We start from the raw sequence: 95,954 nt of genomic DNA, 5'->3' as shown, positions 1-95,954 counted from the left end.
GGAATAACCTTGGCGGTTCCCTCGAATAAAGTGGGTAGTGCTGCATAAAGTAAAAATGAAAAGATAAAACCGAATGTAATGACAGGTATAGCGATCTTTTTCATGTAAGCTGTTGGTTCCACACCCATACAATGGAATGCCTTACTGTACATCACATACACCTTTATACTGAGAAAGGTAATCCTTCAACACCATGTTTGTAGAAATTGACTATGACCTCCAGCACCTCATAATATTCCTCTATGCCCCTGGAACGCATTTCGTTCAATATCCTGGCACGTAGGAACAGGTCCTGATAGATCTTACGTTTGTCATCGTAGCCTAATTTTGTAGCTATCTTGTTTTCAAGGATGTAACTGTTATTAAGTCCACGGAAGATATGTTTATCATTCTCGGGGTCCCACTGGAAAACAGCCCTTGTGACCACACCACCTGCTTCTTCATAATAGCCTTCGATCTCCTCTATAGCAAGGCAACGCCTGAGGAACTTACCTTTCCTGTACACTGCAGAGAGGATCATGGCAATGTTCAGGTTATCGATGAAGGTCACAGGCACGTTAATAGGATCACCTGTAAGACGCTGTATCATCTTGGTAACTGCTGATGCGTGGAAAGTTGCCATTACAGGATGGCCTGTCTGCATGCCCTGGAAAGCTACTGCTCCTTCCACGCCTCGTATCTCACCCACTATGATATAGTTCGGCCTTGAACGCAATGCAGCTTTCAGCAGTACGAAAGTGTCTACCCTTGAGTCCACCGGCCCATCCTCACGTGTGATCAGCTGCTGCCATACAGGTTGTGGAGGTTGCACTTCTGCCGTGTCCTCTGCAGTGTATATTTTGGATTTTGGATTGACAAAGCACAGACATGCGTTCAGCATTGTGGTCTTACCACTTGCTGTTTCACCACTGAAGAAAACACTCTGACCGTTCTCCAGACAGATCCACATGTAAGCTGCCATCTCGGCACTGAGGGCACCCCATTTGATAAGCTGCACTACGCTCACAGGGACCTCCATGAACTTACGCATTGTGAAACTACTACCTCTGCGGCTGATATCAGGACTGTATATGATGTTGATACGTGAGCCATCGGGCAGGGCACCATCAGCTATCGGGCGGGCATCACTTACAGGACGGCCTATACGTTCACTCATACTGCGCAGCCAGCTATCAAGCCCTGCATCATCTCCAAAAGTGATATCCGTCTGAAGCATTCCGAAGATCTTGTGGACAATGTACACACCACTTACACCTATACTGTGGATATCCTCAAGATAAGGGTCCCTGATAATAGGCTCTATGGGACCTGAACCAATGATATTCCTTTCTATGTAGTACAGTATCTTATTGTACTCCTGCTGACTCACTGGCACTTTTTTCTTCACAGGAATCAGTTTTTGTATGACACCTGCTGCTTTAGTGTCATCTTCGATGTCCTCTCCTGCACCCACGTCCACTGAACTGTTCAATAGTTTAGTGATCAGTTCTTTTAGATCTGCCTCAGATTGTGGTATGGACTCCTTTGCAGATTTTTCAAGGATGAGGCTCATGATTGTGTCATACTTCTTCTTTTCCTTCTCCGATAGGCCAGGTTCTATGGTATAGTATTTGATCTCACCCATTTCAGGAGTACCATAGATATGGATGAAGATAGGGTCCCCCACAGGAAGGATGATATTGACATTATCAATTTCAATGTCCTTTGATAAGCTTACAAGGAACTGGGGTTCTGCATCTGAACCTTTTTCTTTCTTGAATTTCTCTATATACTCACCAAGATGAGGATTCCTTTGTATGGCTTTCTGGAAATCAGCATCCATTCACATAACCTCCTGTATCATGAAACAGAAGCTATCTCCACTACCAGACCAACCTTGGGTTCGATCCTGAAACCTATCATCTGGCCCACCGGACCTTTAGCACCGGTGAACTTATTGACAACTACGGTTCTCTTGACCTCATTCGCCATGGGCCTTGACTTCAGCGTGATATATATATCGCAACTTGACCTGAACATAGAAGTTATTTCTTCGCTGAGCTGGCTGGGTTCTATTGTGAGAATGATCACTTTGCCAATACCATTGAGTTTCTTAAAGAAGGAGATGAGGTCCAGGCTTTTTTCAATATTTGCACTGTATTTGATAAGGGATGATATTGTATCTATTATGATCACATCTTTATCGAAAAGCTCTTCTGCACTCATTAGTCTTTCAACAAAGTCCAGACGGGATTTTGCAGCCTGAACAAGAGGAATGACAGGTATGTAAAGCAGGGTGCCGTTCAGAAGATAAGGAGCAATGGGATAGTCAAGAGAATACATCTGATTTATAAAACCCTTGGTAGTAAGCTGTGTAGAGACCAGAGTTACACTGGTCTTGTTCTCTATGAACCCATATGTCAGACGCTGGGTGATGGTACTTTTTCCCCCGCCGCTACCGCCTTCTATTACTACAAAGGAACCGGATGGAAAACCTCCTCCCAGTTTATCATTGAACTCATCCCTGGAAATACTAAAAGGATAAACGTCTGCCAAATGTATACCTCACGTTCGTGTTATAAAGCTCATCGACCCGGACTTTCCATTCTCAGCAGTTATCTGAACACGGTGATCACCATGACTGAGAGCTGATGACATCGTTACGTTGACGACCAGTACATCTCCCGGACGCCATACCACATCTCCGTCCATTACACTGCTTTGGACATCAGAAGGCTCTATGAGCATTCCATCGACCAGGATGGTAATGAACTCAGTATTAAGTTCAGAAACCCCCGTATTCTTTGCATAGAAAGTGTAGCGTTTCTCGTAACTGTTGTAAGGTACGATCTCGGGGTCATTTATTATCGTAATATCTGTGCGGATCTGATCGGATAGAACTTTGTTTCCTACATAAGTGGCTCCCGTAAGTGACTGAACATTTACGGAAAGTACAGCAACAACACCCATCGCTATGATAACAGCTGCTATGAAGAATATCATGTGGGTAATAGCAGTTTCGCCTGCCCTGTCTGCAAAGAACTTACTGAATTGTCCTGTACTGAACACTGTTCTGTCAACCTCAGGATGATGAAACATATTGGATAATAATATATTATTATTAGTATATATTAATTCCTAGAAATCTGGGCTTAAATGTTATACGAATAATAATCACAAATCCCGTTCTCAGTAACTACTTTCAGCCTATGGTCACCAAAACCTGATAGATCGTAGATGTTTAAGGCGACAGAGGTTTGTGGAGTCCATGTGGTGGTAGCATTTGCTGCAAGTGAATAAGGCTTATAGACACCATCAACGAGTACCTCTAGTTCATCCGACCTCAAAGTTTCACTGCCCGTATTGAGAACCTCCAGGGACAGCTGGTAAGTCGAATTGTGGATAATAGCACTTGAACCAATGATCTGCACATCGGTATGCAATTTCTTATTAATAAGGGAATAATGCTCATCAGCAGAAGACGATAGCAAGTCATTGGAAGAACTGATAGTGGTATATGACATTGTGGCCATGATCATTACAGATACAAAGAAAATGGTCAATACAACGGATGTCTCAAAGCCCGTATAATTCCTCCAGTCCGTGCTTTACCTTTGACATCTCCCGATCAACACTGCTCAGCATGTTCTTGTCTATCTTGCGGCCACATAACCGTTCTATAAAAAGCAAGGATTTAGTGTGGTCTTCCGGGAGAAGGCGCCATGTTGGCTTCTCTACATAATAGTCGATCCCTCTTGCATAGGCCATTATATCGGACCGGACATTATCGCTTATCCAGCCGATATCAACATAATAGTCAAGGGCATCCATCAAATTGTTCCTTCCTACCCTTTCCATAAGGAACTCTATCCAGTTAAGGAGGACAACGACACTTGTTGGGTCCTTGCGTATGGCATCCAATCTTACCAGAGGGTTCTTCTCCTGAGGTTTCTCCAGATCATTTGATTCTTCTGAGGGAATATCCTGAGATACGGATGTAGAAACCTGATCTTTTAGCTTTTTAGCCCCATTTTTCTCTATATATTCAACTCTCAGAGAGATCTTACTTATCGTTTCTGAGAGCTCAAGAATGTTATTGTCCACCAGAGCATTTTTTTCACTTATCTCCTTTGTCTGTTCAGAAAGATCATTGATGCTTTCATGCATCATAGCCATTGCATCTGCAAAAGCATCGAACTTTGTTTCCATATCCTTTATCTTTTCACTAACCGAGTCTATAGCTCCTGAAGAACTTATGCGCTGCGGGAAAGAATCTAGATCGTTCTTCAGCATCACAAGCATATTACCTAGTTCATTGATCCTTTTTTCAGTCTTGTCGAACCTTTCCAGTGTTGCCCTCCCTCCGGCATCATCACCTACAAAAGGGTTCACCTGGTTAGAAACGATCTCGTATAAAGATAGCAATTCGAGGATGTTCTTATCCATCTTTGCCACTGTTTTGCTTACTTCTTCATTCTCCTTCTGCACCATTGAGAGGCTAACTTCCGCTTTTGCGATCTTACCCTCTATTTCCTTTATTTTCTTATTATTAGCTTCCAGTGCCGCAGCATCAACAGATGGCTTCTCTGCAGGAGTTTGCATCCCTGGAGGAAAACCACCAAGTGGACCAGACTGACCGGGTTTTTGAGGAAAGGAAATACCCGGAGGCATTCCAGGAGGGGAAATACCACTCTGGGAATGAGGCATCCCTGCTGTAAGATCAGGTACTAGGCCAAGACCAGGAGGAGCATTGGAAAACGGGTCAGAGTTACCACTGAATGGAGAATTGGTCGATTTGTTTTTTCCTCCTTTTTTCAGAAGAGAACTTATGTTCTTGATCTTGTCGCCAAGCCCTGCCATCTTAGACCTTTAGGATTTGCTTGAATTCCATATTGTAACATGTATTCAGACTACTATGGTGCTGATATGTATGTCCCCAATATTATATAATTATATTCCAAGTAAAAGTACATTAAGCAGTTCTTTGCAGACGGATCGGTTTAAATGTATTAAGACCCTTAATGATTTGATCCAGGTGACACGAAAAAAGAATTTTGAAAAGCAATTATTTTCTGGCAAAGATGGCCTGCGCTTTGCAACACCGTGGCCAGTGGCTGCATATAGGGCAAAAAGACTTAAATGCTCCAGTCTTGCGGACATAAGCTGTGGAATTGGAGGACAAACAGTATATTTTGCAAGAGAGTGTGAAATTGTATATGCCATTGAGATCGATCCTGCTAAAATTGAGCTTGCCAGAAAGAACTGCAGGCTGTTTGGCTTGGACAATGTGGAATTCATCTGCGGGGATGCGCTCTCAGAGGATGTGCTTGAACAGATACCTGCAGTGGATGTTGTATTCTCTGATCCTGCAAGAGCTGCAACAGAAGAAAAGCGTGACATATATAATCTGACCCCACACATACCTGACGTACTGACAGCATATTCCGGAAAGACAAGTAACTTTGTTTTTGAGGCACCTCCTCAATTGCCCCCTGACAGAATAAATTTTGATTGTGAACTTGAATACCTTTCCCTGGATGGAGAACTTAATCGGCTGGATCTGTATTTTGGAAGGCTTAAGACCTGCAGCAGATCTGCACTTTCCTTGCCTGGTCCAATAAAGCTGTGTGGAAAAACCGGCCATGTTGAAGAGATCGAGATGGTTGATGTAAAAAAACCCGGAAGATACCTGTATGAGCCCGACCCATCCGTAGTAAAAGCTGAGTTGCTGCCTGAACTCATGACAGAACTAAAAGAAGGAACATCTATCTTTCGAATGGACAACAAACGTTTGATGCTGACCTCAAATAATCTTGTGGACCATCCCATGATAAAGAATACCTATAGAATGGTCTTTAGTGCCGGATTCGTACCTGAGACCATAAACAGTGAGCTTAAAGAACGAGGATATGGTGAGGTATTACTGCGAGCAGAGGTAGATCCCGCTATGTATTGGGATATTCGCAAGGAACTGGAAAGGGACCTGAAAGGAGAAAGGAAGGCAATTCTTTTTGCCAGGGAAAAAATAGCTTATATCTGCGAGAAGATCCAGTAATTCGGACTTAATTCATTTAGTCTGATTTTAAGAACAAAACTGATGGATATCATATACATACCCGTCTTCCTGGAAGGAAATTCTCAGTATACTGGTATTTATTCCAGTAAATGAGTGTTGCGCATGTTTCCATAAGCGCACCTTCTGACTTTAATTATTAGTACATAAGAGAGAAGAGTTCTGACATTTTCATCGATTTATTTAGTAGTAACTAAAATTTGCCTTTATCACTCTTCTTCAGTCCAACCAAATCGACGCATTACCATCCTGATCCTGGCATTGACCTCACGCTTATCAAAAGGTTTGGCAATGTAATCATCAATTCCCAGTTCCATGCCTCGTACCTTGTCTTCTACAGCGGTCTTTGCAGAGATCATTATCACAGGGATATTAGCGGATGTTGCACTTTGCTTGAGATGTTCCACGACTTCGTATCCGTCCATATCAGGCATCATTATGTCAAGGAGGATCAGGTCAGGGCGCTCCCTCAACGTGGCTTCGATGGCTTGCTGCCCATTATATGCCACAACAAAATCATAGGGCTGATTTGAAAGCGACAGCTGCAGAAGATCGGGTATGTCCGGTTCATCATCTACAATGAGGATCTTGAGACGACCTCTCATTAACTTCTTCTGTATATATTCAAAGGATAATTTTCCATCTTCAACATGGAACCTTGCATCCAGAGTCTTCATTCCGATCTCTGCATGGATCTCACCTATGTTCGTAAGTTCCACGATTATCTCAAAGAAAGATTTGATAAAAGCTTCTGATTCATCTTTAAGAGTGTCCTTTCCTAATATGGCAACAATAGAACCATTCTTCTCGGAGACTTTTGTGCGGACGAAATTGATGAAACTTTCCACCACCTGCATATTATCTGTGCCCAACACGGTCATGCTATCGATCACTAGAAGAGAACCTGGGAATTTATCAAATAGCTGCACCACATGAGAAGCTATCTTAGTGTGATCAGACGGGGAAGAGAAATAGAGAACACCTTCGGACGGTTCTTTACCCGGTGGAAGCAAGTCTATGAACATTATACGTTCTCTATCAATATCGTATTGGTATTCCTGAAATGTTCCTATAACTTTATTCCAGGGGGTTTTCAGACAAAGCCAGACCACTTTTTGTTGGGGATCGCTTTGCAGCAGATCATACACATAAAAATAAACAATACGTCCTACAGCAACATCTACGGGAGCCAAGAAAAGAACAGATTTTGACCTCAGGCCCTCTCTTAAAGCATAAATAATGTCGTGTGTTTCGTCCGCATTCATCATATTAACCTTGTCTAATAATAGTAAATATTTGTTTCGTTCTCATATTAAACTTTGGTATCCTGCTCTATTACACAATATAATAAAAGCATTAAAAATATAAACTATGAATACAATAAGAAGTATACTTTCCAGTGAATGCTGGGATTTCGGGCAAAACAATATTGAAGATATGATCAGCGATCCTGTATGGACCCTGATTCTAATAAGTAGTGAATTGCGTATCATAAATGTTCGGCAAGAATTGTAGGTTGGCATCTTCCGAATTATGTGCATTGATATTGGGAAAGCGGTTATTGGTACTGGTCAGTGTAACTTTTTTAATGGGAATTCTAGTTGCTGTCTCTTATACCATCCAAAAGTATTTCACTGAAATGCAAACGAAAGAATCTTTAGCCCTCACGACTCCTGTGATAATTGCTGTTTCATTGATGGCATCCACCATGATCATATTTTCCCTTCCACAGACCAAGGTGCTAAAAAAAGGGTCTCATGAGCTAGATGAAGGTAATATCAATTACCTCTTTGATGTGGAGAACAGCATAGCAAGTGGGGTTTCGGTTACTTGCGTCCAATTTGGAACATATATGCAAAAACTCGTTAGCGAGATAGAGAAAAAATCCAGAAAGGTATTTGAACCCCGAAACTATCTGAACTTAATAACAATTGCAACCCACGATGCCATTTTTGTAACCGATGACCTAGGTAAGATAGAATACGTGAACGAAAGTTTTGTGGATCTTTCCGGATTTATGGAAGATGAGATAGTTGGAAGGCATATGAACACTTTTTTCTCTTCACATGAAGATTGCTTGTTCCAGATGGGACAGAATAATACACAAAATTGTGAAAATAAACAGTTAGATACCAACCTGCTCTTAAAAACGGGAACTATGAAGCATGTTTCAATAAGATATGGACATGTGGAACTCTATTCTAAGAAAAAACTTGTTTGTGTGATAAAAAATACCCCAGAGGTACAAAAAATTGATGAGATAAAAAACAACATCGTTTCTAATATATCACATGAACTGCGCACACCTTTGACCATAGTAAAAGGGTTCATAGAAATAGCATCAGAAGAGGAGAACAGAGAAAAGCGTAACAAATACCTTCAGAAATCCCTGGAGGCCTTAAAAAGACAAGAATGGATGATAGAAGACCTTTTAGAAGTCGCTATGAATGAAGAAGACATTAAATCGAGAGTATATGATTGCGTACATTTACACGATGTTGTGGAGAAAGCTGTAGAGAAAGTGATATCAAAGGCCCGGGAAGCTGACATCGAGATCAAGAATATGATCAAACGTGGAACGTGTGTAAAAGCTGACCCGGATAAACTTTGTTATGCGATGACCAAGCTTCTGGACAATGCAATTAAATTCAATCATCCTGGAGAGGATGTGATCATAGAAGCAGCATCTTCTGAAGAGCTCATAACTGTAAAGGTGATGGATAGCGGTATAGGAATAGCACCTGAAGACCTGGAAAGAGTATTTGATCACTTCTACCAGAGAGATGCCAGCAGTAGGAGAAGATATGGAGGAAATGGTCTTGGCCTCACCGTTGCCAAGCGTATCATTGAACATCATGGAGGGAAGATCTGGGTGGAGAGCGAGAAGAACAAAGGAAGCACTTTTTTCTTTACCTTACATGGGTTTACCAGAAAAACCGTGTAACATTACCGACATGAGACTTCTGCAGAAAAAAGGTGATAGAAGAAACCTATCACCGTGTAAGAGTTCCAATTTTAAACTTTGAGAGAATCCTTTACCATAGAGATGCCTTTTTCCATGGCATCGCCGGCTTTTGCGAAGTCAGTACCGCCACCGCGAGCCATGTCCGGCCTCCCTCCGCCACCGCCTCCTACTATCCTGGACATTTCACGTACAACCTTGCCGGAGTCTGCTCCTTTTGCAATGGCTCTTTTACCCGCGGCTGCAACGATCTTAACGCCCTCGAAATCACTGATGAGGAGAACCATAACGTCATCATCCTGAGTTAGCTCACCGGCTATCTTGACCAGTTCATCGGTATCAGCGTGATCCACATGCTGTGCAACAAGCCTCAAACCACTAACATCCTGGGCCTGACCGAGCATCTTTACCACACGCAACTGGGCCATCTCTTCCTTTAGCCTTTCATTCTCTTTTTTGAACTCTTTCCATTCGCTGAAGAAACGGTCGATAGTCACAGGAAGCTGCTCCGGAAGCACCCGTAGGGCTTCAGAGGCGGTCGTCAGATAATAATCCGTTTCCTGAATGGCCCTCACAGCTGCCATACCTGCAGCATACTCAATACGTTCCACACCATCCTGGATGCGCTCTGTCTTCAGTACTTTAATGGGCCCTACAAGACCAGTGTTACTACAATGGGTACCTGCACATGCTTCTATATCATCAGCTACTTTCAGCACGCGGATCATATTCCCTTTGGGAACACCTCCCTGATAAAGGCCGAAGCCATACTTTTGTTCAGCCTGGTTCCGTTCCATCCATTCGGCAGTAACCCTCTGGTTATCCATGACAGTCTTATTTGCAAGAAGCTCGATCTGGTTAAGCTGTTCTTTTGTGATACGCTTGTAGTGTGTAATATCAAGACGGGCCCTGGTTTCTGTTTTCTGGGCACCTGCCTGCCAGATATGATCACCAAGTACCTTTCTCGCAGCATCGTTGACGATATGGGTGGCTGTGTGATGGCATGCATGCGCCATGCGGCGATCCTTATTAACATGGCCTGTCACAAAATCACCCTTGCGCAGATGCAGTTCATTCTCCATAGCGTCTATCCGGTGAACTACCACACCTTTTACGATCTGGACATCAACTACGTTCAGCACCACATCTTCAAGTACAAAGGTACCGTGATCTGCAGGCTGCCCACCGCCCTCAGGATAGAAAAGAGTGCTGTCACATACAATATAATTGTCGAAAAGATCAAGGACAACAGCCTCGAAATCCATCCTGTTGGGTTCATCATAGAATAACTTCTTGGTAGGAGGAAGACGGGAGATGCGTTCAGCATAAGGGAATACCTTTTCTTCTTTCTCCTCTGCCTTGCTATGTCTTCCTGCCACAAGGGAATAGAAATTATCCGGAAGGTCTACTGTGACACCTTCTTCTGAAGCGACATCTTTTGATATTTCAGGTGGGATGCCATGGGTATCATACATCTCGATGATCTTCTCCAGAGGCATTTTCTCCCCGGTCTGCCTGTAGTGCTTGGCAGACTTACTGATCATTCTCCTGCCACGCTCCAAGGTTTCCTGGAACTTGATCTCCTCATGATGAAGGATATCTTCTATCACCTCGAACCTTTCAGCGAATTCCGGATATTCCGGCAGGTTCTTGATATGCATTTGCACGATCTCACTGAGAGGGATAGCAATATTGAGATCCTTCATCATACGAAGTGTTCTTCTAAGCACCAGTCTAGCCAGGTACCCTGCCTTTACATTGGAAGGGATTATACCATCGCCAAGCATAAAAGTAAGGCATCTGCTGTGGTCAGTGATAGCATATACGGTTTCCACGGGTTCCATTATGGCTGCAAGCTTTTCAGCCGTGGTCCCTATACTGGAAGCCACTTGCCTGCGTAGTTCCATCAGGTTTGCTTTTTCACTTACATCCATAAGCCCTGCAAGCCTTGCATTCTGGGCAAGTATATTGGCATATTCAGGGTTCTCAAGCTCATGTTCTATACCAGCGAGGTTCATGAGTTCTTTTACGATATTGGGGAAAACAGCATCATAGATAGTGGGAGAGCCTTTAGAGGCCCAGACGAAACGTTCAAGACCATAGCCTGTGTCCACAATATAATTGTCCATCTTGCGGTACATCTCACCTTTTATTTCGATGGGACCATCTTTTACCTGTTCCAGATCCATGAACACAAGGGTGGCAACTTCCAGCCCGCCTACAAGAGTTTCCACACATGGGCCAGCATTTCCACCTCCTGCCCACGGCTCTTCCTTATAAGTAACTGCCATGGGGTCCACTCCCAGAGAATTCAACAGTTCATCACAAAGTCCCACTGTCCTGTCCTTCCAATATATTTCAGCATTCGGCTTGTTGAATGCATGATGAGCCATCATCTCGAAGGTTGTAAGATGACGGCCACTCCTGCCTACCGCATCCAGATCAGAAAGCCTGATACATGGCTGAGATATAGTAAGAGGATTATATGGAGGAGCAACCTCACCGGATGTAACGAATGGCTGGAAATCAGCAATAGATGCGATTGTAAGGTATATATCATCCCTCCAGCGAGCCACCACAGGATATCTGCTCATTCTGGTATGATCTCTTTCCTCAAAGAAATTCAGGTAATATTCCCTCATTTCTGCCAGATCGAAACTCTTTTTGAACACAGGGTTGCCTATAAAAGAATAAGGGTCACAAGGTGCATCACCACATGTGGCCCTTTCAAGGTCCCGGGTCCAGAAGAACTTGCCACATTTAGGACACTGTTTCCTGACAAAACCGTTATCCTTGAAAAAATCAAGCTGATATTCATCTTCAAGCATAATAATACCATCTGATAATTGAAACGCGTTTTTACCATATCACCTATCTTTCAAGGCTTAAAAACATTTCTTATGGATATCTATATGTAGGACTGAAAGATCGTATGTGAAACAAGTCGGACCACTGCAAAAATAGTGATCAGTAGCTTATTTTTGAACATATAAGAGAGAATCATGAACATAATATGCAAAATAAGGCCATCATACTTAAATGCGTGAACACATGTATCTCAGTGTAGTGATGGCCGATGGAAGCAAAGAGATACATGTCACTGGTTTTTAGAGGGATAGTTGAAGAATATGACAATGCCGGCGTAAGACCTTCCGTATTTATGGATGGCGACGGAAGTTTACATATCTACCTGTGTGACTGCATTATTCCAGATGAAGAAGAGAATTATGGTTCTGAAGTGGATTTCTCCTATCAGGTCAACGGTGGACAGTTCGTTGAAACCGTATGCACACCAAAGAGCATAGAACCCATAAGAACTAAAACCGTCATGGAAGAAGACTGGTCTGAATAAAGGTACTCATAAAAAGCCAATGAATAAATCGCATTGGCAAATGATGTTGACACATCACTGCAAATACCTTCTGATCTGCGATGTGAAAAAATGGATTATAGAAAATTTACCCGTGTACTTAAAAACGCCAAACAGGTTTATCGGGAAGACTACGTCAAAAAACTTTTTAAGTCTGCACACTATGATATTGGGCTTTTTGAAGAGCAGCTAAGTGAGTTCAATGGGAGCCTGACATATGGGGAGAACAGGAAAGCTAAAGAATATATGGACAGGACCATTATTGCCCAGGTGCTTGACGATGCATCACTGCTGCTGGAGATCATAAGTAATAACCCAAAGATCCCCACTGAACAAAACCAGGAAATAGAAGCCATCATCGGCAGGCTGGAAGAGATGCGTGATGAGATAGAAGTTCTTGAAGAAGTAAAAATGATGGCCCAGATGCAGGAAAAGGAAGAGGACCAGGAACCTGAAAGAGGACATCGAAGAATGTATGTAAATGTGTGAAGCGCATGATCTGAACACCTTTTACTAAAGCAAACTGTTTTTGCCAGTTCCCATGGATTAATTTTAAGGCAAGGTCTGACAAAGATGGACCTATGCCAAAGATATTGCTTACGAACGATGATGGTGTATACTCTGCAGGTATCCGCGCAGCATACCGAAGTGTACAGGATATAGGAGAAGTGACTGTATGTGCACCTTCCATGCAGCAGAGTGGAGTGGGAAGATCGATCTCCATTTTTGAGCCTTTGAGGATAAATCAGGCCACGATCAATGAGATGAATGTGTATGCCGTTGGCGGGACCCCCACTGATGCAGTAATACTTGGAATATTCGCTGTGATGAAAGAAATGCCCGATCTCATTTTATCAGGATTCAATATTGGCGAGAACATCAGCACCGATACGATCACCACATCCGGAACTATAGGTGCTGCCCTTGAGGGAGCCAGTTATGGGATACCTGCAATTGCGGTTTCGATACAGGCGAAGGAAGAAAAGGATAAATTCGATGATAACTGGGAATATGACCACGATTTTGAAGTAGCAGTAAAGATCGTGAACAGAATAGCAAAAAATGTAATAAAATTCGGATTGCCTGAGCATGTAGACATGCTAAATGTAAACATCCCTCATCAGGTAGAAGATAATACTGAAATAGAGATTACGCGACTTGCCAGAAAGGTATTCAGAACAGCTGTGGAAGAAAGACATGACCCCAGAGGCAAGCCCTATTATTGGATAGCAGGAGATCTGATAATGGAAGAGGAAAAAGGTACCGATGTACATGCCGTTTCGCAGAAAGGACATGTGTCTGTAACTCCCATATCCCTGGATTCCACTTCACCCATTGACTTTTCAGAAATAGAACACCTGCTCTGAGCAGGCCTATCTTTTTATTTTCAACACTATCTCATTACAGTCGTCCCCCACATCTTTCAATGTGCCGACTGCACCGGTCACGGCACCTGCAAGGATCTTCTGTACAAAGTTATTGATCTCTATATCCTTTCCATCAACTGTTAATTTCACTTCCATGATCATATCTCCTTTTGTTTTCTGTAATATGGGATCCTTCTACTTATGGCAAGCCTGAAAAGATCGGGCATCTCCTTCACAGAGGCATGAGATACATCCACAAGACCATCATTTACAAGCAGGCAAGGACGAAGTTTTCCATCCGACGTTACACGCAGCCTGTTGCAGTTGGCACAGAACTCGGTGTTATCCACGGGTCTGACGAATTCAACTTCAGCACCATCGATAAGATATTTTTTTCTGTGATGCAATTCTCTTACCTGGACACATCCTGCCTTCAGTTCAAGTTCTTTTTCGATCTCGTCCACATCTGCATGGTAACAGGCCACATCCCTGAAATCCATAAGCTGGATAAGCTGCAATATCACTTCCCCTTGGAATCCCCTTACAAAGGAAAGCATAGCCTCGACCTCAGATTCATTGACATCTTTAAGCAGGACCATGTTCAGTTTCACTGGCGTAAGACCGACATCCACTGCAGCATGGATGCCCCCTATAACCTTCCTGAACACACCATCCTTACACTTGGTTATATGCCTATAGCTGCCCTCATTCAATGAATCGAGACTTATGTTCACCCTGTCAAGACCTGCATTCTTCAGAGATAGTGCACGCTCCTGGAGCAGAACACCATTTGTCGTCATAGACACATCCTTAAGAGGAGGTAATGAAACAAGTATGTCCTCCAGATCTTTACGCAACAGTGGCTCTCCACCTGATATTTTGAGCCTGTTGACCCCAAAATCAGCAGCAACGTGTACTATATTGGAAATAGTCTCCACTGACATCTCCCCTGTAGTGCCTGTACTACCTTCGTTATGGCAATAGATACAGTTCAGATTGCATCTGTCAGTAACAGACATCCTCAGGCTCTTTATGGTACGCCCATAAGAGTCCGTGAGGAATTCCGTTTTGTGTGGAGCGTTCATAAATGCATATATCCCTTTTAAAAGCCTTTGAGCGTTTTAAACGGACATAATGATATATATACGTTACATACACAGTAAAACACATGACAAAAGCGGTACTGATAGCGGGAACGAACAGCGGTGTTGGAAAAACCACGGCCTCTATGGGACTAATGGCTGCACTGGTCAAAAGAGGCATGCAGGTCCAGCCCTATAAGGTCGGCCCGGACTATATCGACCCATCCTACCATACAGCTATCTGTAAAAGAGCATCCCGTAACCTGGATACCTTCATGATGGAAGTGGAAGGTGTTAAAAGGGAAGTTGCCCGTACTTCCGGCGGTTCAGATATCTCGGTCATCGAAGGTGTGATGGGACTTTTTGACGGCATGGATTCCACTGAGGTTGCCAGTTCTGCACATGTAGCTAAATCCCTTGATGTACCCGTGATCCTGGTGGTAAACGTGCATGGGATGTCACGTAGTGCCGCAGCTATTGTAAAAGGTTATGCAGAGTTTGATCCGGGCGTGGAAGTTGCTGGTGTGATCCTGAACAAGGTAGGAAGTCCAAGACATGCAAAAATGATCCGGGATTGCATTCCTGACATACCCATTGTGGGAGCACTTCCGCGTAACAAGGATATAAGCGTGCCTTCCCGGCATCTGGGACTACACATGGCCTTTGAATGTGAGTTCGATACCAGTGAGCTTGCAGGGTTCATAGAAGAGAATGTGGATCTGGATGCCATTATAGGGCTGTCCAGGGAACCTAATACGTATGCCTACGAGGAAAAAGAAATACCAGAAACGGATCTGAAAATAGGAGTGGCTATGGATAAAGCATTCTGCTTCTATTATGCTGACATGTTCGATGAGTTCAGGAGAAACGGTGCGGAAGTTGTGTTCTTCAGTCCCATGGCAGGAGAATTACCAGATGTAGACGGCATGTACTTTGGCGGAGGTTATCCTGAACTCTATCCTTGCGAACTTGAAGCTTCTGCAACTACTAAAGCCTTAAAGGACCTTTCAGCAGATGGGATGCCCATATACGGGGAATGCGGAGGATTGCAGTATCTTTCCACCTCATATGAGATCGATGACATTACCTATAAGATGGCTGACCTCTTCCCGGCACGTACAGTGCTTACAAAGAAGCTCCAGGCCCTGGGATATACTGAAGGCTATGCACACGGAGCGTTCATAAAAGGACCAGTGCGGGGACATGAGTTCCATTATTCGGCTACCTATTGCGACAATGATGCCCGGCTTACATTTGAGATGAAACGCGGCAAAGGAATTAAAGACGGATGGGATGGCATTGTGGAGCACAATTCTCTGGCATGTTACCAGCACGCCCATCCTGTGAGCTTCCCTGTAAAGGCTTTTGTGGACATGTGCAGGGAATATAAGCGCAGTTGATATATGCAGATGACAACATCCAAGAGATTGAATCACACATGATTCCAAAGAGGTATATTCCATGAGAAAATGGAAACATGATATAGGATTGGAGAGCAGGATGCTCTTTACCATGTTCTTGCTGGGAGCTGTGTATCTGCTCTTCCTGGTATTCCTGGCTGCTAGTGGGGCAGATTCCATGTTCATACTCCTGTTCGCAGGAGTAATGATGTTCGTACAGTACTACTATTCTGACAAGATGGTATTGTGGACATCGGGAGCCAGAATTGTATCTGCAAGCGAGGAGCCTGAACTGCACGAGATCATCACAAGGCTGTGTGCGATCGCAGATATCCCGGTGCCGAGAATAGCTATCATGAATACTATGATGCCTAACGCTTTTGCTACCGGCAGGAACAAAAAGAACGCAGTTGTTGCTGTTACTACAGGACTTATGCGAAGCCTTGACCGTGAAGAGCTTGAAGCTGTGCTGGGACATGAACTGACCCACATAAAGAACAGGGACATGACCGTACTGACCATAGCCAGCTTCCTATCCACTGTTGCTTTCTTCATCGTAAGATACGCCCTGTACTTTGGTGGAGGCGGCAACAGGCGAGAAGGAAATGGAGGACTTATAGTAGTGTGGATAGTTTCCTTGATCGTGTGGGTGATAAGCTTCCTTCTCATACGCGCCCTTTCAAGGTACAGGGAATTCTCTGCGGACAGGGGTGCTGCAATTATAACCGGGAAGCCATCAAAGCTCGCATCCGCTCTTATGAAGATAAGCGGTACCATGCAGAGAGTGCCATCTGAGGACTTAAGGAAAGTTGAAGGCATGAACGCCTTTTTCATCATCCCTGCAATATCCGGCTCTTCCATCATGCAGCTCCTATCCACACACCCTTCCACAGAAAAGCGCTTAGCAGCACTTGAGAAATTAGAAAGGGAGCTGGAGTTCTGATGGGATTTCTTGACACGATACTTGGAAGGAGCAAGCTCCCAAAAGCAAAAACTGACAGATTGTTTGCCATTTCCACGGCAAGCATCACCCTTGAAACAAATCTGGGCATTAAGCCCTCCACTGTGGCAGGAATATGTTTCAAGCCTATTGAATCATCCCACTACGAAACAGCCCGCACAGAGATAGAGGATCTCTTAAGATACAGTTGTCAGGAAACCGGAACATCGTACAGGCTCAAAAAGGATGAATACAACTTTTTATGGGCCATCCTGGAAGACCCTGATTTTGAGGACATTGTCACTAACATACATCTTGTGAGCCAGACGATGATAGAGCATGGTTTCGGTGAACAGTTGCTATGTGCCATCTATAAGTTCCAGGGAAACAGCACCGTATACTGGATATATAATTTCAAGCAGGATAATTTTTATCCCTTCGTACCGAAAGGGAACAAAGATAGGGACAATGCCACGGAATTCAGGCTAAAGTCCCTGATGGAAAGAGAACTGCCCATACAAAAGGACGTAGAGAAATGGTATCCCTTGTGGGGAATACCATTTTAGTATATTTTAACTTCACTAAATTTTTCAGTCCTCAAAGATACCACTGCCTGTGAACACATCCTTTGCTTCTTCAAAGGTCATATCCTCAGGAGGCACTATGACATCTGATTCAACGATCTCTTCGGCACCCAGAACCTTTCCATTATGCTTGATCTTTGAGATAAGAGCTGCCAGATCTTGGTTATAAGCTTTCTCATCACCTTTGGTCACATGATCAACTATGCGGTTATCAATAGCGTTCAGCTCATCAAAAAGGCTGCTGGGCACCTTATATTGCCCCAGTCCCATTATCCGTATGATCATTTGCCTGCCTCCTGCTTGAGTTTTGCAAGCTCCGCATCGACAGTGCTCTGGGAACTTAGCTTTGCAAGTTCACGGTCTATGTCATCATGCCTGCCGGTCACATCTTCCAGCGTGCCCTGTTCAATGAGCTCATCTAGGGCTGCAGAACGTGCTTTCATCTGTTCGGTCTTGTTCTCGGCCCTCTCCATGGCAAGACCCACATCGGCCATTTCCTCGCTGATCCCTGAAATAGATTCGTTGATCTTGACCTGCGCTTCCGCAGAGGAATACTGTGCCTTGATGGTTTCCTTCTTTGTCCTGAAGATCTCGACCTTTGTGGACAGACGCTTCTCTGCAGCTACAAGCTTCTGCTGTTCCTGGTCTAACTCCGCTATCTGCTGGTCAAGCCCCTGAACCTGTGTCACAAGTGCTGCCTTGCGCTCAAGGGCAAGTCTTGCAAGGTCTTCCCTGTCGGCTTTGACAGCGTCCCTTGCCTGCTGGTCCAGCTTGTCTATGCTTTGCTGAAGCTTTGCTTTCTGTAACTCCAGACGTTTCTTCGATGTTGTGACCTCAGCCACACCTCTCTTTACATTTTGTAGAAGCTCAAGCTGTTTTTCATAAGAATAATCAAGAGTCTCCCGGGGATCCTCCATCTTATCTGCAATTTTATTCATTTTGGCTTTGATAACTGTGCTCATACGATTGAATAAGCCCATATTCTCCCTCCTGATCTCAGCTGAGATATTTGCCTTACTTTATGATACGATTTAAATCATATAAATGTTAGGAAATAACTTAAGAAGTATATTCTATTCGCTATCTTTTCCTGAAAATAGATGTTGCTGAGAAACTTCATTCTTATGTTTAAACCATGTCTTGCGCCTATAGTAGTTAAGAGGGTGTTTTATCCTGCTGCATAGCTCATCTGCACCGTAGCAATTGCCATAAGTGCGCATGGTGGAACAGGAAGGAGGCTTGTATTCTGTGCCTGATGAGCCCGAGATATGTTCTATCTGATATCTCGTTTTCTCCATATCGAAATCAGGAGATACGTTGAACATAGCAACTATATCATCTACTGACATGCCCACGTTACGCAGGAACGAAGTAAGGGCAAAACGCATGGAATGAGCCAGATTCACCCCGGCTCTTACATTGGCTATGGCATGCGCCATGCAGGGAGGGAACATATTACTCTCCACCGCACCAAAATCCCCGGAACCAAATGTTTCCTTCATCTGCTGCAGTTCAGTCTGGATCGGAGAAATGTATGGAACACACATCTGACAAATATCTTCAGGTACATCCAGAGGAAGAGAACTCTGGATCCGGTCACGTATGGCCTCCTGAAGCAACCTTGCAAGTTCTTCCTTTGAGATATAAACATGACCTTTCTGTATCTTGCGGTTAACAAGTTTCCACTCCAATGCTTTCATGGAACTTGCAAGCCGGATATAATCGGTGAAATGGATATCGAACTGATGGTCAGAAAAAAGAACATCAACATGAAAATCAGATGCTATTGAACATATGAACTCATATGGTTCTGAATGCAGAAGCTCATAACAGGAAACTGCTTCTGCAAGTGCATACCTGCGTATAAGAAAATTATCATCTATACAGGATACCAGGATCCTTGAAAAGGGATATGAAAGCAGTTCTATGAGGATCTTGCGGTCATCCGAAGCTAAAAGCTGGGGCTTGGTAATGTCACCTTTCAAGGCCTGAAGTACTCTTTCAACCCCACGGGAACGGGCAGAATCCATGGCTCGAGAGGTGATCAGCCGTTCAAGGCTGAAACCTAGATCTGATACGTATGCTGAAGCTTCCGTAATAAAGGGATAAAGAGCAAGATCCTTTTCTTCCATAGATCAGTCTGATTCTATCCTTGGGGCAAGCAGGTAGCTTATCTTGCCTGCACCTTCGGCAATAGTGAAACCTATCTTGATAGGATAATCCTTCCCCAGCTCAAGAGTGACCTCATTTGATCTAGAGGCTGGTTTGACAATGTCCGAGAGATAATCCAGAGAGAACAGAGAACGGGCCTCTCCGGACCTCAGATCTATCAACTGGTCGCGGGGCATTTCCAGACGGACCTTATCAGTATCTCCTTCAGCCTCCATGTAGAAGATATCCCCATCCACACCAAGGGACATGTGATCACTGATCTTCTCTGCTGCTTTGACAGCTTTCTGAAGTTCCTTGCCATTGAGCACAACTTCAGCAGGCAACTCAAGCTGTGGTATGCGCGGTTCTGCACGGATAGTGGAAGGATCCAGTAACGAAAGAGTATAAGAAAAGCCACCAATGTGTATGGACATTTTCTGGGACAGCTCATCCAGCTCCAGAGTAGCCTTTTCGTTCTTTTCTGCTACCCCAAAAATATCATTGACCTTGGTAAGGTCCATGCCGATCTCACAGTCGTCGGCAGCAAAATCATTAAAGGCACTTGCTGCAAGCTCAAAGCTTACCATGGCCACGTTTGCCGGATCCACTGCTCTTACAGAGAGTCCCTCTGTGGATATCCTGAATCGAGCCTCATCCACGAGTACAGAAAGCGTTTCTATGGAACTTTTTAAAATATCCGCGTCAATCGTTGCCTTGAACATATCAATTCTCCATCCGGTGTCTGAATAACCACTTCATTATATCCTTTAAGTAATAAAAGTTTCCTGTATAAATACTCATATAAATGGGGATTGAGGATAACTCAGTCGTATTCTCTCCATGTGGCGTTGCATTTGGTGCATTTGAAGAAACGTGTTTCAGACTCATCCGCCGATCTGAGCTGCCTGAGCCACCAATATGCAACATTGTGTCCGCATTCAGGACATCTGGAAGATGTGGTGGGAAGACCCTGGTCGAAATTCTCTTCAAGAACAGTGACTTCACGGTCCTTACGCTGGGATTTTGAGACGAGGTCATCAGAAACCCCTTCAGCACCCTTCACATGGCCGCACTTTTTACATACGAAAGAACCCTGAACCGGGAACATCATCGACTTACATTTGGGACAGAACTCCATTTATATCAACTCTTGCCTGATCTATTATTTTATTGTGATCGAAAGCCAGTTTGGGTATGCCATCTATTGTGAAAAGCGCGACATCTGCCGCATCAGAACCTGCTTTGGGGATACCTGTTCCCTTTGCGAGATAACATATAGACACTGTATGCCCTCTTGGATCACGCAAAGGTTCTGAATAGACTCCAATCAACTTAACTATTTCTATCGATAAGCCGGTCTCTTCCAAAGCCTCACGCACTACTGCCTCTTCAGTAGTTTCTCCTACCTCTACGAATCCACCGGGAAGGGCGAACATGCCCTTAAAAGGGTCGTTTTGCCGCCTGACAAGTACGATATTTGAACCATTTATAATTATTGCATCTACAGTTAAAAGAGGAGTTACCGGTTTCATATGACAACAAGTTTATTATGGCTGACAAGTATATAAGTCCATACAATTACAGGTGCTATTAATGCTTATCATACTATGGATATCCATCTCATTGATGCTTCTCAGTGCAATCCTGTCTGGAAAAAATAGATATAAAAGAGTAATAGGAGCAGGAGGATGGACCGTATTCTCAATTCACTGGCTGCAGCAGCCGTTCCATTATATTGCCATAGATGACTATGTGAACGTGGCGCTTACCATAGCAATGAGCATATTTTGCTTGCTCATAGCACGCACAATGTATCTGCAATATACGAATAGATACACACCTATGGAAGGTGAGATCGACATCACATATATGGCCACTAATGCCATTGCTATCGGATCAGTGTTCTATTTTCCTTTTGCAGAGATATCAGCCCTGAAAGAATGGCTGATCGGCATGGTAACAAACAATATAATGTGGACACTGAACATGCTAGGCTTCTCGGCTTATAGGGCGGGTAACATGATAACATATAACGGCCACACCGTGGAGATAATCCTGGGATGCACTGCCATTGAAAGCATTGCCCTTTTTATGGGGCTGATAGCTTCTGTGAACGCACCGATGAAAAAACTGCTATCCGCGTTCATGGTATCAGTGCCCGTCATCTATATACTTAATATATTAAGAGATGTATTTGTAGTGGTCGCATATGGTGAAATGTGGTTTGGACCAAATAGCTTTGAGATCGCTCACCATATGATAGCAAAGGCTGGGTCAGGAGTAGCTCTGTTCGTGATCGCATACATGGTAATGCGTATACTACCTGAGATCCTGGAACTCATTGATGGCCTTTGGAACATGACCACCGAACAAATCAATAAATTAAGGAAGAAAGTGTAGGGAAATCATTAAATGCTTGCCAAAGGTTCAATTCCCTGGATACTGACTACTTTTGGGATCACATTTTGTTTTGTATTAGTGACCTATTTCACAGCACATTCATATGCAAAGACAGTATTGACAATAGGAATTTTGGTACTGGCATTCTTGTTTATATTCTTCCGTGATCCTGAACGGTATCCTGCGGAGGGTAACGAATGCATGCTTTCCCCAGCCGACGGCAGGATAGTAGATATAAGGAACAGAAAACTTTGTATCTTTATGAACTTTCAGAATGTTCATGTGAACAGGGCGCCTTTAAAAGGAAAGGTCACTTCACTCGAGTATAAGAAAGGTGGATATATACCTGCCTTTTGTAAGGACTCTCACCGAAATGAGAGACAACACATATACATGGATACAGAATATGGGAAAATAGAAGTTGTCCAGATAGCAGGCACTATTACCAGAAGAATAGTGCCTTACATAAAGGAAGGAGACTTTATGGAAAGGGGGCAACGTATAGGGATGATCCGTTTCGGCTCCAGGGTGGACGTAACAGTTCCAGAGAGCTTTGTGATCGAATGCAATAAAGGTGACAAGGTATATGCCGGCCGAACAACCATAGCCAGATTAAAACAGAAGGAGTGAATGACATATTTAGTACTCTGAAATTGCCTGATCTGATCACTCTGCTCAATGCATTGTGTGGCTTTGGAGCGATAGTTGCAATACAGTACGGAATGGTGCAACTATCGTGTACATTGATCCTCTTAGCTGCAATTGCAGACGGTCTGGACGGGAGCATGGCTAGGTATATAGGAGGAAGCGATATTGGGGGGTCGCTTGATTCGCTTGCAGATGTGATCTCATTTGGCGTGGCACCCGCAATTATAATAACCACATATATAAGCGAATTTGTTACATTTGTAGCTGTCTGCTTTTATCTGATCTGCGGTATCCTGCGGCTTGCAAGGTTTAACATATCTAAACCTGACAGTGCTTTTTTCAAAGGCTTGCCTATAACAGCAGGTGGAATAACAGTTGCCGCAATAATACTGGTGGATGAGGGACATCTACAGTCAATTGCTGTGGCAGCAGGTTGCATAATACTGGGGATGTTGATGGTGAGCAGTATACCCTACATGAAGATCAGAAGCAAAAAGAAAACCCTGCCATTAACTCTTATATTTGCCATATCCATAGTATCGTATTTCCTTGACCCAGCATTTACAAGTATAGCCACAGTTCCTTTAGTGCTGGCTATGATGCTTTACATCATCTCTCCAATCTTTATAAGGAACATGGGGAAAGACATTCATGAGCACAATAAACAGCATAACTGAAAGAGATAATGCCCTATTTGAAGCTGGGATCAAGCTTGGAGCACTATATCATCAATTTAGTGGTTCACCTGTGAACATGGGGACAGTAGACAGTCTGGAAAAAGCAATAGCTCAGAGCATATCTGTTCAACCCTTTGTAGAGAACATAACAGTTAGGATCGATAGGGACATGATAAGTGCCAGACTGAATAGTGAATTCGGATACTGCGAACTGGAAGGGCGTATGCTGGATGTCACTCTGTACATGAAATATAAAGATATAATGGTAAAGGCTTCTCTTAAATACGACAAGTATCTGGATTATCCCTTAATGAAGATCGAAGAAATATCAAATATCCGATGACATCGGATAATTTATGCTGACCTGAATGCTTCTACTACACGCGTATTTTGCTCTTGTGTGCCTACAGTGACCCTTATCAGAGAGTTGCCAGCACCCCTGAAAGAACGGCAATCCCTGACAATTATACCTTTTTTAAGGAGGGATTCACATACCTCACTGGCACTGCGGGGAGAAACATCCACAAGTACGAAATTGGCCGTGGAATCATATACCTTAAAGGGTATTTGTTCCTGCAAGTATTTGCGTCCCTCTCTGACCATTGCAATGCTCTTTTCAATATGTTGTTTGTCAGTGATAGCGGCTACACCGGCTTTCAATGCAGGGAGACTGACGTTGAAGGGCGTTGCGGTCTTCATATATTCTTTCTTAAGCCAGGCAGGCATTACACCATAACCTAGACGTAAGCCAGCAAGGCCAAATATTTTAGAGAACGTCCTGCCTACAACCAGGTTATCATATTCCATTACAAGGTTTGTGACGCTGTGTTCGGCAAATTCCACGTAAGCTTCATCTACGAACACCAATCCGCGGAAGGATTCCAAAAGCATCCTTACGTCAGATTCTGCTACCATGTTACCTGAAGGGTTGTTAGGAGAACAGAGGAAGATCACTTTTGTTCTGGAAGACACTGCTTTTCTAATAGCATCAATATCTACAGAGAAATCTTCTTTCCTTTCAACACATATAACAGAAGCTCCGTTTGCACGGGCAGCTATTTCATAATAGGAGAAAGTGGGTATTGGAAGTATAACCTCATCACCTTCCTGAATGATAAGCCGCATCAGGTTATCCAGCAGTCCATCCATGCCTGGGCCTGCGGCACATATATTGGAAACAGGGAGAGAAAGGTACCTGCTCAGAGATTCCACAAGTTCACCTGCATCCGCTGAAGGATAGAGATGGACCTTTCCTGCGTTTTCCAAAATTGCCTCAACCGCTTTTGGAGAAGGACCTAATGGGTTCTCGTTGGAGCCCAATTTTATGATGGAAGCCGGATCAAGGTCATATTTTTTTGCTGTGTCCTCTATGGACCTGCCCGGTACATATTCGGGAATAGTCCGAATGTTCTCATCGATGAGTTCAAGCCTGCTCAATTACCTCTACCACCCTATCGATCTGGTCTTTGTTAATAACAAGAGGTGGAGCCAGACGTATGACAGTTTCAGAAGTACTGTTAAGCAGCACTCCATGCTTCCTTGCATGGTCCACTATTTCAGTGCAGTTACGCTCCAGTTCCAGACCGATCATAAGACCTCGGCCACGAACCTCTTTGAAGCCAGGAATATCGGCTTGCGTGAGCTTATCCATGAAATACTTGCCAAGTTCAGTGGTACGCTCCAGCAGACCATCTTCTTTAATTGCTGCGATGGAACCCAGAGCTGCAGCACATGCAAGGGGATTTCCGCCGAAAGTAGAGGCATGCTGACCCTTACTGAAAGCTATGCCTTTTTTTGCAACAATTCCCCCCATGGGGAAACCGCCACCCATGGCTTTCGCCATGCACATTATATCCGGCTGGATACCGAAGTGGTCCTTGCAGAACCATTTACCGGTCCTGCCAAAACCCGTCTGCACCTCATCAAAGATCAGCAGTATGCCATGTTCATCGCATATGCGGCGCACTTCCTGCAGATAACCATCAGAAGGCACATGAATGCCACCTTCTCCCTGAATAGGCTCAATGATGATAGCAGCGGTTTTCTCTGTGATAGCTTCTGCCATGGCATCAGCATTATCGTATGGCACAAAGATCTCTTCCTGCACCAGAGGCCTGAATGGAGCCCTGTACATCTCCTTGTAAGTTACTGAAAGTGAACCCATGGTACGCCCATGAAAAGACCTTTCTGCAGCTATGAAGTCTGTTTTTCCTGTAGTGACACGAGCCAGTTTCATTGCAGCTTCCACTGCCTCTGCTCCGGAATTGCAGAAGAAGGCGCGTTCCATACCTGTTAACTTCACCAGTTCCTCGGCAAGATCGGCCTGGACCTCCGTATAATAAAGATTTGAAACATGTATGAGCTTCTCTGCCTGGGACTTTATGGCTTCCACTACCCTTGGATGACAGTGCCCTACATTATTGACTGCGATACCTGCAACGCAGTCTATGTACTCCACACCATTGACATCACAGACAACTGCACCTTTCCCACTGACAAGTGCGAGCGGCTGGCGCCCATATGTCTGCATGACATGCGCTGCATCTTTCTGTGCGATGCTTTCGTAATTTATGGAAGACATGGAACACACCTCTGTTAATTACAAGGCAGTTAGGTATATTTGGAATATATAAAGACTTGACGATGCTTAAAGGATCTTGCGTGGTGGTTTCAATGAGATATAGATATTGTGTAACAGGAACACAAGAGATGCCTGGAAGAAGAACATTGCAAAAGTATACCTGTAGCCAGTTTCTTCCGAAATCGGAAATGGTGATAGCAAAGGTTCAAAGAAAAAGAACAATAGACTCAGGGATAGAAAGTAGAAACTGAACTTAAGCTTGTTGTAGGATACAAAAAGGCGTGAACGCACAACATCTGCACTGTAATTGTTCAACTCATAGCAAACAAGCAATGCAAGAACTACGGTGAGACCACGCATCAGAACATCCATTGCAATAAGAAAATTTGCATTCATATGAAAGCATCCATACTTTTCATGATCTTACCTGATATTGGAGATACCTAATATTATTATATAATTCAAACATCAAGCTGCATCAGTTGACTGTCACTTAACTCAGTATTTTCTTCCCTTTCAAAGACAACACCTTCAGAAGCTCTCATTACACCATCAACCCTTGCAGATTCATGTATCCTGACGGTGCGCGCATTGATCTCGCCCAACACATGGGAACCTTCAGAGATCCTCACCATTCCCCTGGAAACAATATTCCCATGAATGGAATTGTTCTTTCCAAGATGGATGTCATCTATTGTCCTTATACTCCCGTATAGAGTATTATCACTACCCATCTCCAATGAAGTGGAACGGATATTTCCTACAAGCCTGCAGCCGTTCCCTATAACTGCATGAGAAGGTACGCGGATAGAGTCGATAGATATACTTGAGCCGTTTGGAATTATCATAGCAGCGGGAACCATAACCTCTACAGTATCATCAAAAAGTTCATTCAGTGCTTTTTCCACCTCTTCATCCTTACCAAGACGCAGAAGTTCACTTATGTATAGGAAAAGATACACAATGACAGGTACAGGGTTACGTATGACTATCCAGCCCTTTGCTTCAAAGCCTCCGTTGATCTTAACATCATTACCGATATCTAGGTCACCTTTGACAATCAGTTTACCATCTATGTTGACAAATTCTCCCAAATAGGCGTCCTCACCTGTCTTGACATTTCCACCTATCCGGGACCAGATGTCTATACGTACATCAGACTTGCATACAAGATCACCAGCAAGTTCCACGCGTTCACCCAGAATGGCAGAATTTGCGTGAATACCGTACTTGATATCTGAATGATTACCTACTATCACATCACCTTCCACGACAATAGTGTGCTCTTCCATTTTTGTGTTGTCGGGGACCACAAAGGTCTTAAGGAGAGTTTCTTCGGCTATGATATCACTTCCGTAAATGGTGAATTGTAGCTACGGTTACAGCACACATGGTATAAAATGGCATGTATATATTATTAATTATTATGTGTCTTTCTCTTGGTCTATACCATTGCGCACATCAACAGCTGGCCCTCTGCCTATGGATAGAGCTTCATCCGGGGAAAGTAAAAGCTGACCAGTGGCAAGGAGCTTATCAGAAGCATCGACAACAAGGACTTCTTCTCCGGCTCTAAGTTCTTTGTCCAAGCTAATGACATGTTTCGCGAAAACGGTCTTGCCTTTCGATACAAAGGGAACTGCGTCATCACACACTATCACCCTATAGGAAGGCGAAGGAAGGACATTGTGTATCACCTGAGCTCCGGCAATGCTCAGGGTGAGCATACCATCCTTTGCCCTGACCGTGGCAATGCGTTGACCGTTGTTTATTATTTGCCTGACACGGTTGGTCCTGGACAGCAGAAAAGTTACACCTTCCGGAAAAAGGGCTTCACCACATCCCTTTCCAAACTGATGATCGGCTATGCTCCTAACTTTTCTCAGATTCTTATCTGCATCTTGCATAGCAGCTAAATTACAGGTTCCTTTTAAATGTATAGCGGTCATTTTAAATTAAAGATATGAACATCAATTTTATGAATTATAATATATAATTAGCATCAAACAGATTTAAATATAATAATGACTTATTAGTAGTTGAGGAAACGGGAAAAATGCTTGTAAGCTGTATAACCCGAAAAACGTAACTGTAACCAAGCAAACCATTCATCCCCTCAAACAATGTGCCCGTTTCCTCTTTTTTCTGATGGTTAACTGCCACAAATGTTTTCTTTATTCCTGTTTTCAAAAAATAAGATGTATAGAGCGGAATTCACCCTTTTACAACCCCAATAGGCATCAAGCGTGCAACTTTCCTTGCTATGCCCAGATTATGGACAACATCCACCACATCACTGCTGGATTTGTAGACCTCAGGAGCTTCTTCAGCGATTAGTGCAGGTTGTGTGGCACGGACAGATATGCCCATTTCGCTGAGCTCTTTCTGTATTTGTTCTCCTCTGAACTCGTGCTTGGCATGAGCTCTGCTCATAACCCTGCCGGCACCGTGACACGCACTGCCAAAACTTATATCCATTGCATCATTTGTGCCATGCAGTACGTATGAAGCAGTGCCCATACTGCCCGGGATGAGCACTGGCTGCCCCACATCTTTATACAGCGCAGGGATATCGGAATGACCCGGAGGGAACGCGCGGGTAGCACCTTTCCTGTGCACATACACCTCTTGCTTTTTGTTGTCAATTCTATGTTCCTCGAGCTTTGCCACATTATGTGCTACATCGTAGACTAAGTCCATACCCAGTTCATCCATGTCCTTACGGAAGAAATCCTGGAACACTTCCCTTGCCCAGTGCATTATGACCTGCCTGTTGACCCAGGCATAGTTGGCCGCACATACCATGGCACCGAAATAGTTCTGAGCCTCGGAAGAATCCGTAGGTGCGCATGCAAGCTGCTTGTCAGGGAGATCGATCTTGTATTTTTGTGAAGCCTGCGTAAGAGTGCGCAAATGATCGGTACATATCTGATGCCCTGCACCCCTTGAACCGCAATGGATCATGAATGTGACCTGGCCTTCATGCAAGCCAAAGGCATCAGCAGCTTTTGTGTCATATACCTCATCCACATACTGGACCTCCAGAAAATGATTGCCACTGCCAAGAGTTCCCAGCTGAGGCCTTCCCCTTTGGCGTGCCTTGGTACTCACCTGTTTTACCAGGGCGCCTTCCATCATGCCCTGACTCTCGCACCTTTCCACGTCCTTAGGTACTCCATAGCCATTTTCCACAGCCCAGCGTGAGCCATGGATAAAAATATCATCAAGCTGACCATCATTTACTCGCAGACGGCTCTTGGAGCCCACTCCGGAGGGTATAGCGTGGAACAATTTTTCCAGCAGGTCCTTTATTCCTGGCCTCACATCTTTCTCTCTCAGGTTGGACCGGATGAGCCTTACACCGCAGTTGATATCAAAACCCACACCACCCGGGCTGATAACACCTTCTTCCCTGTCAAAAGCTGCAACTCCGCCTATAGGGAAACCATAACCCAGATGTGCATCAGGCATTGCCATGGAATATTTTTGTATGCCTGGCAATGCAGCCACATTGGCCACCTGGTCCAATGTACCCTGTTCCAGCATTCCAAGAAGCGGAGGAGATAGGAACAGGCGCCCCGGTACACGCATGCCCGCCTTATATCCGCGGGGCACCTCCCACGTATTATCATTGATCTTATTAAGCTTAAGAGAAATATCACTATCTTCAGACATGAATATCACTTTCCTCGAAACCTTTGTTGGATTCTCCCATCCCATATATAAACTATAGGCCTGGGATGTAAAACAGTATTGGTTCAATGAGCACTTGAATAAATTACATAAGTGGCTCAGGTATCAACTGTAGCCCTCAGCACCCAGCCATCTGCTGATCGCTGCACCTGAATATCATTGTATGTGGCTGCTTTGACCTCTGTATCGAAGACATGCCTGGAGAGATCGATATACTCTCCGTACACAGTAGCATTGAGATGGAACTGGCCATCTTCCTGTTCGATGCTGTGCACCCTGAAATCACCGAATATAAGATTTTCCGCATCCATCAGGAACAGGAATTCAGAGAGCCAGTCAAAGAGCAGGCCATCAAGGTCTTCTGCGGTGAGATCGATATCCTGAGACAAAGCTTTAGAGACCGTACTTGTATCTATCATGACATTGAACATGGCCAGAGCTGCATTCCCGAAAGCTTCCTCGAGGGTTTTACCATATGCCAGGAACTTGGCATCTGCAGTGTGGTCCAGATATTCATACTTCTTGGGCTCAGCAGGCATGGTAAGTAATAGAAGTAAGTGTATTTAAAGTTTTAAAGATCCCCGGGATTCAGAGTTGCTGCCATATATGCCAGATGCGCTGGAAAGCTGTGATATGGCTTGCAACAGCAATTATCACCATGACCCAGCCCAGGATATTGAACATAAAGATATGATACGGATATGCAACGTATGCCACAGATGCCGCCATTATAAGCAGAAGCCTATCCGCCCGGCCCATTATACCCCCGTAGTACCTGCCAAGATGGAGGGCCTGGGCCTGGGTGCCGAGATAACTGGTGATGAGCACACCCACTATGGCAATAACCCCGATCTGCCATTGCACATGACCTGCAAAAAAGATACTGCAAATGATTATGACATCCGCATAGCGGTCTATTACGTGATCGATGAAATCTCCCTTTGGACCGGCGGTCTTGAGGTATCTTGCCATAAGGCCGTCGATCGCATCGAACAGGGAGTTAAGAGAAACCATAAAAGCCCCTGCCAGAACTAACAGGGGATTCGAGAAGGAGTAGTAGTAGAAGACGCCAGCAAGTATGGCGAACAACAAAGATAAGAAAGAGATCTGGTTTGGAGTAATACCCGCATCTGCAGCCGTATGTGCAAGTGGCGAGATGAAACGAGTAGCATGTGGGCGTAGGGAATCAGAGGTCATGTGTGATGCTATAAAGGCTTTTTCGGATTAATGTCTTTCTTTTGTTATTCTCTTTTGAACTGCTTTTTGCTCTTGAGTTCACTTACACATCAGATCGTGTAGGTATTTGATCCGGCAGGAATGCTCCACCTGGGTCGTAAGCACATAGGCTTCGTCAAGCACCCGACCAATGGCGAATGTGCCATGTCCGTGCACAATAGCAGCTTTGTGGACAGTCAGAACCTTAGCGAGATCAACAGCAAGCTCTGCAGAGCCTATGCCGCCCTGCACGATAGGAATATCACCCAGGAAATACCGGCCTTCACTGTCAAGCGGAGAGATACAGCCCTCTCCCTGTAACAAAGACATGGTCACAGCATAGGGGCAATGGGCATGTACTATGGCAAATGCGGAGGTGCTGTTGTAGATGGCTCGGTGCACTACGGTCTCCGAGGAAGCGATCACATCCAGGGCGCAGGCACCGTGCACATCCACCTCCACGATCTTCTCCGAAGTCAACTCATCCAGAGCACTGCCGCTTCGCGTGATGAGCATCTTGTCCCCCATACGAACACTGATGTTGCCAAAATGCGACTCCACGAGTCCTCCCTGCACCAGTTTTCCACCTATCCTGGATATCTCCTGCCACATGATCACACCTGAAATACCATAAAATTTATCTGTTATTATGCTATGTAGAGCATGCAATCCATAAATATATGCCTCGGTGGCTCAGCCCGGCAGAGCGAGTGACTTGTAATCACTAGGTCGCGTGTTCAAATCACGCCCGGGGCTTTTGGATTTTTTGAGTAATATCTTAACGGCATTTGACAGCTTATTCCTGTAGCTTGGATTTTAAGGATTTAGATCTTCAGATATTACGATTTTTTAGCTACAATATGTTAATGATCTGCATCAATTCTTTTTTGTATGATAGACATATAACTGATCTAGTCTAAACCAGAATACTGCAATATCTCTTTGATCAGATCTTGGTTTCCAAGAAGCTGTAAACTTTTGTTGTAGCTATAATCCAAAACACGATCAAGTTCTTCATCATGGTCCCAGAGTTGCTCAAGGAACTCATAACCATATTTTTCTTGTATTTTTTTCAACACAAAAGTGCAGACATAAACATCATCAACGTATCCCATGGGTCCATAAATTTCTTCATATATCCGATCGTTTGGAACTACAAAATATGCCAATGCAGAATTAATGATCCTCCTATCTTCGGAATCAATATTTTGACGAAGCAGATCACACAGCAGTGTGAAAAAATCAGGAATATAAAGTATAAACCTATCAAAACACCCTTCTAAACCATTGATCTCTTCTTGAAGATAATCATAAAAACTTTTCATCATTCATCCCCCATCAATAAGATTTAAGTTAGGATTGTCGCAGAAGTATATTTATTTTTAGGACAACCATTTCTGGTTGTCTGAATATATGTAAATTAAAATATCGTAATGAATTTTTTCCTGAACCACAATTTCCAATCCTGTAAATAACATTATCTTAACTGAACTCATTTCTAAACTACTCTCATACTTTTCCAGTTCAATGTGCAACATGCAAAATCCTGAGGAACTCTACAAAGCCAGCATTTCTACAAAGCCGATACATTGTGAACCCCAGGCAGCGCAGGAAGTTGAAGAACACAATAATACAAGAGATCATGCAGGCTTTTGATGCTGAGGAAGATATAACTCTTGGAACTATATGCAGTATTGAAGTAAGTGGTTCGCTGGGTACTGCTACCTAGAAAAGCGAAGTTATAGATTAAAAGCAGAGAGTGTTCAATACAATAAGCAGATCATACATTTCATATCATAAAAAAGGAGGCAATGAACGAGCTCAAGCCTCACCATTTCTCAGTTTTTTCGCGTTTTCGTGCATCCACTTTGCATCGTCACGCCTGCCCATGCGCTCCAGCACAGCTCCCAGATTTTCCATGGTAAGCGCAGCATATTCATTGTATGAGGCGTCATCGGGATCTACACCTGTAGCGTCCATATAAATCTGCAAAGCAGATTCGTACATGTGCTTTGCATCCTCCGGTCTGTCCATGTTCGCAAAGAGCGTGCCCATGTTGTCCAGAGTGCAGGCGGCATGCACCATGTGCTCTGTGTTATCAGGCTCCTGATCAAGCAGGTAGTTATAGATCCTCAAAGCATCCTCAAGCATCTGTTTCGCTTCCTCTTTCCTTCCCATCCGGGCAAGCAGTGTCCCCATATTGTTCATGGCCACAGCAGCTTTTCCTGCATGTTTGTATGAAGATTCAAGCTGATAAAGCAATTCATACTTATCCAGCGCCTGATTGAGAAGCTCATAAGCATCCTTTTTTCTGTCCAGGACAGCAAGAAGCGATGCCTGGTGGTCCAGAGAAGCGGCAAGGTCTTCCACAAGTCCGGCATCCAGAGGATCAAGTTCACACATGCGGGAATAACTCAGAGTTATTTTCTCCTGACATTGCAGCTCCTTTTCCTTGTCACCGATAGCAGGTAAGAGAGCAGTAAGCTCCTTAAGGACAGCATACATGCCTTTGAGATGATGCTTATTACCTGGCATGTCCATTAGCACGAGATAATTGTCAAGGGCCTGACAATATCTTTGCCTGGCATCATCCACATGACCCGTATCAAGCAACACCTTTCCCATTTCTTTTTCTATGGCTGCAAGGTTACGCCGGTGTTCTGAGTCCGCAGGTTCCATTTCTGCAAGCAGAGCATATCCTTTGGTAAGGAACTCCATGTCTTTCAGGATATTGCCTGACCGCTTGTTCAGGTGCATATCAGCTTCAAGTTTCCCCAATACATCTGCTGCTTTATTAAGCACTCCTTCCCTTGATCTATCTGCAGAGTATATCTCCAGATAGAGATCAAAGGCCTGCTCATATCTTCCTTTATCGAGTGCCATATCGGCTAATCTTTCCTGTGTATCCATAATGCTCCCAGCATGTGCGGTCTGTTCAGGTACAAGGCCTTCCTCTTTGAGGGGCTCAGTTATCCCATAATAGATGCTTTGAAGTTCCTCAGCATCCTTAATATGCGGCATGTTTGCTTCTATGATATCTGATAGATCAGCAATTTCTGAAGAATAGTTGTATGTATCGTTCAGCTGTGTATATATATCTACAGCTTCCATAAGTGTTCCAACAGCAAGCTTCTTTTCTCCTGCATCCATTTGTATCCGGCCAAGAGCTTCCATAATTCTTGCCTTGCAGACCTGGCCTTCCTGAGTGATCCTCAGTGAGCTGAGCTTGCTATGCATTCCAAGGAGCTGCGCAAATACTCCTGGGACCTCATAACCCATTTTTGCAGACAACTGTTCACATATTTGCATTAGATAAGAGTAAACCAGGTCAATGGCCTGCATATCTTTTTCCCCGGAGGGTAATGATATGAGTTCTATGACCTTTTCCAGCTTTTCAAGACCTTCAGCCACTCGATCCTGTGAAACAAGCAGTCTCGAGAGGTCCAGTTGTACAGGTATGATCATTGAAGGATACTTAGATGGTTCCTCTGAAGCCTGCACATCTTTTAAAATGCCCAGTGCTTCTTCATATCTGCTTATAGCTTCGTTATCCTCGTGCATTCCTTCCAATAGATCTGCCATGGAAGCCAGAACCGAAGCTCTTTCAATCCTCATTTCTTCATTTTCCGGTCCAAGCTTTGCAAGCTCGCCATACATCTGCGCCAGTGAGGCGTAACTTTTCAAAGCATCTTCTTTTCTATCCAGGGATACAGACAAATGAGCGATTCTGCTAAGGACTAAAGCAACTCTTGATCGGTAAAGCTCTGTCATATGACCCTGATCAAGCAGGGAGAAATAGATATTAAGGACGTTTTCAAGCTTTTCCCTTGCTTGCTCAAGTTCTCCACTTTCGATCAAAAGATTGGCAAGGTTTTCCAGCACCATGGATTTATTCTCAAAACAATGGGTGTAATTCTCTGCAGGACAACGCTTGTCATCCAGCATTTTCAATGCTCTTTCGAACTTCCACTGTGCTTCATCCCTCATACCCATATCCGCAAGCAAAGCACCCAGGTTGTTCAGAGTAGAGATCATGTTGGAACGTATCTGCACATTCTTTGGGTATTCCCTGCGAAGTTCCCGGTAAAGTATGACAGCCTTCTCGTAATTTGCCTTACCCTCTTCTTTTTTACCCCTGTCCACAAGCATAGAAGCAAATTTGCTGAGGGTAGTGGCTAATTGCTCTTTGAAGGATGGACTGACTTCAACAAGCCTTTCTAACTTTGCAACTGCGAGAGAATACTGGTCAAAGGATCCTTCCTCATTGCCCATAACCTCCAGCAGTTCTCCAAAGTTCTGCATGACCGTTGCCAGAAGAGCCGGAGAAGCAGCCTCCCAGGAATGTTCTTCTGCCTTTTTAAAATTCTCAAGTGCTTCTGCATGAAGACCTTTTTCCTTTAAAGATACCCCTTTATTGAGGTATCTTATCGCCATATCCCTTTCTCTGCTTGACATATCGATTCTTTCACCATTTATCTGGTATAAAATCAGGTTCATACTATAAGTATTCTGTTGAATGTGATATGCAATGATCCGAAGTTCATAGGTCTATGAACGTTTTCCTCTTAAGTACATGTAGCCCGTGGAGAAGTTTATATAGTAATTTTATTATATATTATATAAGTATATACGTGACCGGAGAGGAAAAACGTGAGCAAAAACTGTCCTATAGATGCTAATCCAGTACTTAGATCCTATAAAAATTGCAATACAACTTCTGCGTTGAACTTCTGGGTCCAGTATTTTGATATTGATCTGCACATCAAGCCATCAATGTTTAGGATACAGGCCAAATATAGTCTATAGAGGTGCTTATAGCCTATTTACATTAGTTAATGGTGAGTGAACTGCAAAACGAAATGCTGAAGAGGTGTTATTATTCAAATTATTTCAGATATGCACATGCATACTATCTATTCGGACGGGGACCTCCACCCCTCTGAGCTGGTTACAAAAGCAAGGGATATTGGATTAAAGGCCATTAGCGTCACTGATCATGATACTGTGGACGGGCTTGGATCTGTTGAACACGAGTGCAAGAAAATGGGATTACAGTTCATCCCTGGCATAGAGTTCACAACCAACTTCGATCCCCTTGGAATTGAAGTACATGTGCTTGGCTACGGCTTTGATAAAGATGATCCTTATCTGCAAAAGAAACTTGAGATCGCAAAAAAACGTGCATGGAAGTATGCTGACGAAATGGTAGACTTACTATCTTCACATGGATGGCTTGTAGATTATTCGCGCCTTGAATCAGCAAAGGGCATTATCACAAAGCATGATATTGCACTTGCTGTTGTCAACAGGGACATGTCCACTTATGAGTTCCATGACCTGTGGCTCACTGAGAAATCCAAGTACTTCATAGATGTGGAGAAGTTCCAAATAGAGGAAGCCATTGATATCATTCATAAAGCAGGGGGCAAAGCAGTCGGAGCACATCTGATCCGTACCCTGGACCAGTACAACAGTCTGCCCTTACTTGCCGATGTTGTGGACCATTTTGTAAAATGCGGAATGGATGGCTTTGAAGTCTTCTATGGGAAAAGCAACTGGCAACAGGTCAAGTCTATGCTGGAGCTGTGCCGTACATATGGTTTGATCATGACAGGAGGCTCTGATTACCATGGACCTGGAAGAATTGGCAGATGTCCACTGGGAAGCTATAACGTGCATAATTTCAAGCATGATGAAGAAAAGCTCCTAAAAATGCTGTCCGGATCACCGATACCCGCATCTGGATCAATAGTATAGAAGAATATATAATTCTGTGAGCAATACCTGCAATGCTTGCAGCTTCTCCGATTTCATTCATTTTAATAGCATTGATCAAACTGAGGAATTTGCTAAAAAGACTGATCCTTGAATTGTAAATTAAAATATTCGGAAAACATGATCAATATACATGTTTGAGAATTGACTATAGCAGAGAGGTGATGACATGCCCTCAAATGTTACAGTGAATTCCAGAATATGCGGATTTGTTCACAAGGTCCATGGAGAATTGAATGGGATGAAGATCTGATATTGAAACACCCTGTGAGAAGATCAAGAAGATGTCATAAATGGAAATCCCCATGATGGAAACCATGGACATCAAAGATAACTATGTAATGAACAAAGCCCAGGAATTACAGTGCACACCCACCTGCCTCGTCCCCTGTGCTGTACCGCATGTCTGCAGGATGGAATCAGGAATGCTTTCAAAGACCCTTGCCCGAAAAATGGGAGATATTAGTATCGAGTTCGATGAATGACTTTGCGGTCTGAAATGTTCTGCCTGCATGAGAGTAAAAATGAAATAATGGCTATCAGTATAAATCTGCACGCCTGTCTGAGAAAACCGGGATATCCAATCTTACCTTATCGGTATTTGCGGTATCTATTAAATGCATGATCATACATTCTTTATCATCGGCCTCCGCAAGCACATCACCTGCTGCGCCAATGATCATAGAATTTCCAAAAAAGGAAGAGGTAGGGGAAGAGCCTACCGGGTTACAGGCTATATGAGGCATTTGGTTCTCAATGGAACGGGCCAAAGCAAGTGTCCTCCATAGGTATTTCCTGGGATGCGGGAATTGAGCGACAGTGACCAGCAGGTCTGCACCTTCAAGAGCCAGTTTTCTGGCTACTTCAGGAAAACGCAATTCATAACATATCTCCAGTCCGATTTTGACACCATGTTTTTCAAGAAATATAGGATGTATGCTATTTCCGGCTGCAAAATAGTTTTGCTCCCGCAGGAAAGGATGACTTTTACGATAGACACCCGCAAGCTTTCCATGTTCCACACAGAAGCCCATGTTATAGAATAAAGGAACTCCTTCCTGTAACCGGGCTTCAATTATAGAGCCTATAATAGTACATTCCTTGCTCTTTGAGAAATCAATAAGTTTGCCTATGGTGGGGAATGGGGCTTCCTCTGCCAGATCACTTATTCCTTCATAACAAAAACCTGTAGAGAAGACTTCTGGAAGTACAATCATATCTGCTCCTGATGACACCGCCTTTTCTGCCATGGACATAGCTTTCGTTAAATTGTCCGATTTGGAACAATGAACTACCTCCATTTGTATACATGCCACATTTACGGAGACCGTAAACCATCACCTGCCAAATCATTTTCTATGAACGGTTTTATATCAAGCACCGGAGTACCATCAATGGCATCCAGGCCTCTGACAGTAAGCATATTTCCTTTGACTTCCAGCAATTCCACCAATGTAAGCCCTATACTGTTCGGTCTTTTAGGCGACCTGGAAGCAAAGACACCTGATAGCTTTCCATCATAACGGCGTTTTTGGATCAGATCGTAGCCTTCCGAGCGGTCAAAATAGAACAGCACATAGACCTTAGAGAAATCCGTTATGTTTTTAAGGCCATCCTGCAGTTCTTCTTTCAAGACTATCTGTGATATCGAAGAATACATCTTCTCATCAAAAACAGCTTCCTTAAAAGTATTATGTACGTATCCGATGGGACACATTTGAATAAATTCTTCATGCCCTATATCCAGATTATCACTGCCTGAAGTTATCAATGATGCCGAAAAAGATATGTTCGAATATGATATCACATCTCAACAAGCTTTGTTTGCTTTGTTTTTGGAGTAAGCCCGCTTAGATCCACAAGGTCTTTTATCGTTTCCATCAGTATAATATTTGCCATGGAGACCATTTGACCATCTTCTGCTTTTATTTCATAGGCAGGATCGTTTACAGGTATGGATATCCGCGTGATCTCACTGCGATAGAGTTTCAGGTTCTCGTCCCTTGAAAGTGTTATCATGCATGCGGAAGATTCAAGGCAGTTGGCAACACTTTTGTTATTGATGCCGAGATGCAAAAGCTCTTCCCGGAAAACCGGTCTTTTGAAGAGCCGGGAGATGATATAAATAGCAAGAGGCAGACGCACTTCCATGTCCAGGTTCTTGATCTGATCACCTACCATAGAGTAAATATCTGTGCACTTTTCATGATGCTCCAGGCGTCTGTAGACCTTAGAGGGGGGGACTTCTATCTCCTGCAATTTTTTGAGGTCACGCAGAGCCCGCAGATATCCAGTCAGTACCAGCCTGTGTTCAACAAAACCTTTGTCTTTAAGCTCCCTGGTGATAGCGCTTATGGACAATTGCCTATCTGCAAGCACATCATTTATCTTCTCGCTAAGATTCTGGGACATGGTACCTGACTGATTGGTAACAGAATTGGATATATTTATCGGTCTGCAAAAGAATAGGATAAAGAACTGTTGTGCTACCACCAAAGGTTACACTTAATTACAATGGTGATGGTATGTTTTTCAAGAGATATGTCTCTCTGAACACCAACTGATAGTTAAATGCAGCAGTTAATGTAGCGTTTCAGAGTCTCATGATTCTGTCCATTGAGAGGTGCCAGGATGGAACCACACAAGATCAATGTTTTCACTCAGAACCCAACAAGACCTTTAGATGTCACGAACAGGTCTATAGGCCAGCTAGTAGACGGCATGCTATATACCGGATTCCAGGGCAGGAAACTTGCCGAATCTGTGCAAGCCTGGAACAATATGCTCAAAGAAGAAGAACTCACTGTCATGATGGGGCTTACAGGTGCAATGGTACCTGCAGGCATGAGGAAAGTGATAGTGCATCTGATAAAGAACAGGATGATAGACTGTCTGGTGAGCACGGGAGCGAACCTGTTCCATGATTGTCATGAAGCTCTGGGAAAGAAACATTATGTTGGATCTCACCTGGCCAACGATGAAGAGCTTTTCAGGCATGGTGTGGACAGAATATACGATGTTTTCGCTTTTGAGGAAGAGTTCAGACATACAGACCATTTGATAGCAGATTTTGCCAGAGGACTTCATGGGAAGAGAATGTCCTCAAGAGAATTCATAGGGCTTCTTGGAAAGAAAATATGCGAAGATGGAAATGGTGATGGATCCATAGTAGGTAGCGCGTATAAATATGGTGTTCCCATTTTTGTGCCAGCCCTTGGCGATAGTTCCATCGGAATAGGATTGACCATTGCAAGAAGGGCAGGGGTTGATGTTGATGTGGACCAGATAAAAGATGTGGACGAAATAACCCGGATAGTGGAGATGTCTGGTAAGACCGGAGTTGTTTATGTAGGCGGGGGAGTGCCCAAGAACTTCATACAGCAGACAGAGGTTGTGGCTTCCATAATGGGTGCAGATATTGCCGGACATGATTACGCGATACAATATACTACAGATGTCCCTCACTGGGGTGGCCTTTCAGGATGCACGTTCGATGAGGCTGTTTCCTGGGGAAAGATAGCTGCAGACGCAAAGAAAGTCCAGGTCTTTGTGGATGCGACCATTGCACTTCCTATTGTAGCCCATGCACTGCATGAGAAGAACATGCATGAAAAAAGAAAATTCCCACTATTCCTATGGCAGGAAAATGGAGAACTAACTATCGATTTTAAAACATTCTGAAATCACATCACCTTTATTAAGATTAAAGAACATAATATATTGGCAAAAAGTGTTCTGATGGATTAACTGAATTTTTGGATCGCTTGTACTTGTGAGTTTCGAGATTTAACTGGTCGCGGTCCATATGAGGTACATTCAGAGGTTAATGCTATGAATAAACGGACAAGAATTATCAATGATCCTTCCGAACTTGTACCACTTCTCCAGATCTTTGGGTCTAAGCGGCATAAAAAAGTATTCGATGCCCTCTTAAATTTATGGATGACAAAGGATGAACTTGAGGAAACGCTGGGAACGGATGTTGCACAGAGTATAAAGATCCTTAAGAAAAGTGGATTGATCGAAAGCCAATGGCATATGCCTGAACCTGGAAAGACACCACAAAAAGAATACCATAGTTCTTATTCAAAAGTACAGACCAATTTTCAGTGTTCTGTGGAAGACATGAGTGATATCATAATGCTGACGTTCAAGCCTTATGAAGAAGTGAAGGATGTAATAGAAGAACTGGAAAAACTTGTGATAGAGGGAAACGAGTCCATGAGCAGCCTGACAAGGGCATTGAACAAAAGCCCGATGTATATCCGTGCCGTTGCACGGCGGTCTGATAAACTGGCAGTGATGGGACAACGCATCAAGGAAGTAGATGATAAGGAATGATAGAGCTTCTTAGCAGTAAGAGTGGTATAACCAAGTTCCAGATACTCATTGAAGTGGCTGCCCATCAGCCTAATGTTCGGCAAAAGGAGATAGCTGAAAAGATCGGTGTAACGCCTCAGGCAGTTTCAGAGTACATTAAAGAACTTGTGGCTGAAGGACTGGTGAGCTCTGAAGGAAGAGTAAGGTACCGGATAACAAAACAAGGGGTTGAATGGGTCCTGGAAAACGCCGCCGAGATGAAAAGGTATGCAAGGTTTGTGATGAGCGACATCATAAGTCATGTATCCACCTGGACCGCAATAGCTGAAGAAGATGTGAATGCGGAACAGGAAGTATATCTTACGATGAGGAACGGTTTACTCTACGTGAGCACACAGAATGTCACTAATGCCACTGGTACGACCATCTCCGCTGCATTGAAGGGAGAAGATGTAGGTGTCACTGATCTGATGGGGCTTATCGACCTGGAAAATGCAAGCATCACTGTCTGTAAGATACCACGTGTAGAAAGAGGCGGATCCAAGAATGTTGATCTGGAAAGATTGGAAAACCTTGTCAGATCGAAATCATATCTTGCTACCATAGGAGTTGAATCTCTTATAGCTCTGAGAAGGGTGGGCAGGGAGCCACATGTGATGTTCGGAGCAAAGGAGTCCGTGATAGAAGCAGCTTTCCATGGCCTATCCTCATTGGTACTTGCTATCGACGAAGAGGTTCCCGGCATACTCAGCCGCCTCGAAAGCGAGAATCTGGAATATGAACTTGTCGATCTATCCGTGCATTGAACTTGCTGGAGTTCATAAATGAGGATCATAGCTATCTCGGATACACACATTGAAACCGGAAAAATACCGGAATATCTTGCGGATGTAATCGCAGATTATGATATCATAGCTCATGCAGGCGATTTCACATCTTACGAATGCTACAAGGCTTTTGAAGCAACCGGCAAACTAAAAGCTGTGCACGGTAATGCAGATGAGGCTTTGATAAAGCGGGAGCTTCCTGCAAAGATCACATTTGAAGTGGGCGGCATAAAGATAGGTATAGTACATGAAGGAGCCCTCTCTCTGAACGATACGACTGCTCTCAGATACCTTGCCCTTGAGATGGAAGTGGACATACTTGTTTTTGGCCATCTCCACAGACCTCTGATCGAAAAGAGTGATGTATTGCTCATTTGCCCGGGATCGCCTACAAAACCCAGAATGTCTGATCCATGCGCTGTGGAGATAGACATCGATAATGGAAATGTTTCCACCAGGATGATCGAGATCGTTGGCCAGTCCTGCGACTATATAGAATATTCACGTAAACTCGCAGAGGGTGACTAAAGCACTCTATAGAGTACCATTTACCGTTTCGATCTTGAACATTACCCCTGTATCTTTTAATGTCATCTGCACCTTGTCCCCGAAATTTAGGATCTCATCCATATCTACGTGGTTCCCCCAATCATAGACATAATCGTAGGGACCTTTCACAGGAGTAAAACCAAGGGACATCAAGCTGCGGGTAACCTCAGAAGGCCTTGCCCCATTACTGTTGAACCAGATCAGAAGATATGTTTTCATATTGTAGTATACATTCGATGTAGATAAGTAAATTGTGATATAGAGTATATAAGTACTCGATTGAAAATGGAGGTTTATCGAAATCCTCCATAGTTGTACCTATTCAGGTCTGAAAATGAACAATAAAGGCTTTGCTAGTCCTGCTTTTAGTACCGGAAAATTGTAAAATGCTATAATTGTGAGTTTTGAAATCCATTTGACTATTAATACATAATAAAATCACAAAATTTATCATCTTAATATCACAACTATGATTCAAACCTCTCGCAAAAATTATATAGTCGCTTAAATTTTAATCATAGAGATAGGGACAGGTATGCAATATAAAGAGGATTGGGAAGAATTTGAAAGAATAGTTAAAAAGCATAGCATTGCCACACTTTATCATTGTACAAACTATAACAATTTGTCATCAATTGTCGCTCATGGTGGGCTTTATAGTTGGAATTATTGTAAGTGTAACGGTATCCAAGTTTTAACTCCCGGCGGGACTGAACTTTCTAGAGACCTTGATTCATCTAAGGGATTGGATGATTATGTTCGATTAAGTTTTAACTTACGTCACCCAATGTTTTACTCGAGAAAAAGGCAGATACAAAATATAGTTTCATTAAGAGTTGACTCATCAGTGATTTATTGGCAATCTACTCTGTTTAGTAACAAAAATGCAACTAGGACTGGTACGGCAGTTGGTGGTCATATTTGCCATTTTAAAAGTGTTAATTTCGATTTAGCAAAACAAGAATATGATTACTGTCGTCATTCTGATATGGATAAGCAATATATTCAAGCAGAGGTAATGGTTAAAAAACATATCCCATTAAAATATATTACTTTTCCAGAATATATCTCATTAAAGGACATTACTTCCCCATAGGAGTGTATTCATGGCTCAAAGACCAATATTTATTCCCAATTTCACCAACAAAAAATATGTAAAACAAATAAATATAGAATTTGAATGGCATCCAGGTTACTCTATTCAGCAGAAACAAAAATCAATTATGTCTTTGCATGAAGAAGCTAAAAAGAAAGGTACGAGCCCCATACTAGAGATTTCGACAAAATCCGAGAAAGAGCTCGGTAAACAATTGAGTGCATTCAACCTCCTTATAAAGCTTAGTAATGGAAATGAAATTACTGTTGAAGCTGCCTATCAAGGTAGTAAAGTATTCGAAAAAGGAGGGCCCTATAAAGATTTTTTTAATATGCAAGGCAGGGAAATTAAAAGAGACGATAGACTATACGATTCAGGCGAATTAATTGGATTTGATTTCAATGGTGTTAAATGGGGATTAATGCCAAAAACAGCGTTCTATGATTGGCTTTATATTAATGCATTATATCAAAATCCAATATTAAGCGAACAATTATTACAATTCAGTGGTTTTTCTGATATTGAGTTTAATCCTATTAAGTCAATAAGTTGTCAGGCTAGTGCAGCTGCTTTATATGTTTCTCTGCACAAGCAAAATCTTCTTGAGAAAGTAATCTTCGATAAAAGTAAATATTTAGAATTGATGGGCTATAATGTGGAAAGTCAAATGGACATTTCTTCGTTCTCCAATGAAAACACTTCTAATTCAAATTCCCTAGATAAACTTTTCTCTTTATTGAATAAATGGAGATTTCTTGTTAAGAAAACCGATAAGCTGCCGGTTTCCAATTCCACTGTGACTGAGTTCATACAAACTTATCCAGAATATAGTGGAATGGAAGATAAGATTATTAAAGAAATTGAACAAGGGAATTCTAATTGCTGGTTTTCTTATGACTATTGTGATTCCACCATTAATGAGATATATGGACAGGTTGAAGAATATATTCGTTCTCTTGGCACAGATATAAAAATCAAAAATAACAAAACCTATGTTTCTTTTCAAAGAAAAAAATGCATTATAAGTGTTTATTTAAGGCCTCGAAACGGCAGTGTGGTCTTATATCTAAAAATGAATCCTGATGATGTGTTACTTGAAAACGGTTTTAGTAGAGACGTTACAAATCGACGCCACATAGGAGTAGGAAATTTAGAAATAACTTTAAAATCAATTAAAGATTTGGATAAATCAAAATATTTATTAGCTGAATGTTATAAATTAAATCCGTAAGACTTTCGTTCCAGAAAAAGTAAGGATATCAAAGATTCGTTTTTTGTCTCTGTATAAATCCTCAATATTAAAGTGAGTATTTAACTATACAACATTTTAAATTAATTAAGCTACTTGACACAGTTTCTATTTATATAGTCTCCTAAGTTTTTGTATGCTTTTTTCGCACATTTGTTATCGATTATTTGTTCCAACCGGAGGTGGTTTATGTAATTAAGCATGGTATCTGCCAAGGTCACTTTCTCTTCATTAATCTTTGCTCCTTGCTTCAGAAGCTGGTCTCTGATAGGATTATAATCCAATCCAAGTTCTATTCGCATATTTTCATCTCCGTGTACAATTTCGGAGTTAAGGTAACATGCAGATGTGCCAAGTAGAGTAAAAGTAACCAGGGATATGGAGATGAATAGCTGACCGAACCCCATACAAAGTATCTCTCATAGAGGATTTGTACTCATCCAAATTGATAAAGTTGAGCGATGTAGCTCAACTTCGCAGGAATTGGAGTGTTTTACGGAAGCTGTTGGTTTATGTCTAACATCCTCATACCGCTACACTAATTACATACTTACTCTATTACATGGGATTTGTTCGAAAATAATTACGCGTTAACTCCGTAAAATATATGTCCTGCCTGTGTCTGCTCCTTGTACCCACATATATCAGTAAATCCTTGCTCTACCAGCTTACATACTGCAAGCTTATTGCAATCACGACATTTTACAAGTGGGTTATCATTATTGATACATTGAGATAAGGCATTCTTAGCTCTCTCATTGCAAGTATCTACATAATGTCTGAACTTAATAGTTAAAATTTCACTTTCGTACTCATAGAGTTGACGAGCAAGAGCACACAGAATTTTGTGGAAGTCTTTTGCAACATAGATATCGGAATTATAGTTATCATCAAACCATTCATCCATAACTTCCGCAACTTTACTCCAGTCCAGGATAATTTTAGGCACCGGCCTGTATAATATATTCACTTTAGTCCAGTACTCTTTGTCGGATGGGTCTAGCTCATCAACTGCTTTTAGGTGAAGATACTGTTTATCAAATTCCATGCTCTCAATGATATTGTAAAGATTACTACTTACATGGGAATATGAGTATAGAATGTCCTCTCCTAAAGCATCCAGAATATCTCCCACGATAAGACCATAATGAATTGAGTATACCTTATAATTCTTTATATTCATTTATTTCAGACTCCTAAGATAAATTAACTCCTACTGATTCGATATACATTACATTATGAGTTTTGGCTCTAAACATCCAAGTAAATTATATTTTTTGACATTACACCGTCTATTCACTACATTGACATCTTGTTTCTCACCCCCGTGATATGCGGCAACTGGCGTAATTGCCCCAACGTCACCAGTAAACTACATTTTAGATCTACAAATAAAAGAAAATAAATAGAAAAATTACAGGCTATTAAACCTGTAACATCAATATTCTTCCTGCAGGGACCTGAGAGCCTTCAGCACCATGGATGCATAGTGTTTTGTTTCTGTCCTGTAATGTTCTTTTGCTCTCAGGGCATCCGGATGGGACGTAGAAAGGACTTTCAGACGCTCCAGAGTGGCCCTGGCTGTGTCAAGCACCCAGAGATCCCTGGTTTCACCGTCGACTATGTACATTGACTCAGGCCTTATGGACGTACGGATCTCGCCTTCCGGAGTAGTATACGTACTGGGCTTGCCCACGATGGCTACGAACTCAGGTGTATCACATTCTGAAAGCACCTGAGCGGCTTCTGGCTGATATTGGCCTGCATATATGAAGAATGAACCAGTTGGGTCGGACACCCTCCCCCGCCAGTATTCGGATTCGCTGCCAATGTCCTCTTTCTCCGTAAGGGTCCCCACTATGAACATCCTGTTTACTTTTGCGCCCGTGGGAGTGAATAGATACTGGGGAGAATATTGGTCGTTCCCATCCTTGAAGGTCAGATTGGATTCCCTGAATTCCTGAGCGAATATCCTTCTGGCAACTTCACGGGTATAGCCTGCCATTTAGAACACCTCCGCTGCATTTATGAGCTCTGCAAGCAATTCAGGGTCCAGAATGGATTCCTTTTTTATTGACTCCACGAGTATGTACCTGTCAACTCTCGGCCCTGAAACCGTATAATACTTGCCCACAAGCTTTTGTTTCATAGCTTCCAGGACCACACCCTGATCAAGTGCATCTGCAGCCATAGCTATGGCACCTTCGAGTGTAATACCTGATATCTCCTCAGTAACTTCTCTTTTAAGAAGTATATCCTGAGCAATAGTTCCTGTGTCCAGCACAGCTTTAAGACGCAGGTCATATACTCCATCCACTTTACCGTGTTCTGCACATGCACCTTTTGTTAAAGCACGGTTACATTGGGGGCAACGTTTTATGAGGCCGGAACCTGATTGAATCTCCACCATTGCCGCGGTAAGCACAGCTTCTCTGGTAGTAACTTCGATCTCATCGGATATTTCTTCAATGGAACTGCTTTTGTTCAGAGTGATCTCCAGTTTTCCGTTCCATTCACTCGTCACAGCATTCCGGAAAAGATAGTTCTTTCCTTCGATCACTTCCACCGGGATCTCTGCTCTCGTCCATTTGATGAACTTGATATTTGCAGTTTCGTCACCAATAAGCCCTACCTGGGAAATCGATTCATTAGTGTTTTCCCACAGCTGAACAATTTTGCCTTTCACATCGACCCATCTTCCATCCTCGGAAATGTCAGCGACCTTTACAAGAGAGGAAACCCCTTGTGGTTTACTTTGGACGTGGATATCATCAGGTGTCTCTGCAACAGAACTGCTCTTATTGAGAGTTACCTCCATTTTACCGTTCCACTCACTGGATACAACATTCCTAAAAATGTAAGTTTTTCCTTCTTCAACTGCAGGTACCTCTGCAGCCATCCACGAAACGAACTTTATAGTTCCTGTTTCATCTGCCAAAAGCCCAACCTGGGAAATTGATCCATGAGTATTGTCCCATAGCTGAACAACCTTAGCCTTTAAGTTCAACCATTTTCCATCCTCAGAGATGTCAGCTACTTTTGAAAAAGATACTTCACCCTGACCGCCATAGAACTTGTCCTTAGAAATACTGTGCTCCTTCAGGAAAAAGTTGACAACGCTTCTCCTGGCTTCTTCCTGGGGAACCTTGAATTTCACGATCAGTTTTTCTAGTCTTTCCTCTATCTTTTCGGCCGGGATATCTACCCCAAGCTCATGGAACTTGGACTTAATGTCTGTTACAATCGCGTTCATATTCTACCTCAAGCCTCTGGTTTGTCTCTTATTGAGAGGCAAGTGTAAGTATTCTGTTCAAGTATAAATATAGACCGTATCCATGGTGAAAGTATTTTTGAATTTAAAAAACATTGCCAGCGTAGTTATTGAAACAGATGTTGTTTTAATACAACATGTAATTTCCTTATGATTTGAGTAATTATTTAGACGTGCGATTAATTTTTATATACAAATTATGAACATATTTCCTTGCTACATAAGTAATGTTTTGTTTAGATATTGGTTTGGACATCTTTACTACCAATACAGGATTCTTTGAATGTCTGGCTACCCTCTGAGGCAAGGTTCCAAGAAAAGATACTTTAAACCTTTGACTTGAATCACCAATAACTGTCAGGTCACTGTCATTTGAAGCTTCCAATATTGCATCCTCGACAGAATACCTTTCCAACATCTTAAAACTGATCGATATGTTCTCTTCACTTTTGCATAAAGCATGAAGTTTCTCAGCAATCTCCTTCTTCCTTTCAATATCCTCATCAGGGCTTACTATTGTGATAATCTCTATTTTTGCCCCTGTATTGGCAGCAAGTTTTTTCGCCAGATGGAGACCATATACCGAATTATCCTTTCCATTATATGCTACCAAGATTTTTGTTAACTTGTCAGAAAGATAGCCTTTTAATAACAATATGTGGCGTTTTAACAAAGAGAGAACATCATTAGTTACATCTCCAAGAGAGTACTGGAATCTGTTTGATTCGTGCCAGCCCATGATCACCAGATCAGCATTTTCCAATTCCGCCTGTTCTATGATCGAATTGGATACACTGTGATCAAAAGCAGTGATGTATTTCCTCTTATGCCCAAGAATTACTGGATATTTTTCAAATTCCTCTTTGAAATGTGACTCCATTTCGATCTTCTTCCCTTGAAAGGCTTCTTGAGCAAATATCAAAGCTGTCTGGTCCGGAACCCTAATCACATGAAGACCTACGATCTCATCACCTAAACAATCTGCCAGCCTCAGGAGGTCATGTTCATGTTTGACATTGGAAATTGGAATCAGTACCTTTACCCCAGATCCTGGTTTTATGACTGGGGACCCTACATTGTTTTCCAGCAGGTCGAATAAATTATATCTTGGAGTGGCTTTGCCTCTTCCATAGAACCAATGCCACCATGCACCTAAGACGATCAACGATACAGCAAAAAGCAAAGGAAGACCTCCAATTAATGGTAACAGGATCAGGCTTCCAACAATCCCTATTATTTGGGTGAATGGGAAGAAAGGGTCACGAAAAGTTGGTTCATACTCTGGTAAAGTTCTTTTTCTTAGGATGATGACCGCCAGATTGAGCAAAACAAAGATCAAGATGTTAAATGCACCACCTAACCTGGCCAATTGCTGTATGTCGAACAAGAATAACAGCAAGATCATTATGATCCCGGTGACCAGTATAGAATTGTATGGTGTATCATATTTTTTGTGTATCTGGACAAACCATTCTGGCATTAATGCATCTCTGCTCATGGCAAATGGAAATCTAGAGGAAGACAATATGGCTCCATTAGCTGTTGAAAGTGTTGCAAGCAATGCCGCAAAGACAATAAGGGTGCTTCCAATTTCCCCGTATATCAGATTAGCTATATCAGCAAGAGGGGTGATTGTAGCTGCTCCTGCATAAATGCTTGAGACACCTACAACTGCCATCATTATGAGAACATAGAAAATAGTAACTACCACCGCAGAAGCAATGAATGCCCTTGGCAGGTTCTTTGATGGATTTTTCACCTCTTCTGAAATTGCTGCAAGCTCTGCAAGTCCCAGATACGAAATAAAAATAATTCCTGTTGTAGTTATTATTGATACTGGTCCATAAGATGTTGGGGAATCAGGTGTTTGTGAGTTGAAATTGAGAGGCTCGACGAACAAAAATACTTTAGTTAAGAATATTGCCAAGATTATCAGTAAGAGAATTATGCTAATGTTCTGCAGTGAACCACTGCTCTTTGCGCCTCGATAATTGATTATCAAAAGAACAAAGCCCGAAAGTGCCGCTACTAAATAAAGAGATGATGGATAAAATACCTGAAAATACTCTGCCAAGCCGATAAGTGCAAATGAGCCTTTGAATATCAAAGCAAACCATGATCCAAGACCTATTATAGCTCCGAACGCTGCACCCATTGTCCTACTGATATAATAGTAACTTCCTCCCGCTTTTGGCATACCCGTTGCCAGCTCGGCCATGCTGACAGCTGTAGCTATAGAGATAATACCTCCGATCAAAAAAGACAATATTGCTCCAGCACCGGCATTTGTGAAGGCGATCCCTGGAAGGATGAATATCCCGGCCCCGATCATCGTGCCAGTACCAATGGCAAATGTTGAAAAAAAACCCAGACTACGTCCCAATCTCTCTTTTGTTTCAATTGCATCCATTGGTAACCTTTTCCCCCACAATATTTGCATTATAAATTGAGCATTTATATTCTAAGCTTCATATCAACACAGAAATTTAACCAGTTCACTATAAAATAGGATAGAGGCGTTGTCATCATTTATTAGCACTAAGCGACAATCTAATTTTAATGTTTCGAAGCATGTATCTTCAACACTTGAATAAGCAGAGCCTATTAAAGCAAACGACAGTGAAATCTGGAATAAAGATTAATAGCCATGGGAGTTTTTAACCTATGAAATCCTAAATAGTATCCACCTATTATGAGATGCGGGTACAATTGCAAGGGAAGATTGCTTGTAGTTCCAAAAAGGTACACAATGGTTATGAATAAATATGGATTATGAAATAAATGTATTTGTGACAATTATAAATTAGGTGATGAAAATGACTTCAATCAAACGCTCCGAGATCAAAGTGCCACTGGATGTGCCCAAAGAGGCCCGTGAAACGTATATAGATAACTATATGGAGATCACAAAGAGCACGGGAAGACTTATGCTCTTTGCAGGTGACCAGAAAGTAGAGCATCTTAATGATGATTTTTATGGAGAAGAGGCTGCAGCAGATGATAATGATCCGGAACATCTGTTCAGAATAGCACACCAGGGAAAAATTGGTGTTTTCGCTACCCAGTTAGGCCTTATTGCAAGATATGGGATGGACTATACGGATGTGCCATACCTTGTGAAGATCAACTCTAAGAGTCATCTTGTTCCCACTAAACAAATGGATCCCTTTAGCAACCAGTGGTACGATGTACCCCAGATAGCAGATTTCAGGGATAACAGCAAACTGAAGATACTTGGCGTAGGTTACACTATATACCTGGGTAGCGAGTATGAAGCAGATATGCTTGCACAGGCGGCACAGATCGTGTACGATGCCCACCAATACGGAATGCTTACGGTACTCTGGATATACCCAAGAGGTGCTGCAGTAGCTGACGAGAAGGACCCTCACCTTATTGCCGGCGCAACTGGGGTTGGTGCCTGCCTGAACGCTGACTTCGTGAAAGTGAACTACCCGAAAAAAGAAGGACTTGCTTCAGCAGAGATATTCAAAGAGGCTGTAATTGCAGCCGGCCGGACAAAAGTGGTATGTGCAGGTGGATCAAGCGATGATCCAAAAGATTTTCTGAAGAAGCTCCACGACCAGATACATGTAAGCGGTGCAATGGGTAATGCAACTGGCCGCAACATCCACCAGAAAACTCTGGATGAAGCGATTCGCATGTGTAATGCCATATATGCGATCACAGTGGAAGATGCGACTGTGGAAGAAGCTCTCATGATATATATGGGAAAATAAAAAGGCTGAATTTCAGCCTTCCTGTTTTAAAAAAAGATCCGAGGAATAAACTAAAAATTTTAGTTCCCATCGGAACACTCAAAGTCGAAACCCAGGATAAAGGTTCCCGTGCCGTGGGCTTGCGGGAGACCCATTTTTTGTTTGAGGTATTCATCCGTTGGAGGAGAGGGGGAAGCAAGAGCAACATTACAGATATGAGGCAATTCCTCTACCTCAGCACATGGCTTAGGTGGCAAGACCACAATAAGAGGATCGTTCTTGGGGTCGATGGACCTGAGCAGATCCTTATCATAGATCACAATGTTGCCAATGACAAGGTTATCCTTGCAGCTTTTTAGCTCATTGAGCTTGCATTCATCATCCAGATCCTCTCCAACCACACGATCATGGTGCATGAGCACGACATTAGGGCAACACGGCCATACATATTCCATACTGGTGGTGAATGGAATGACCACATCTTTCTTGAGCACTTCTTTGATACCCCGATTATCACCCCGGCCAAGACCCATAAGAGTCATATCATCTGCTTTTTTCTCAAGTTCCTTAATGATCTCCCTGTCCTCTTCAAGAAGGACATAGGTTTCTCCTACACCTTTTATTTCCTTGAGGCGCTGTCGAACCTTGTTAATTATTTCTTCACGTTGCATAATAGTGCCTCCATTTAGAACTATAGTACTTAAGATGATTGTTATGTCGATTTGTCATTATTTAAGTATACCGGGCTACCACACACTGACAATTATATAGAAAAGAAGACAATAAGTATATAATACAAAATTAGAGATTATTAGCAGGTGCAATTATGACCGATGTTAAAGTGAACTCTAGGATATGTGGATTTACCCATAGGATCAGCGGCAAAGTCGAAGGCAAGAACATGGTCATTGATATCGAAACTCCTTGCAAGAAAGTTGCAGTGCTTTCACATATGGAGATTCCTGTTAAAGAACTTTATGACCCGTCCTATAATGACAACCAGGTATTCCAGAAGGTAAAGGAAGCAAAATGGTGCTCCACGTGTCTTGTACCATGCGGCATAATGCACGTATGCAGGATGGATATCGGTACCATTTCCAAAACGCTTGCAAAGAATTCGGGTAGCGTGAGCATCGAGTTTGAGTAAGGATAATGCATCAGACTAGCTTAAGAACTCCCAGCCTGGGTTCATAGCAATCTCCTTTAGAAAGGAGAGACCGGATAACTGCATCCGCTACCTCTTCAGGGATCCCTTTTGACTCTGCTTCTTTCAGTAAGCAACTATACTGTACGCCTTTAGCACTGCCAAGTTCTTTGAGGAGTTCAAAGATCACATTTTCGGCATTATCCTTCTGTTGCATTTCTGTGCCTGCATTTTCTTTAATTGAAAGCAGGGCTTTACGCACACTTTGTTTAAACTTGGAAATATAGTTCTGATCTGTACCATAGAATGCGATAGCATCCTGGATAGCTTCAGCTGATTCGGGGTCTATTCCCCTTGATCTCAGGGATCCTGCCAGATCTTCTCCATGCATCTTATCAAAAAAAACCTCAGATAGCAGATCAAGCCTATTTAGTGTCAGTTCTGCTGTATCTAACACCCATCTGTCCCGTATCGTACTTTCTACACTGTTGATCTCTTCTGGCCTTATGGAGATGAACACTGAATCTTTTTCAGGTTCATATATCCTCGCTTTGCCTACCACAGCAACATAGGACGGCACAGCCACGGTCGACAGAAATATAGCAGCCTCTGGTTGGTATTGACCGGCATATACAATAAACACTCCAGTTGGATCGGATATACGAGCCTTCCAGAGATCTCTCTCTTTTCCGGTTTCTGATCCCAGGTTCTCAACTTCTGTGATAACTCCCACCACGAAGATCCGGTTGATACGCACACCTGTAGGAGAGATCAGCAGGTTAGGAGAGTTCATATCAGTGACATCATAACTGAGAACGCTTGTAAGGCTCAGGGTAGAATCATTGAACTCTTTTGCAAACAATCTCTGAGCAATCTCTCTCTCGGCCATTATATCAAACATCCTCTGGTAATTTTAACAATAGGCTCTCAAGGCGGGAAAGAAGATCATCTTCCGGAACCCAGACAGACCTCGCAACAATGGTCGTACCGAACTCGCTCTTTGAGGAATTGCCTCTTACAGTGAGATAAGTACCTATCAAAGATCTCTTCATACTCTCATACACAGCATCTTTTGACAGGGATAACTTTATAATGTTCTCAGCTTCGTCCATAGATCTTCCATAAATAGTCTCTGAGAGTTCCCTGTTCAGCATGATATAGACAGCTCCCGTACCATCGTCAAGTATCGCCTTTATCCGCATATCCTTGACTCCCTCCACAGTACCATGTGCCCTGCAAACATTGTTCTGTACAACGCGATTACAAACAGGACATCTTTCGATCAGCCCTGAACCCGGACGCACGGAAATGATATTTCCTGTGACCACTGCATCAAAAAGGCCATTCTTTTCAAGAACAGAAGCAATAGGGATAGAGGTCGGTTCATGGGTCATGATCTTATTTTTGGAAAAAGGACATTTGTTATCAGGAAGCAGTTCCCATGATGTCTCATGTGTGAAATTTAAAGAGGGGATACCTCTGAAAATCCTTACGTGAGCAGCCTTGAAACTAATAGCATTACCGATATCTACTCCATCCATGGGAACCCACGAGGTAAAAGGAAGTTTACCGGTCTCATCTGCAATGACACCCTCTATTATAGTAGTATCTTTGCCTTTGACAGTGACATCCCTGTGATACATTTCAGTGACTATGCCCTGCGAACTTACCAGCAGGTCTGAAGAGTTGATTTCGATGATCTTTTTTGTTTGAGTGAAAAGCTGTTCAGTTCTGGGTATGGATGGATCTTCAGGGAGCTTTTCCACAATAGAGCGTTGTCCAAAATTAAGCTCAGGGCGATTGTTCCATAGCTTCATGTAGGCATGATGCACCCGGATAATGTCCCCTTCATTCAAACAGAAATCATTCCAGGCAGTGAACAAGCAAACCCCTGTTTCATCTAAGATCTTGCCCGAATATAGATCCACTGTTTCGCCCTTAAGGACAAAATTTCTTTTCTCGACGGATGTGATCCTGCCTTTCAGAGTGAAACTCTTTGGTGCATTTGAAATATCCTTGATTTTTATCTCTGGAGCCTCTTTTGAGCTGAATTTATTTAAAACTGTTCTTTTGGCTTCTTCAAGAGGTACACGGAACCTGATAAGTTTATCGAGCTCGATTTTTATATCATCGTGGTCTATGCCATCAAGCGCCTTTGCCAGCTCTTCAATATGAGGCGCATATTTGTCATTCATCCATGATCTCCTTGCACCGGAACTTTAGATGCATGATATTCCTGATAAGCAATAAACATATCCAGAATATACTTTTCTGGAAAAGTTTATCAGAGAATAATATCCATTTGTAAAGGGGACTTTATTTAAGTGTATTTTCCATGAAAGTCCTTTATGAGAAAACGGGGGACCGTTAAAATGGTAAAACTTGCAATCGTTTATCTAAGTACCCAGGGAAGTACCCGGATGATGGCAGAAGCCATAGCTGAAGGTGCCAGACAGAAACATATAGAAGTAAGGGTAGATAACTTCTACGAGTGGGACCCTAAAGACGCTGCCAGCTATGACGGCATAGCAATAGGTTCTTCAACTTTCTATTACAAGATGCTTGAACCTATCGCAAAGTTCCTTGATGCACTGATAGCTGAAGGGGTGGATGGAAAAGTAGGTTCCGCTTTTGGCTCTTATGGATGGAGTGGTGAAGCACCTGTGATGATCGCGGAAAAGATGAGAGAGGCTGGTATGAAAGTAGTAGACCCTGTTCTTAGGGTGCAGTATGTCCCGGAAGAAAAGGATATAAAGGAATGCCAGCGCCTTGGCAAGGATATTGCTCTAAAGCTGAAGAAGCTAAGAACAGAGTAATTTTGGATAGAATTATTTCTTTTTTAGACCATTATAACACAAGATAAGTATTGCTGTGATAATGATACATTATTTATAGCATATCCGTCTGAATATACCGTTGTTCAGCACTTAAAGACACAAATTCAGTATAAATCATCGAAGATAACTATTTATAATTTATTTTTGTAATTAAGTACTTAATATGAATCTGATCAGAAATTGACTTTTTCAGGAGGAAAAAATTGACAATAATACCGCTTGCACCGATAGAAAGGCTTATAAGAAGCGCTGGGTCTCAAAGAGTTAGTGAATCCGCAGCAATGGCACTGTCCGAGATACTCGAAGATTACGGATTGGACATTTCAAGAGAAGCGATCAAGCTAGCTGAACATGCCGGAAGAAAAACTGTAAAATCTGAAGACATAGCCTTGGCAAAAGATATGCTGTCCAAGAAAATGTTCAAATGATACAGTTCAAATTATTTTTTAGATCAATAGATTAGACAAGCTTATGCCGCCCAAGGTAACTATTGTTACCACCACGCCTGCAATAAGGACACCTGCAGTTATAGCCATAAGCGCATGTCTGAAGCCTATACCGAAAACAAAGGCTGCTGCGCACCCTGACCATGCACCAGTTGCGGGCAGGGGAATGGCTACAAAGATAGCTAATCCCAAAGTGCCGTATTTTTCAAAGGTTGCAGAATGGTTATGGCGAGTACGGGTAAAAAGCCAATCGAAGAATTTGTCCCAGAACCTGAACCTGCGCAAATAATCGGACACCGGCTCCAGATATAGCAGAAGAGGTATCACCGGTATCATATTACCTATGACCGCAAGAAGATAGGCTTCTGTCGGATGCATTTGATATTGAAGCAATGCAATTGGTATCGCACCCCTAAGTTCCGCCACAGGTACACAGCTGATCAGAATAGTGGCAAGCCAATGAGGAAAACCGTCAAAAAGGTTTGTGAGTAATTGTACAACTGCCATTCTAATTTCTTCCCCTTAGTGTGAAATGCGCGATCAGTGCTTCAAGCTGGATCCTTTCATTGGCTCCTTCGGCAATCCTGAAATCCACCTCTCCTATAACATCAATGAGTTCTACCATTTTTTCCTGAGGAATTGAAAGGTTAAACATAGCCCGATAGATCTGACCCACCACATCTTCACCTGAAAGGCCCTGGTCAAGAAGAAGCTCGTCCAGATGTTTACGCGCAGCCATGAAATTACCACTGAGCGCAGTGTTGATCAGATCTATGATCTGTTCAGGACGAGCTGTGGCAGTGATCTTATAAATGGTGTCTTTATGTACCACCCTGTCAACAAGAGAAGCAGCCTGCAATGCGTTTATTGCCTTGCGCATATCCCCCTGAGCTACATATTTGATGGCTTCCATGCCGTCAGTTGCAACTTCGATCCCTTCATTACCTGCTACAAATAGCACACGCTCGGTCACCGCATCGTCCGAAAGAGGACGGAATCTATAAACTGCACATCTTGACTGTATGGGTTCGATGATCTTTGAGGAATAGTTGCAAGAAAGAATGAAACGACAATTGTTAGTATAGCGCTCCATGGTCCTTCTTAGCGCCGCCTGAGCATCTGAAGTGAGAGCGTCGGCCTCATCAAGGAAGATGATCTTAAAATCTGCCCCACCTATCGGTGATGTCTTAGCGAAGTTCTTGATCTTGGTACGCACAACATCGATCCCTCTTTCATCGGAAGCATTTAGCTCAGTGAAGTTCTCTTTCCATGAATCTTCAAATAGCTCCTTTGCAATGGAAACTGCTGTAGCTGTTTTTCCTACACCCGGAGGGCCGGAAAAAAGCAAATGCGGAAGGTTTCGACTCTTTACATAGGATTTGAGCCTTTCTATCGCCTCTGTTTGACCGACAATATCGTCAAGTCTCATAGGCCTGTATTTTTCGATCCATATCTCTTCTTTAATGATTTACCCTCCCTTCCGGAAAATGCGTAGTGCATAGATAGTGATAGGTATTTTTTAAACTTTCGAAGCCATCTGCAAAAGAGCAAAAAACAAAGATGATAAAAGCAAGAAGAAGATGTTGTGCAGCACAACACCTTTACTTATCCTTGTAGACAGAATCATAGGCATATTTGCCGACGAGAGGCACTTTGAACTTTGCTCCCTTGTATGCCATTATAACAAAGGCCAGCAACAGGAAGAGACACAGGAATCCTGCAAAGTCCGCAAGCACCCAGCCAAAGTAAGGTATCCACCCAATAAGGAATACGATAAGAGCCAGAGGTATGAATACCAATACTGACTGCATGGCGTGGAAACGGACAAACTTATTTTGCCTCTCGATCATGAGGAAAAGTATTCCTGTGAACCAGAATCCCACATAACATAAAGCTGCAACAACATTCTCGTTCAATCCGATCGATGTTTTGTATGTCATGGTACGCTCCTTAGTTCTATTGTGTGCTGAGGACATTTCTCCACGCATATACCACAGGCGGTACATTTGCTCTGGTCGATCTCAGCCAGGAAATCAGTAACTGTTATTGCCTGCACAGGGCAGTTCTTTTCGCATATCTTGCATGCGATGCATCCTACAGTACACGCTGCCTTTACATCCTTACCCTTGTCGTGAGAACGACATTTGACATGCACCTTTTCAGATTCCTTTGCAAAAGCAAGGATACCGTTGGGGCAAGCTGATATGCAAAGTCCGCAGCTTGTACATAGATTTTTATTGACATGCGGAAGTTTGTCTTCCCCTATGGACATAGCACCAAATGGACAGGCACGTACGCATGTACCACGGCCCATACAGCCGAAATTACACCCTTTTTCACCATCAGAGAGCATCATCACGGCCTTGCAGTCCTCAATTCCCACGTATTCGAACCTGTCGATGCAATTTACTCCACCGTTACAGAGCACAAAGGGATATTCCTTTTCTCCCTCTGCAACTTCCTGGCCCATGATACCGCCTATCTGTTTGGCAACATCGAACCCACCTACAGGACACCCGTTGATCGGTGCGTTCTCATTTACAACGCGCTGGGCAAAGTCGGCACATCCTGCATAACCGCATGCTCCACAGTTAGCACCCGGCAGGACACCCAATATCTCATCTATAAGGGGATTGGTTTCTACCTTGAACTTACGGGAAGCTACTATCAACATGATGCCTACAGCAAGTCCCAGACCGCCAAGGATGGCCACAGATTGTATTAGTAAAGTAGTGAGATTCATATAGGTATCACCCAGAAATAATTAACGAAAGCCATGGAAAGCATCAGAGCCAGCAGGAAGGCCTGAGGAAGACCTCTGATCGCAGAAGGAATGCTCACAAGTGTGGAACGCTCCCTGATAGCTGACATCATCAACATTACGATGGTATATCCAAGACCCGCTGCAAAACCGAACATTACACTTTGTGCAAAACCATAATCAGATCTTACGTTCAGCAAGACCGCTCCAAGAACAGCACAGTTGGTACTGATCAAAGGCAAGTATATGCCTAAGGAGCGATATAGGGCAGGAATATTTTTCCTGACAACGAACTCGACCAGTTGCACTAAGGCTGCGATGACGACAATAAAACTGATAAGGGAAAGGAACTCCAATTTCAGTGGTACGAGCAAGTAAGTGTACAAGAGATAAGAAACAGTAGCTGACATTGTCATAACGAAAACGACAGCACCTGACATGCCTGATGCGCTTTTAACGTCTTTTGTCACACCTACAAAGGAGCAGAGACCTAAGAACTGAATAAGAAGGAAGTTCTTGATGAACACGCCGTCCATGAAAATGGTGAAGAGGGATGTATCGGCCATTTTATTCACCTCTTACACGTTTCTTTTCCTTCTGGTAATTTATTATAGCCATAAGAATACCTATTGTAAGGAAGGCTCCTGGAGGCAGGATCATTGTGGTGACAGAAGGATTGATAGGCAGAGTAATGAGAGTGTGACCAAAGGTCACTATCTGTCCGCTTCCAAGTATTTCACGGATCCCGCCTATAAGCATCAGGACAAGCAGGAAACCAGTGGATATACCAATTGCATCAATAACTGAATAGAATGGTCCATTCCTGTTTGCATATGCCTCTGCACGGCCTATTATAATACAATTCACTACTATGAGGGGAATGAAAACACCCAGCGCGGCATACATAGAAGGTGAGTATGCCTCCATTATCATATCCACAATGGACACAAATGTGGCTATAATTATGATGAATATTGGAAGCCTTACTGTTGATGGGATCTGTTTTCTCATAAGCGATACGAATAGATTGGAGAACACTAACACAAAAGCAGTGCCCGCTGACATACCAATTGCATTTTCTACTGATGTTGTAACTGCCAGAGTGGGACAAAGACCCAGTACAAGACCGAATGTTGGATTGTCCCTTGTAATACCTCTGATGAACTCACTTAAAGGATCCATTTAACTCACCTTACCCCTCTGCCTTTTTTATTGATTCTACCTTGGAACTCAAAGCATCTATTACGGCCTGTGAAGAGATCGTAGCACCGGTGATGGAATCAATACTACCACCCGAACTTGAAAGTTTGAGCTGGCTTAGTGGAATATCCTTAAATTGCCCCTTGAAAGCCGGTTCAATGATCTTAGCTCCCAATCCTGGAGTTTCGGCATGGGAGAGCACGCTCATACCAGTGATCTTACCGAAATCAGAAGTTACACCACCTGCAACCTCTATAACATCCTGAGCACCTGGTTGCTGCTTAAAGAATGCATAACCTATGAGATTACCGGATTCATCTTTAGCGACATAATAAAGTATTTCCTTATCACCATCTTCATTGATGATCGTATCACCATACACTGGCTCAAAATCCGCTGCTAGGGGCATTACTTCTAAGAGTTTTTGCTCCCTGGCCTTCGCAATATTGTCTTTAAGCTGTTCCTGGGTTGGTACATAAGTAATTCCCAAAAGTGCTGCTGCCACAGCAGATATAAGCACAAGTTTGCCAACAATGATGATAAAATCCCTGTTGCCATCAGTCATTTGATAACACCCCCATCTTCAAGCTGGAAGGTACTTTATCCATAAAACGCCTATAGAACTTGCCAATCATACCTTCACTGCCGAAAGCTGCTGGAAGTGTAGTGGTTTCTATGAACGAAGAAACACAGTTTGCCATGAACAGGCCATAGAATATCCCTGCCATGTAATTGCCAAAATAACCGTATATAGATACCAGAATACCGCATACTATTCCATAGATAAGGCGACCTCTCTTGGTGACCGGCGATGTTGGAGTGTCTGTGGCAATGAAAAGTATTCCAAAGAATACCACCCCTATCATCGAATAGCTTAGTTCATTGCTTATCTCAAGGAATTTAAACATGAGGGAGAGATACATCAATGGATTCAAGACACCTGCTCTGACCAACTCAACTGCCGCGAATAGAACATTAAGCGTCTGAGGGAACAATACCATGGTAAGGAAAAATGCTAAAGGTACTTTCCATTCCACGTATCTCTTGTAAATTAAGTATACACCACCTATAAGCGCAATAGGGGAGACATCAACAAGCAAGCCTGCACCATTCTCAAGAAGAAAATCAGATAACTGCCCAACATGAGGTATAGAGAGAGGTGTCATGAGTTGAGGCCAAGCACTGCTAATAAAGATCCAAGCCGCAAGCACAGGATTGAAGACATAGGAGCCGATCCCTCCAAAAGCATGCTTACCGATTGAGATGGCAAAGAAGGAACCTACTACCGGTAACCAAATAGGAGCTTCCGGAGGCATTATGAGTGAAAGCATTAATCCTATAAGGACTGCATTTCCATCGTTTATAGTGATCTTATGGCGGAACATCTTCTGGATACCTGCTTCTGTGACAACTGCAGCAAGAATACCGGCAAGTATTATGCTCAAAGCGGGTAGACCGAAGAAATACACGGATACAAGGCTCACGGGCACAAGGGCCAGTACCTTGCTCCACATAATAGTTTTGAAAGTGATCTTAGACTTTCTATGAGGGGGAGCAGATATAGTAAATGTCATTTATTCACCTCCACAGGCGCAGCCAAGCTTAAGGTTCGAAGACTCTTTCGCAGGTATGTCTTCATAAGCCATCTCAACAGCATCCTTGGCATACCTTATCAACTGGAGAATGTGTATCTTGGAAGGACAGATAACTGCACATTTCCCACATTCTATACAATTTTCTATGTGCATCTTGCGACATTCATCGAACCTACCCTGATCTGCCAGAACTGCGAGTCTGCTGGGAACCAATTCCACAGGACATACGTCCACACATGCTGCACAATGGATGCAGGCTATCGCCTCATCCTTTGATACATCTTCCGGTTTCTGGAAGGATATCCTTGTAGTGGTCTTTGTAACCGGGACCTCGTCAGTATACTGGGCAACTCCGGTCCTCATGCCGTTAGCAATAAGCTTGCCAGATTCACTGGGATAACCACCGCATGCCTCTATCACATCCTTGAAAGGTGTACCTATTCTGACCAGTACTTGGGGAGGACAATGCGCAAGACCTTCCAGGGAAATAACTGTTTCATAATAAGGCTTCCCCTGATATACAGCATCATAGAGAGCTTTTGCTGATTTGACACCGCATATGGCAACACCCACATCTGCAGGAGTGCAGCCAACTGGCACCTTTTTCCCTGTTACATTGTAAGTGAAGAAATTAAGGATGCGCTTACCATATATACGCTTCTGGGAAACCACCACAATGTCAGATCCCTGGTCCTTGAGATAATAGCCGATCTTGCGACTGCCTATGAGAGGGGCAACTTCCAGCTGTTTCCCTTCAAATCTTATCCCGCTAAAAGCTGCTATGGACTCAGCATCATCACTGCGCAGCACAATAGCGCCTTTTGATGCACCTGCAGCCTTCATGAGAAGTTTGAGCGCTTCCAGCATCTGAGTGCCATATTCTTCAGGAGTGCTGAATTTACCTCCAATCCATTCAGACGATGTGGCATTGATAAGTACTGTGTTTATATTTTTGCCATCCGGCTTCAGAACACTTTGCGTTGGAACACCATAGTGTTCCACTATACCGGAGTTCTTTATCAGTTCGATCAGATCATGTGGTGAGGGATCCTTCGTAGGAGTGAATTCCACGGTCTGATCGCTTTCAATGGTCTTGATGATAACGCTCAGCACCTTATTTCCTTCCGGATGTGGAGCCATCTCAATAGAGAGAACCTCACCACAGACACTTGAATGGACAGATGAATCATTGTTGTCTTTACAGTCACCTATCTTTTGACCAATGACCACAGAATCTCCCTTTTTGACCATTGGAACACAGGGCATTCCCTTGTGCTGCTTAAGGGGAATTATTACTTTCTCCGGTAACTTACTCAATCGTTTACTTTCCATTATAATTCACTCCTTAAAGTGCTGGTTCCCTCTCTACTTCAACCGGCTTTTGTCCGGGTATCGTCACGCTGATCTCCTGAGCAGGAACTGTTGTTCCTGCGGGGTCCATATCGTAACCCAGTAGCTCCCAGTCAATATGAAGAGTTCCTGAAGCTGAGCCTGAGTGACAGTCAGCACATATCAGCGGATCGGCCAAACCAACTTCCTGGCCTGCAATGTTATGGCTTACCTGGTACAAGAGATCAACATGCCTCCGGACGGCTTTCGGATAATCAGGCTGACTATCAAGGTTCCCATCGTATGAGCGTATCTCTGAAGATGTGACCTTGCCATCCCCATTAGAATCAGCTGCCCTTACTGCAGATGGAGGTATCGGGTCACCCAGTGAAGAACTGTTGTCCGGATTGTTCAGGACTTCCTGGTCCAGACCTTCATCCCACCATACACCGCTTATTAAATTGAAAGTGTTCAGTTTCACACCTTCCTCATTCTTGCTGGCCATCACAGGGAGTTTTTCATTGTAGATCCCACTTGACCAGGCCAGGGTTGGTGTAAAGTCTGATCCATGATATGTTTCTTCAAGCACCCCATTCTCCCAGCTGAAACTACTTACCGGGGCAACACCTGTGAGATTGCCACCTGGCAACATGGGGATGTGACATGTTTCACACTCAATGGTCTCAAGGTGGGCGTCAACGATACCACCATGGGAAATACCTGCATGGCAGCCTTCTGAATCACAGCTCTTTACCTCCACATAGTTTTCATGGTCAGAATCAAGAGGTATCCTCCGACCTACCTGGTGCTCATCGGTTTCATGGCACTCCACACAATTCACATTGGAATGAACATCATACTCTGAAGCATTCGCAGCCATCCATGTCACTGCACTGGTAGCAGCTTCATTTTGATGGCAGGTATTTCCACATTGCTCCTTTGTGGGACCTGCATTGACCTTATCGTGGATCTCAGTAACGATCGGCAAAGGAGTAAGAACATTTAAAGCGTAGCTGGCAACATATAAAGGATCTTTCTGTGCCTTTTTGCTCGCTTCTTCAATTGCTGCTTCTTTTGCACCGGCGATATTCCCAGAAGAGATACTTGCAACACGTGCCTCATAATCATATAGACCGTTCTGTTCATGGCAGATCATACAATCTACATCTGCACCATATTCCTCAAGATCTCCTCCCCCTGGGTGCAACGGACCGTAAACACTTAACCATGTTTCTCTATCCATGTCACTAAAAAGAACGCCCTGCTTCATGAGAGAAGACCATTCGGCCAGATCCTGCCGCACATGGAAAGAACTGTTCACTTCAGCCTTTGTATTTAAATGACAGCCCATACACACCTTATCAGACCACTTCTGATCGGTCATGTAGTGAGATGAAAGGGCCTCATTCCCACTATATCCGATATAAGCGTACACTCCGGATATGAAAAGCATCAATATAGCAATTACAATAAGAAAATTTGCTTTCATAAAAATCACACTCACTTTTCTGAGGTATCCCCTGGCGTTTTAGAAGCAACATCTTCAAGCTGCTTTATAGCAACGATTATAGTATTCCTCAGATTCTGTTCGTTAGTAACTTTCAAGTCGTTAGTGACGTATTTATCGATCTCGAATGACTTGCGGACTACCCGTACATTAAAATCAAAAACCTTATCCATAAGGCCTTTTTCAGGGGTCATGCCAAAGAAGTCGACATCCATGTGATTGCCGACTACATTGGACTTGAGTTCTATTTTCTGAAGAGGAGAACCGGGTTTCACATAAATGATATGATGTTTTACAACACCAAATTGTTTTTCGATTCCCCTCCATCCATACTCTTCCATAATCTGATGGATTGCCACAACAAGGTATTTGTCCTTGCTTGAATGCGAGCCTGTTGCTGAAGCTCCACTGTGATCGCTCATGATTACACTTCCTTTGATCAAAGATTTCCGCGAAAGAAACAACTAAATGCCCGTTACGGTTCTGATTAAGTTTAAGATTGATTATGTCATTCCATAATCCATGATGTATAAAACTGTTACTATTGCCCTGATTGCGGTTTTATCAGTATCATTCGTGATGAATTGCATTGACAAAGATACGGATAGCCAGGAACCCCTGCTACAGATATACAACGATACCAGAAGCATAATGGATACTATAGTGACGATCAAAGTGGTTGACACTAACAGTGCTCATGCCAGAGAGGTGATTGATAATGCTTTTGAGAAGATCTACTATGTTGACTCCAGCATGGACTATTTCGACAACACCAGTGAACTTAGCAGACTTAACACTAATTCACAACTTTTGAATGCAAGTAATGACCTTACATATGTAATCAACAAATCTATATACTATCAACATATTACCCGCGGCGCTTTTGACATTACGGTCCTGCCTCTGCTGGACCTGTGGAAGAGCAAATTTGCACCTGGAGGTACACAGCAGCCCCCTACTGAAGATGAACTGGACGCAACACTAAGGCTTGTGAACGCCAGCAACATAACGATCGAAGGAAATGATATATTCCTTCAGAAAGGGATGAAGATCACCCTGGGGGGAATAGCAAAGGGATATGCTCTTGACCTTGCCATAGATTCGCTTAGAAAGGATGGCATAACCTCCGGTTTTGTTGATGCGGGAGGAAATGGATATTACATTGGATATAAACCCGATGGAACATCCTGGCGAGTAGGATTGCAGGATCCAAACATGAGCCAGCAGGTAATAACTGTTATTGAGATTACAGATATGGCTGTAGCTACCAGCGGCAATTATGAAAGATATTTTAGCGAAGAGGCAAAGGTCTCGCATATTGCCGATCCTCGCACGGGATATCCATCCCAGAACCTTATAAGTGCCACGGTCATTGCACCTCTTGGTATAGACTCAGATGCACTGTCAACTTCTGTATTCGTATTAGGGGAACAGGAAGGCCTGGAAATGATCGAGGAACTTAATGGCGTAGAATGTCTTCTGATAACGAACGACAAAAGAATAGTAAAGTCCAGTGGCTTTGAGAAATATGAGGTCGCTTCAGCCTGAAAGTGACATTCACTATAATCAGGGCAGATCAACCTCGTGCAGGGTCTCATATATGGGACCCTGTGGAGTCAGAGTACTTTTCTTGAGCTTAACGGTATTGACCCTCATCAGGCCCACATCAAGATCCCTGAGAGAATCTATTGCAGAGATAAGTTCTTTCTTTCGGGGATTGGACAGATATGTGATCCTGGCAAGAGTCGCATGTGGAATGAACTTACGTGGCTCTTTTTTAAAACCTGTTTCTGATAGTAATGATTCCAACTGCCCGTGTAGACATGAATACTCCCCGTCTGCACCTAACCATACCACTCTGGGATTCTTCATACCTGGAAAAGCGCCCACACCGGAAATTCTGGAATCGAATGATGGACAATCCATTCTGTCAAGAGCTGTGATGATCCCTGGCAGTTGCGCCTCATCAACATCCCCAAGAAACTTCATGGTGATATGTACAATGCTGGGATCCACTGGTCTTAATCCAGGTCCGATGAACTTTGACTGTATCGCAGAGATCTTTGCATGGAATGCTGCCGGGATGTCCACAGCCACGAATGTCCTGATCACATAAACACCTTTATAGAAGTGGTACTGGAAAGATAAAATACTGGCGCTGTTGGCTTACATAGGTACCTTTAATAGAGATAAAGTGTTTATATAAAGAGAGGGGCAAAATGGAGCAAAAAGGAATGATCGCCGATTATTATAGCAGTGAACAGGAGGCTACTGGACAGATAGAGGGCTACATGGAAAAAACCATCATTGTTATTGAAACTGCTGTAAGGCTTGCCGAAGAAATTGGTTCTTCAGCAATAATCCTCTCCGGAGATCTTTGTTTTGAAGAGGTCAAAACAAATATTCCTATCTACCATGCTTTCAGTGATCAGAAAGAGCTCATCAATCATCTGATATTCTCCGGCGGGGGAAAAGGAGTACGTACTTTCACAGACAAGATGATCAACCAGTCTTATCATAAATTAGAAGAGCTGGAAAACATAGCTGCTATAGAACATGTTCTGGGGAATATTTCAGAAGGTACCGTTGTTGGAATTATAGGCAGCATAGATTCCTGTGCCATAGTGGTCCATGACCTGAAGGAAAACGAAATGGTTAAAAAAATACGGGAATGTGAAGAGCGAGTGTCTTCTGATGTTGTACGTGCTGTTCTTACCATTTGCTTCGATGTGGCTACAAAAGGGCGTGAAGGTAAAAAAGTTGGCACTGCACTGATCGTAGGTGATGCCGAGGAGGTAATGCAGAGGTCACACCCCTTGATCATCAACCCATACCTGGGACAAACACCTGAGGACAGCAATATTCTCGAAGAGCACAACTGGGAATCGGTGAAGGAACTCGCACAACTTGACGGGGTGTTCGTTATTTCAGAAGATGGAAGGATTCATGCCGCGGGCAGATATCTTGACGTGGACGCCAGAGATATAAATATTGATAAGGGCCTTGGAGGGCGGCATGTATCTGCAGCAGCCATCACAAGAGATACTGTCGCCGTGGCTTTCACTGTATCAGAATCTGGTGGCGTGGTCAGGATATACATCGATGGAAAAGAATTGATCTGCATCGATAAACCACAAAGGTGTATCCCTGCGTAATATTATTTTTAAAAAAAGAGAATGGACCGGTTATATCCGGTCAGATAGTACAAGTCCTGTTTTACATTGGCATTTTCATTCCAACTGCATTCAAGACCAGTGCAGTGGCAAGGTAAAGTGCTGCAAGACCTGTGATAAAGGTTATTATTCCAGCTATTGTCAGTAGTGAAGTCATTCCGAAGAATACGGCTGCGAGGCTGAAGAACGTGAGGTCAAGCACTATAAAGACCACTGTTAGCATCTTTAGACCGATCTTTAATGTACCAAGTGTAAGCAAAGTTGCTATGATGCCCCATACAAGTGTGAAATACGCCAGAGATGTAGCACTTGCTGCGTCCCATGTTGCATTGAAAAGTCCCAGCGGAGCGAGATTTATATATGAAAAACCGAACCACCATAGACCAAATATCGTGAATGCCGTTGCGCCGAAAGTGTCACCTTTCCTCCATAGCTGCCAACCAGCAAATATTTCCGCAAAGCCACCAAGCATAACTGCCATTGCAATTACCATGAGCGCATCTGGGATCATCCCCATGTTCATAAGTCCTGCGAATGTAGCTGCAAACCCAAGACCGTAGAAACCTACTGCTGCCGGGCTTCCTGCTGTTGTATCTTTAATTGTTACTTCTCCTTCCATAGTTTGTCACTTCCCAAATATTATATAAAGATTAATACAATCAAATATTAGTTCTACTGTATAGTTATACCACCCTTCAAAGAAAACGGGCTACATAATGATAAATTCAAATTTATGCATATACTGTAAGCTATCCAAACTTAGCCAAACACCTCCTACATAAAAACACTTTCTAATAGCAGTATATATGTGTTTTGTTTCTTTTAAGAAAGGAGAGAAATCAAACTGGGGTACTGCACAACACAACCCCATTATTAGACAGCATACGCAATTTAGAACCATATAAGCTGTTTATTCGCAAATAAAAGACTTAAAAAAGACTATTATCATTAAAAAAAGTGTAAAATAGCATTAATATTTAAATTTGTAATTAATTATAAATATATATTTGATGCATTGACTACTTAGAACGACATATTTAAATACAATAGAATAGAAGCTAGATAGTTCCCAGAAGAAACTAATATAAATGCTTTTCCATTCATCTTTTCATATCCTGAACCTCAGAAGAGCTGCAATACCTCCGAGAGCCAGTAATTTTTGGCCGGGTTCAAAAACCGTGCTAAATACAACTATACTCCCCTGGGAATGCTCCACTTCCTGCAAAAAAGTATCGATCTCACCTTTTTCCCTTTCTTCCCTAAGTAACTCATCACAGATCAGAAGTATATCTATAGCCCCATAATCCAGAGCCATTTTCACTTCTGACAGACCGTATGCTACTTTACCATCCACTGCTATCTCCTTTAAGAGATCTTCCATCAATTTTGCCTCGCGTGCGATCCGGGATTGCTCCATGATCCTGTCAACTGCACCTCTTCGCAACACTTCCTGAAAACCTGACATCCCAATGGATGCTGTGTCTTCAAGAACCACCTTTGACATCATCTCAGGTTCTTTTTGCAGAGCATATTTCAGAAAATCCTCTTTTGTAAAACCCGGTCCAGCAAGCACAATAGACTCCGACCCGGAAACAGCGTGGGTCAATTGATCAAGTATCTCCTGGAAAAAAACATTCCTCAGATTGCCCTCAGCTTTGCCTGAAGATTGAGTTATATGAGAATAAACCTCGATACCATAATGCCTGACCAGACCAATATCCGCATCTCCTTCCTCTACAGCTACAATAATAACTGAGGGCCGCCTGGAAGCAATCTCAGCTTCATCTATTCGTTCCAGTTGATCTTTCTTCCAGACCTTGATGATGGATAGATCAGTTCCTTCCTCAATATTGAAAGTATGATGGGACCCAATGTCCATACCGTGCTCTATGACACCATGTACCCTGAGCCTGTTGGAGAATTTATGGAACTCCAGGCCCTCTACCCGCACTCCAAGCCTGACTATTTTCTTCTCTACTTTTTCCGGACGCAATTTATCGGTTGCCGCATCGGCTTTTCTTTTAGTTACAGCAAAAACGAGGTCTCCTTTCTCAATGATATATTTGAGATGCCACAGGTCATCAAGAGTTTCAGCTAAAACAGATATTTCCCCATCGTTTCCCCGCAGGTCCTTTTTCATTACCCTCATATTAGCACCTGAATAAAATGATCATACAAACTGCATCGTAAAAATGATTACTGTGGAAGCAACCCTCATGAACATGGTCACGCCTTAAGGTCGGATTCTCCCGGCGGTAACATCATAGCGATCTTATCAGGAGAAGCTGCCTGTTTTACAAATGATGCATCCCCTATTGCATCCACATACTTCCTGTATATCTTTTTTGCTATGTCGTTCTGGTTGAACTTGCCTGGCACCAGCTCTATAACGTGCTTCGCCCTTGTGCTTATGGCAGAAAGTGGACCGCCTATTACCCTTGTCTCTTCACCCATTTCAATACCAACTGCAACTCCTACAGGCACGTCCTTTAGATAGTTCCTTTCACCCCGGATAATGAAAGACCCTTTCTTTACGTATTCACCTGACTCCGGAGTTTTCGAAACCTGTACTGGGTTCACCCAGTAACAGTCCGCACTGAACTGACCTGATTTCCAGATACTGGAATATGACACTACGAAACGGGCTGCTTCCTCAATGGTCTGCGGCGGTACTTCTTTACCACCCGTCTTGATCACGGTCAGTGGTGCACCTGGCATCTGAGTATGCAGCACGATGTCCCTTTTTTCCATGTACTTTACAAAGATCTCCTCATTGGTATCAGCATCTCTTCCCCCTATTACCAGAAAACCATCAGATGACACGAACCATCTGAATCTATCATACCAGTGCTTCTTAATGCGAACGGTACCTCCTTTTCTGGCTGCAGGCTTTTCTTTTTTCTGCATGGCCAGTTTTGTCTGCTCGATAGACCTTATAGCACCTTCCTGCTTTTTCGTCAGTTTTTTGGACTTCTCGTAATATACCTGAGCATTCTGAGGGACGGTCTTAGTTACATCTATATTCGCTTTCATGCCCATGAGGTCAAGCACCACTGTTCCTGTAGCTGGGTCTATGCTCAATATGGACTTAGCAGCCGGAACAGAATCCTTTGCAGCCTTTATGGTGGACTTTATCTGGTCCCATGAGTAACCTTTATCCCTTGCATTGGAAAGAACGTTCAGGACATCTTCTACAGCCTGGTAATTAGCATAAATGGTTTCTGCAATGGAAGTTTGTTTCTCAGACTCTTTGCCATATTTCTCCACGGCCTCTTCCTGCTGTTTTAACCTGCGTTCCAGAAGGTCGACTTTTTCCTTTTTTACCGCAATGACCTGCTCGGTGATAGAAGCAGCTTCCCTCTTACCGAAATATTCATCCAGAGCTTTGTTAAAGGAGGGAAAACGTTCCTTTGTAAGTTCACGGTAAACTTCCAGTTCAAATGGTACGACATCTATTGACTGAGAAGCATCCCCCTCACCTTTCTTGATAATACACGGATCTAACTTCCCGGTCTGCAATGGAGAAAAGGTTTCCTTCATTGCCCGAAGAAGCATTTTTATTTCCTCTAAGCCTGCTTCTGCAACCGGCAGGTTCTTTTTGATCCCTGCCCTGGAACATACTTCTTCAGAAAGAAGGCCGCCCAGATTGAACCTGGTGGCGATCGTGCGTACAACATCCGAATCAGATGAACTGAAGACTGCAAGCATCTGTTCTTCATTTACCTCAAGAGGGCTGATCTGTGCTTCAGGATAAGTGTATATCTCACCACTTCTTACCCTGCGACCTTTGAACGTTGCAGGGTTCATGGGAAGAATGATGCGCCTTTCATTGTCAATGAGCACGATATTGCCTCTGGCAAAAAGCTCAGCCACCAGGACGGTTTCCACACCGCCCCTGACAAAACCTATCTCTATTATCCTGTCAAAATCATACTGTTTAATGGAAACTATCCTGCTGCTCATTACATGTTTGCGCAGTAACATAGGAAATGACTGCGGGATCTTAGGGCTCGGAGAAGCATACTGGCTCAGATGGGCCCTCTTTCCGGCCTGGATTATGAAGTCCACTCTACCCTTACCAAAAACAAAGAGGTTGAAACGTATCTCATCTTCCAGTGGCTGATAGATCTTCCCTACTTTGGCATCAATGAGCGAAAGTTCACCTGAGCTTAGTTCTGCCACAAGAGCTGCAACATCTGCACTTGTCATTTCCTCTTTCATAAAGCGACTATAATGCAGGTGTTGACTATAAGGTTTATGACAAGAAAGTAATATTAATGATAGGACATCGAACTAACAATGAAACGATAGCAACAAGATATAAAGAAGAAAATGAATGAGAAGACACGAAATTTTCTTGTGAACAGGTTCCAGGCCTATTACTCACAGGCTGAGATACACCTGCCCCCGGAACACATATCCCGCGAATGGGGATTTATCTCTTTCAGCGATAGTTCTGAAACTTTCATGAAGCGGCACATTGCCTTCGGCTCTAAAGGAGAGATCACGGACTACCTGAAAGGAATAGCTCCCGCTCATGCATATTATTCTGTTGCATACTACGAGTATCCCAGCGCTCCGAAGATGAAAGAGAAGAACTGGCAGAAGGCAGATCTTATCTTTGATATTGACTCAGACCATCTTCCCGGAAAGATCATTTCTTATGCTGACATGCTGGAAAAGGGAAAAAAAGAAACTTTTAAACTAATGGAATTCCTGCTTGATGACTTCGGATTTGATGAAAAGGACGTACATATTGTGTTCTCAGGAGGCAGAGGGTACCATTGCCATATAACCGACCCTTCTGTCCTGCATCTGGAAAGCCCCGAAAGGCGTGAGATCGTTGATTATGTCAGTGCGAAAGGAATAGACCTTGAAAGGATACTTGACACAAAAGAAGTAAGTGGAGATGCAGGAAGAGAGAGTGCACAGATGATGGTATTTCCCTCGGAAACTGAAGGCGGCTGGAAAGGAAGAATAAACAGGTATTTTGTTTCTTTTATGAAAAACATAGTTGCCATGGACGATGCTGAGGAAATCCTAAGGGGATTCAAAGGCATTGGAGAAAAAACGGCCCGACAGATAATAGAAGTATTTAGAGATGAAGCACAAGTGGAAGTATTGAAGAAAGGTAATATTGATGTTCTGTCTGGGCTGAATAAAAAAATAATCAATACGTTGATAGAGGAAGGAATTAAGAAAATGTCAGCTGTTGTGGATGAGCCTGTTACAGCTGACATCAAGCGCTTGATACGTCTTCCCGGGTCTTTACATGGTGGTTCCGGCCTTAAGGTAATGTCTTTAAATATCGATGACCTGGAAAAGTTCGAGCCTTTAAGAGATGCGGTGGTCTTCGATGATAGACCGGTCAGGTTAAAAGTTATAAAGCCTTTTGCAGTGCAGATGAAAGGGAAGGATATCGAGGTGGAACCGGGTGAGCAGGAACTGCCGGAATATGTGGCTGTACACCTTATGTGCAGAGGAGTTGCGGAATCTGGATAAGAAACAGGATAGAATGAAAAGATATGATCTTACGATGAGACTGCTCTGTAAGAGCACTCCTCTAACTTAAAAATCTTAGCTTGGTAACAAAGGAGGTATTATCACACTGCTGAACAATAAAGGTTTAAAGGTTGATGGAGTGTCATATACATCTCAGCAGGCCCAAAAAGAAGGATGGACCGTTGTGTTCTAAAGTTGGAAGGAAAACTACTATGGAGAATGAGGTGTCGAGACTGGATATCGAGTATGCGGCAGTGCACCTGATGTGCAGAGGTGCGACAAAATATGGATAGAACAGAATTGAAAGATATCCTGCGCAGTGAGAGCAGTTCTTCCCTCAGGTCCTTAAGTTCCGATTTCTACGAGAGTGTAGCTAAGTATATTCGGGAACTGGAAGATGAGATAAGACTGATCAATAATCCCAGATCCGTTGAATCCAGAATGCTGGAGGATGAGCTTCAGAGTGCTATCACCGACATTGAAGTAATATTCCTGCGCAGAATAAAGAAGATCACTACAAGGGCAACTTCCAATGCCTTTTCCAAAAAGTCCCCTAGTCAGGATATGGACAAACTATTGCCCGCTGAAAGAAAGATATATGATTCTGTATTATCTGCCATAAATTCTGCAAGAGGAGAACTGCTCGAACCCATACTCAATCCGGAAACGATAGTGGCTTCAAAGACCGTACCTTGCAGGGAAAGCACTTCAATGGAAGTTGCCCTACACCAACATGATCAAAGAGAAAATGACCTAACCACTTCGGATGTGCCTGAAATAAAGGAGCCGGAAAGAACACAGGAAGTGCCTGGAAAAAACATTCCAGAAGTAATAGGCAAAAGTAATATAAATGAAGAGTTCGTTGTTGTGCGAATACTGAACGACTTACCTACCTTTAAGGCTTTAGATAATCGTGATTATACGCTGAGTGCAGAGGATGTTGTTGTTTTGCCGACCCCTAACGCACAAGGTCTTGTGAAACGCAACGTGGCACACATCATCACAAAACTATGATTCAGATCAATAAAGGTGTAGATAATGAAGATCCCAAAAAGATTCAGAACACACTGCCCTTTCTGTAAAAAGCACACAGAACATGTGGTGGAGAGGGTGAAGAAAGGAAAAGCTTCCTCACTGACACATATAGAAAGACAGAAGAAGCGCCAAATAGGAATAGGCAACAGCGGAAAGTTCTCCAAGGTTCCTGGTGGAGACAAACCCACAAAAAGGATATATCTCAGGTATCGCTGCTCAGAGTGTAATAAGTCCCATCAGAGACCGTGCTTCAGAGCAAAGAAATTCGAATTTGCGGAGTGATGAACAATGGCAAAACCAAAAAGCAGATTCTTACGTGTCAAATGTAATGACTGTGAGAACGAACAGGTTATCTTCGGCAGTGCAAGTACCAAGGTAACATGCCTGGTCTGCGGCAGGACCCTTGCAGAACCTACAGGCGGCAAATCAACTATAACTACACACATCCTGGAAGTCCTGGAATAAGTGTATTCAAAGTGATCAGATGGATATCAATGAGTGGCCAGATGTTGGCGATTTTGTAGTCTGCACAGTAAAGGACGTTGTGGACTTCGGTGCATACACCACACTTGAAGAGTATGGTGGAAAAGAAGGATTCATCCATATTTCCGAGATCAAGGCCGGATGGGTAAAATACGTACGTGATTATGTACGTGAAGGCCAGAAAATTGTATGTAAGGTCCTGAAAGTGGATACTGGCCGCAGACACATTGATCTGTCCCTCAAAGATGTCAATGAACACCAGAAACGTGCCAAGATCCAGGATTGGAAAAATGAGCAAAAGGCCGCAAAATGGCTGCAGTTCGTTGAAGAGGAAACTAAAATAAAAGATGAAGAGCTAGATAAGCTCAAGATCAAACTTCACGAAAACTTTGGAAGTCTGCATTCTGCCTTTGAAGAAGCGGCCATCAATGGAGAAGCTCCTTTCATAGAAATGAAGATTAAAAAGAATGTAGTTAAAAGTATTCTCAGGATAGCCCAGGAGAATATAAAACTTCCGTTTGTTGATATCGCCGGTTTTGTGGATCTGAACTGTTATCTTCCCGAAGGGATCGAAGTGATAAAAAGATCATTAATGTCTGCCAATGAGATCCAGAAAGAGGGAGTAAAGGTCGAGATAACATACACAGGTGCTCCACGATACAGGATCAAGGTAATTGCACCTGATTATAAGACTGCTGAATCTGTATTAAAGAATGCTTCTAATGCTGTTATCACTACAATACACAAACTGGGTGGCCAGGGAGTGTATCATCGTCATAACGAAAGTGTAAAGGCGTGATATACTGGTGGGTTCCAGGATAAAGAAGTGCGTCCAATGCGGACAGTATACTTTAAAAGAGAAATGTACTCATTGCGGAGGAAAAGCGGGCAACCCTTTGCCCCCGCGTTTTTCACCGCTTGACCCCTATGGAAAATATCGCAGGATTGCAAGGATCAGGGATACCAATGCGCGAGAACAGGGTAATTCATCTAGAAAAGAATGTTGATATAAAAGATCCCATATTGATCGTGGGACTTCCTGGTGTGGGCCATGTGGGAAAACTTGTTGCTGAGCACCTTGTGGAAGAACTTACTTCCATAAAACTTATTGAAATATATTCTCCTCATTTTCCTCCCCAGGTTCTCGTTAATGAGAACAGCGAGATAAGGATGGTCAATAATGAGATCTACGTTTGCAAGGCAAAAGAGCATGACCTTCTTGTACTTATCGGCGACCATCAAAGCAATACCACCAATGGACATTACGAACTCTGCGAGCTTTACCTTGATCTGGCTGAAGAGATGGGCGTAAAAATGGTGTACACTCTGGGTGGATTCCCAACCGGACAGCTGACCCATATAGATGAAGTGCTGGGTGCAGTGAGCAGATCTGAGCTGAAAAGCAGGCTGGAAGAAATTGGAGTACAATTCAAACCAAACGAGCCTGGAGGAGGCATTGTGGGTGCTTCTGGTCTTATGCTTGGCCTGTGTAAACTTAGAGATATTGATGCTGCATGTTTGATGGGCATGACCTCAGGTTACATCGTTGACCCGAAGAGCGCTCAATCATTGTTGAAAATAATCTGCAAGCTATTTGATCTGGAGATAGATGCTGGTCCCCTTGAAGAGCGTGCAAAGGAAATGGAAAAGATAGTTGCCAGGCTGAAAGAATACGAACAGCAACAACAACCCCAGATGATGCCAGAGATCGGGACCGGAGAAGAGGATCTGAGATACATAGGGTAAACCCATGAAGATCAATGCAGACCTCCATCTGCACTCTAAATATTCAATGGCATGCTCCGATCGGATGGAACTGCCTACAATGGCTGTTGAGGCTGCAAAGAAAGGGATCGATCTTCTAGCCACAGGGGATTGTATCCATCCCAAATGGCTTGAGGAAATAAAAAGAGCAGCCATTGATGATGAAACTATAAAGGTCCAAAACACTGATTTTATACTCACCACCGAGATAGAGGATAAGTTCAGAGTACACCATCTTCTTATCCTGCCCTCCATATCCAAAGCAGAAGAACTCGCTGTTGAGATGGAAAAACATGGAGACATAAAGACCGATGGCAGACCTACGGTCCGTATGGAGGGTTGTGAATTAGCCGAGGTTGCGAAGGACATAGGTGCATTAATAGGGCCTTGCCATGCATTCACTCCCTGGACATCTATGTATGCTGCACATGATTCTCTACAAAGTTGTTATGGAGATATGACAGGATACATATCTTTTGTTGAACTTGGACTCAGTGCGGATAGTGACTACGCGGACCGCATAAGTGAACTGCATAGGCTTACGTTCCTTACGAATTCCGACGCTCACTCTCCAATGGTCAACAAGCTTGCCCGGGAGTTCACACAATTAGAAGTACCGGAAGTAACTTTTGAAGGGCTTGAAAAAGCGATCATGAGAAAAGAAGGCTATGGACCGACACTTAATGTAGGGTTCTATCCTCAGGAAGGCAAATACAACGAATCTGCATGTATCAAATGTTTTACCCACTACACTATGCAGGAATCTGTGAGCTTGAACTGGAAATGCAGTAAGTGTAGAGGCCAGATCAAAAAAGGCGTAAAGGACCGGGTAAATGAACTTGCGGATCTTCCTGAACCACTACATCCTGACCACAGGCCCCCCTATGTGCATCTTGCACCTCTTTCTGAAGTGATAATGATGGCATTGGGACATGCCAGCATAAACACCAAGGGAGTACAAACGGCCTGGAACTCCCTGGTGGAAAGATTTGGCAGCGAGGTAAAAGCGCTATTGGATGTGCCGGCTGAGAACATGGGTTTTGTGGACAGGAAAATAGTTAATGCCATCATGACCTTCAGGAACGAGGAGATCATTATCCATCCGGGTGGAGGAGGCCAGTACGGCTGGCTGGAATTGCCTGCTGATCGAAAAGATCATCATACTTCCTCAAGACCTGAAAATGAACACGCTGGCAAAAAAGATAAACAGAGGTCTTTGTTCGATTTCTGAACCGCCACGATATCTATATAAAAGAGTAAAACCTTCATCAAGTTCGCAACAGCGGTGCCGAGGTGGCAGAGCGGACCAATCCAACGGAATAAATGCCCAGGAGTCTATATGCGATCGGCTCGAGACCGGTTTCCCCTGACGGGGTGCTTGGGTTCGAATCCCAACCTCGGCGTGACCTTCAAAGTCATAAACCCAACACTTTCATCTTGCTCATTATCATAATCTAAACACGGAAAACAGAAATGATCCTGATGCTTCGCTCTGGGTGAACATAATACTAGATTACCCACATTTTTTAAACTGGCTCTTTTTAACCTCTCCAATCATTTCAAGCCTTCGAGCCGTTTTTGATAGAACAGGTATTGCTGTGCATAACCACAGTAATTTCCAAAATACTGCCTTCCCCATACACCTATTTTGCTTTTGGTCATGCCATTTTTAAAGAACTCGTGATCGCCGTAATATGTCCTGATCACTTTTTCCACATGCGTATCCACAGGAAAGGCTTCCATTTTCCCGAAAGCGAAAAGTAGTATGCAATCCGCTACTTTCTCTCCTATGCCATCCAGCACCATAAGCTGCTTTTTAGCATCCTCATAGTCAAGCTCAAAAAGTTCATCAAGGTTGATATCACCATCAACTACCTGTGCTGCTGCTTTACGTATGCGATTGGTTCTGAAACCCAGCCTGCAGTCACACAGGTCAGAGTCACATGCCATCGCTAAAGCCCCCGGTTCTGGAAAACTGTAATGGTCTTCAGCAATTTCCCCGCCAAAGATGCGGGATAACTTGGCAATACCGTTCTTGATATTAGGAATGCTCCACGCTGTGGCAAGAAGATATGAGATCAAACATTCCCATGGTTCCTGCCGGATAAGGCGCATCCCCCTGTAACCGCGAATAGCCTCAGCCATATACTTATCCTTGTTCACAGATTTCAGTATCCTGTCAAGGTCATCATCTAATCGGAAATAATTGCGGAAAAAGTCCTCCGGTAATCTGGAATCAATGTGTACAAGGCCCGTCTGTAGATCCTGCCAGGCATGCACCACGTCCCCCTGCACCACACCTGTCCACACATCACCAATTTTATCCCATCTGAATACCTGACCGCAGTCCAGGGTATAGTCCAAGTTGAAATCTGTGCACTCCAGGGTATACATGTTATCACTCATTTTTGCCGCAGTTCCAGCTCCCTTAGGAACATGGAAGCTGTTACCGTATCACCGAGACCCACAGTGGAAACCGGATTATCACTAAGCAATGTAGGGAGGATGCATACCTGATGATCATCGTATGTACCAACAGCGCCACGACCCGAGCGGACAGCTGCTGCTGTTTCAATGAATCGCTCCGTCTGAGCACGGCCAAAGTCGCTCTCTGTAAGAGTTGAAGACATTGAATCTAGTTTATTTCGGTCATGCAGCTGGCCCACCGATGCAAAAATCCCGGCACAAGTTACACCAAAAATCATGGCCTCAAGCTGGGACCCGGGATCAAGGTCGATCTGTCTGGATATATGTAAGACATATTCCCTTGTGTGCACGATCATCTTCCGAAGGTTACAGGCCAAAAGGCTACGCTTTGCAGCCTCCAGTATGGAAAAAACATCCATCTCCAATATTTTGGCTGCGTGCACTTCATGTAAAGAATTTAACATGGAAAGCTCATCTTCATTCATACCTATAGAACTTACAAAGGGAGATAATCTGGAAAACACATGCAAAGCCATATATTTATTAGTAAAATGTCCAAATTCACCGTGTATTGACATGTTTGTGTTCATGGAACCCCACTTCTGCAGCTGTCCCAGCACTTTGTTAAGCTTATCCATGAAAGTGGAACCGTCAGGATAGGTTTCGAGCATCATGTGAAAACCCGAGATCAGCAGTCCATCCATCTCACCTGCATGCTTGATAGCATAATCTTCAAAATATGGATTGACCAGAAGGGACATGTTCATAATATCATAGGTAGCAATGAAACGGTTCTCCCTCGGAACTGTGAAAACGATATCTCCGTATTCAACATGCTCTCCTTTTTTGAAATCGAACACGAAGTGTATGGGTTCATCTTCTTCACATTTTGCTTCTTTAGAACAGGAAGCAGATCCCGGAATATAAATTGCCTTTTTGGAAAAAAAAGAAAGTTGTCGCGGCGTGGGGTTAACCACATTGGGAACCACAAGCTCCGCACCCATCTCTGAAAGCACATTTGCCATTATCCCCATATTGCCACCCATTCTGAGTTTTGATCTATGCATGAACTGGGCCTTAAGAAGTTTGAAGACCTCCGGTCCTTGGATAAGCCACTCTGCACCTGTGCCCTCTTTCATGCAGAACAGAAGCCCCGCAAGAAAATCGGACATGGATCTTATAACACCAGGAGGATTCGTTATTTTTTCCATCACCTCTGCTGTATCCTCAGAAGAGAGCATAGCACATACTTCATCTGCGGTGATCGAATACAAGGCATCGATGTTGGCATTGTATGCACAGAGTATCTTCATCCCATACTCCTGTCAGTTGGCTTCATTCTTTTTTCTGAGCATAGCAAGGATAGCTGCAAACGCACCTGCTGAGATGGTATCACCAATTCCCACGGTAGCTACCGGGTCAGGTACCACTTTTGTGGGAATGACAATAAGGTCGTGATTAAGAGCACAAACACATCCATCCTCGAACTCAGTGCCGGTACACACGTCCCTCCGCACAAGATACTTTTCCAGCTGCTCAAGGTCATTGTGGCCTCTTTCGGATATTGGGACACTGAGGCCTGTCCCTCCTTCCTTGAGGCTGCCAATGCCACCATGCAACGCCTGGGCTGCGGCAAGGGTCGATGAGAACATCAAAGCATCCCTGTGCTCTTCCACTGAAAGCGGGAAATCTCTGGAAGCTACGCATATGTAGAAACCCAGGGAATGTATATGGACCCTTTCAAGCTTCAGTTCGCATAAGAGCTTAACAGCACCCTCATACAGCGCAGAGATACTATTCTCACCTTTACTGATAACAGCATATGCCAGCTCTTCGTGACCCAGCACATTAAGAGCATTGGCTACCTCCACCGTATCCAGCCCTAAAGAGGAGACATGCTTATACACAATATCCTTAAGGATCGTTTTTCTTATGACCTTGTTCTGGATAGAAGTGAACTCCACATGTATACGCATATCGGGGCTCCCTTCCTTTAGCCTTTTGATGACTTTCACGGCCTTTCTCACATAATCCCGGTAAGTAGCCCCGTCCTCATATTTCTCTTTGATCATCTGATAACCTGCAAGGATGGCACCATCGATCATCCCATTCATGTGAGGGATCTGATCATATAGCTGCTCACTCATGTCTATGCGCAGCCATGAGGGTCTGGACGAGATGATCAAACGATTATCCCTGGGAACTTCAAATATCTCTTCAGCATATTCAACTTTTGTGCCTTTTGAGAACTCAAGTATCCAATTGACCTTTGGACGCTGGTTTACATCATAGGCATCATGAGGGTGCTTTAACCTGAGAACACCATTTTCCATCACCGGATATTTAAGATTTGGAGTATCAACAAAATATTCGGCTTGTTCCTTGGACAACCATGGGACATACGTTATGACATTATTGATCCCAAGATTTGCCAGAAGATTGGAAATGATACCTGCCTGACCCCCCATGCGGGCCTTATCGAATACCATGTTATCCATGAGCCACTTGTGGGTATCAGTAGTATATGTGGGAACTTCTGCGGCTTTGCCATCCCGCATGGCTATCACAAGCCTTGCGACAAGGTCCACAGGATCCTGGATCTCGCGGGGATATTCCGCAACTCTTTGCTGCACTGCTTTTGTCCCCACTATGGAAATAAGTTTTTGGATATCCTTTTCACTGACATGCTTAATAGCATCCACGTTGCTGTTGTATGCAACAAAGACGCCATTTATGTTATCCAGTATCTCACTGATACTGGAAAATGCCATAGAGTAGCGTTCCTCCCATCCTTCGATGTCCATTCCTTCACCCCTTATTTAAAAAAGAATGCTGAACTTATGTTGTATAGTCAGCATTTATGCGCACATAATCGTAAGTAAGATCACAGCCCCATGCGGTGGCACTGCTTTTCCCCAGCCCCAGATCGACCACAATATCGACTTTTGATCCCCCCATTATTTTTCCAAGTAAAGATAGAGCATTATCATTTGCTCCCAGGACCTCACCCCTGCTGACCAATTCGATTGTATTCCTGCCATCTGAAAAAGCAAGTGATAACTTGTGCTGGTCTACCTCTGCACCGGAATAACCCACTGCTGCTGTCACACGTCCCCAGTTAGGATCTTTACCAAAAACTGCGGATTTTACAAGTGGCGAGCGCACAATAGCCTTTGCGGCCAGGCGGGCATCCTCATCTGATAAAGCGCCGGTCACGTTTGCTTCTATCAGCCTTGTGGCACCTTCACCGTCAGCGGCGATCATTTTTCCAAGCTCTATCAGCACATGGTCAAGCCCCTGCTGGAACTCTGCTGTCACAGGCTGAATGCCTGACTTACCGGTCGCTGTTAAGAGTACCATGTCATTGGTGCTGGTATCGCCATCCACTACTACCATGTTGAAGCTTTTGTCCACAGCCCTGGTGAGACATTCATGCAATAAGGCCGAAGGCACTTTTGCATCCGTATAAGCAAAACATAGCATTGTACCCATGTTGGGCTCTATCATTCCGGCACCTTTGGCAATGGCCCCGATACGGATACCGCTATCAAGTTCAATGGCTATCTCTTTCATTGTAGTATCTGTGGTCATTATGGACCTTGCTGCAGCACGGCTGCCTTCGTGATCCGCTTTTAATGAAGCCACTACAACAGGAAGATTGGAAGCTATCCATTTTGTGTCCAAGGGCCTGCCAATGACACCGGTGGAAGCTACTGCCACATGCTCGGGACCTATAGATAATGCATCTGCCAGCATGCGGGCCATTTCCCTTGCATCTGCAAGACCCTGTTCACCGGTAAAAGCATTTGCATTGCCACTATTGACGATCAGGGCACTGAGCTTGCCGTGTTTTTGAAGATGCTCCCTTGTAACCACCAGAGGAGCAGCAATTACCTTGTTCCTGGTAAACATTCCTGCAGCATTGCCTTCTGCCACTATCACTCCAAGACCCATTTTTCCGGATTTGATACCCCAGGCTTGAACTCCTTTTACAGCGCAGATGCCACCATCGATCGTGTTCATTGTTCCTTGTTCCCCCCAAGTCCATGTATGATATCACCACGAGTGATGATACCGACCAGAATATCATCCTCTACGACCGGAAGGCGGTTCACCTTGTGCTTCGTGATAAGCCTGACCGCGTCCTGGATACTATTTTCCGGAGAAATCACATGCACATTCTTTTGCATGATCTCGCTGACAGGCTTTGAACCAATGTCATCCAGCATGTGTTTGGTCTCTTCCCAGTTAAGAAGTTCACGTATAGGTATCTCTATTACCTCAAAGGGACTGGGTAACCACAATCCACCTGGTTCCGGGACTTCCAGTAATTTGAGCAGATCGCCTTCTGAAACTATGCCTACGACCCTGCCCTTTTCTACCACCGGCAGACCACTAATGTTATGCTTTTTGAGCAACAGAGAAGCTTCACTTATGGTTGTGTGAGGATCGCATACGATCACATCGGTATTCATTATGTCTTTGACTTGCATGAATTACACCATCTGAATAAACATTGAAACTTAAGGGGCCACACCTGACATCCATAAACCGGTCGTCTCACCCAGTCCACACATAAGATTCATATTCTGTATAGCCTGCCCTGATGCTCCCTTTACAAGGTTGTCAATGGCTGAGATGACAACTATACGATTATTACGGGAATCCACCTCAAAGCCTATATCACAGAAATTAGAACCCCTTACTGCACTAAGAGAGGGAACCCCGTCCACAACCCTGACAAAAGGCTTGTCCTGGTACATTTCTGCGTACAGGTCCATAACATCATATTTTGTGAGCTTGCCTTTGGTAAAGATGTGAGCTGTAGTGAGTATGCCCCTCACTGATGGAATAATATGTGGTGTGAAGCTGATCTTCGTGAGAGAGCTGTCCAGACGCTGTAGCTCCTGGGTGAACTCTGCCACATGACGATGGGTCGTTAGCTTGTAAGGCTGCACATTCTCAGCCATGTTGGGATAGTGTGAAGCCTCACTTGGATCGATACCAGCACCAGAAACACCGGTCTTGGAGTCAAATACGACACTGTCTATCATTGAGACCTGTGCAAGAGGAGCAGCTGCAAGAGTAGCACCCGTTGGGAAACAACCAGGATTGGCTATGAATCCCTCATGTTTCACTTCGGGATGCAGCTCCGGCATTCCGTAGGCTACGTTACGCGGGTCGAGGTGTTTGATGCCATATACTTTCTCAAAGATCTCTGTCTTAAGACGGTAATCAGCACTCAGGTCGATAACCCTCACTTTGTCGTCAAGGATCTTGGGCACGATCTCCATAGCAGTACCATGAGGCACAGCCACAAAGATCACATCACACCTGTCCTTTATTTCCTGCGGATCAGGATTTTCGAACTGCAGGTCCACCATATCTTTAAGATGCTTATGGGTCGCAGATACTTTCTTACCCGTCAGCTTGCGGGATGTTGCCAGTTCTAGCCTGGCCTGCGGATGGTTAAGCAGCAAGCGCATTAGCTCGCCACCTGTGTAACCGGATGCACCGATGATTCCTATGTCAAGCATGATATTCACTTTCGTATATACGATAAAGATTAACCAGGGTATTATTTAATGCTTGAACTAATAAAAGGGTTTGTCAGATATGTAGCTTAACAGCAAAGACAAGGGATCATATGCTTTTTGTTCAGGATAATGACAGGAAAAGTAAGCCAGAAACCACTGCTCCGGCAAAAGTAGCATAGAAGTTCACGCCACTATTAGATAATATTCCTCTGTTCTGAAGTGTGGCACCCAGTAAGCTGTCAATGTTAGTACCAATAAATCCTCCGAGACAGGTGATCAAAAGCCCCAGATAGATATTCTCCACCCTTCCAAACAAAATTGCCAGGACAGCTATCACAAGAGAACCAAATATGCATGCAAGTTCACCAAGTATAGTGACAGCACCATCGCGGCCTGGCTTTGCCGGCTTAAAATTTGTGATCATCCGTGGCCTTTCCTTTGAGGTGGTGCCTATCTCACTTGCAAGTGTGTCACCTGTTGCCGTTGCAACAGTACCCAGATACGAATACATGATGACCTCACTGTATTGAGGATAGATACCATAGGCAATGGCAAGCACAAGAGCTGCCATACTGTTACTGAAAACATTCTCGTAGCTCCTCACACCACCCTTTGCTTCAGCTATGCCAATAGATGCCTTGTAAGCATACTTGTACTTGGTGAAACCTCCACCCAGTATAAAAAAAGTCAATAATAGGAGGAACCAGAAAATATCAGCAAATACTATGATCAGCACGCCCAGAAGACTTGCACCCAAAAGAGCAGATATATCTGCTATACGTGCTCTGTAAGCAAGGTAGCCCAGCAGCAGAGAAAAGAGAAGAGCAAAGAACATATGTGCTGGTGGCACTGTGTATCCAAAAGATGCAAAAAGCCACATGACCATGCCTGATCCAAAAACAATCGATATGTTGTCATCCACCCTGGAGGGAATAGATTCAAAAAGAGCTCCTGTGACTGAACCAATAACTGCTATGAAAAAGATCATGTCATAGGAAACATTGATTCCTTCCCAATGAATGATCCACGCTCCTACCAGAAAAGCTGAAATGATGCCCACTATTAGCATGATAAGGCTTGAAGGCAAATGGAACACCTCGCTGTTTTCTCCTTTGTACCTCTTTTCAGGATAATCTAGTCTTGCCAGGCACTTTAATTGATTTTGTTTCCAATACTTAAAGATGTTAGCAGAAGCAGTTCCGAAAGTGCTGATGGACACAGCCCCGCCGATCACGTATATGGGAAACGTCACCCCTTCCAGGCTAAAGCCATATTTGAACAGCAGAAGCAGAAGAATGGAAAGAACAAGATTGTTTGCACTTCTGAGACCTTTATCGATCGGCTTTTTGAACAGGTTTTTGCCACTTTCCTGTGTGGAAAGGATCTGGTATAGTCTTGATCTTCGGGACAAACGTCTCAGGATCAGAAGCATGAAGAACATTATAAGTGCCAGTATACCCAGAGAAAGAAAAGGATATAGAAGACATGTGAGCCCAAGCGAAGCATGGAGCAGATACCTGATGTATATGGGATCCGTTTCCTTGGTAATATCCTCTATCTTATTCATGTTCACCCATTCCGAAACTGTTGCACATATGTCAAAGAACATATATATTTGTGATGTGTGCCTCCGGGAACAAGGATATATTTTAAAAATTCCGTGAATGAATGCATTGACACTGATATGCTGAAAAGAATGAATATGTTAAAATAATAGGAGATTTTAACTCAACTGAATAAACTATCATGATTCGATCCTGATTGACCAAATACTGCGATTTTTTAAGGGAGTTGCAAAAAAAGGAAGGCTGAATATGCAGGAAGAGATAAAAGAAATAGCAAGTCGTGTTAAGGAGCTGCGTGAGATATCTGACATCACCGCAGACGAAATGGCCGGCAGGTTGAACATAGATACTGGCACCTATCAAATTTATGAAGCTGGTGAAGCAGATATTCCCGCCAGCATCCTCTATGGGATATCCAATGAGCTTAAGGTCGACATGGCAGTGCTGTTAAAAGGCGAAGATCCGCGAATGCACGTTTTTACGGTGACACGTAAGGATAAAGGCATAAGCGTGGAAAGAAGAAAAGAGTACAAATATCAGAACCTTGCTGCCAATTTCGTGCACAAGAAAGCCGAGCCTTTTGTGGTTAAAGTGGAGCCTAAACAGGAAGGAACCAAGATATCCATGAATTCCCATCCCGGACAGGAATTTGATTTTGTGCTTGAGGGCACTTTAAAGGTGGTCATCCATAATAATGAGATCGTTCTTGAAGAAGGAGATTCCATATTCTTCGATTCCAACTATCCGCATGGTATGGCTGCAGTAGGCGGAAAGAGTGCAAAGTTCCTGGCAATTATAATGTAAGTGGAGAAGATAGAACATGACCTCTTTATTAAACTGTTTCGTTCCTGTTGCGGATTTTAATTCCTATGAGGATTTTAAGGAAAATTTCACCATCAATGTCCCTGATAATTTCAATTTCGCCTATGACGTTGTAGATGTTTATGCTGCCCAGCAGCCACAAAAACAAGCCCTTGTCTGGTGTGATGACAATGACAATGAGGCGGTCTTCAATTTCAGGGACCTGCAGTACTACAGCAACAAGACAGCAAACGTGTTCGCCAAGTATGGTATAAAGAAAGGCGACAATGTAATGCTCATACTGAAAAGCAGATATGAGTTCTGGTTCTGTCTGCTTGCTCTGCACAGGATAGGAGCTGTGGCCGTCCCTGCCACCCACATGCTTACAAAAAAGGACATAGTATATCGCGTGGAGCTTGCAGACATAAAGGCAGTAGTGTGCGCCAGGGACGACTATGTACTTGGCGAGATCGATGCTGCGCATAAGGAATGTGGTTCCATCCTTAAGCACATAATGGTACTGGGCGCAGAACGCAAGGGTTGGATCAACTTTAATACTGAACTGGAAGCAGCCTCAGAGAACTTCAACCGTCCCACGGGTGAGGAGGCGACCACCAATAGTGATATCTCAATCATATATTTCTCATCGGGTACCACAGGTTTGCCAAAGATGGTACAGCATGATTTTGCATATCCTCTGGCACATATAATAACTGCGAAATACTGGCAGAACGTGACAGATGGTGGCCTGCACTACACAGTAGCGGACTCCGGATGGGCTAAATGCATCTGGGGAAAGATCTATGGCCAATGGATAGCAGGCAGTGCGGTCTTTGTGTATGACTATGACAGGTTCTCTGCAGATAAGATGCTGGAAAATACCGCAAGATACAATGTTACTACTTTCTGTGCTCCTCCCACTATATACCGATTCCTTATCAGAGAGGATCTGAGCAAATATGATTTCAGTAAGCTCAAATACTGTGTTGTTGCCGGTGAACCCTTAAATCCTGAAGTTTACGAACAGTTCCTTGAACTTACAGGTTTAAAACTCATGGAGGGTTTTGGCCAGACAGAAACCGTGGTGAGCGTGGCGACATATCCCTGGATGGAACCCAAACCCGGTTCCATGGGCAAGCCTTCTCCGCTGTATGATATCGAACTGCTGAATGCACAAGGAAATGCATGTGAAGTGGGTGAAGAAGGAGAGCTATGCATAGACACGAGTTTCAGTAACCCGCCAGGTATATTTGCAGGTTATCGCTTAGAGCCTGAAAGAACCGCAGACGTGTGGCATGATGGCTACTATCACACCGGAGACATGGCCTGGAAGGACGAAGATGGCTACTTCTGGTTCGTGGGCAGAGCAGATGATATTATCAAGACTTCGGGATACAGGGTTGGTCCTTTCGAAGTGGAAAGTGCATTAATAGAGCATCCTGCAGTGCTCGAATGCGCCATTACCGGCGTTCCCGACCCCATACGTGGTCAGGTGATCAAGGCTACCATAGTGCTTACAAAGAACTACACGGCCAGTGAAGAGCTTAAGAAGGAATTGCAGGAACATGTGAAGAAGGTCACTGCCCCATACAAATATCCACGTATAGTAGAGTTTGTCTCTGAATTGCCGAAGACCATCAGCGGTAAGATCAGGCGTGTGGAGATACGTGACAAGGACAAGGAGCAATAAAGATCTCCTGTGGTGAACTATTTATAATATATGTATAGTAGCAAATGCCAAAAATGCAGAGATCGACAAACATAAATGGCCGTTCCAATACGGCCATTGTTTTTTGGATGCTGGGATTTGCTGATCAATGCACCTTGAGTGTCAGAGGCTTGAAATAATGTCGGATCTAATGGAAAAAAAGGACCCTTACCCGGTAATAAATGCGTTGGAGTGCAAAGCATGCGGGCGCTGCATAATTGCCTGTCCGAAAGATGTACTTCGGATGAGCGAATGTCTCAATGAAAGAGGATACCACTATGTGGAATATGTGGGTTCGGGGTGTATAGGATGTGCTAACTGCTACTATACATGTCCTGAGCCTCTGGCAATAGAGATACATATTCCCCTCAAGGAATGAATAGGCTTCGAGGAGAGTTCATCATGGTAACACAATTAGTAAAAGGCAACACTGCAGTTGTTATCGGGGCATTGTATGCAGGCTGTGACTGCTATTTTGGCTACCCGATCACTCCTGCCAGTGAGATATTGCATGAAGCATCCTCCTATTTTCCCATGCTGGGTAGGAAGTTCGTGCAGGCGGAATCAGAAGAAGCGGCTATAAATATGGTATATGGAGGTGCTTCAGCTGGTCACAGGGTAATGACAGCTTCATCAGGCCCGGGCATCAGCCTGAAGCAGGAGGGCATTTCATACCTCGCAGGTGCAGAACTGCCCTGTGTGATAGTGGACATAATGAGAGCAGGGCCTGGTCTTGGTAACATTGGCCCTGAACAGGCCGACTATAATCAGATCGTTAAGGGAGGAGGACACGGTAACTACAAGAACATAGTCCTTGCCCCGAATTCCGTGCAGGAGATGTGCGATCTTACTCTAAAGGCTTTCGAGCTTTCCTTCAAATACCGTAACCCTGCCGTTGTCCTTGCAGACGGTGTACTGGGTCAGATGGTGGAACCACTGAAGTTCCCCACAAGTGCAGTACAGCCGCAGATAGATACTTCCTGGGCAGTGGCTGCTACCCCGCAGACGCGCAGGAACCTGATAACTTCTATCTTCCTTGATTTTGAACAGCTTGAGGGATTCAACAACAAGCTGCAGGAAAAGTACGAGCTCATTGAACAGCAGGAAGTGGCCTATGAAGAATATATGATGGCAGATGCTGACATCGTCCTCGTTTCATACGGGATCAGCAGCCGTATCTGTCGATCTGCTGTGGAACAGGCGAGAAAGAAAGGGATCAGGGTTGGTCTTTTCAGGCCTGTCACTCTTTTCCCCTTCCCTGAAAAAGAGCTTTTCAAGTTAGCACAGACAGGAGATCGCACATTCATCTGCGTGGAAATGAGCAATGGACAGATGAGAGAGGATGTGCTGCTTGCAACAAGATGCATGAGGCCTGTTGAGCTTGTGAACAGACTTGGAGGGAACCTGATAACTTTCGACCAGGTGATGCAAAAGATCGAAGAGGTTGCAAAAGGAGGCTCAATATGAAAGAGAAGGTCATAGGCAGGCCAGCTGGCCTTTATGCCGAATTCCCCAGAAAAGGAGGAGCTGCTCCCACTGCCACTCACTACTGCCCGGGATGTGGACATGGCATACTGCACAAACTTATAGGTGAGGCTATGGGTGACCTGGGTATCCAGGACCGTACAGTGATGATCAGCCCCGTAGGCTGCGCAGTGTTCGCATATTATTATTTTGATTGCGGGAACTTACAGGTCGCTCATGGCCGTGCTCCTGCAGTGGGTACCGGTGTTTCCAGAGCCCTTGATCATGCGGTCGTTATTTCCTACCAGGGAGACGGGGATCTTGCATCCATTGGTCTTAATGAGACGATCCAGGCTGCCAACCGGGGAGAGAAGATAGCTGTGTTCTTCGTGAACAACACTGTGTACGGTATGACGGGAGGCCAGATGGCACCAACCACCCTCATTGGAGAAAAAACGGTTACATGTCCCACCGGACGTGACCCCAGGTATGCAGGTTATCCTATGCACATGTGTGAATTGCTGAGCAGTCTGCAGGCACCTGTATTCATCGAAAGGGTGTCTGTTTCAGATATAGCCCACATCCGCAAGGCTCGTAAAGCTGTCAGAAAGGCTCTGGAGATCCAGCGTGACGGTAAAGGCTACGCTTTTGTGGAAGTACTCTCCACCTGCCCCACGAACCTGAAACAGGATGCAGAAGCGAGCACAAGGTTCGTGAACGAGCAAATGGAAAAAGAATTCCCTCTGGGTAATTTCAGGGACAGGTCCGAAGAAACCGAACCACTATGCCGTAATGTAAGTGATTTCACTAAAGAAGCCATAGACAAAGCTTTCAACCTTGACACAGAGGCATCACCTGATGCAGTGGAAGATCCTGCTTTTGGACAGGTATTGATAAAAGCTGCGGGTTTTGGCGGACAGGGTGTGCTGAGCCTTGGACTTATAATTGCAAAAGCAGCCTGCAGAGCACAGAGACATGTTTCATGGTACCCGTCGTACGGCCCGGAGCAAAGAGGAGGTACGGCTAACTGTTCTGTGGTGATCTCAGGTTCTGCTATAGGGTCACCTGTAGTATACGAATCAAACATATTGATCGCAATGAACCGCCCTTCGCTGGAAAAATTTGCTCTGGACGTAAAACCCGGAGGTGTCATACTTTATGATTCGACCATCGGGGAATATGACATTCCTGAAGGAGTAAGAGGTATTGCGGTACCTGCCATGGAGATAGCCTGCAAGACGAAAGCAGAGAAGGCCGCAAACACAGTGATGCTTGGAGTGCTGAAGGAACTGGGTGTCACAAAACTTCCGGCAGATGCATTTACTGAAGCTCTGGCAGAGAACTTTGCAGGGAAACAGAAACTCATCGACATCAACAAGAAAGTACTGGAAGCAGGAGCACAGTGGGTCAGAGATAATCTGTAAAGGCAGAGATAAGATCCCAGGCTCCTTGCTTCTTTTTTCTTTTCCAATTGATATAGAAATATTATGTACTTCCCTGAAATTTCAAAGAATTTCCTGAATATTATGTTCCGTCTTTTGATGAGTGATCAAGAGTGCATACTATCTGGGCAGTACCAAATATGCTTGTCAGTGGTACAACAAATCCAATACCACATCCTGGTTCATTGATACCTATTGAATCCTTTATGGCTGCCACTATCGGATCTACCATCTCTGCTTCTGCTATTGTCAGAACTATCTCCTTTTCAGGTTCTATCATTAAACCAAGCAGGCTTTTGTTCTCATGGACACCGGTACCACGACCGTATATAATTGTACCACCTTTTGCACCTGCTTTTCTGGAAGCGTTTACAACTTTGTCGCCCCAGCCTTTTTTTACAATCGTTACTACCAATGAAAATGAATTTCCTTGTGACATTACCTCATCTCCTCTTATAATTCACATATATACCAAGCAGCATGACAAATATGATAGGTGCCAGAGCTATCATTGCAATAAGCCCAAAACCATCCACCACGGCATCTCTCCCACTATGTCCTGAAGCCATCCCTACTACCATGGACATGAGGAACGTGACAGCCATAGGACCAGTGGCAACTCCTCCTGCATCAAAAGCAATACCAATGAAATCTTTGTCAGACAACCATAGTAACACCAACGCCAACAGATATCCCGGAACGATGATGTATAAAAAGGGTATACCGTATACGATCTTTGCCATCGCGACAGCAACAAATACCGCAACACCAAAGGACAAAGTGTAAAGCATGAGCTTTGCTCTTATATATCCGCTTGAAGATTTTTCTATCTGATAAGAAAGTACCCTCACGGCAGGTTCAGCAAACGTGGCCAGAAAACCAAGAATAAAACCTAATGGTATTAAGATCCATATTTGTTCAAGGTTGCCAAAGAACTCCCCCATTTTAAACCCGATGGGATAAAGTCCATTGTATACCCCATAAAGGAATATGATCATCCCTATAGCTGTCATTAACATGCCTATTAAGATCTTAGTTACCTCAAAGGAAGGAAGTTTCAAATATCTTAGCTGAAAGAACATAAAAAATATAACTATAGGAATAAGTGCCAGGAGAACCTCAATTGTGATGTCTATTATCCCTTCCATATATTCTGCCTCAATGTGATAGAATTCCTAAGATCATCAGGCTCAGGATAGGACCAAGAGATGCAAGTCCTATCAAGCCATAACTCTCTGAGAGTTTAGACTTGCCTCTAAGAACGGAAGATATACCTATTCCAAGGGCCAGTATCACAGGCACTGTTACCGGACCCGTGGTCACACCGCCAGAGTCAAAGGATATTGCAAGATACTCAACTGGTGTAAAGAAAGCAAGTAAAACTACGATCAAATAACCGACAAATAACATATGCTTCAAAGGGATGCCATAAATTATTCTGAGCATAGATGCAGCCACGAAGAAACCTACTCCCAGTGATATAGAAATAATTAGCGTAGTTCTTTGTATGCCATTATCTGAAACCGATTCTATCATGGTGCTCAGCACCCTTACATCCGGTTCAGCTACAGTCGCCATAAAAGAAAGTAAAAATCCTATTATGGCAATGAATATCACCGATCCGTGTTTTGGCAGATCAGCTCCAATGGCCTCTCCGAGAGGTAACATTCCCAATTTAACACCCATAAGGAAAAGACCCATGCCAAATATCACAAATATGGCTCCTTTAAGGAAAGTGATCACAAGATCGAGATCCATACCCATGAACAGCAGGATAATTAACATAACTGCTATTGCTAATGGCAATACTGCTTGTAGTACTTCCTTATACGTTTCTTTGAAATCCTGGATCATGATATGTTCCTGAAAGATGTGTTTACAGATATTATTATTATTAGTATATATTAAAAGGTTATCTGAACATCAGTATAAATCTCTGTTTATTCTGACTTTTCAGAAAAGTACAAATATGGAGAAAACTCTTCTTATTATGAGGATCTGAATGACTAAAAAGAGGACGTCGAATGGATCATGCACTTCTGATGAAAATATGTGTGAGTGTAACCCCTGTTCTGCATACAACGTAGAGGCAATCCTCAGTGTTGATGAAAGAGGACAGATGGTGCTCCCAAAAGAAGTAAGAGAAAAAGCCGGTATTAGAACGGGAACTAAACTTGCTCTGATAAGCTGGGAGAAGGAGGGTAGCATCTGCTGTCTGGCTCTTATTAAGGCAGAGGATCTTAGCGGAATGGTAAAAGAGGTACTTGAACCCCTGATGCATAAAGGTGATTGAACAGGAGACCTGATCATGTCCAGTGACAAAATTACCAGTTCTGCGTGCTCATGTGTACCTCAGCCAGATAAAAATCAGTTCATCACTCTGACAAGCAAGATGCAGGAATCTGAGATTCTTGCAACTACAAGTAGGAGCACTCTTAATGATAGACTTGACCATTTCTTTGCCCGTGTGGGTGTGAACAGGATGGGACATATTGTAAAGCCCGGTCTTTACAAACTAGGGAACCCGACTCGTGATTCTCAGGTTTTTGTGTCTGCAAACTACACCCTTAGCTTTGATGCTCTGCGCTGCGCGCTTGCGGGCACTGACTGTTATATCCTTGTGCTGGATACTAAGGGTATCAATGTATGGTGTGCTGCAGGTAAAGGTACATTCGGGACAGACGAGCTAGTAAAGCGCATTATGTGGTCGGGACTTTATAATATTGTCCGCCACCGTACTGTCATAGTGCCACAGCTTGGAGCTCCGGGGATCTCAGCACATGAAGTACAGAGCAGGTCTGGGTTTAAGGTAGAATTTGGTCCTGTCCGTGCCACTGATCTTCCGGAATACCTTAAAACACACAAAGCAACACCTGAAATGCGCAGGGTGCATTTTGCGTTAAAGGACCGGCTAGTGCTCACACCGGTGGAATTGAGACATGCATCACTTCCCACAGTAGTTGCTGCTATCGCCCTTTACCTCCTGGCAGGTTCTATTGCAGCCCTTGCAGCGATCACCACGGTAATTACAGGCACTGTACTGTTTCCTGCCCTGCTTCCATTCATTCCTACACATGATTTCAGCACTAAAGGGCTTATATTGGGTCTGCTGGTCGCAGTTCCCTTTGCGACTTCCTTTGCAGCGGATCCTGCGATGCCCCTCTTAATGAAAGCGATCATATCACTGGCTTTTGTTTTGACCATCCCGGCTGTGACCGCATACCTGGCGCTCAACTTTACAGGCTGTACAACATTCACTTCAAGGACCGGTGTCAAAAAGGAGATCTATCGATATGTACCCGTTATGGCGCTTATGGCAGGTTCCGGAACTCTGCTCCTGATAATATTTGGAGCAATACGGCTTATGGAGATGGTCTGATGTTTGATTCTTATGTAGAAAATACACTGCAATATCATCCTGACAGGTGTATCAACTGTCTGCGGTGTACTCAGGTTTGCCCTCACGGGGTCTTTGGCGAAGGAAAAGGACATGTTGAACTCATGCGTCCTGCCGCATGCATGGAATGCGGTGCATGTGCCAGCAACTGCCCTGCCCGGGCAATAGAAGTGCAGAGCGGTGTAGGCTGTGCATGGGCAATGATAGGAGCTGCACTAAGAGGTAAGGATATGGATAGTGGTGATTGTTGTTGCGGAGGCGAAGACGGATCCTGCTGTAAGTGAACTTTCAAGAGTACATCTTGTCGAAAAGCAATGAAAATGCCTGTTTTCCATAATAGGAAACAAAGTTTGATAAGGGTGGATGATATTTCAATTAATACTGAACCACTTTTGCATAGACTTGCACATGCAAGAGGACTAAAAATGAGAGTTGCACATACAGAAAAGATCCTGCCCTGTATAGCTGATCCCTGGAAGCTGAGGATCATTGCGCAACTGGACGAAGCACCTGATCTTCCTTTGATAGCCAGGTATCTGGATGGCAAGTATTCTGAGAAGTTAGGTATGGTTATCGTAAGAAGCGGTATTATAGAACTTAACTTTTTTCAGAACGGCCAGGTCACAATACGGATGGTAGACTCTGAATCAGAAGCCATTGAATTTGTCAACAGGATGCTGACAATGGCGTATCATAAGGCGATGATAGCAGGGGACCTTTAAGGGTCGTATTATAAACCATTATCAGTCCTCAGGCACTGAGTAAAAAGAAAAATACAGATAAGTTGGAGATCTTAATCCTTGTCACCTGCACAACAGCAGGATACATTGCCTCTAAGGATCTCTTTCCATTCGCCTATGACATCATGGGTCCAGCAGTCATCCGCACCTGCAGCTTCACGCATCGTCA

General features: G+C 43.6%; 105 protein-coding genes, 2 tRNA genes and 1 pseudogene. 45 read left to right on the top strand and 63 right to left on the bottom strand.

Translation table 11 applies throughout. The annotated features are described in order from the left end of the window. Positions 1-163: 163 nt before the first annotated feature. The 5 genes from A4E24_RS05535 to A4E24_RS05515 are packed head-to-tail and all read right to left on the bottom strand — an operon-like array spanning position 164 to position 4,839. Positions 164-1,822 carry a type II/IV secretion system ATPase subunit gene (locus tag A4E24_RS05535; RefSeq protein ID WP_292352287.1) on the bottom strand — a complete coding sequence of 553 codons (1,659 nt, stop codon included), beginning with the start codon at positions 1,820-1,822 and terminating at the stop codon, positions 164-166. 17 nt (positions 1,823-1,839) lie between these two features. Continuing rightward, complete coding sequence (locus tag A4E24_RS05530) at positions 1,840-2,535, bottom strand: ATPase domain-containing protein (protein ID WP_292352286.1); 696 nt, start codon at positions 2,533-2,535, stop codon at positions 1,840-1,842. A gap of 9 nt (positions 2,536-2,544) precedes the next feature. After that, the gene (locus A4E24_RS05525) at positions 2,545-3,078 is read right to left on the bottom strand and encodes a flagellar protein G (RefSeq protein ID WP_292352285.1); all 534 of its coding nucleotides are present in this window, start codon (positions 3,076-3,078) and stop codon (positions 2,545-2,547) included. Between the two features lie 53 nt (positions 3,079-3,131). Further along, entirely contained in the window at positions 3,132-3,542 is a 411-nt protein-coding gene (locus tag A4E24_RS05520) for a hypothetical protein (RefSeq protein ID WP_292352284.1), read from the bottom strand. Positions 3,543-3,555: 13 nt separating this feature from the next. After that, entirely contained in the window at positions 3,556-4,839 is a 1,284-nt protein-coding gene (locus A4E24_RS05515) for a FlaD/FlaE family flagellar protein (protein ID WP_292352283.1), read from the bottom strand. A gap of 175 nt (positions 4,840-5,014) precedes the next feature. On the opposite strand from A4E24_RS05515, the gene A4E24_RS05510 reads away from it, so the two are divergent. Then, on the top strand, positions 5,015-6,034 hold the full coding sequence (locus A4E24_RS05510; RefSeq protein ID WP_292352282.1) for a methyltransferase domain-containing protein: 1,020 nt from the start codon (positions 5,015-5,017) through the stop codon (positions 6,032-6,034). 227 nt (positions 6,035-6,261) lie between these two features. On the opposite strand, the gene A4E24_RS05505 is transcribed toward A4E24_RS05510, so the two are convergent. Next, complete coding sequence (locus A4E24_RS05505) at positions 6,262-7,320, bottom strand: response regulator transcription factor (RefSeq protein WP_292352281.1); 1,059 nt, start codon at positions 7,318-7,320, stop codon at positions 6,262-6,264. 371 nt (positions 7,321-7,691) lie between these two features. Between A4E24_RS05505 and A4E24_RS05500 the strand changes: the two genes are divergently transcribed. Next, on the top strand, positions 7,692-8,996 hold the full coding sequence (locus A4E24_RS05500; protein ID WP_292352280.1) for a PAS domain-containing sensor histidine kinase: 1,305 nt from the start codon (positions 7,692-7,694) through the stop codon (positions 8,994-8,996). A 71-nt stretch (positions 8,997-9,067) separates the two neighbouring features. Here A4E24_RS05500 and alaS read toward each other — a convergent pair whose 3' ends face one another. Next, positions 9,068-11,842 (bottom strand): alanine--tRNA ligase, encoded by a 2,775-nt coding sequence (gene alaS, locus A4E24_RS05495; protein WP_292352279.1) that lies wholly within the window; start codon positions 11,840-11,842, stop codon positions 9,068-9,070. Positions 11,843-12,090: 248 nt separating this feature from the next. Between alaS and A4E24_RS05490 the strand changes: the two genes are divergently transcribed. The 3 genes from A4E24_RS05490 (at position 12,091) to surE (ending at position 13,751) form a co-directional block, all read left to right on the top strand. After that, positions 12,091-12,366 (top strand): hypothetical protein, encoded by a 276-nt coding sequence (locus A4E24_RS05490; protein ID WP_292352278.1) that lies wholly within the window; start codon positions 12,091-12,093, stop codon positions 12,364-12,366. Between the two features lie 90 nt (positions 12,367-12,456). Further along, positions 12,457-12,873, top strand: a complete 417-nt coding sequence (locus A4E24_RS05485) for a hypothetical protein (RefSeq protein WP_292352277.1) — start codon at positions 12,457-12,459, stop codon at positions 12,871-12,873. A 92-nt stretch (positions 12,874-12,965) separates the two neighbouring features. Next, entirely contained in the window at positions 12,966-13,751 is a 786-nt protein-coding gene (gene surE, locus A4E24_RS05480) for a 5'/3'-nucleotidase SurE (RefSeq protein WP_292352276.1), read from the top strand. Positions 13,752-13,757: 6 nt separating this feature from the next. On the opposite strand, the gene A4E24_RS05475 is transcribed toward surE, so the two are convergent. Both A4E24_RS05475 and moaA read right to left on the bottom strand, forming a co-directional pair. Next, entirely contained in the window at positions 13,758-13,907 is a 150-nt protein-coding gene (locus tag A4E24_RS05475; protein ID WP_292352275.1) for a hypothetical protein, read from the bottom strand. A 2-nt stretch (positions 13,908-13,909) separates the two neighbouring features. Next, positions 13,910-14,836 (bottom strand): GTP 3',8-cyclase MoaA, encoded by a 927-nt coding sequence (gene moaA, locus A4E24_RS05470; RefSeq protein ID WP_292352274.1) that lies wholly within the window; start codon positions 14,834-14,836, stop codon positions 13,910-13,912. A gap of 83 nt (positions 14,837-14,919) precedes the next feature. Between moaA and A4E24_RS05465 the strand changes: the two genes are divergently transcribed. From A4E24_RS05465 to A4E24_RS05455, 3 genes are all read left to right on the top strand, one after another. Then, entirely contained in the window at positions 14,920-16,233 is a 1,314-nt protein-coding gene (locus A4E24_RS05465) for a cobyrinate a,c-diamide synthase (RefSeq protein WP_292352273.1), read from the top strand. A 61-nt stretch (positions 16,234-16,294) separates the two neighbouring features. Beyond that, positions 16,295-17,176, top strand: a complete 882-nt coding sequence (htpX, locus tag A4E24_RS05460) for a zinc metalloprotease HtpX (RefSeq protein WP_292352272.1) — start codon at positions 16,295-16,297, stop codon at positions 17,174-17,176. Next, a complete protein-coding gene (locus A4E24_RS05455) occupies positions 17,176-17,739 on the top strand; it encodes a hypothetical protein (RefSeq protein WP_292352271.1) in 564 nt (187 codons plus the stop codon). Before htpX ends, A4E24_RS05455 begins: the two co-directional genes overlap by 1 nt. Positions 17,740-17,763: 24 nt before the next feature. On the opposite strand, the gene A4E24_RS05450 is transcribed toward A4E24_RS05455, so the two are convergent. The 6 genes from A4E24_RS05450 to A4E24_RS05425 all read right to left on the bottom strand — a co-directional run bounded on the left by A4E24_RS05450 (position 17,764) and on the right by A4E24_RS05425 (position 21,440). Beyond that, on the bottom strand, positions 17,764-18,042 hold the full coding sequence (locus A4E24_RS05450; RefSeq protein WP_292352270.1) for a hypothetical protein: 279 nt from the start codon (positions 18,040-18,042) through the stop codon (positions 17,764-17,766). Further along, positions 18,039-18,737: a PspA/IM30 family protein gene (locus tag A4E24_RS05445; protein WP_292352269.1), complete on the bottom strand. Its 699-nt coding sequence runs from the start codon at positions 18,735-18,737 to the stop codon at positions 18,039-18,041. The genes A4E24_RS05450 and A4E24_RS05445 overlap by 4 nt, the downstream gene beginning before the upstream one ends. Positions 18,738-18,830: 93 nt before the next feature. Beyond that, entirely contained in the window at positions 18,831-19,889 is a 1,059-nt protein-coding gene (gene priL, locus A4E24_RS05440; protein ID WP_292352268.1) for a DNA primase regulatory subunit PriL, read from the bottom strand. Between the two features lie 3 nt (positions 19,890-19,892). Beyond that, positions 19,893-20,630, bottom strand: a complete 738-nt coding sequence (locus A4E24_RS05435) for a DNA polymerase sliding clamp (protein ID WP_292352267.1) — start codon at positions 20,628-20,630, stop codon at positions 19,893-19,895. A 101-nt stretch (positions 20,631-20,731) separates the two neighbouring features. Next, positions 20,732-21,046, bottom strand: a complete 315-nt coding sequence (locus tag A4E24_RS05430) for a transcription factor S (protein ID WP_292352266.1) — start codon at positions 21,044-21,046, stop codon at positions 20,732-20,734. Further along, complete coding sequence (locus tag A4E24_RS05425; RefSeq protein WP_292352265.1) at positions 21,024-21,440, bottom strand: NUDIX hydrolase; 417 nt, start codon at positions 21,438-21,440, stop codon at positions 21,024-21,026. Before A4E24_RS05425 ends, A4E24_RS05430 begins: the two co-directional genes overlap by 23 nt. A gap of 61 nt (positions 21,441-21,501) precedes the next feature. Between A4E24_RS05425 and artA the strand changes: the two genes are divergently transcribed. The 4 genes from artA to A4E24_RS05405 are packed head-to-tail and all read left to right on the top strand — an operon-like array spanning position 21,502 to position 23,976. Next, positions 21,502-22,308: an archaeosortase A gene (gene artA, locus A4E24_RS05420; RefSeq protein ID WP_292352264.1), complete on the top strand. Its 807-nt coding sequence runs from the start codon at positions 21,502-21,504 to the stop codon at positions 22,306-22,308. Between the two features lie 12 nt (positions 22,309-22,320). Next, positions 22,321-22,938 (top strand): phosphatidylserine decarboxylase, encoded by a 618-nt coding sequence (locus A4E24_RS05415; protein WP_292352263.1) that lies wholly within the window; start codon positions 22,321-22,323, stop codon positions 22,936-22,938. After that, complete coding sequence (locus tag A4E24_RS05410) at positions 22,935-23,633, top strand: archaetidylserine synthase (RefSeq protein WP_292352262.1); 699 nt, start codon at positions 22,935-22,937, stop codon at positions 23,631-23,633. Before A4E24_RS05415 ends, A4E24_RS05410 begins: the two co-directional genes overlap by 4 nt. Next, the gene (locus tag A4E24_RS05405; RefSeq protein WP_292352261.1) at positions 23,608-23,976 is read left to right on the top strand and encodes a dihydroneopterin aldolase family protein; all 369 of its coding nucleotides are present in this window, start codon (positions 23,608-23,610) and stop codon (positions 23,974-23,976) included. Before A4E24_RS05410 ends, A4E24_RS05405 begins: the two co-directional genes overlap by 26 nt. An 11-nt stretch (positions 23,977-23,987) precedes the next feature. On the opposite strand, the gene hisC is transcribed toward A4E24_RS05405, so the two are convergent. From hisC to A4E24_RS05360, 9 genes are all read right to left on the bottom strand, one after another. Then, positions 23,988-25,070, bottom strand: coding sequence for a histidinol-phosphate transaminase (gene hisC / locus A4E24_RS05400; RefSeq protein ID WP_292352260.1), 1,083 nt, complete (start codon positions 25,068-25,070; stop codon positions 23,988-23,990). Continuing rightward, positions 25,057-26,214, bottom strand: coding sequence for an acetylornithine transaminase (locus A4E24_RS05395; RefSeq protein ID WP_292352259.1), 1,158 nt, complete (start codon positions 26,212-26,214; stop codon positions 25,057-25,059). The genes hisC and A4E24_RS05395 overlap by 14 nt, the downstream gene beginning before the upstream one ends. A 66-nt stretch (positions 26,215-26,280) precedes the next feature. Then, complete coding sequence (locus A4E24_RS05390; protein ID WP_292352258.1) at positions 26,281-26,610, bottom strand: hypothetical protein; 330 nt, start codon at positions 26,608-26,610, stop codon at positions 26,281-26,283. 65 nt (positions 26,611-26,675) lie between these two features. Next, a complete protein-coding gene (locus A4E24_RS05385; protein ID WP_292352257.1) occupies positions 26,676-27,506 on the bottom strand; it encodes a polymer-forming cytoskeletal protein in 831 nt (276 codons plus the stop codon). A gap of 132 nt (positions 27,507-27,638) precedes the next feature. Next, positions 27,639-28,121, bottom strand: coding sequence for a PUA domain-containing protein (locus A4E24_RS05380; protein ID WP_292352256.1), 483 nt, complete (start codon positions 28,119-28,121; stop codon positions 27,639-27,641). 307 nt (positions 28,122-28,428) lie between these two features. Next, positions 28,429-29,889, bottom strand: coding sequence for an RtcB family protein (locus tag A4E24_RS05375; RefSeq protein WP_292352290.1), 1,461 nt, complete (start codon positions 29,887-29,889; stop codon positions 28,429-28,431). Positions 29,890-30,005: 116 nt separating this feature from the next. After that, on the bottom strand, positions 30,006-30,446 hold the full coding sequence (locus A4E24_RS05370) for an archease (RefSeq protein WP_292352255.1): 441 nt from the start codon (positions 30,444-30,446) through the stop codon (positions 30,006-30,008). 49 nt (positions 30,447-30,495) lie between these two features. Beyond that, positions 30,496-31,104 (bottom strand): CDP-alcohol phosphatidyltransferase family protein, encoded by a 609-nt coding sequence (locus A4E24_RS05365; protein WP_292352254.1) that lies wholly within the window; start codon positions 31,102-31,104, stop codon positions 30,496-30,498. A gap of 78 nt (positions 31,105-31,182) precedes the next feature. Further along, positions 31,183-31,734, bottom strand: a complete 552-nt coding sequence (locus A4E24_RS05360; RefSeq protein ID WP_292352253.1) for an aldolase — start codon at positions 31,732-31,734, stop codon at positions 31,183-31,185. 70 nt (positions 31,735-31,804) lie between these two features. On the opposite strand from A4E24_RS05360, the gene A4E24_RS05355 reads away from it, so the two are divergent. Further along, positions 31,805-31,878 (top strand) — tRNA-Thr (locus A4E24_RS05355). A gap of 155 nt (positions 31,879-32,033) precedes the next feature. Here A4E24_RS05355 and A4E24_RS05350 read toward each other — a convergent pair. Further along, positions 32,034-32,450, bottom strand: coding sequence for a YkvA family protein (locus A4E24_RS05350; RefSeq protein ID WP_292352252.1), 417 nt, complete (start codon positions 32,448-32,450; stop codon positions 32,034-32,036). A gap of 493 nt (positions 32,451-32,943) precedes the next feature. Continuing rightward, entirely contained in the window at positions 32,944-35,619 is a 2,676-nt protein-coding gene (locus A4E24_RS05345; RefSeq protein WP_292352251.1) for a tetratricopeptide repeat protein, read from the bottom strand. 399 nt (positions 35,620-36,018) lie between these two features. Between A4E24_RS05345 and A4E24_RS05340 the strand changes: the two genes are divergently transcribed. Together A4E24_RS05340 and A4E24_RS05335 are read left to right on the top strand one after the other, a co-directional pair. Further along, positions 36,019-36,879 (top strand): PHP domain-containing protein, encoded by an 861-nt coding sequence (locus tag A4E24_RS05340; protein ID WP_292352250.1) that lies wholly within the window; start codon positions 36,019-36,021, stop codon positions 36,877-36,879. A gap of 187 nt (positions 36,880-37,066) precedes the next feature. Continuing rightward, a pseudogene (locus tag A4E24_RS05335) lies at positions 37,067-37,382 on the top strand (DUF6951 family protein). Between the two features lie 54 nt (positions 37,383-37,436). On the opposite strand, the gene A4E24_RS05330 reads toward A4E24_RS05335, so the two are convergent. The 3 genes from A4E24_RS05330 to A4E24_RS05320 form a co-directional block, all read right to left on the bottom strand. After that, positions 37,437-38,213, bottom strand: a complete 777-nt coding sequence (locus A4E24_RS05330) for a nitrilase-related carbon-nitrogen hydrolase (RefSeq protein ID WP_292352249.1) — start codon at positions 38,211-38,213, stop codon at positions 37,437-37,439. A 2-nt stretch (positions 38,214-38,215) separates the two neighbouring features. Continuing rightward, positions 38,216-38,614 carry a tRNA (N6-threonylcarbamoyladenosine(37)-N6)-methyltransferase TrmO gene (tsaA, locus tag A4E24_RS05325; protein ID WP_292352248.1) on the bottom strand — a complete coding sequence of 133 codons (399 nt, stop codon included), beginning with the start codon at positions 38,612-38,614 and terminating at the stop codon, positions 38,216-38,218. An 86-nt stretch (positions 38,615-38,700) separates the two neighbouring features. Then, a complete protein-coding gene (locus A4E24_RS05320) occupies positions 38,701-39,309 on the bottom strand; it encodes a hypothetical protein (protein WP_292352247.1) in 609 nt (202 codons plus the stop codon). Between the two features lie 219 nt (positions 39,310-39,528). Here A4E24_RS05320 and A4E24_RS05315 point away from each other — a divergent pair, with 219 nt between their 5' ends. From A4E24_RS05315 to A4E24_RS05300, 4 genes are all read left to right on the top strand, one after another. Beyond that, entirely contained in the window at positions 39,529-40,578 is a 1,050-nt protein-coding gene (locus tag A4E24_RS05315; RefSeq protein ID WP_292352246.1) for a deoxyhypusine synthase, read from the top strand. Positions 40,579-40,728: 150 nt separating this feature from the next. Next, a complete protein-coding gene (locus tag A4E24_RS05310; RefSeq protein ID WP_292352245.1) occupies positions 40,729-41,238 on the top strand; it encodes an ArsR family transcriptional regulator in 510 nt (169 codons plus the stop codon). Beyond that, positions 41,235-42,023 (top strand): MarR family transcriptional regulator, encoded by a 789-nt coding sequence (locus A4E24_RS05305; protein WP_292352244.1) that lies wholly within the window; start codon positions 41,235-41,237, stop codon positions 42,021-42,023. Before A4E24_RS05310 ends, A4E24_RS05305 begins: the two co-directional genes overlap by 4 nt. A gap of 18 nt (positions 42,024-42,041) precedes the next feature. After that, complete coding sequence (locus tag A4E24_RS05300) at positions 42,042-42,572, top strand: metallophosphoesterase (RefSeq protein WP_292352243.1); 531 nt, start codon at positions 42,042-42,044, stop codon at positions 42,570-42,572. Between the two features lie 6 nt (positions 42,573-42,578). Here A4E24_RS05300 and A4E24_RS05295 read toward each other — a convergent pair whose 3' ends face one another. Continuing rightward, positions 42,579-42,812: a hypothetical protein gene (locus A4E24_RS05295; RefSeq protein WP_292352242.1), complete on the bottom strand. Its 234-nt coding sequence runs from the start codon at positions 42,810-42,812 to the stop codon at positions 42,579-42,581. Positions 42,813-43,128: 316 nt separating this feature from the next. Between A4E24_RS05295 and A4E24_RS05290 the strand changes: the two genes are divergently transcribed. Both A4E24_RS05290 and A4E24_RS05285 read left to right on the top strand, forming a co-directional pair. After that, positions 43,129-43,689 (top strand): DarT ssDNA thymidine ADP-ribosyltransferase family protein, encoded by a 561-nt coding sequence (locus tag A4E24_RS05290; RefSeq protein WP_292352241.1) that lies wholly within the window; start codon positions 43,129-43,131, stop codon positions 43,687-43,689. A 10-nt stretch (positions 43,690-43,699) separates the two neighbouring features. Further along, positions 43,700-44,920: a DUF6977 family protein gene (locus tag A4E24_RS05285; protein ID WP_292352240.1), complete on the top strand. Its 1,221-nt coding sequence runs from the start codon at positions 43,700-43,702 to the stop codon at positions 44,918-44,920. Positions 44,921-45,030: 110 nt separating this feature from the next. Here A4E24_RS05285 and A4E24_RS05280 read toward each other — a convergent pair whose 3' ends face one another. The 5 genes from A4E24_RS05280 to A4E24_RS05260 all read right to left on the bottom strand — a co-directional run bounded on the left by A4E24_RS05280 (position 45,031) and on the right by A4E24_RS05260 (position 50,619). After that, on the bottom strand, positions 45,031-45,345 hold the full coding sequence (locus A4E24_RS05280) for a hypothetical protein (RefSeq protein ID WP_292352239.1): 315 nt from the start codon (positions 45,343-45,345) through the stop codon (positions 45,031-45,033). A 176-nt stretch (positions 45,346-45,521) separates the two neighbouring features. Beyond that, entirely contained in the window at positions 45,522-46,121 is a 600-nt protein-coding gene (locus A4E24_RS05275; RefSeq protein WP_292352238.1) for a hypothetical protein, read from the bottom strand. Between the two features lie 255 nt (positions 46,122-46,376). Beyond that, the gene (locus A4E24_RS05270; RefSeq protein ID WP_292352237.1) at positions 46,377-46,943 is read right to left on the bottom strand and encodes an RPA family protein; all 567 of its coding nucleotides are present in this window, start codon (positions 46,941-46,943) and stop codon (positions 46,377-46,379) included. Next, a complete protein-coding gene (locus tag A4E24_RS05265; protein WP_292352236.1) occupies positions 46,944-48,191 on the bottom strand; it encodes a replication protein A in 1,248 nt (415 codons plus the stop codon). A 181-nt stretch (positions 48,192-48,372) separates the two neighbouring features. Beyond that, the gene (locus A4E24_RS05260) at positions 48,373-50,619 is read right to left on the bottom strand and encodes an amino acid permease (RefSeq protein WP_292352235.1); all 2,247 of its coding nucleotides are present in this window, start codon (positions 50,617-50,619) and stop codon (positions 48,373-48,375) included. 406 nt (positions 50,620-51,025) lie between these two features. Here A4E24_RS05260 and A4E24_RS05255 point away from each other — a divergent pair, with 406 nt between their 5' ends. Further along, a complete protein-coding gene (locus tag A4E24_RS05255; protein WP_292352234.1) occupies positions 51,026-51,949 on the top strand; it encodes an aldolase in 924 nt (307 codons plus the stop codon). Between the two features lie 59 nt (positions 51,950-52,008). Here A4E24_RS05255 and A4E24_RS05250 read toward each other — a convergent pair whose 3' ends face one another. After that, positions 52,009-52,599, bottom strand: a complete 591-nt coding sequence (locus tag A4E24_RS05250; RefSeq protein WP_292352233.1) for a hypothetical protein — start codon at positions 52,597-52,599, stop codon at positions 52,009-52,011. Positions 52,600-52,754: 155 nt separating this feature from the next. Between A4E24_RS05250 and A4E24_RS05245 the strand changes: the two genes are divergently transcribed. After that, complete coding sequence (locus A4E24_RS05245; protein WP_292352232.1) at positions 52,755-53,075, top strand: DUF6951 family protein; 321 nt, start codon at positions 52,755-52,757, stop codon at positions 53,073-53,075. 10 nt (positions 53,076-53,085) lie between these two features. Here A4E24_RS05245 and A4E24_RS05240 read toward each other — a convergent pair whose 3' ends face one another. After that, positions 53,086-53,961 (bottom strand): RPA family protein, encoded by an 876-nt coding sequence (locus A4E24_RS05240; protein ID WP_292352231.1) that lies wholly within the window; start codon positions 53,959-53,961, stop codon positions 53,086-53,088. Positions 53,962-53,965: 4 nt separating this feature from the next. Continuing rightward, positions 53,966-55,267 carry a Single-stranded DNA binding protein gene (locus tag A4E24_RS05235; protein WP_292352230.1) on the bottom strand — a complete coding sequence of 434 codons (1,302 nt, stop codon included), beginning with the start codon at positions 55,265-55,267 and terminating at the stop codon, positions 53,966-53,968. A 177-nt stretch (positions 55,268-55,444) separates the two neighbouring features. On the opposite strand from A4E24_RS05235, the gene A4E24_RS05230 reads away from it, so the two are divergent. Both A4E24_RS05230 and A4E24_RS05225 read left to right on the top strand, forming a co-directional pair. Continuing rightward, positions 55,445-55,888 carry a flavodoxin domain-containing protein gene (locus A4E24_RS05230; RefSeq protein ID WP_292352229.1) on the top strand — a complete coding sequence of 148 codons (444 nt, stop codon included), beginning with the start codon at positions 55,445-55,447 and terminating at the stop codon, positions 55,886-55,888. A 224-nt stretch (positions 55,889-56,112) separates the two neighbouring features. Next, complete coding sequence (locus A4E24_RS05225) at positions 56,113-56,337, top strand: histone family protein (RefSeq protein WP_292352228.1); 225 nt, start codon at positions 56,113-56,115, stop codon at positions 56,335-56,337. Positions 56,338-56,355: 18 nt separating this feature from the next. Here A4E24_RS05225 and A4E24_RS05220 read toward each other — a convergent pair whose 3' ends face one another. The 11 genes from A4E24_RS05220 to A4E24_RS05170 form a co-directional block, all read right to left on the bottom strand. Next, on the bottom strand, positions 56,356-56,862 hold the full coding sequence (locus tag A4E24_RS05220; protein WP_292352227.1) for a small multi-drug export protein: 507 nt from the start codon (positions 56,860-56,862) through the stop codon (positions 56,356-56,358). 1 nt (position 56,863) lies between these two features. Continuing rightward, positions 56,864-57,820: a replication factor C small subunit gene (locus A4E24_RS05215; RefSeq protein WP_292352289.1), complete on the bottom strand. Its 957-nt coding sequence runs from the start codon at positions 57,818-57,820 to the stop codon at positions 56,864-56,866. A 136-nt stretch (positions 57,821-57,956) separates the two neighbouring features. Then, complete coding sequence (locus A4E24_RS05210; RefSeq protein WP_292352226.1) at positions 57,957-58,295, bottom strand: DUF4870 domain-containing protein; 339 nt, start codon at positions 58,293-58,295, stop codon at positions 57,957-57,959. Continuing rightward, complete coding sequence (rnfB, locus tag A4E24_RS05205; protein WP_292352225.1) at positions 58,292-59,098, bottom strand: Rnf electron transport complex subunit RnfB; 807 nt, start codon at positions 59,096-59,098, stop codon at positions 58,292-58,294. Before rnfB ends, A4E24_RS05210 begins: the two co-directional genes overlap by 4 nt. Beyond that, positions 59,095-59,682: an Rnf electron transport complex subunit RnfA gene (gene rnfA / locus A4E24_RS05200; RefSeq protein ID WP_292352224.1), complete on the bottom strand. Its 588-nt coding sequence runs from the start codon at positions 59,680-59,682 to the stop codon at positions 59,095-59,097. Before rnfA ends, rnfB begins: the two co-directional genes overlap by 4 nt. Before the next feature lies 1 nt (position 59,683). Beyond that, complete coding sequence (gene rnfE, locus A4E24_RS05195; protein ID WP_292352223.1) at positions 59,684-60,298, bottom strand: Rnf electron transport complex subunit RnfE; 615 nt, start codon at positions 60,296-60,298, stop codon at positions 59,684-59,686. A 10-nt stretch (positions 60,299-60,308) separates the two neighbouring features. Then, the gene (gene rnfG, locus A4E24_RS05190; RefSeq protein ID WP_292352222.1) at positions 60,309-60,881 is read right to left on the bottom strand and encodes an Rnf electron transport complex subunit RnfG; all 573 of its coding nucleotides are present in this window, start codon (positions 60,879-60,881) and stop codon (positions 60,309-60,311) included. After that, positions 60,874-61,890, bottom strand: a complete 1,017-nt coding sequence (rnfD, locus tag A4E24_RS05185; RefSeq protein WP_292352221.1) for an Rnf electron transport complex subunit RnfD — start codon at positions 61,888-61,890, stop codon at positions 60,874-60,876. Before rnfD ends, rnfG begins: the two co-directional genes overlap by 8 nt. Then, on the bottom strand, positions 61,891-63,243 hold the full coding sequence (rnfC, locus tag A4E24_RS05180) for an Rnf electron transport complex subunit RnfC (RefSeq protein ID WP_292352220.1): 1,353 nt from the start codon (positions 63,241-63,243) through the stop codon (positions 61,891-61,893). It lies immediately after the preceding gene. 13 nt (positions 63,244-63,256) lie between these two features. After that, positions 63,257-64,729, bottom strand: coding sequence for a methanogenesis multiheme c-type cytochrome (mmcA, locus tag A4E24_RS05175; RefSeq protein ID WP_292352219.1), 1,473 nt, complete (start codon positions 64,727-64,729; stop codon positions 63,257-63,259). Positions 64,730-64,740: 11 nt separating this feature from the next. Beyond that, positions 64,741-65,169, bottom strand: coding sequence for a hypothetical protein (locus A4E24_RS05170; protein ID WP_292352218.1), 429 nt, complete (start codon positions 65,167-65,169; stop codon positions 64,741-64,743). A gap of 100 nt (positions 65,170-65,269) precedes the next feature. Here A4E24_RS05170 and A4E24_RS05165 point away from each other — a divergent pair, with 100 nt between their 5' ends. Further along, entirely contained in the window at positions 65,270-66,295 is a 1,026-nt protein-coding gene (locus A4E24_RS05165) for an FAD:protein FMN transferase (RefSeq protein ID WP_292352217.1), read from the top strand. 18 nt (positions 66,296-66,313) lie between these two features. Here A4E24_RS05165 and thpR read toward each other — a convergent pair whose 3' ends face one another. Further along, positions 66,314-66,859: an RNA 2',3'-cyclic phosphodiesterase gene (gene thpR, locus A4E24_RS05160; protein ID WP_292352216.1), complete on the bottom strand. Its 546-nt coding sequence runs from the start codon at positions 66,857-66,859 to the stop codon at positions 66,314-66,316. Between the two features lie 107 nt (positions 66,860-66,966). Between thpR and A4E24_RS05155 the strand changes: the two genes are divergently transcribed. Next, on the top strand, positions 66,967-67,902 hold the full coding sequence (locus A4E24_RS05155) for a diadenylate cyclase (protein ID WP_292352215.1): 936 nt from the start codon (positions 66,967-66,969) through the stop codon (positions 67,900-67,902). Positions 67,903-67,963: 61 nt separating this feature from the next. Here A4E24_RS05155 and A4E24_RS05150 read toward each other — a convergent pair whose 3' ends face one another. From A4E24_RS05150 to rqcH, 3 genes are all read right to left on the bottom strand, one after another. Then, positions 67,964-68,539, bottom strand: coding sequence for an acetate uptake transporter (locus tag A4E24_RS05150; RefSeq protein ID WP_292352214.1), 576 nt, complete (start codon positions 68,537-68,539; stop codon positions 67,964-67,966). 489 nt (positions 68,540-69,028) lie between these two features. Beyond that, on the bottom strand, positions 69,029-70,069 hold the full coding sequence (locus A4E24_RS05145) for an mRNA surveillance protein pelota (RefSeq protein WP_292352213.1): 1,041 nt from the start codon (positions 70,067-70,069) through the stop codon (positions 69,029-69,031). A 77-nt stretch (positions 70,070-70,146) separates the two neighbouring features. Beyond that, entirely contained in the window at positions 70,147-72,141 is a 1,995-nt protein-coding gene (gene rqcH / locus A4E24_RS05140) for a ribosome rescue protein RqcH (RefSeq protein WP_292352212.1), read from the bottom strand. Positions 72,142-72,252: 111 nt separating this feature from the next. On the opposite strand from rqcH, the gene priS reads away from it, so the two are divergent. From priS to A4E24_RS05095, 9 genes are all read left to right on the top strand, one after another. Beyond that, positions 72,253-73,422 carry a DNA primase catalytic subunit PriS gene (priS, locus tag A4E24_RS05135; protein ID WP_292352211.1) on the top strand — a complete coding sequence of 390 codons (1,170 nt, stop codon included), beginning with the start codon at positions 72,253-72,255 and terminating at the stop codon, positions 73,420-73,422. Between the two features lie 285 nt (positions 73,423-73,707). Beyond that, a complete protein-coding gene (locus A4E24_RS05130; RefSeq protein ID WP_292352210.1) occupies positions 73,708-74,436 on the top strand; it encodes a hypothetical protein in 729 nt (242 codons plus the stop codon). A 24-nt stretch (positions 74,437-74,460) separates the two neighbouring features. Further along, positions 74,461-74,739 carry a 50S ribosomal protein L44e gene (locus A4E24_RS05125; protein WP_292352209.1) on the top strand — a complete coding sequence of 93 codons (279 nt, stop codon included), beginning with the start codon at positions 74,461-74,463 and terminating at the stop codon, positions 74,737-74,739. Between the two features lie 6 nt (positions 74,740-74,745). Continuing rightward, positions 74,746-74,922 carry a 30S ribosomal protein S27e gene (locus A4E24_RS05120; RefSeq protein WP_292352208.1) on the top strand — a complete coding sequence of 59 codons (177 nt, stop codon included), beginning with the start codon at positions 74,746-74,748 and terminating at the stop codon, positions 74,920-74,922. Positions 74,923-74,941: 19 nt separating this feature from the next. Then, positions 74,942-75,739: a translation initiation factor IF-2 subunit alpha gene (locus A4E24_RS05115; RefSeq protein WP_292352207.1), complete on the top strand. Its 798-nt coding sequence runs from the start codon at positions 74,942-74,944 to the stop codon at positions 75,737-75,739. 7 nt (positions 75,740-75,746) lie between these two features. Continuing rightward, a complete protein-coding gene (locus tag A4E24_RS05110) occupies positions 75,747-75,947 on the top strand; it encodes an RNA-protein complex protein Nop10 (protein ID WP_292352206.1) in 201 nt (66 codons plus the stop codon). Beyond that, complete coding sequence (locus A4E24_RS05105) at positions 75,907-76,686, top strand: proteasome assembly chaperone family protein (protein ID WP_292352205.1); 780 nt, start codon at positions 75,907-75,909, stop codon at positions 76,684-76,686. The genes A4E24_RS05110 and A4E24_RS05105 overlap by 41 nt, the downstream gene beginning before the upstream one ends. Positions 76,687-76,690: 4 nt before the next feature. Further along, a complete protein-coding gene (locus tag A4E24_RS05100) occupies positions 76,691-77,935 on the top strand; it encodes an endonuclease Q family protein (RefSeq protein ID WP_292352204.1) in 1,245 nt (414 codons plus the stop codon). Between the two features lie 56 nt (positions 77,936-77,991). Continuing rightward, positions 77,992-78,107 (top strand) — tRNA-Ser (locus A4E24_RS05095). Positions 78,108-78,258: 151 nt separating this feature from the next. Here A4E24_RS05095 and A4E24_RS05090 read toward each other — a convergent pair. From A4E24_RS05090 to A4E24_RS05060, 7 genes are all read right to left on the bottom strand, one after another. After that, positions 78,259-79,098, bottom strand: a complete 840-nt coding sequence (locus A4E24_RS05090; RefSeq protein WP_292352203.1) for a DNA-3-methyladenine glycosylase — start codon at positions 79,096-79,098, stop codon at positions 78,259-78,261. A gap of 8 nt (positions 79,099-79,106) precedes the next feature. Beyond that, the gene (locus A4E24_RS05085; RefSeq protein ID WP_292352202.1) at positions 79,107-80,444 is read right to left on the bottom strand and encodes an ADP-dependent glucokinase/phosphofructokinase; all 1,338 of its coding nucleotides are present in this window, start codon (positions 80,442-80,444) and stop codon (positions 79,107-79,109) included. A 12-nt stretch (positions 80,445-80,456) separates the two neighbouring features. Beyond that, on the bottom strand, positions 80,457-81,935 hold the full coding sequence (gene pfkC, locus A4E24_RS05080) for an ADP-specific phosphofructokinase (protein WP_292352201.1): 1,479 nt from the start codon (positions 81,933-81,935) through the stop codon (positions 80,457-80,459). 34 nt (positions 81,936-81,969) lie between these two features. Next, on the bottom strand, positions 81,970-83,154 hold the full coding sequence (argJ, locus tag A4E24_RS05075; protein WP_292352200.1) for a bifunctional ornithine acetyltransferase/N-acetylglutamate synthase: 1,185 nt from the start codon (positions 83,152-83,154) through the stop codon (positions 81,970-81,972). Beyond that, positions 83,151-83,624: a CBS domain-containing protein gene (locus tag A4E24_RS05070; RefSeq protein WP_292352199.1), complete on the bottom strand. Its 474-nt coding sequence runs from the start codon at positions 83,622-83,624 to the stop codon at positions 83,151-83,153. The genes argJ and A4E24_RS05070 overlap by 4 nt, the downstream gene beginning before the upstream one ends. 30 nt (positions 83,625-83,654) lie before the next feature. After that, positions 83,655-84,668 carry an N-acetyl-gamma-glutamyl-phosphate reductase gene (argC, locus tag A4E24_RS05065; protein ID WP_292352198.1) on the bottom strand — a complete coding sequence of 338 codons (1,014 nt, stop codon included), beginning with the start codon at positions 84,666-84,668 and terminating at the stop codon, positions 83,655-83,657. Positions 84,669-84,789: 121 nt separating this feature from the next. After that, positions 84,790-86,235 (bottom strand): TIGR00297 family protein, encoded by a 1,446-nt coding sequence (locus tag A4E24_RS05060; RefSeq protein ID WP_292352197.1) that lies wholly within the window; start codon positions 86,233-86,235, stop codon positions 84,790-84,792. A 247-nt stretch (positions 86,236-86,482) separates the two neighbouring features. Between A4E24_RS05060 and A4E24_RS05055 the strand changes: the two genes are divergently transcribed. The 5 genes from A4E24_RS05055 (at position 86,483) to A4E24_RS05035 (ending at position 91,630) form a co-directional block, all read left to right on the top strand. After that, positions 86,483-87,037 carry a helix-turn-helix domain-containing protein gene (locus A4E24_RS05055; RefSeq protein ID WP_292352196.1) on the top strand — a complete coding sequence of 185 codons (555 nt, stop codon included), beginning with the start codon at positions 86,483-86,485 and terminating at the stop codon, positions 87,035-87,037. A gap of 16 nt (positions 87,038-87,053) precedes the next feature. Further along, complete coding sequence (locus A4E24_RS05050; RefSeq protein ID WP_292352195.1) at positions 87,054-88,724, top strand: AMP-binding protein; 1,671 nt, start codon at positions 87,054-87,056, stop codon at positions 88,722-88,724. A 157-nt stretch (positions 88,725-88,881) separates the two neighbouring features. Further along, positions 88,882-89,121 (top strand): ferredoxin family protein, encoded by a 240-nt coding sequence (locus A4E24_RS05045; protein ID WP_292352288.1) that lies wholly within the window; start codon positions 88,882-88,884, stop codon positions 89,119-89,121. 23 nt (positions 89,122-89,144) lie between these two features. Next, a complete protein-coding gene (locus A4E24_RS05040) occupies positions 89,145-90,209 on the top strand; it encodes a 3-methyl-2-oxobutanoate dehydrogenase subunit VorB (RefSeq protein ID WP_292352194.1) in 1,065 nt (354 codons plus the stop codon). Next, on the top strand, positions 90,206-91,630 hold the full coding sequence (locus A4E24_RS05035) for a 2-oxoacid:acceptor oxidoreductase family protein (protein ID WP_292352193.1): 1,425 nt from the start codon (positions 90,206-90,208) through the stop codon (positions 91,628-91,630). The genes A4E24_RS05040 and A4E24_RS05035 overlap by 4 nt, the downstream gene beginning before the upstream one ends. 100 nt (positions 91,631-91,730) lie before the next feature. Here A4E24_RS05035 and A4E24_RS05030 read toward each other — a convergent pair whose 3' ends face one another. From A4E24_RS05030 to A4E24_RS05020, 3 genes are read right to left on the bottom strand one after another with little or no spacing between them, the layout of a single operon-like run. Next, the gene (locus A4E24_RS05030; RefSeq protein WP_292352192.1) at positions 91,731-92,087 is read right to left on the bottom strand and encodes a P-II family nitrogen regulator; all 357 of its coding nucleotides are present in this window, start codon (positions 92,085-92,087) and stop codon (positions 91,731-91,733) included. A gap of 4 nt (positions 92,088-92,091) precedes the next feature. Beyond that, a complete protein-coding gene (locus A4E24_RS05025) occupies positions 92,092-92,796 on the bottom strand; it encodes a DUF1538 domain-containing protein (protein ID WP_292352191.1) in 705 nt (234 codons plus the stop codon). A gap of 10 nt (positions 92,797-92,806) precedes the next feature. After that, the gene (locus A4E24_RS05020; RefSeq protein WP_292352190.1) at positions 92,807-93,502 is read right to left on the bottom strand and encodes a DUF1538 domain-containing protein; all 696 of its coding nucleotides are present in this window, start codon (positions 93,500-93,502) and stop codon (positions 92,807-92,809) included. 148 nt (positions 93,503-93,650) lie between these two features. On the opposite strand from A4E24_RS05020, the gene hgcC reads away from it, so the two are divergent. From hgcC to A4E24_RS05000, 4 genes are all read left to right on the top strand, one after another. Then, positions 93,651-93,941: an HgcAB-associated protein HgcC gene (gene hgcC / locus A4E24_RS05015; RefSeq protein ID WP_292352189.1), complete on the top strand. Its 291-nt coding sequence runs from the start codon at positions 93,651-93,653 to the stop codon at positions 93,939-93,941. Between the two features lie 15 nt (positions 93,942-93,956). After that, complete coding sequence (hgcA, locus tag A4E24_RS05010; protein WP_292352188.1) at positions 93,957-95,027, top strand: mercury methylation corrinoid protein HgcA; 1,071 nt, start codon at positions 93,957-93,959, stop codon at positions 95,025-95,027. Beyond that, on the top strand, positions 95,027-95,329 hold the full coding sequence (gene hgcB, locus A4E24_RS05005) for a mercury methylation ferredoxin HgcB (protein WP_292352187.1): 303 nt from the start codon (positions 95,027-95,029) through the stop codon (positions 95,327-95,329). The genes hgcA and hgcB overlap by 1 nt, the downstream gene beginning before the upstream one ends. A 141-nt stretch (positions 95,330-95,470) precedes the next feature. Beyond that, on the top strand, positions 95,471-95,767 hold the full coding sequence (locus A4E24_RS05000; protein ID WP_292352186.1) for a hypothetical protein: 297 nt from the start codon (positions 95,471-95,473) through the stop codon (positions 95,765-95,767). The last annotated feature ends 187 nt before the right edge of the window (positions 95,768-95,954 follow it).

The sequence above is a fragment of the Methanomethylovorans sp. PtaU1.Bin093 genome, assembly GCF_002067275.1.
GTDB lineage: Archaea > Halobacteriota > Methanosarcinia > Methanosarcinales > Methanosarcinaceae > Methanomethylovorans.
Note: the sequence above shows the minus strand (reverse complement) of the source record. Positions and strands in the feature narration are given on the sequence as shown.

What these genes read in the sequence shown, in the direction of transcription:
- A4E24_RS05050 (WP_292352195.1), top strand. Translation starts at nt 87,054, where the DNA reads ATGACCTCTTTATTAAACTGTTTCGTTCCTGTTGCGGATTTTAATTCC.
- rnfC (WP_292352220.1), bottom strand. Translation starts at nt 63,243, where the DNA reads ATGGAAAGTAAACGATTGAGTAAGTTACCGGAGAAAGTAATAATTCCC.
- A4E24_RS05245 (WP_292352232.1), top strand. Translation starts at nt 52,755, where the DNA reads ATGACCGATGTTAAAGTGAACTCTAGGATATGTGGATTTACCCATAGG.
- A4E24_RS05475 (WP_292352275.1), bottom strand. Translation starts at nt 13,907, where the DNA reads ATGGAAGTGAAATTAACAGTTGATGGAAAGGATATAGAGATCAATAAC.
- A4E24_RS05415 (WP_292352263.1), top strand. Translation starts at nt 22,321, where the DNA reads ATGCTTGCCAAAGGTTCAATTCCCTGGATACTGACTACTTTTGGGATC.
- A4E24_RS05260 (WP_292352235.1), bottom strand. Translation starts at nt 50,619, where the DNA reads ATGGATGCAATTGAAACAAAAGAGAGATTGGGACGTAGTCTGGGTTTT.
- A4E24_RS05035 (WP_292352193.1), top strand. Translation starts at nt 90,206, where the DNA reads ATGAAAGAGAAGGTCATAGGCAGGCCAGCTGGCCTTTATGCCGAATTC.
- A4E24_RS05060 (WP_292352197.1), bottom strand. Translation starts at nt 86,235, where the DNA reads ATGAATAAGATAGAGGATATTACCAAGGAAACGGATCCCATATACATC.
- A4E24_RS05445 (WP_292352269.1), bottom strand. Translation starts at nt 18,737, where the DNA reads ATGGGCTTATTCAATCGTATGAGCACAGTTATCAAAGCCAAAATGAAT.
- A4E24_RS05265 (WP_292352236.1), bottom strand. Translation starts at nt 48,191, where the DNA reads ATGAACGCGATTGTAACAGACATTAAGTCCAAGTTCCATGAGCTTGGG.
- A4E24_RS05455 (WP_292352271.1), top strand. Translation starts at nt 17,176, where the DNA reads ATGGGATTTCTTGACACGATACTTGGAAGGAGCAAGCTCCCAAAAGCA.
- A4E24_RS05405 (WP_292352261.1), top strand. Translation starts at nt 23,608, where the DNA reads ATGAGCACAATAAACAGCATAACTGAAAGAGATAATGCCCTATTTGAA.
- A4E24_RS05360 (WP_292352253.1), bottom strand. Translation starts at nt 31,734, where the DNA reads ATGTGGCAGGAGATATCCAGGATAGGTGGAAAACTGGTGCAGGGAGGA.
- A4E24_RS05090 (WP_292352203.1), bottom strand. Translation starts at nt 79,098, where the DNA reads ATGTATACCCTGGAGTGCACAGATTTCAACTTGGACTATACCCTGGAC.
- A4E24_RS05145 (WP_292352213.1), bottom strand. Translation starts at nt 70,069, where the DNA reads ATGAGGGTAATGAAAAAGGACCTGCGGGGAAACGATGGGGAAATATCT.
- A4E24_RS05240 (WP_292352231.1), bottom strand. Translation starts at nt 53,961, where the DNA reads ATGGCCGAGAGAGAGATTGCTCAGAGATTGTTTGCAAAAGAGTTCAAT.
- A4E24_RS05300 (WP_292352243.1), top strand. Translation starts at nt 42,042, where the DNA reads ATGAGGATCATAGCTATCTCGGATACACACATTGAAACCGGAAAAATA.
- A4E24_RS05285 (WP_292352240.1), top strand. Translation starts at nt 43,700, where the DNA reads ATGGCTCAAAGACCAATATTTATTCCCAATTTCACCAACAAAAAATAT.
- A4E24_RS05045 (WP_292352288.1), top strand. Translation starts at nt 88,882, where the DNA reads ATGTCGGATCTAATGGAAAAAAAGGACCCTTACCCGGTAATAAATGCG.
- A4E24_RS05150 (WP_292352214.1), bottom strand. Translation starts at nt 68,539, where the DNA reads ATGGAAGGAGAAGTAACAATTAAAGATACAACAGCAGGAAGCCCGGCA.
- A4E24_RS05210 (WP_292352226.1), bottom strand. Translation starts at nt 58,295, where the DNA reads ATGACATACAAAACATCGATCGGATTGAACGAGAATGTTGTTGCAGCT.
- A4E24_RS05465 (WP_292352273.1), top strand. Translation starts at nt 14,920, where the DNA reads ATGACAAAAGCGGTACTGATAGCGGGAACGAACAGCGGTGTTGGAAAA.
- priS (WP_292352211.1), top strand. Translation starts at nt 72,253, where the DNA reads ATGAATGAGAAGACACGAAATTTTCTTGTGAACAGGTTCCAGGCCTAT.
- A4E24_RS05315 (WP_292352246.1), top strand. Translation starts at nt 39,529, where the DNA reads ATGGAACCACACAAGATCAATGTTTTCACTCAGAACCCAACAAGACCT.
- A4E24_RS05385 (WP_292352257.1), bottom strand. Translation starts at nt 27,506, where the DNA reads ATGGAAGAGCACACTATTGTCGTGGAAGGTGATGTGATAGTAGGTAAT.
- A4E24_RS05055 (WP_292352196.1), top strand. Translation starts at nt 86,483, where the DNA reads ATGCAGGAAGAGATAAAAGAAATAGCAAGTCGTGTTAAGGAGCTGCGT.
- priL (WP_292352268.1), bottom strand. Translation starts at nt 19,889, where the DNA reads ATGGAAGAAAAGGATCTTGCTCTTTATCCCTTTATTACGGAAGCTTCA.
- A4E24_RS05115 (WP_292352207.1), top strand. Translation starts at nt 74,942, where the DNA reads ATGGATATCAATGAGTGGCCAGATGTTGGCGATTTTGTAGTCTGCACA.
- A4E24_RS05370 (WP_292352255.1), bottom strand. Translation starts at nt 30,446, where the DNA reads ATGCCTGCTGAGCCCAAGAAGTATGAATATCTGGACCACACTGCAGAT.
- A4E24_RS05025 (WP_292352191.1), bottom strand. Translation starts at nt 92,796, where the DNA reads ATGGAAGGGATAATAGACATCACAATTGAGGTTCTCCTGGCACTTATT.
- A4E24_RS05085 (WP_292352202.1), bottom strand. Translation starts at nt 80,444, where the DNA reads ATGAAGATACTCTGTGCATACAATGCCAACATCGATGCCTTGTATTCG.
- rnfA (WP_292352224.1), bottom strand. Translation starts at nt 59,682, where the DNA reads ATGGCCGATACATCCCTCTTCACCATTTTCATGGACGGCGTGTTCATC.
- surE (WP_292352276.1), top strand. Translation starts at nt 12,966, where the DNA reads ATGCCAAAGATATTGCTTACGAACGATGATGGTGTATACTCTGCAGGT.
- A4E24_RS05070 (WP_292352199.1), bottom strand. Translation starts at nt 83,624, where the DNA reads ATGCAAGTCAAAGACATAATGAATACCGATGTGATCGTATGCGATCCT.
- A4E24_RS05000 (WP_292352186.1), top strand. Translation starts at nt 95,471, where the DNA reads ATGAGAGTTGCACATACAGAAAAGATCCTGCCCTGTATAGCTGATCCC.
- A4E24_RS05220 (WP_292352227.1), bottom strand. Translation starts at nt 56,862, where the DNA reads ATGGCAGTTGTACAATTACTCACAAACCTTTTTGACGGTTTTCCTCAT.
- A4E24_RS05345 (WP_292352251.1), bottom strand. Translation starts at nt 35,619, where the DNA reads ATGAACCTGATTTTATACCAGATAAATGGTGAAAGAATCGATATGTCA.
- A4E24_RS05425 (WP_292352265.1), bottom strand. Translation starts at nt 21,440, where the DNA reads ATGAAACCGGTAACTCCTCTTTTAACTGTAGATGCAATAATTATAAAT.
- A4E24_RS05450 (WP_292352270.1), bottom strand. Translation starts at nt 18,042, where the DNA reads ATGATCATACGGATAATGGGACTGGGGCAATATAAGGTGCCCAGCAGC.
- artA (WP_292352264.1), top strand. Translation starts at nt 21,502, where the DNA reads ATGCTTATCATACTATGGATATCCATCTCATTGATGCTTCTCAGTGCA.
- A4E24_RS05535 (WP_292352287.1), bottom strand. Translation starts at nt 1,822, where the DNA reads ATGGATGCTGATTTCCAGAAAGCCATACAAAGGAATCCTCATCTTGGT.
- A4E24_RS05270 (WP_292352237.1), bottom strand. Translation starts at nt 46,943, where the DNA reads ATGGCAGGCTATACCCGTGAAGTTGCCAGAAGGATATTCGCTCAGGAA.
- A4E24_RS05125 (WP_292352209.1), top strand. Translation starts at nt 74,461, where the DNA reads ATGAAGATCCCAAAAAGATTCAGAACACACTGCCCTTTCTGTAAAAAG.
- A4E24_RS05040 (WP_292352194.1), top strand. Translation starts at nt 89,145, where the DNA reads ATGGTAACACAATTAGTAAAAGGCAACACTGCAGTTGTTATCGGGGCA.
- A4E24_RS05170 (WP_292352218.1), bottom strand. Translation starts at nt 65,169, where the DNA reads ATGAGCGATCACAGTGGAGCTTCAGCAACAGGCTCGCATTCAAGCAAG.
- A4E24_RS05350 (WP_292352252.1), bottom strand. Translation starts at nt 32,450, where the DNA reads ATGATGAAAAGTTTTTATGATTATCTTCAAGAAGAGATCAATGGTTTA.
- A4E24_RS05395 (WP_292352259.1), bottom strand. Translation starts at nt 26,214, where the DNA reads ATGTCTTCCATAAATTACGAAAGCATCGCACAGAAAGATGCAGCGCAT.
- A4E24_RS05435 (WP_292352267.1), bottom strand. Translation starts at nt 20,630, where the DNA reads ATGTTCAAGGCAACGATTGACGCGGATATTTTAAAAAGTTCCATAGAA.
- A4E24_RS05030 (WP_292352192.1), bottom strand. Translation starts at nt 92,087, where the DNA reads ATGTCACAAGGAAATTCATTTTCATTGGTAGTAACGATTGTAAAAAAA.
- A4E24_RS05230 (WP_292352229.1), top strand. Translation starts at nt 55,445, where the DNA reads ATGGTAAAACTTGCAATCGTTTATCTAAGTACCCAGGGAAGTACCCGG.
- A4E24_RS05320 (WP_292352247.1), bottom strand. Translation starts at nt 39,309, where the DNA reads ATGTCCCAGAATCTTAGCGAGAAGATAAATGATGTGCTTGCAGATAGG.
- rnfD (WP_292352221.1), bottom strand. Translation starts at nt 61,890, where the DNA reads ATGACATTTACTATATCTGCTCCCCCTCATAGAAAGTCTAAGATCACT.
- A4E24_RS05130 (WP_292352210.1), top strand. Translation starts at nt 73,708, where the DNA reads ATGGATAGAACAGAATTGAAAGATATCCTGCGCAGTGAGAGCAGTTCT.
- A4E24_RS05380 (WP_292352256.1), bottom strand. Translation starts at nt 28,121, where the DNA reads ATGCAAGATGCAGATAAGAATCTGAGAAAAGTTAGGAGCATAGCCGAT.
- mmcA (WP_292352219.1), bottom strand. Translation starts at nt 64,729, where the DNA reads ATGAAAGCAAATTTTCTTATTGTAATTGCTATATTGATGCTTTTCATA.
- alaS (WP_292352279.1), bottom strand. Translation starts at nt 11,842, where the DNA reads ATGCTTGAAGATGAATATCAGCTTGATTTTTTCAAGGATAACGGTTTT.
- rnfE (WP_292352223.1), bottom strand. Translation starts at nt 60,298, where the DNA reads ATGGATCCTTTAAGTGAGTTCATCAGAGGTATTACAAGGGACAATCCA.
- A4E24_RS05305 (WP_292352244.1), top strand. Translation starts at nt 41,235, where the DNA reads ATGATAGAGCTTCTTAGCAGTAAGAGTGGTATAACCAAGTTCCAGATA.
- A4E24_RS05485 (WP_292352277.1), top strand. Translation starts at nt 12,457, where the DNA reads ATGGATTATAGAAAATTTACCCGTGTACTTAAAAACGCCAAACAGGTT.
- A4E24_RS05255 (WP_292352234.1), top strand. Translation starts at nt 51,026, where the DNA reads ATGACTTCAATCAAACGCTCCGAGATCAAAGTGCCACTGGATGTGCCC.
- A4E24_RS05525 (WP_292352285.1), bottom strand. Translation starts at nt 3,078, where the DNA reads ATGTTTCATCATCCTGAGGTTGACAGAACAGTGTTCAGTACAGGACAA.
- A4E24_RS05120 (WP_292352208.1), top strand. Translation starts at nt 74,746, where the DNA reads ATGGCAAAACCAAAAAGCAGATTCTTACGTGTCAAATGTAATGACTGT.
- pfkC (WP_292352201.1), bottom strand. Translation starts at nt 81,935, where the DNA reads ATGGACATCGAAGGATGGGAGGAACGCTACTCTATGGCATTTTCCAGT.
- A4E24_RS05020 (WP_292352190.1), bottom strand. Translation starts at nt 93,502, where the DNA reads ATGATCCAGGATTTCAAAGAAACGTATAAGGAAGTACTACAAGCAGTA.
- A4E24_RS05295 (WP_292352242.1), bottom strand. Translation starts at nt 42,812, where the DNA reads ATGAAAACATATCTTCTGATCTGGTTCAACAGTAATGGGGCAAGGCCT.
- A4E24_RS05105 (WP_292352205.1), top strand. Translation starts at nt 75,907, where the DNA reads ATGCGCGAGAACAGGGTAATTCATCTAGAAAAGAATGTTGATATAAAA.
- A4E24_RS05430 (WP_292352266.1), bottom strand. Translation starts at nt 21,046, where the DNA reads ATGGAGTTCTGTCCCAAATGTAAGTCGATGATGTTCCCGGTTCAGGGT.
- A4E24_RS05500 (WP_292352280.1), top strand. Translation starts at nt 7,692, where the DNA reads ATGCAAACGAAAGAATCTTTAGCCCTCACGACTCCTGTGATAATTGCT.
- rnfG (WP_292352222.1), bottom strand. Translation starts at nt 60,881, where the DNA reads ATGACTGATGGCAACAGGGATTTTATCATCATTGTTGGCAAACTTGTG.
- A4E24_RS05250 (WP_292352233.1), bottom strand. Translation starts at nt 52,599, where the DNA reads ATGCAACGTGAAGAAATAATTAACAAGGTTCGACAGCGCCTCAAGGAA.
- A4E24_RS05275 (WP_292352238.1), bottom strand. Translation starts at nt 46,121, where the DNA reads ATGAATATAAAGAATTATAAGGTATACTCAATTCATTATGGTCTTATC.
- hgcC (WP_292352189.1), top strand. Translation starts at nt 93,651, where the DNA reads ATGACTAAAAAGAGGACGTCGAATGGATCATGCACTTCTGATGAAAAT.
- A4E24_RS05100 (WP_292352204.1), top strand. Translation starts at nt 76,691, where the DNA reads ATGAAGATCAATGCAGACCTCCATCTGCACTCTAAATATTCAATGGCA.
- hgcA (WP_292352188.1), top strand. Translation starts at nt 93,957, where the DNA reads ATGTCCAGTGACAAAATTACCAGTTCTGCGTGCTCATGTGTACCTCAG.
- htpX (WP_292352272.1), top strand. Translation starts at nt 16,295, where the DNA reads ATGAGAAAATGGAAACATGATATAGGATTGGAGAGCAGGATGCTCTTT.
- tsaA (WP_292352248.1), bottom strand. Translation starts at nt 38,614, where the DNA reads ATGTGTCCCATCGGATACGTACATAATACTTTTAAGGAAGCTGTTTTT.
- A4E24_RS05375 (WP_292352290.1), bottom strand. Translation starts at nt 29,889, where the DNA reads ATGTCTGAAGATAGTGATATTTCTCTTAAGCTTAATAAGATCAATGAT.
- A4E24_RS05310 (WP_292352245.1), top strand. Translation starts at nt 40,729, where the DNA reads ATGAATAAACGGACAAGAATTATCAATGATCCTTCCGAACTTGTACCA.
- rqcH (WP_292352212.1), bottom strand. Translation starts at nt 72,141, where the DNA reads ATGAAAGAGGAAATGACAAGTGCAGATGTTGCAGCTCTTGTGGCAGAA.
- rnfB (WP_292352225.1), bottom strand. Translation starts at nt 59,098, where the DNA reads ATGAATCTCACTACTTTACTAATACAATCTGTGGCCATCCTTGGCGGT.
- A4E24_RS05365 (WP_292352254.1), bottom strand. Translation starts at nt 31,104, where the DNA reads ATGACCTCTGATTCCCTACGCCCACATGCTACTCGTTTCATCTCGCCA.
- A4E24_RS05280 (WP_292352239.1), bottom strand. Translation starts at nt 45,345, where the DNA reads ATGGGGTTCGGTCAGCTATTCATCTCCATATCCCTGGTTACTTTTACT.
- argJ (WP_292352200.1), bottom strand. Translation starts at nt 83,154, where the DNA reads ATGAACACGATCGATGGTGGCATCTGCGCTGTAAAAGGAGTTCAAGCC.
- A4E24_RS05390 (WP_292352258.1), bottom strand. Translation starts at nt 26,610, where the DNA reads ATGAATGCAAATTTTCTTATTGCAATGGATGTTCTGATGCGTGGTCTC.
- A4E24_RS05235 (WP_292352230.1), bottom strand. Translation starts at nt 55,267, where the DNA reads ATGAATGACAAATATGCGCCTCATATTGAAGAGCTGGCAAAGGCGCTT.
- A4E24_RS05290 (WP_292352241.1), top strand. Translation starts at nt 43,129, where the DNA reads ATGCAATATAAAGAGGATTGGGAAGAATTTGAAAGAATAGTTAAAAAG.
- A4E24_RS05155 (WP_292352215.1), top strand. Translation starts at nt 66,967, where the DNA reads ATGGAGCAAAAAGGAATGATCGCCGATTATTATAGCAGTGAACAGGAG.
- A4E24_RS05165 (WP_292352217.1), top strand. Translation starts at nt 65,270, where the DNA reads ATGATGTATAAAACTGTTACTATTGCCCTGATTGCGGTTTTATCAGTA.
- A4E24_RS05490 (WP_292352278.1), top strand. Translation starts at nt 12,091, where the DNA reads ATGGAAGCAAAGAGATACATGTCACTGGTTTTTAGAGGGATAGTTGAA.
- A4E24_RS05505 (WP_292352281.1), bottom strand. Translation starts at nt 7,320, where the DNA reads ATGATGAATGCGGACGAAACACACGACATTATTTATGCTTTAAGAGAG.
- hgcB (WP_292352187.1), top strand. Translation starts at nt 95,027, where the DNA reads ATGTTTGATTCTTATGTAGAAAATACACTGCAATATCATCCTGACAGG.
- moaA (WP_292352274.1), bottom strand. Translation starts at nt 14,836, where the DNA reads ATGAACGCTCCACACAAAACGGAATTCCTCACGGACTCTTATGGGCGT.
- argC (WP_292352198.1), bottom strand. Translation starts at nt 84,668, where the DNA reads ATGCTTGACATAGGAATCATCGGTGCATCCGGTTACACAGGTGGCGAG.
- A4E24_RS05515 (WP_292352283.1), bottom strand. Translation starts at nt 4,839, where the DNA reads ATGGCAGGGCTTGGCGACAAGATCAAGAACATAAGTTCTCTTCTGAAA.
- A4E24_RS05340 (WP_292352250.1), top strand. Translation starts at nt 36,019, where the DNA reads ATGCACATGCATACTATCTATTCGGACGGGGACCTCCACCCCTCTGAG.